Genomic DNA, 114,554 nt, shown 5'->3' with positions numbered 1-114,554 from the left:
CCGGGCGAAGCGCCGCGATCTGCACCGCCGCGCCGGCCAGCCCGGCGATGCCGGACAGGGATTGGCTGAAGGCGTTGAGGAAGGCCAGCAGCGCGCCCAGCGCCAGCCCCTGCTGGCCGGCGCCCGTGCCCGTGCCGGCATGGCCCAGCCCCATCCAGTGGATCGCCAGGAACAGCGCGGCGGTGGCCAGCGGCAGGGCCAGGGTGCCGGACAGCTCGCTCAGCGTGCCGATCTGCTCGGCCAGGAAACGCTGCCGCGCCAGCTTCGCCTGCAGCCTTGCCCAGCGCAGGAAGGCGCGCTGCTCGGCCGCCGCCAGGCGCAGCTTGGCGATGCCGCTGGCCAGCTGCAGCAGCAGCCCGGCGCTTTCGCCGCCGAGGCTCACCACCTCGCGCTCATGCCGGATGCGCAGCCAGCCCAGCAGCAGGGTGACGCCCAGCAGCAGCACCAGCATGGCCAGCGCCACCAGGGTCAGCCGCCAGGAATACCAGGCCATCAGCCCGAGCGAGAGCAGCGAGAGCAGCCCGGTCAGCAGGCTGCCGATCAGCGCGCCGCCGACGGCGCGCTCGATCACCTGCACGGCCAGCGCCCGCTTGGCCAGCATGCCGGCGGAATGGCCGCGGAAGAAGCCCATGGGCAGGCGCAGCAGCCGGTCGATCACCGCCGCCTGCAGGCGGGTGCCGGCGCGCCCCTCGATGCGCAGCGCGGCGATCTGCACGGCGTAGCGCAGCACCAGCATGACCAGCGCCAGCAGGCCCAGCACCAGCGCCATCTCCAGCAGCCGCGGCAGGTCATAGGCGGGGATGATGCTGTCCACCAGCACGCCGGTGGCCAGCGGCACGCCGAGATTGAGCAGCCCGGCCGCGGCGCCGAGGCCCACCACCGCCAGCGCGTCGCTCCTCGCCCAGCGCAGCAGGTTGCCGCCGATGTCGAGGCCGCGCAGCGGACGCGCCGGCAGCGGCGCGTAGAGCTGGAAGGCCTCGCCGCGCAGCGCCGCGGCGGCGCGGGCGGAAAGCGGCGCCAGCTTCTCCTCGACCGGGTCGTAGAGCTGCCAGCCGCCGCGCAGCGGCCGCGGCAGCAGCGCCAGCGGCCGCCCATCGCCCTGGCGCAGCAGCAGCAGCGGCCCGGCATCCTGCCCCCACCAGCCCGGCTGCAGCCTGAGCCCGCGTGCCCGCAGCTGGTTGGCGCGCAGGATCTCCCCCAGCGTGGCGGGGCGGATCTCGCCCTGCTCGCGGCGCGGCGGCGGCGGGGTCAGCGCCAGGCCGAGATGGCTGGCGATGGCGGCGACGGTGCGCAGCAGCGGCTGCTCCCCCTCCACCGGGGGGCGGAAGGGGCGGGCGCCGGCCAGCGGCTCGGCCAGGCGCTGCAGCGCCGCCTCGCCGGCCTCGCGGTCGGAATGGTGCCGGGCGCGCTGGCGGTTGGCCTCGTCGGCCGCCGCCAGCATCAGGTTCAGCGGCAGGATCTCCAGCATCAGCCGGTGCAGCGTCGCCAGCCCCGCCCAGGCCAGGCCCCGCTCCAGCGCCGCGCCGGTGGTCAGGCTGGGCAGGGGGGCGTCCTGCGGCTGCTCCAGCCAGGCGCCGGCGGCCAGCGGCAGGGTCTCGCCCGCCGCCACCTCGCCGGTGTCGAGATAGAAGGCGGCGCCCTCCGGCCGCGCCCAGGCGATGCCGCGCGCGGGGCCGGCGCGGCGGCCGGCGGCGGGGCGGGCGGTCTCGCCGGGCTGGAACAGCGTCTCCAGCCGCGGGCGCGGCTGGATCGGCCGCACCATGGCGCCGGTCAGCCCCTGCACCCAGCGCTCCAGCGCCGTCTCCAGCCCCGCCCGGCGCGCCGGGTCGGCGGCCCAGCCCTGCAGCGCGCCCGGCGGCAGCTCGGCCACCCTGGTGCCGACATGGCCGACCGCCAGCAGCCCCACCCCCTCCGCCGCGCCATCGACGCCGAACAGCAGCGCGCCGCGGCCCAGGCCGAAGAGATGCCGGCGCAGCCCGGCGGGGCGCCCCTCCTCCAGCGGCACCAGGAAGAGCTCGACCTCGCCCTCCAGCACCAGCAGCGCCTGGTCGGGGCGGTCGAGCAGCAGCGGCGTGTTGCCGGCGATGGCGCGCGGCGTGCCGAGGCCGGGCGGGAGCAGCGTCTCGGCCATCAGGATTCGATCAGCCGGCTATAGGGACCGCCGGCGGCCAGCAGCGCCTCATGCGTGCCGCGCTCCAGCACCTTGCCGCGATGCATGACGATGATCTCGTCGCAATCGCGCACCGTGCTCAGGCGGTGGGCGATGATCAGGCAGGCGCAGCCGCGGCGGCGCAGATTGTCCATCACCTGCTTCTCGGCGATCGGGTCCAGCGCGCTGGTCGCCTCGTCCAGCACCAGCAGGCTCGGCGAGTTCACCAGGGCGCGGGCGATCTCCAGCCGCTGCCGCTGGCCGCCGGAGAAATTGCGCCCGCCCTCCTCGACCCGGCCGTCATAGCCGCCGGGGCGGGCGATGATGTCGTCATGGATCGCCGCATCGCGCGCCGCGGCGATGATGGCGGCCTCCGGCATGGTCTCGTCCCAGAGGGCGATGTTGTCGCGCACGCTGCCCTCGAACAGCACGATCTCCTGGTCGACCACGGCGAGCGAATCGCGCAGCAGCCCGCGCGGCAGGCTGCCGATCGGCCGGCCATCCAGGCGGATCTCGCCGGACCAGGGCGGGAATAGGCCGGTGACCAGCCGCCCCACGGTGGATTTGCCGCTGCCCGAGGGGCCGACCAGCGCCACCCGCGCCCCCGGCACCAAATCCAGGGAAAAATCCTCGATCATCGCCGGCTCCAGCGGGCTGTAGCCGAAGCTGACCCCCTGCAGGGAGAGCGCGCCGGAGAGCCGCTGCTCGCGCCGCGCCGCGCCCTCCTCCGGCGCGGGGGCGGCGAATTCCGGCGCCTCAGGGTGCAGCAGCACATCCTCCATCTGCTCGACCGTGCCGCGCGCCGCCTGCATCTGCACCGCGTTCTGCATCAGCGCGCGCAGCGGCAGGGTCATGCCGGCCTGCAGCAGCTGGAAGGCGACCAGCGTGCCCAGCGTCAGCTGGCCCTGCATCACCAGGAAACCGCCCAGCACCAGCACCAGCGCCGCCCCGGCCTGGGCCAGGAAATCCGGCAGCGTCGCGAACAAAGCGGCGACGCGGCCGACCGATTGCTGCTGCCCCACCACCAGCGCGTGCTGGCCGGCCCAGGCCTCGAAGAAGGGCCCGTCGGTGCCGGTGGCCTTCAGCGATTCGATCATCTGCAGGCCGAGCATGGTCTTGGCGCCGAGCTTCACCTGGTCCAGCGCCGCCTTCTGCTCGCGCTCCTCGACGCCGCGCCGCGCCGCCAGGAACAGCACGAGGTTGCCCAGCGCCATGGCGGCGGCCACCGCCGTCAGCAGCGGCGAATAGAGCAGCATGACACCGAGATAGACGGCGACGCAGGCGCCTTCGACCAGCAGCACCACCGGCTCCTTCGCCGCGTGCTGGCCGAGCAGCGGCGCCAGCTCCGCCCGGCTGCCGATGCTGCCGGCATAGCGCTGGGTGAAGAAGGGGATGGGCAGGCGCAGCATGCGCCAGACGAAGCGCGCCCCGGCGCGCAGCGCGACCGAGGTGGCCAGGCGGTGCGTGATGCTGCCCTTCAGCCAGACCAGCCCGCCCTGCGCCAGCGCCGCCGCCAGCATGGCGAACAGCAGCCAGCCCACCCAATCCTGCTGCCCCTCCACCAGATACTGGTCGATGAAGATGCGGCTGAAGCCGGGCAGCAGGATCGCCATCAGGGCGAGGCCCAGGCCGCTGGCCAGCGCATAGGCCAGCGCGCTTTCGCCGCCGCCGCGCAGCCAGGCGAAGAGCCGCCCGGCCAGCGCCGGCGGGGCGCCGCCGGGGGCGAAATCCGGACCCGGCTCGAAGGTGAGCACGATGCCGGAATAGATCTCGTCCAGCTCCGCCTCGGTCATGGCGCGGCGGCCGCCGGCCGGGTCGTTGATCCAGGCGCGGCCGCGCGCGAAACCCTCCAGCACCACGAAATGGTTCAGGTTGACGAACAGGATGGCGGGCTTCGGCAGCGCCTTCAGCGCCGCCAGCTCATGCCGGAAGCCCTTCGCCTCCAGCCCATAGCGGCGCGCGGCGCGCACGATGTTGCCGGCCTTGCTGCCATCGCGGGAGACGCCGCAGGCCACGCGCAGCTCGGCCAGCGGCACCCAGCGCCCATGCGCTGCCAGCACCATGGCCAGGCAGGCGGCGCCGCATTCCACCGCCTCCAGCTGCAGGATGCTGGGCGCGCGGCGCCGCGCGGCGTCCTGGGGCGAGGCGGCGGCGCCGGCGATCACGCCCTGCATCTCAGAGCCCGATCCAGCCCAGCAGGCGCTCCGCCTCCGGCAGCACCAGCGCGATCAGCGGGATGTCGTCGACGACGATGCGCCCCTCGGCCAGCGTGCCGCTGCCGATCGCCAGCGCCTTGCCGCTGCCGGTGGACCAGCGATAGCCGCCCGGCGCCGCCGGGTCGCGCGCCAGCCGCACCGTCGCCAGCACCGGCGGGCCGGATTGCATCAGCTGGTCGACCAGCGCGCCATTCTTCAGCGTGCGCAGGATGCCCTCCCGCGTCGCCGGGATGGCGGAGACGCTCTCCACCTCGCCCTCGATGAAGCCGTCGCGCTGCACCCGGGCGGTGGAGGGGATCACCTGCACCCGCATGCCGGGCTGCACCCGCTTGCCATCGGCCGGCGGGACATAGAGCAGGGCGACCAGGCCCTCGGCCTCGTCGGCGCGGCCGGCCAGGAAGCGCAGCACCGGCGCGCCGGCGGTGACCAGCTCGCCCGGATTGGCCACCTGCTCGACCAGCATGCCCGGGGCGGGGGCCAGCACGCGGCCGCGGCGGGCCAGCTCGCCCTCCGTCCAGGCGATCTCGCGCGCCACGGCGGCGCGGCGCATGCCGAGATCGAGCAGCTCGCGCTCGGCGCGGATGCGCTCCGCCTCGGTCTCGGCAGCGATCTGCACCAGGCTGTTCTCGGCCTCGCTGCGCTGGCTGCGCACCTCCTGCCATTGCTGCTGGGCGGCCAGGAAACGCTCCCGCGTGCCGAGGCCGCGGCCGAACAGCCCCTGCTGGATCGAGGCCATCTCGCCCATCGTGCCTTCGAGCGCGGCGAGCGAGGCGATGCGGGCGCGCAAGGCCTGCTGCCGCGCCTCGGCCAGGCGGCGGCGCGCCTCGGCCTCGCCCTCGAGGAAGCGGCGCACCCGCGCCTCCTGCTCCTCCAGGCTGGCGGCCTCGGTGCGGCGGCGGGAGAGGTCGGCCTCCAGCTCCGGCTGGTCGAGCAGCGCGACGAGCTGGCCCTCGGCCACCGCCTCGCCGGGGCTGGCCAGCAGGCGCAGCAGCCGGCCCGGGGCGGGGGCCACCACATCGCCGACGCCGCCGGCGCTCAGCAGCACGCCCTGGGCCTGGGTCTTCACCGCGGCGGTGGAGCGCAGGCTCCAGACCAGCCCGGCCAGGATCAGCGCCAGCAGCAGCCAGAGCGACAGCCAGGCCAGGCCCGGCACCACGCGCAGCGCGCGGTCCAGCTGCTCCGGGCTGGGCGGGCGGGTGAGCGGGGCGCTGCCGCTCACGGCACCGCGCTGTCCTGTCCCAGGACGGAGAGCATCAGCGCCAGGTCGCTGCCGCCGGGCACGGTGCCGCCGGCGGCGATGCCGTCCAGCTGCTCGGTCGAAAGCTCACCGCGCGACAGTTCCTCGCGCAGGCGGCGGACATAGCCGCGGATCTCGGCGGCGCTGGTGGCGATGCCGTGGCGCGCGCCGATGCGGTCCAGCAGCTCGGCGGCGCTGTCGAGGTCGCGCGCCTCGGCCAGGCCCTGCGCCGTCTCCGGCCGCGCCGCGAAGAGGCGGCGGAAACTGTCCATGACATCGTCGGGCCGCATGCCGCCTGCTCCTGCATCCTGGCGAAGCCGTGATCCTAGCGCAGCGGCGGCGGGGATGCCTATTCGCCCCGGCTCATTGCCTGTGCCCGCCGTCGCGCTGCGGCCGATGCGGCCCCATTGGCCACGTCTCAGCCGGGGCGGGAGAGGGTGCGGCGCACCGCATCGCACCAGCCCGCATAGGCGGCCTCGCGCTCCGCCGCCGGCAGGGACGGGGTGAAGCGGCGCTGCAGCTGCCAGAAGCGGGCGAATTCCGCCGGTTCCGGGCAGAGGCCGGATTGCAGCCCGGCCAGATAGGCGGCGCCGAGCGCCGTCGTCTCGGCCACCTGCGGCCGGTCCACCGGGCGGTCCAGCAGATCGGCCAGCGCCTGCATGGTCCAGTCGGAGGCGGTCATGCCGCCATCGACGCGCAGCACCGGCGCCTCGGCCTGCGCCGCGTGGCGCTCCGCCGCCAGGTCGCGCTGCATCGCCTCCATCAGGTCGCGGGTCTGGAAGGCGACGCTTTCCAGCGCGGCGCGGGCGAAATCGGCGGGGCCGGAATCGCGGGTCAGGCCGAAGATGGCGCCGCGCGCCTCGGCATCCCAATGCGGCACGCCGAGGCCGACAAAGGCCGGCACCAGATAGAGCCGCCGGCCCGGGTCGGAGCCGGCGGCGAGGCTGCCGCTCTCCTTCGCCTCGCGGATCAGGCCGAGCCCGTCGCGCAGCCATTGCACGGCGGCGCCGGCGATGAAGATGGCGCCCTCCAGCGCATAGGTCCGGTGGCCGCCGAGCTGGCAGGCGATGGTGGTCAGCAGCCGGTTGCGCGAGCGCACCGGGCGATCGCCGGTGTGCAGCAGGGCGAAGGCGCCGGTGCCATAGGTGACCTTGGCCATGCCGGGGGCGAAGCAGGCCTGGCCGATGGTCGCCGCCTGCTGGTCGCCGGCGATGCCGCGCACCGGGATGGCGGCGCCGAGCAGCGCCGGGTCGGTGGTGCCGAATTCGGCGGCGCAGTCGCGCACCTCCGGCAGCAATGCCTCGGGGATGCCGAACAGCGCCAGCATCTCCGCATCCCATTCGCCGCGATGGATGTCGAACAGCAGCGTGCGCGCGGCGTTGGTGGCATCCGTCGCATGCACGCGGCCGCCGGTCAGCCGCCAGAGCAGCCAGCTGTCGACGGTGCCGAAGGCCAGCGCGCCGCGCTCCGCCGCGGCGCGGGCGCCGGGAATTTCTTTCAGCAGCCAGGCCAGTTTCGTCGCGGAAAAATAGGGGTCGATCAGCAGGCCGGTGCGGGCCTCGACCGCGGCGCCATGCCCTTCCTGCCGCAGCCGGGCGCAGGCGGGGGCAGTGCGGCGGTCCTGCCAGACGATGGCGCGGTGCAGCGGCCGGCCGGTCGCGCGGTCCCACAGCAGCACCGTCTCGCGCTGGTTGGCGATGCCGATGGCGGCGATGTCGGAGGCCTCCAGCCCGGCCCCGGCGATCGCCTGGCGCATCGTGGCCAGGGCGCTCCGCCAGATCTCCTCCGGATCGTGCTCGACCCAGCCCGGGGCGGGGTAGTGCTGGGCGATCTCCTGCTGCGCCAGGCCGATGGGCTGCAGCCCGGGCGGGCGGAACAGCATGGAGCGGGTCGAGGTGGTGCCCTGGTCGAGGGCGAGGATCGCGCCGGCGCTGGCCATCGGCAGAAGCAACTCCATCCGGAAGGGCCGCGCAGGCTGCCGCAGCCGGAGGGGCGAGGGAAGGGGCCCCCGCTCGGGGGAGGGCTGGCTAGGCCGGGTTGGCCCACCCGTCCCAGGCGCGCATCGCGGCGGCGGCGATGGCCAGCAGCTGCTGGCGCGAGGCGCCATCCTGCGCCTGGGAGGACAGCCCCACCAGCACGGCGCGGTAGAAGCCGGCCATGGCGTCCAGATCGGCGCCCGGCGGCAGCTCCCCCGCCGCCTGGCCGGCGGCCAGCCGGGCGCGCAGGGCTTCCTGCCCCGCCAGGCGCCGCTCCCGCAGCAGCGCGGCGATCGGCGCCGTCTCCGCCGAATGGCCGGCCAGCGCCAGGTCGAGCAGGCAGCCGGCCGGCTGCCCCTCGGTGCTGTAGTGCAGCGCGGCCTGCTCCAGCAGCGCCTGCACCGCCTGCCGCGCCGTCGGCTGCTGCAGCGCGGCGCCGGACCAGGCGCAGGCCTCCTGCTGGTAGAGGTCGAGCGCGGCGCGGAACAGCTGCTCCTTCGAGCCGAAGGCGGCGTAGAGGCTGGGCGCGCAGAGCCCCCCCATGGCCTGGCGCAGCTGCGCCATGGTCGCGGCCTCATAGCCCTTCTCCCAGAAGAGCAGCAGAGCGCGGCGCAGCGCCTCGGCGCGGTCGAAGCCGGGCGGTCGGCCGCGCCGGGCAGGGGGCGAGGGGCTTTCCATACCGGTCATTATAGAATCCTTGACAGGCCCGGCGCCATGGCTTTATCCGATTTCTATATCGGGCGTTCTAGAAAGCCCTTCCTCCCGCAGCGCCGCCGCCGGGCCCCCTCGCCGCGCGGCATGACAGGATCCCGCATGAGCCTCGACACCCTCTTTCAGCCCTTCGCCCTGAAATCGCTGCGGCTGAAGAACCGCATCGTCATGGCGCCGATGACCCGCTCCTTCTCCCCCGGCGGCGTGCCGGGCGAGGATGTGGCGCGCTACTACCAGCGCCGCGCCGAGGGCGAGGTCGGGCTGATCCTGACCGAGGGCACGGTGATCGACCGTCCCGCCTCCTCCAACGAGCCCGCCGTGCCGCACTTCCATGGCGAGGCCGCGCTGGCCGGCTGGCGCCGCGCCGTGCAGGCGGTGCATGGCGCCGGCGGGCGCATCGCGCCGCAGCTCTGGCATATGGGCGCGATCGGCCCGCACGCCTCCGGCTGGGTGGCGCCGGCGCCGCAGGAGGGCCCCTCCGGCCTGCGCGCGCCGGGCGAGCAGGTCGGCGTCGCGATGAGCGAGGCGGATATCGAGGCGACCATCGCCGCTTTCGCCCGCGCCGCGGCGGATGCCAAGGCGGCCGGCTTCGACGCCATCGAGCTGCATGGCGCGCATGGCTATCTGATCGACCAGTTCTTCTGGTCCGGCACCAACACCCGCACCGATCGCTGGGGGGGTGCCACCATCGCCGAGCGCAGCCGCTTCGCGGTCGCCGTGGTGCGCGCCGTGCGCCAGGCGGTGGGCGAGGATTTCGTCATCATCCTGCGCCTGTCGCAGTGGAAGCAGCAGGATTTCTCCGCCCGGCTGGCGGAGAGCCCGGCCGAGATGGAGGCCTGGCTGGGCCCGCTGGCCGAGGCGGGCGTGGACATCTTCCACTGCTCGCAGCGCCGCTTCTGGGAGGCGGAGTTCGAGGGCTCCGACCTGAACTTCGCCGGCTGGGCCAAGAAGCTGACCGGGCGCGCCACCATCACCGTGGGCTCGGTCGGGCTGTCGGGCGAGTTCATCGCGGCCTTTGGCGGCGAGACCTCGAGCCCCGCCTCGCTGGACGAGCTGCTGCGCCGCTATGGGCGCGGCGATTTCGACCTGGTGGCGGTGGGCCGGGCGCTGATCAGCGATGCCGACTGGGTGCGCAAGGTGCGCGAAGGCCGCCGCGACGAGCTGCGCAGCTTCAGCCGCGCCGCCCTCGCCGAGCTGGTGTGAGGGCCGGGCCGGCGGCCGGCAGCGCCGCCGCCGGCCGCAGCCGCGCCAGGCCCTGATGCACCTGGCGGATCAGCTCCGGCAGCTCCTGCCAGGGCAGCTGGGCGCGGGCGGCATAGGCGGCGGCCAGCGCCGCCGTCTCGGCCAGGGCGGAGCGGCTGGCCGGCGGCAGCCCTGGCGGCAGGGAAGCGGGCAGCCCGGCGGCGGGCAGGGCCAGGGGTTCGATGGCGGCTTCGGCCGCGGGGGCGATGGTGGCCTCGGCCGCGGGCGCGATATCGGGCTCCGCCGCCATGTCCGCCGCGGCGGCGGGTTCGCTGGCCGGGGCGGCCAGGGGCGGCTCCGGCACCGCCTGCGGCGCGTCCGGCGCCGTGGCCGCGCCGGGCGCGACCTCCTCCAGGAACTGTTCCAGCGTCGCCGCCGTCTCCAGGAAGCCATCCTCGCGCTGCGCCAGGCAGGGCCGGCCTTCCACCCAGAAGATCCGTCGCTGCATGCTCAGCCGCGCCACCTGGGCGGGATCGGCGGGGAGGAACTGGCGGCCATTCGCCTGCGCGGCCTGCACCTGGGCGCGGGACAGATTCAAGGGTGGGGGCTTCCTTCGGGTCCGGGCATGGCCGCCACCTGGGCGGCCGGCGCAGCATAGGGCCACCATGCCGTCCTGACGACGCAAGATCGCGGCAGGATCGGTTTCAACGGCGTCATCTTCGCCGCCGGCCCGGCCGCGCGCCGCCGCCCGGCCCGGATCAGCCCTCGGCGCTGCCGGCCTGGTCGCGGAAATAGGGCTCGACCGTGCCCTGCAGCTTGATGGTCATCGGGTTGCCCTTGCGGTCCAGCGTGCTGCCGACGGTCAGCCGCACCCAGCCCTCGCTGACGCAGTATTCGTCGACATTGTTCTTCTCGACGCCCTTGAAGCGCACGCCGATGCCGCGCTCCAGCAGGGCGGCGTCGTAGAACGGGCTCTTGGGGTTGGAGGAGAGGCGGTCGGGCGGGGTGTCGCTCATCGCGGATGCCTTAACAAAAAAAGCCAATGGGCCGGGCGGGGTTGATACTCAATCCCGCCCGGCTTTCCAAATGACGGCCGCTCCAGCGGCCCCCTACAGCGTCCCCCCTGGCGCCCCGCCTCACTCGGCCGGGCGGACATCCTGGGCGCGGGTGTACTCATCGGCGCGGGCGTCGATGGTCAGGTCGCGGCGCATCGCCCAGGCATTCTTCTGGATATGCACCGGGATCAGCGCCTGGTCCTCGATGGCGCGCCGCGTCACCTGCTGCAGCATCGCCTCGCGCTGGCCGTCATCCAGGGTGCGCATCGCCGTGGCCAGCTCGGCATCCAGCGCCGGGTTGGAATAGCGGCCGCGGTTCGAGGCGCCGGTGCCGGCCTCGCGGCTCTGCGTCGCCACCAGCGCGCGCAGCATGGTGGAGGCCTCGCCGCTGGTCGCCGCCAGCCCCATCAGATGCGCGCTGGTCTCGCCGCGCCCGGCGCGGGCGATGAAGGTGGTGAAGGGCTGCGCCTCCACCTGGGTGCGCACGCCGATGCGGGTCCACATCTGGCCGACCGCCTGGATGATGCGGGCATCGTTCATGTAGCGGTCGCTCGGCCCGTGCAGCGTCATGCGGAAGCCGTTCGGATAGCCGGCCTCGGCCAGCAGGCGCTTCGCCGCCTCGGCATCGGCGCGCGGCGCCGGCAGGTCGGGCACATAACCGAAGGTGCCCTCGGCCATGATCTGCCCGGTCGGCACCGAGGCATCCTCCATCAGCCGCGCCGCGATCGCCTCGCGGTCCATGGCCAGCGACAAAGCGCGGCGGACGCGGGCGTCGCGCAGCGGATTGCGGCCGAGCTTCTGGCCGTCCGGGCCGGTGACGAAGGGCGAATCGCCCTCGCTGGCATGGTCCAGCGCCAGGTAGATCAGCCGCAGCCCGACCGTCTCCTGCACCCGCAGCCGGCTGTCGGCGCGCAGGCGCCGCAGATCGCTGGTGGGCACCTGGTCGATGATGTCGACATCGCCCGCCAGCAGCGCCGAGCTGCGCGCCGCGTCGCTGGTGACCATGCGGTAGGTGACGCGCTGCCAATGCGGATTCGGGCCCCAATAGGCGTCGTTGCGCTCCAGCTCGATGCGGTCGCCATGGCGGTAGGAGACGAGGCGGAACGGCCCGGTGCCGATGGCGGCGGCGCCGCTGTTGAAGGCCTCCGTCGTCACGTCGCGATGCGTCTCGTGCTGCAGCATCATCACGCTGGACAGGTCGTTCGGCAGCAGCGGGTAGGGGCCGTCGGTGTGCAGCCGCAGGGTGCGGGCGTCGAGGATCTCCACCTGCTTCACCGCACGCACGAATTGCGCGAAGGAGGAGGGCGAGTTCGGCACATTCGGCACGCGGGCCAGGGTGAAGGCCACATCCTCGGCCGTCATCGGCCGGCCGTCATGGAAGCGCACGCCCTCGCGCAGGCGGAATTCCCAGGTGGTGTCGTCCACCGCGCGCCAGGATTCCGCCAGGCCGGGCTGCAGCCGGGCGCGGCCATCGGTCTGCACCAGCGTGCCGAAGATCATGCCGGCGACGGCGCTGTTCGGCGTCAGGTTGTGGTAGTGCGGGTCCATCGAGGTGACCTGCGAGCCGACGCCGAAGGTAAGGTTCTGCGCCGCGGCCGGGGCGGCGAGGGCCAGCATCGCCAGCGCGGCGGCAACAGGCGGGGCGACGCGCGCGGCGGGGCCGCGCGGCGGGAGGGTGCGGGACATGGCGGTTCCTTCAGTCTGGCGTCCCGGCCGGGCTTTGCCTCTTGCCGGGGAAACGCGCGCCGGCTGCGCCGGCGCGATGCGGTGCGGTGGTTCGCGGCGGGCCGCAGCGCGGCCCGCCACTGAAAAAAATCAGGCCTGGCGGGGGGCGCGCAGCGGCGGCGCCAGCACCTCGGCCGGGATCGGGCAGGCATAGGCGCGGCCGCCGGTGCGGCTCGCCAGCTCGGCCTTGGCACGGGCCAGCAGCTCCGGGTCGCGGAAGGCGTCGAGGGCGGTGGCCGCCATCGCCTTGGCCGCCTGCACCATGCCCTTGTGGGCGTGCGGGCTCTTGCCCTGGGCGACCGCCTGCCAGGTGTGGAAGGGCGTGCCGATCGCCCAGGTGGCGCCCCAGCACTGCACCACCGGCACGATCTGGCTGACATCGCCGACATCGGTCGAGCCATTGCCGGGCAGCGAGGTGCCGTCGAAGGGCAGCACGCCCTCATGCAGCGGCGCGGCTCCCAGTGCCTCCGGCGCGCCGAAGCTGCGCAGGCTGTCGGCGATGTCCTCCTCCGACAGGCTTTTCCGGAGTTCGGCCGCGAAAGCGCGGTCGGCCTCGTCGAAGGCGGGGGCGCCAAGCCGGGAAAGATTCTCGAACATGCGCATCTCCAGCGCCGTGTTCGGGATGGTGTCGGAGCAGGCCTTGTCGATCTCCATCGACATGGTCGTGCCGGTCATGATGGCGGCGCCCTCGGCGCAGGCCTTCACACGCTCGAACAGCGCCTGGGCGTCGCGCACCTTGGGGCCGCGGATCAGGTAGAGCACCTCGGCATCGGCCTGCACCACATTGGGCGAATTGCCGCCGGAATTGGTGATGGCGTAGTGCACGCGGCAATCCAGCGGCATGTGCTCGCGCAGGTAGTTGACGCCGACATTCATGATCTCGACGGCGTCCAGCGCCGAGCGGCCCAGCCAGGGCGAGCCGGCGGCGTGCGAGGCGCGGCCCTTGAACCGGAAATAGACCTGGAAATTGGCCATGCTGCGCTGCGAGTTCACGCTGCTGACCACGCCCGGATGCCAGGACACCGCCGCATCGATGTCGTCGAAGGCGCCTTCGCGCGCCATGAAGGTCTTGCCGGAGCCGCCTTCCTCGCCGGGGCAGCCATAATAGCGCACCGTGCCGGAGAGGTTGTTGGCGGCCAGCTCGTCGCGCGCGGCAACCGCGGCCAGCATGGCGCCGGCGCCCAGCAGATTGTGGCCGCAGCCATGCCCCGTGGCGCCCGGGGTGATGGCGCGCGGCTCGGCGATGCCGGCCTCCTGGCTGAGCCCCGCCAGCGCGTCGAACTCGCCCAGGAAGCCGATCACCGGGCCGCCGGAGCCAGCCTCGGCCATGAAGGCGGTCGGGATGCCGCCGACATTGCGGGTGATGCGGAAGCCCTCCGCCTCCAGCAGCGCGATCTGCTCCTCGACCGATTTGTGCTCGGCGAAGCGCAGCTCGGCATGGCCCCAGATGCGGTCGGACATGGCGGTGAAGGCCGGGCTCTTGCGCTCCACCGCCTCGGACAGGGTGGTGAGGGAAAGCGGATCGTTGCGCATGCCGGAACCTCGCAGGGAGAAGGGGGCAGGGAGAAGGGGGCAGGGAGAAGGGGGCAGGGAGAAGGGGGCAGGGAGAAGGGGAAAGAGCAGGCCGGGACAGCGCCTGCTTAGGACCCTCGCACCGGTCCCGCAACCGCGCGGGCTGGCCGCTCCGCCTGCGCAAGGAGTTCCAGTGCCGGGCCGCGGCCCGGCACGCCAGGCTGGCCGTCCCAGCGCGGCCGCGCTATCCGGGGCGCCGGGGACATGATGGGGGATGTCACGATGCGCCTGCGCCTGGCCGCGTTTCTGGCCCTGCTGCCGCTGCTCGCCGCCTGTGGCGGTCCCGGGCCGGTCGCCTGGGATGGGCGGCGCGGCTATGACGGGCTTGGCGACTATGGCTATGACCCGGCCGCCAACCGGGCCGAGGCCGGCGCCTATCGGGCGCTCGCCAGCCCGGTCTACAGCGTGCCCGGCCCGCCCGACGACCCCTGGGGTCCCTATATCCGCGAGGCCGCCGCCCGTTTCGCCGTGCCCGAGCCCTGGGTGCGGGAGGTGATGCGGCAGGAGAGCGGCTTCCGCCTCTATGGTTCGGACGGGCTGCCGATCACCTCGCCGGCCGGGGCGATGGGGCTGATGCAGGTGATGCCGGCGACCTATGACCGGCTGCGCCCCTCGCTCGGCCTCGGCCCCGATCCCTATGAGCCGCGCGACAACATCCTGGCCGGCACCGCCTATCTGCGCGCCATGTATGACCGCTTCGGCGCGCCGCTGTTCCTGGCGGCCTACAATGCCGGGCCGGACCGGGTGGCGAACTACCTCTCCGGCGCGCAGATCCTGCCGGACGAGACGGAGAATTATGTCGCCCGCATCGCGCCGCGCATCGGCTACGCCGCCGCCGCGCCGGCGGGCTATGCCATGGCCGCCCGGCCCGCCAGCCCGCTGGACCGCGCCTATGAGGGCGGCGGGCCGGTGGTCGGCGCCTGGGCGGCGCCCGCCTGCCCGGCGGGCTATGTCTGCTAGCACCGTCTGCCAGCGCCGGCGCGGGCCGCTCAGGCGGCCAGCGGCAGCGCCGCGCCCTCCTCCTGGCTGCGGCGCCAGGCGGCGGGGCTCATGCCATGGGCGCGGCGGAAGCGGCGGGTCAGATGCGGCTGGTCGCAGAAGCCGCAATCGAGGGCGATCTGCGACAGGCCGCGCGGCGTCGCCAGCATCATGGCGCGGGCGCGGGCCAGGCGGCGGGCCAGGATATAGGCGTGCGGCGGCATCGCCGTGCTGGCGCGGAAGGCGCGCGAGAAATAGCCGGCGCTGAGGCCGAGCAGCGCGGCCAGGCCGGCGACGCTGAGCGGCTCGGCCAGATGGCCGTCGATATGGCGGGTGATCCGGGCGACCTGCCAGGGGGCCAGCCCGCCGGGGCTGGAGGTGGGTTCGGCGTCGATGGGCCGGGGCATGGGGCGATGCTCCTGCTGGGGGCGCCCTGTTGGCGCCATGGCCAAGCTTCCCCGGCGGACCCGCCCGGCGCGAGTGAATCGCTGTGAATTCGCGTGAAGCGCGCGGCGCCAACCGAAGGCGGTGCAGGGGACCCCCTCATTGCCCGGGGCCCCCGCCGGGGGAGATTGAGGGGGCAAAGCCCCCTCAATCCTTCAGCCCTTCGGCCCGCAGGCCAGCAGGTGCTGCACGCGCGGCGGCGCCTCGCCCGCATGGAAGCGCCGCAGCTCCGCCTGCAGATCGGCGTCGGTCTGCGAGACGCGGCGATGCTGGCGCAGATGCTCGGCCCAGGATTCCACCATGAACCATTCGACCATGCGGCGCGGCTCGGCCGAATCCTCGGTGACGCCCCAGTTGTAGGCGCCGTCGCGCCGCCTTGCGTCGGAGAGGCGGTGCACCGCGGCCAGGAAGTCCCGCCGTAGCTCCGGCGGCACGTCGTATTCGATCAGGATCATGACCGGGCCGCGATCCTGCTCCACCGGCGCGGCCAGCAGCGGCTCCGGCCAGTGGTTGGAGGGGGCAAGATCGGCCTCGCCGCGCGGCAGCTTCAGCCGGTGCAGCAGGGTGGAGGAGAGCGCCAGCGCCAGCGCCGCCACCAGCAGCGTGGCCGGCACGCCGATGCCCTCGGCGACGGCACCCCAGGCCAGGCTGCCCGCCGTCATCGCGCCGTTGAACACGGTGAGGTAGACGGCCAGCGCCCGGCCGCGCACCCAGTTGGGCAGGATGGCCTGCGCCGTGCCGTTCAGCGTGGTCAGCGCGATGATCCAGGCGATGCCGAGCAGCAGCAGCACGCCGAGCGCCACGGCGCGCGGCGGGGCGAGCGCCAGCACCGCCATCACCGCGGCACTCAGCAGCGCCGAGAGCAGCAGCAGCCCATCGGCCGAGAGATGCGGCCGCAGCCGCGGCAGCAGCAGCGCGCCCAGGATGGCGCCGGCGCCGACCGCGCCCAGCAGCAGCCCGTAGAAACCGGCATCGCCGCCCAGCAGCTGGCGCGCCACCAGCGGCAGCAGCGCCCAGACGGCGCTGGCCAGCAGGAAGAACAGCGCGGCGCGCAGCAGCACGCGGTGCAGCTCGCGGCTGGCGCGGGCATAGCGCAGACCCGCGCGGAAGGCGCCGGCGAACCGCTCCGACAGCGGGTCCTCGGCCGAGGCGGGGCGGCGCCAGAGCAGCAGCGCGCCGATCACCACGACATAGCTGGCGACATCGGCGCCATAGGTGGCGACGGCGCCGAAGCTGGCCAGCAGCAGCCCGCCGGCGGCCGGGCCGATGGCGCGGGCGATGTTGATGCCGAGCGAGTTCAGCGCCACGGCGTTGCGCAGGTCGCGCGGCGGCACCAGCTCCGGCACGATGGCCTGCCAGGTGGGCGCGGCCAGCGCGGCGCCGACGCCGCCCAGGAAGGTCAGCCCGGCCAGCGCCGCGACCGAGATCTGCCCCGATTGCGCCAGCAGCAGCAGCGCCAGGCTGACCAGCCCCAGCATCACCTGCACGCCGATCAGGAAGCGCCGGCGGTCGAGGATGTCGGACAGCACCCCGGCCGGGATCGCCAGCAGGAAGACCGGCAGGGTGGCCGCCGCCTGGATCAGCGCCACGGCGGCGGGGCCGGCGGCCAGCTCGGTCACCAGCCAGGCGCTGGCGACGTCGCGCATGAAGCTGCCGATATTGCCGATGATGGTCGCCGCCCAGAGCAGGGCGAAGACCGGCTGGGCCAGCGGCGCGAAGCTGCCGCCAGTGGCCTGCTGCGCCGGGGCTTGCTTACCGCTCATGGCCACGGTCCCAGGCGAAGACCAGCAGGAAGGCGCCGGCCAGGCCCAGATGCTCGTAGAAGGCATTGGCCATCATGAAGCGCTCCTGCCCCGGCGGCAGTGTCCAGTAGCGATTGGCGATGAAGGTCGCCGCCAGGGTGAAGAGGCAGAGCGCCAGCGCGCCCAGCCAGCGCAGCCGGCCGCTCAGGATCATCGCGCTGGCAGCGAGCTCCAGCGCGATGGTCAGCGCCGCCGTCACCACCGGCAAAGGCAGGCCGAAATGCGTGGCCTCGGCGACCGCGCCGTTGAAATCGAGCAGCTTGTTCAGCCCGCCCTGCAGATAGGCGGCGCAGAGGCCGAGCAGGCCGAGCCAGAGCAGGGCGGGGTTCCAGCGGGCCATGCTCAGAAGGCCCAGCAGGAGCAGCCGAGCGCCCCCCAGAAGCCGGCATCCTGCCCGGCCGGGGTGGCGGCGCCCCAGGCGCGCGCATGGTCATGGCCATGCACGCCGCAGGAGGTGGCGCAGCAGGCGGCCAGCGACGCGAACCCGCCCCTGCGCGGCGCCTCCGCCCGGCGCTGCTGGTAGCCGCCGAAGCGGCGCACCGGCGACCAGTCCGGCATGGCCGGCGGCAGGCCGGGATCGAGCGGCGCATAGTCGCCCGTGCCATAGACCACCTTGCCGCCCAGCACGGTCAGCACCGCGCTGATGTCCTGGATCTCGTCGCCGGGCACGTTGAAATAGTCGCGGTCCAGCACGGCGAGATCGGCGAGCTGGCCGACCATGATCTGGCCCTTGCGGCCTTCCTCGTTGGAGAACCAGGTGACCTTCTCGGTCAGCATGCGCAAGGCCGTCTCGCGGTCCAGCGTGTTGCGCTCGGGCGTGATGCGCAGCCCGCCCAGGGTGCGGCCGGTGGTCAGCCAGTAGAGCGCGACCCAGGGGTTGTAGGAGGCGACGCGCGTCGCATCCGTCCCCGCCGAGACCTTGACGCCCATCTCCAGCATCTTGGCGACCGGCGGCGTCGCCTCGGCGGCGCGGGCGCCGTAGCGCTCGACGAAATACTCGCCCTGGAAGGCCATGCGGTGCTGCACGGCGACGCCGCCGCCGAGGCGGGCGATGCGCTCCAGCGATTTGTCGCTCACCGTCTCCGCATGGTCGAAGATCCAGTGCAGGTCGCCGATCGGCATCTCGGCATCGACCTTCTCGAACACGTCGAGGGCGCGGGAGATGGTCTCGTCATAGGTGGCGTGCAGCCGCCAGGGCCAGCGATTCTGCACCAGCACCCGCACCACGCCTTCCAGCTCCGCCTCCATCTGCGGCGGCATGTCCGGGCGCTCGACGCGGAAATCCTCGAAATCCGCGGCGGAGTAGACCAGCATCTCGCCGGCGCCGTTCAGGCGGAAATAATCGTCGCCCTGCTGGTATCTGTTCTCAGACGTCCACCGAAGAAAGTCCTCCTTCTCCTGCTGCGGCTTCTGGGTGAACAGATTGTAGGCCAGGCGCAGGGTCAGCTGGCCATCCTCGGCCAGCTTGCGGATCACCTCGTAATCCTCGGGGTAGTTCTGCGAGCCGCCGCCGGCATCGATGGCGCTGGTGACGCCGAGCCGGTTCAGGTCGCGCATGAAATGCCGCGTCGAGTTCAGCTGGTAGTCGAAGGGCAGCTTCGGCCCGCGCGCCAGGGTGGCGTAGAGGATGGTGGCGTTGGGTTTCGCCAGCAGCAGGCCGGTCGGCGTGCCGTCGGGGCCGCGCTGGATCTCGCCGCCCGGCGGGTTGGGCGTGTCCTTGTCATAGCCCACGGCGCGCAGCGCGGCGGCATTCAGCAGCGCGCGATCGTAGAGATGCAGGATGAAGACCGGCGTGTCGGGGGCGGCGGCGTTGATCTCGTCCAGCGTCGGCAGGCGCTTCTCGACGAATTGGTGCTCGGTGAAGCCGCCCACGATGCGCACCCATTGCGGCGGCGGCGTCTCCGCCGCCTGGCGCTTCAGCATGGCCATGGCATCGGCCAGGCTGCGCACCCCATCCCAGCGCAGCTCCATATTGTAGTTCAGCCCGCCGCGGATGATGTGCAGGTGGTTGTCGAACAGGCCGGGGATCAGCCGCCGCCCGCCGAGATCGACGATGCGCGTGGCGGGGCCGGCGGTCGGCAGGATCTCGCGCGCCTCGCCCACCGCGCTGAAGCGCCCGGCGGTGATGGCCACGGCCTGCGGCGCCGGGGTGGCGCGGTCCAGCGTGGTGATCCGGCCATTGTGCAGGATCATGTCGGGGGCGGCATCGGCGGCCATGGCGGTACTCCGGCTGGAAAGGGCGAGGCCGAGGCCGGCCAGGCCCGCGGCGAGGTCGCGGCGGGGCAGGGCGCGGCTCATGCCGCACCCCCTTCGCCGCGCCGGGCGGCGTCCTGCCGCGGCGCGGGCGCCCGGGCGGGCAGCGCGCCGAACAGATGCTGCGCGCATTCCTCGCGCAGCATCGACAGGCTGGGCGGGTGGCCGGCCAGCAGCCGCTTGGCCACCGGCAGCAGCTGCTCGCCCAGCAGGATGCCGAGGAGGCCGAGCAGCGCGACCATCGGCGGCGCCGGCGAGCGGACATTCAGCAGGCTGTAGACCACGCCCACCAGGATCCCGGCGCCAAGCGAGAGAAGATAGGTCTGCATCGCGGCCTCCGCGCTGTGCGTGACGCTCAGCCCTCGTGGGCGTTGAACATGGTCTTGGCGTAGGTGATGCCGATGCCGTAGCCGCCGCCATGCTGCCTGGCGATGCCGGTGGTCATGTCGTAGGTCTCGCCGCGCGCCCAGTCGCGCTGCAGCTCCAGCAGGTATTGCAGCGCGGTGATCGGCCGGGCGCCGGCCTGGATCATGCGCTGCATGGCGCGCTCATGCGCCTCGTCCGAGACGTCACCGCAGGCGTCCGCAATGACATAGACCTCGAAGCCCTGGTCGATGGCCGACAGGGCGGGGCCCACGATGCAGACCGAGGTCCACAGCCCGGCCAGCACGATGCGGCTCTTGCCGATGCGGTTGACCTCCTCGATCACCGCCGCATCCTCCCAGGTGTTCATCGAGGTGCGGTCGAGCAGCTTCTGGCCGGGGAAGGGCTCCGTCACCTCGGTGAACATCGGGCCGGAGAAGCTCTTCTCGGCGACCGTGGTCAGGATGGTGGAGGCGCCGAAGCCCGCCGCCGCCTTGGCCACCAGCGCCGCGTTGTTGCGCAGCTGCACCGGGTCGATCGAGTTGGTCGCGAAGGCCATCTGCGACTGGAAGTCGATCATGATCAGCGTGTGGTCGGCGGGGCTCAGCAGCAGCTTGCCGGGGGTCGGCGTGGCGGTCGCGGGCATCGGGGCAATCCTTCCGTTCGGCGGCGCCGCCCCTGTCCCGGCACGGGGTGGGCGGGCGCGACGCGCCGCAGGATGGCGGATGCGGTGCAGCGCTTCTTGCACGCCTGCGACCTGAAGCGCGCCGGCCGCGATCACAGCCGGCGCGGCGTGTCCGGCGGCGGGAAGGGGGTGCCACGACGCAGCTCCTCTGCCGTCAGGCCGACATCGCGCAGCAGGCGCGGCTCCAGCTCGGCAAGGTGCTCGCGATCGGCGATCCAGCGCAGGGCGCGGGCCAGCGCGCCTTCGCCCGCGGGGCCGCGGCGTTCGGCCGGCGGGGCGGCGGCGCGGCGCGCAGGAAGGGCGGGCAGCAGGGCGCGCAGCGTGGCGGGCAGGCGGCGTGTGGCGGCGGTCATGGCGTCTCTCCTTCGGGATGGCCGCACCCTGCCGCGCCGGCGCGGCGCGCCGCTTCGGAATGCGCCGAAGCATCCGCGCCGCATCCGGTCTATCCTGCCGCCATGCCGAGCACCGCCGCCTTCGCCGAAATCGCCGCCCTGGTGGGCGACCCCGCCCGCGCCGGCATGCTGGACGCGCTGATGGATGGCCGCGCCCTGACGGCGGCGGAGCTGGCGCGCATCGCCGGCATCACGCCGCAGACCGCCAGCGGCCATCTGGCGCGGCTCTGCGCCGCCGGGCTGCTGGCGGTGCAGCGCCAGGGGCGGCATCGCTACCACAGCCTGGCGACGCCGATGGTGGCGCAGATGCTGGAGAGCATCGCCTCGGTCGCCGCCGAGCGTCCGGCGCCGCCACAGCCGCGCAAGCCGCTGCCGGTGGGCCCGCGCGACCGCGCGCTGCGCCGCGCCCGCACCTGCTACGACCATCTGGCCGGGGAGCTGGCCGTCGGCATGGCCGCGCGCATGGTGGCGCGGGGCGAGCTGGAGCTTTCCCCCGATGGCGGCGCGCTGACCGAGGCCGGAACGGCCTTCCTGGAAGGGCTCGGCGTCGGGCTGCAGGCGGCCAGGGCGAAGCGCGGGCGGCTGTTCTGCCGCCCCTGCCTCGACTGGAGCGAGCGGCGCCCGCACCTGGCCGGGGCGCTGGGCGCCGCCCTGTGCAGCGCCTGCCTCGACCAGGGCTGGATGCGCCGGCTGCCCGGCACCCGCGCGCTCGCGGTGACGCCGGCGGGGGCGCGGATGCTGGACCGCGCCTTCGGCCTGGCCACCAGCCCGGGCTGAGGGCGCATCGCTGCCGCGCGGCTCGCCGACGGGCCCCGCTAATGCTCAGCCGGCCGGTGACGCGATCTGCGGGCTCTGCCCCCCCGCCGCGGCGATCCGGGAGATCTCGTCCCGCAGCCATCGGTGCGGCGCGTCCTTGTCACGGCGGCGATGCCATGTCTGGACAAAGGGAAAGCGGTTCAGCCGGAATGGCAGATCGCCGCAGCGCAGGCCTGCCTGGCCGAGAGGCTCGATGCTGCGCCGTGCCGCGGTCAGGACCAGATCGGTTCCCCGGACGAGGCCCGGCGCAGCGGACCAATGCGGGATCTGCACCGCGACGCGGCGCTTGTGGCCGAGGCGCGCCAGCGCGTCATCGACCTCGCTGTCATCCTGCCAGGCGACGGCGACCCGCAGATGCGGCCGCGCCAGGTATTCGCCCAGGGAGAGCGCGCCCTGTCCGCCCGCCCCGTCGAACAGGCAGGCGAAGTCTTCCTCGAAGAGCAGGGCGCTTCGGAGGTCGCCCTGGGAGGCATCCCGCAGAGCGGGGTAGACGCCGACCGCCAGCTCGATCTCGCCATCGGTCAGCGCGGCGAGCGCGCGGTCCCTGCCATAGGACACGACCGAGATGTCCATCAGCGGCGCGGCGTGCCGCAGCCGCGGAACAAGCTCCGGCAGCAGGATCGCCGCCCCGTAATCCGACAGGGAGAGGCGGATATGGCGGCGGCATTGCGCCGGGTCGAAGCGCTGCTGGTCGAGCATGGAGCGCAGCAGGGCCAGCGCTTCCCCCAGCGGCTCGGCGAGCTGCAGCGCACGGGCGGTGGGCTGCAGCCCGCCTTCGCCACGGACCAGCAGCGGGTCCTGGAACAGGTCCCTCAGCCTGGCCAGGGCATGGCTGACCGCCGGCTGCGAGCGATGCAGCCGCAGGGCCGCCCGCGAGACATGACGCTCCTCGATCAGCGCTTCCAGGATCGGCAGCAGGCTCAGATCGGCGGGGTTGAGATTATTCTTCTCATGCATGGCGACCGTATGGATCGAGGATTTCCATTCGGCCTGTCAATGTCTCAGGGAGGGCGGAGAGGAGAAAGCAGCATGGCCCAACCGCCCCCGACCCCGACCGATCTCGGCCTGTCGCATCTCGCCCTCGTGGTCCGGGACCTCGATGCCAGCATCGCCTTCTATCGGGAGTTCGCCGATCTCCAGCTGGCCCATCGCCGGGCCGCCGGGGGCGATGTCGAAGAGGTCGCCTGGCTGGCCGACGGCCTGCGTCCCTTCGCGCTGGTCCTGGTCGGCTCGTCCCGCCTTCGCGACACGCCGCTCGGGCCTTTCGGCCATATCGGCATTGCCTGCGCCAGCCCGGAGGTGATCCATCGCCGCGCCGCCGAAGCCAGGCGCCGCGGCATCCTGCGCTCGGCGCCGCGCGATGACGGGCCCCCGGTCGGCCTCTGGACCTACATCGCCGACCCGGATGGCCACACGCTGGAACTGTCCTTCGGGCAGGCGATCGGGGTGACGGTCGCACGCCCCCGATCGTGACCTCGGAGCCTCCTGTGGAGCAGGGCCGGGATGCGGCGTGACGGCGGCCGCCGGTCTCCTGGCCGGAGATCGGCCTGCGGGCCGGCCAGCGGCGGCGGCGGACGCCGCCGGACCGTCCCGCCGCTTCAGTTCGCCTGCGCCAGCAGCTTGCGGAACTCGCCATCCAGCGCGGCCAGCGCCGCGTCGATGCGGCCGCGGCGTTCCTCGGTCCAGCGCTGCTGCGCCGCCAGATTCTCCCGCGCCGCGGCCAGCATGCGGGTCATCTCCGCCGGCTGCGGCCCGCCGGAGGTGGCGCGGTTGCGGATGATGGCGGCGGGGTCGAGGGCGGCGCGGAACGCGGCCTCGCTCATCGGCAGCTGGCCATCGGCCGTGCCCATCTCATGCCGCAGCGTCTCGGCATAGATCCGCTGCGCCTCGGCGTAGGGGAAGTCGCTGGGGCGGATGTCCTGCGCCTTGGCGTGGTCGACGATGGCCGAGGCGAAATGATGCCCGACGCGGAAGGGCAGGCCATGCTGGCGCATCAGGATGTCGGCGATCTCCTGCGAGGCGGTCCAGTCGCTGTTCAGCTCCTCCAGCGCCCGCTCGGGGCTGATCACCAGCGCGCCCAGGATGCGGTCCCAGCTTTCCAGCATGCGCGCCGCGGCGGCCAGCAGCGCGGTGTTGTCGCGCACGCTCTTGGCGTCGTTCATGCCGGGCGGGATGTTGTGCGCCTGCAGCACGCGGCCGAAGCCGAGGGCGATGACGTTGGAGGCCTGGCCGCGCGTGTCGTTCAGCAGGCCGGGATTGCGCTTCTGCGGCATGGCGCTGGAGACATAGGTGTTGCCGCCGCCCTCCTGCAGCAGGATCCAGGGACGCGGCTGCGCATATTGCGTCATCACATCCTCGATGAAGGCGCCGGCATGCAGCGCCATGCCGGTGGTGACGGCGCCGAGCTCGGTGGGGATCTCGGCCGCCGCGATCTGCGCCGCGTCATAGGCGTTGTCGACCACGGCCGGGAAGCCGAGCGCGCGCGCCATGCGCTCGCGGTCCAGTGGCCAGCTGGTGCCGTTCAGCACGGTGGTGCCCATGGGCGAGCGGTCGAGCCGCGCGAAGGCCTGCTGCAGACGTTCCGCATCGCGCTGCAGCCCGGCGATATGGCCGAGCAGGTAATGGCCATAGCTGTTGGGCTGCGCCGCGACGCCATTGGTGTAGTTGGGCACGGCGGTCTCGCGGTGCCGCTCGGCCAGGGCCAGCATGGTCGCGGTGGTGCGGCGCAGCTGGTCGGACAGCGCCAGCAGCGCGTCGCGCAGCATGGCGGCGCGCACGGTGGACAGCATGTCCTGGCTGGAGCGCCCGGCATGCAGCAGCGTGGCCTCCACGCCGGCGGCCTCGATCAGCAGCGGCTCGAAGGTGATGACCAGCGTGGGCCGGCGGCCGCCCGGCTGGTCGCCCGCCTGCAGCACGCGCTGCAGCCCGGCGGCGATGCGCGGCGCGAGCGCGCGGTCGAGCAGCCCTTGCCCGGTGTTGATGACGGCGCTGGCCTTGTTGATCTCGCCCAGCCAGAAGAATTCGTCGCGCCGCGGCGCCTGGGGCTGCGCGGCCGGGGCGGGCGCGGCGGCGGGGGCGGGCTGGGTCATGCGGTTCTGTCCGGGGCTCTGCGCAGGCTGCGCCTGGGCGGCCAGCAGGGGCATGCAGCCCAGCAGCAGCGCGCCCAGGCAGGGTCCGAATCTCGACATGGTGCTTCCTCCCGCTTCGGCCGCGCCGGCGCGGCGCGCCAGCCTAGCGCCTGGCCGGGAATGCGGAAGCTGGCGGGCGGCTCACGGCGCCGTGACAAATTGGCCATGGCACCGCGCCGCGCTTGCGCCGCGGCCCGCGCGAAGCGCAAGCAGGAGGGGCCGGGTCACCATATCCCGCAGGGCGGGAACCCGGCGGGCAGGAGCGTCCATCCCATGATGAAGATCTTCGCCGCCCTCCTCGCGCCCTTCGGCCAGATGCTGCGCAGCCATCCCTGGCTCTGCATGCTGGGCTGCACCTTGCTCGCCCTGGTCTCCGCCTATCAGCATTGGGGCCATGCGCTGGCCATCTTCGCCTGCGCCGCCAGCATGATCCTGATGTGGGAGGATGAGCGCCGCCACCCCGCGCCGCTGGCGGACAGCCCCGCCGCCTGAGCCGGGGGGAGGGGGCGGGTCCGCCCCCCACGCCGCTCACGCTTTCGAGAGATCGTATCATCATACCCCGCCGGACCCCCTGGCGGGGTAGGCGGGGGCGGCCGGATGGGGTTTCCTGCGCGCCAACGGCACGGGCGGTCCGCGCGTGCCCTGGCCAAAGCGTGAGGAGACTGCCATGCCCGTGACCGGGGAGATGCTGATCGGCGCCGCGACGCTGCGCGGGACCGAGGGCGATATCCATGCCGTCAACCCTGCCACGGGCGAGACCATGGCGCCCGCCTTCGGCGGCGGCGGCGCGGCCGAGGTGGAGCGCGCCTGCGCCCTGGCCGAGGCCGCCTTCGGCCCCTATCGCGAGACCACGCCGGCGCAGCGCGCGGCCTTCCTCGAAGCCTGCGCCCAGGCGATCCTCGACCTCGGCGACGAGCTGGTGGAGCGCGCCTGCGCCGAGAGCGGCCTGCCGCGCGGCCGCATCGAGGGCGAGCGCGGTCGCACCGTCGGCCAGCTGCGCCTCTTCGCCCAGGAGGTGCGCGATGGCGGCTGGCTCGATGCCCGCATCGACCCGGCCCAGCCGCAGCGCCAGCCCCTGCCGCGCGCCGATATCCGGCTGCGGCAGATCCCGGTCGGCCCCGTCGCCGTGTTCGGCGCCAGCAATTTCCCGCTCGCCTTCTCGGTGGGCGGCGGCGACACCGCCTCGGCGCTGGCCGCCGGCTGCCCGGTGGTGGTGAAGGCGCATTCGGCGCATCCCGGCACCTCGGAGCTGGTCGGCCGCGCCATCCAGTCCGCCGTCAAGGCGTGCGGCCTGCCGGAGGGGGTGTTCAGCCTGCTGTTCGGCTCGGGCGCCAAGGTGGGCTCGGCGCTGGTGGCCGATCCGCGCATCCAGTCGGTGGGCTTCACCGGCTCCTTCGCCGGCGGCACGGCGCTGCTGAAGGTGGCGCAGTCGCGCCCGCAGCCCATCCCGGTCTATGCCGAGATGAGCAGCATCAACCCGGTCTTCCTGCTGCCCGGCGCGCTGGCGAAGCGCGCCGCGGCGATCGGCCAGGGCTTCGTCGGCTCGCTGACGCTGGGCGCCGGCCAGTTCTGCACCAATCCGGGCCTGGTGCTGGGCGTGGAGGGCGCGGCGCTCGACGCCTTCGCCCAGGCCGCGACCGGCGCGCTGCAGGGCGCGGCGGCGCAGACCATGCTGACGCCCGGCATCCACAAGGCCTATGTCGAGGGCGTGGCCCGTCTGGCCAGCAACAACCGGGTGCAGACCCTGGCCGAGGGCGTCGCCGGCCCCGGCCCCTATCAGGGCCGCGCCGCCCTGTTCAGCACCACGGCCGAGCATTTCGCCGCCGACCATTCGCTGCTGGAGGAGGTGTTCGGCGCCGCCTCGCTGATCATCCGCTGCCCGGACGAGGCGACGATGCTGCGCCTGGCGCAGCAGATCGAGGGCCAGCTGACCGCCACCATCCAGATGGAGGAGGGCGATCTCGAGCTGGCGCGCCGCCTGGTGCCGGTGCTGGAGCGCAAGGTCGGCCGCATCCTGGTCAATGGCTACCCGACCGGTGTCGAGGTCGGCCACGCCATGGTGCATGGCGGGCCGTGGCCGGCGACCTCGGATGGCCGCACCACCTCGGTCGGCACGCTGGCGATCCGGCGCTTCCTGCGCCCGGTGAGCTACCAGGACTTCCCCGATTCGCTGCTGCCCGAGGCGCTGCGCCAGGGCAACCCGATGGGGCTGTGGCGCCGCACCGACGGCGTGCTGGGCCGCGACTGAGAGGACGGCGCGGCGGCGGGCTCTCAGCCCGCCCCGCGCCCCTGCAGCAGGGCGCTGTCCTGCCAGGCGGCCGCCGCCGCGGCGGGCAGCGCCTGCACGCGGTTCTTGCCGCCGGCCTTGGCCGCGTACATCAGCAGATCGGCCGAGGCCAGCGCCGCATCGGCCGAGGCCGGCGGCTGCGCGAAGCCCACCGCGCCGACCGAGGCGGTGACCGCCTGGCCGATTTCCGCCATGCGCGCGGCGATGGCGGCGCGGGCGCGCTCGGCCATCTGCTCCGCCGCCTCCTGCCCGGCGCCGGGCAGCAGCAGGGCGAATTCGTCGCCGCCCAGCCGCGCCGCCAGCGCCCCGGGGGGCGCCAGCCCGGCCAGGCAGCGCGCCACCTCCTGCAGCACGCGGTCGCCGGCCGAATGGCCCTGGCGGTCATTCACCGCCTTGAAGCCGTCGAGGTCGAGATAGACCAGGGCGAAGCCGCGCCCCCCGTCAGGGCCACCCTGGCGCGCCTCGGCGATCGCCGCCTCCACCCCGCTGATCAGGGCGATGCGGTTGCCGATGCCGGTCAGCGCGTCCTGCACCGCCAGGTCGTGGATGCGGCGCGTGGCGCGGCGCAGCTCCAGCGTGGTGATCACCATCTCGGCCAGCAGCCGCAGCGTCTGCCGCGCCTCGCCGCTCAGCTCGCGCGGCTGGCAGTCGAGCACGCAGAGCGTGCCGAGCGCGGCGCCGTCCGGATTGACCAGCGGCGCCCCGGCATAGAAGCGCATCGGCGGCTGGTTGGTGACATAGGGGTTCTCGGCGAAGCGCGGATCCTGCCGCGTGTCCGGCACCACCATCACCTCGTCCGGCGTCATGATGGCATGGGTGCAGAAGGACAGGCTGCGCGGCGCGTCGGTCAGGTCAAGGCCGATGCGCGCCTTGAACCATTGCCGCTCGGCATCCAGGAAGGTGATCAGCGAGATCGGGCTGCCGGTGATCTGCGCCGCCAGCCGGGCGATGTTGTCGAAGGCGGTCTCGCAGACGGCGTCCAGCACCTGGTAGCTGCGCAGCGCCGCCAGCCGCTCCGCTTCATTCGCCGGCACCGGGAAGGGCGGGATGATCTGCGCGGCGCTGCCGGGCGCCGCCATGCTCGCCCCGGCTCCGGTGATGATGCCCTGCTGCTCCTGCATCGCCTGTCCTCCGCTGCGCCGGTGAGCCCGGCGGCATGGGCCGCCCGCGCCCTCGGCCGCGGCGGCCCTTGCGGCCAGCATAGGGGATCGCGCCGGACGGGTCAGCCCGCCCGGGGCCGCGCCCGGGGCCGCGCCGGATGCCGCCGACCTTCCGGAGGGATGACGCCGCAGGCGGCGCGCGGTTGCCGCCGGCGCCGGCCTCACCCATGCTCGGCCGCGTGCAGGGAGCGGGGAGCAGGGACCATGACAGGCTTCGGCCGCCGCCTTCAGGCGCGCATCTTCACCGGCGGCTTCGCCGGGCGGCGCCCCGCCCTGCCGGTCGCGGCCGAGGCGCTGGAGCGCGCGGCGGAGCGGCGCATGAGCCGCCGCGCCTGGGCCTATGTGGCGGGCGGCGCCGGGGCGGGGCGGACCATGGCGGCCAACCGCGCCGCCTTCGACCGCCACGCCCTGGTGCCGCGCATGCTGCGCGACGTGTCGCGGCGCGACCTCTCGGTGACGCTGTTCGGCCGCACCCTGCCGCTGCCGCTGCTGCTGGCGCCGATCGGCGTGCTGGAGCTGGCGCATCGCCAGGCGGATCTCGCCGCCGCCCGCGCCGCCGCGGCCGAGGGGCTGCCCTTCATCGCCTCCAGCCAGGCCTCGCACCCGATCGAGGCCATCGCCGAGGCCGGCGGCGCCGGGCCGCGCTGGTTCCAGCTCTACTGGTCGGCCAGCGACGCGCTGGCCGGGAGCTTCCTGCGCCGCGCCGAGGCGGCGGGCTATGAGGCGGTGGTGGTGACGCTGGACACCACCCAGCTCGGCTGGCGGCCGATGGATCTGGATGGCGCCTATCTGCCCTTCCTGCGCGGCCGCGGCCTGGCCAATTACCTGTCCGACCCGGTGTTCCCGACCCTGCCATTGCCGGCCGAGGATGGCGCGGAGCGGCCGCCGGTCGGGCTGCGCGCCCTGCCGGCGCTGCTGGAGCTGCTGCGCCACTGGCCGCTCGGCACGCGGGCGGCGCTGGCCGATCCGGCCGCGGCGGTGCAGGCGGTGCGCCGCTTCATCGCGCTGTATTCGCGCCCCGACCTGACCTGGGCCGACCTGCCGCGGCTGCGGCGGATGACGCGGCTGCCGATCCTGCTGAAGGGCATCCTGCACCCGGAGGATGCGCAGCGGGCGCTCGCCGCCGGGATGGATGGCGTCATCGTCTCCAACCATGGCGGGCGGCAGGTGGATGGCGCCATCGCCTCGCTGGACGCGCTGGGGCCGGTGGTGCAGGCGGTGGGGGGCAGGGTGCCGGTGCTGTTCGATGGCGGCATCCGCACCGGGGCCGACATCGCCAAGGCGCTGGCGCTCGGCGCCCGCGCGGTGCTGCTGGGCCGGCCCTATGTCTATGGCCTGGCGCTGGGCGGCGAGGCGGGGGTGCGCGCCGTGCTGCAGGCCCTGGCGGCGGAGCTGGACCTGACCCTGGCGCTCGCCGGGCAGGCCGATCTGGCGGGGCTGGACCGCAACCTGCTGGCCTGAGGCGGGGGCCAGGGGCAGGGGCGGGGGCAGGCAGGCGAGGGAAGGGGGCGCGGCCGCGCCCCCTCCGCCAGGGTTCAGCCGCGCAGGAACGCCAGCAGGTCGGCGTTCAGCCTGTCGCGCATCGTGTCGGCCAGGGCGTGCGAGCCGCCCGGATAGACCTTCAGCTCCGCCTTCGGCGCCAGGGTCAGCACGCGGCGGGCGGTGATGTCGATCGGCACGATCTGGTCGTCATCGCCATGGATCACCAGCACGGGGATGTCCATGCGGCGCAGATCCTCGGTGAAATCGGTCTCCGAGAAGGCCTTCACGCAGTCATACAGATTGGTCAGGCCGGCGGCCATGCCCTGCACCCAGAAGCTGTCGCGCATGCCCTGGCTGACCTGGTGGCCGGGGCGGTTGCCACCGAAGAACGGGTCGGTGAAGTCGTGGAACAGCTGCGAACGGTCCTTCAGCAGGCCGGCGCGGATGCCGTCGAACACCTCCATCGGCACGCCATCGGGGTTGCTGGCGCTCTTCACCATGCTCGGCGTCACCGCGCCGACCAGCACGGCCTTGGCGATGCGGCTGGTGCCGTGCCGGCCGATGGTGTGCGCCACCTCGCCGCCGCCGGTGGAATGGCCGACCAGCACGGCATCCTTCAGGTCGAGCAGCTCGAGCAGCGTGTAGAGATCGTCGGCATAGGTATCCATCTCGTTGCCGGCATAGGGCTGCTCGGAACGTCCATGGCCGCGCCGGTCATGCGCGATGCAGCGGAAGCCCTGGCCGGCCAGGAAGTGCATCTGCGCCTCCCAGGCATCGCTCGACAGCGGCCAGCCATGGCTGAAGACCACGGGGCGGCCGCTGCCCCAATCCTTGTAGTAGAGGCTGGTGCCGTCCTTGGCGGTGAAGCGAGGCATGCACGGATCTCCTGTGCGGGCGGGGCGGATGCGGCGCCGCGCCGATCGCGGGCCGCCACCCGGTGGCCGCACCCTACGGCCGCTTCCCCCCGCGCGCTTGTCCAGGGCGAACGTGTTCTGCCGTTGCCGAAACGCAATGGCGCTGGCCGGAACGTGTTCCGGCGCTCAGCCCGGCCGGCCGGCCGGTGCCTGCGGCGCGGCGGGCCGCGGCGCCTGATCCTGCGGCGCGCCACCCGGGGCGGCGCCATCGGGCGCCGCACCGCCCTGGGGCGCGTCCTCCTGCCCCGGCCGCGCCGCGCGCACCGGCTGGCCATTGCCGGTGAAGGTCACCACCGTGGTGCGCCGGCTGCGATCCGTCGCGCGGCAGACGGCGCGGTGCCAGATCTGCCCATCGGTCGACAGGCTCAGCTCGCAGCTGCCCTCGACATCCTTGGCGGCGGTCTGGCCATTGATCGAGGTGTGCATGCGCGACAGCGTCATGTGGTATTCCTCCGGCCGCGGCTGGCGGTCGCTCGCCACCTGGAAGCCGATGGTCACCTCGGGCCCCGACTGCACCGAGAGCAGGATCACCCCTTGCGCGTTCTGCACATAGACCAGCCCGCTGGTGCAGGGGCGCGGATCGCCCTCCACCGTCATCTCGCAGCGCCCGGGCGCGCCGATCACCAGCCGCGGCGGCGGCGCGCCGGCGCCCGGCTGCGGCAGCGGGGCGGCGTTCTGGGCCAGGGCGGAGGCAGCGGTCAGCGGCAGCAGGGCGCAGCCGGCGAGCAGGGCGTGCATGATCGGGCGCATCGGTTTCCTCTCCTGAACGATCGCGCCAGAGCAACGGCCAAATCGGGCGGCAATGCGACAGGGGGCGGACAAGGCTGCGTGAAGCGCGGCGCAGGCGCGGCCATGGCTCAGCGCGCCGCCGGCCCGTCCTGACGCTGGAATTCGCGCGCCTGCCAGTAGTCCGGCGACTGCTTGTAGGAGGCATTGCAGCCGGAGACGCAGTGGCGCTGCATCTCATGCAGGTCGAGCAGCAGCACGCCCTGGCCCAGCTGTTCCAGATGCGCCGCATCCGCCGCGAGATGCGCCGCCAGGCAGCGAGTCAGCAGCCCGGGTCCGCTGGACAGCCAGATCGATTCGCGGTCGCCGCGCAGCACGGCCTGCACCGCTTGCTCCAGCGCCGCGCCGATCACCGGGTGGCGCGGCCGCACGGCGATGATGTTGTTGCCGGCGGAGCCGTAATGCTCCTGCCGCAGCACCAGCTCGCGCCCGGCCACCAGCCCGTCCAGCGGCGCCACGCAGCGGTCATCGGCATCGGCATAGACGCCCCCTTCGCTGAAGAGCAATGCCAGGCGGAACAGATCCGCCTGGCCGGTCACCGAGGGCAGCCGCCGGAAGGCGCGCAGCAGCCGGGCATCGGGCTGCGCGGCCAGGATGCCGCGCGCCGCCTCGGCCGAGTAGAGCCGGTGCTCCCATCCCGGGTTGCAGGCCTGCCAGCTGCCGACCAGCGCCGCGACATCCGCCGGGGGCGGCGGCGCGTCCCAGAACTGGTGGATGCGGCGCGGGATGGCCTGGCCGGAGCCCGCCGGCCGCGGCGCCAGCAGCCCTTCGCGGCGCAGGGCGATCAGGAAGGCCATGGCGCAGCCGGTATGGTGGGGGAAGCTGTCCAGGACCTGCCGCCAATCCTGCAGCCCGCGCGCCGCCCGCGCGGCCTCCAGCGCCTCGGAATCCGTCGCGAAATCGTTCAGGATCTCGCCAGCCAGGCTCTGTGACACATTGCTCTGCCGCCTGTGGCGGTCGAGCTGCAGCGCGCGCGCCAGGGCCCTTCGCGCCCCCGGCGTGTCGAGTGTCATCAGCCGCAGCTCGGCCAGGCTGCGGAAATCCTGGGCCTGCGCGCCCTCCGCGGCGCTGGCCTGCTCCTGCAGCGCCAGCGCTTCCTCCAGCCGCCATTGCGCCTTGCGCAGCCCGGCCAGGAGGCGCAGCCGGAGCTGGCGCTGCGCCGGCGTGGCGGCGGGCAGGTCCTGGATCAGCGCCTCGGCCTCGGCATGGCCGCCTTTCAGCAGGACCAGGCGCTGGCGGAGGCGGAGCAGCTCCGCATCCTCCGGGAAGCGGGCCCTGGCCGTGGCCAGGAGGCGTTCCGCCTCGTCCCAGGCGCCGAAACGCAGCAGCTTGCTCGCCAGCTCCCGGTCCAGCCCGGGATGGGGGGCGGCGACGCGACGGGCCCGGCGAAGCCGCTCCAGCACCTCGACCATCGGCAACAGGCGCGCCGAGGCGCGCGCCAGGCCGATCCAGGCCTCGGCCGGGGCCCCGGCCTGCGCCACGGCACGCTCGAAGAGGGCCAGCGCCGCCTCGTCCTCATGCTGCCGCAGACGCAGCCGGGCGAGGGCCAGGAGCAGCTGCGGCTGCTCGGGCGCGTCCGCCAGCCGCGCCTGCAGCAGGGCTGCGGCCTCCGCAACCCGGCCATCGGCGGTGAGCCGCCGGGCCAGACGCAGCGCCGGCGGCACCGGATCATCGGCCGCGGCCAGCAGCCGGCGCTGCACCGCCTCGGCCTCCGCCCTCTGGCCCCGGCGCTCCAGCAGGCGGCCCAGCATCTCCAGCACGGCGGGCCGCGGCGCCTGCTCCGCCAGGCTGCGCAGCAGGGTCTCGGCCGCTGCGGGCTGTTCCGCGGCCAGCAGCAACTTCGCCAGGCGCAGCCCGCTGGCGGGGCCATGCGGCACGGTGCCGAGCCGCGCCAGCAGCGGCGCGGCCTCGGCCGGCCGGCCGCAGCGCTGCAGCAGCTCGGCCAGGGGCAGCAGCAGCTTGGGGTTGTCGGGGTGGTGCAGCCGCGCCGCCTGCAGGCCGGCCAGCGCCGCCGCGTCGCGTCCCTGGTGGCGCAGCAGCCGGGCCAGGGCCAGTGCCGGGCTCAGCGCTTCCGGCTGCCCGCCCTGCCATTGGCGCAGCGCCGCCTCGGCCTCCGCCAGGGCGCCCTGGCGCTGGCGCAGCTCGGCCAGCAGGCCCAGCGCCTCGCCGGGGGCGGGCTGGGCGGACAGCAGGGCCTGGAGAGGCGCCTCCGCCTCCGCCAGCCGCTCCTGGTCGAGCAGCAGCCGGGCCAGGCGCAGCCGCGCGCGGCCGGGGCGCGGACCTTCGGCGGCGCGGCGGAGCAGAGCCTCGGCCTCCGCGCCGTCGCCGCGCCGCAGCGCCGCCTCGGCCTGTTCCAGCAGCGCGACGCCCGTCATGCGCAGGACGCCCCGGCACTGTTCGGCGCGACAGGCAGCGAAGGCGAGGCAGGCGGCATGGGACGAAAGATCCGGCTTGCAGGGCCAGGCCCTGGATATGTCGTCCCGTTAATTCATACCCGGCGGAAGGAGGCAAGCGCGGCTGGCAAGGCGCCTGACGCGCGGGCGGTCGGCGCGCCGCAAAAAGGCCGGCGCCGCCCAGCACCCAAAGAATTTTACATAACTATTCTTATTGGAGAATTGCGAACGCCGCCATGCGGCCTTGCCGCCCGGCCCGGAGCGCCATGCCGGGATCGCTCCCGGCACGGCGCCCGCAACCGGAGGGCGGGCGGGCTGCGCCCGCCCCCCGCTCAGCCCAGCGGCTGGTCGCTCAGCGCCCGGCCCTCCAGATGGCCGAAGACCAGGTAATGCTCCAGCGGGTTCACCCCGGCCGCGGCGACATCGGCATGGGCGCGCAGATAGGCCTCGGCATCGAAGCCGGCGGAGGGATCGCGGCCCTCCTTCCAGCCGAAGCTCATGTAATGCGCCAGCGGGTCGACCCCCGCCGCCGCGACATCCTGATTGGCCGCCAGATAGAAATCGGTGTCGAAATGGGCGTTGGGATTGCGCCCCTCCGCCTGGCCGAATTGCAGCCAGTGGCTGCGCGCATCCAGCCCCGCCGCGCCGATATCGGCATTGGCTAGCAGGTAGTATTCCGCGTCGAACCCGGCCTCGATGCGCTGGCCGATGGCGGGGCTGGCGCCGCGGCCCTCGGCCAGGCCGAAATGCAGGTAATGCTCCAGCGCGCCGATGCCGGCCTCGGCCACATCGGCGTTGCGCGCCAGATAGCCCTGCGCGTCGAACTGCGCCGAGGGGTCGCGCCCTTCCCGCGCGCCGAACTGCAGATAGTGCTGCAGCGGGTCGATGCCGGCCGCCGCCACATCGCCATGCGCCGAGAGATAGCCGCTGGTGGAGAACACCGCATTGGGGTCGCGCCCCTCGCGCCAGCCGAATTGCTGGTAATGCGCTGCCGCCGACAGGCCGGAGGCCAGCACATCCGGATTGGCCTGCATGTAGTGCAGCGCGTCGAACAGCCCCGGGCCCGCGAGATCGACCAGCCCATCGGCGAAGCGCACCGCCTCAATATTGCGCAGCGTCACCGCGCCCGCCTCGGCGCTCAGCATCAGCTCGTCGCCCTGGCGCAGCATCTGGTAGTCGGCGATCGCGCCGCCCAGCACCACCGTGTCGTGGCCCGCCTTGCCATCGACCAGCACATTGCCGCTGCCGGCCTGCAGCAGGTCGTCGCCGGCGCCGCCCAGCACCTGCCGCACCCCCGGCGCCGCCTCCAGCCGCGTCACCTGCACATCATCATAGCGGATGCCGGCATTGCCCCAATTGTAGAGCGCGACGCTGCCCTGCTCGGTGTCGTGGATCTCGATCGGCCTGGTGAACAGCGCGGTGCCGTCCAGCCAGGCCTGCAGCCGGCCGCCGGCGATCTCGGTGCGCAGATGGTTGTCGCCATCGGCATCGTAGCGCACCGGACCCTGCCACAACGTCTGCTCGATGCCGTCCTTCAGGCTGAAGAGCTGCGCCAGGCCGGTCTGGTTGTCGAATTCCAGCTTGTAGTAGTTCTTCGCGTCCTTGTAGTGCAGCAGCACACCGGCGCCGCCGCCGGAAGGCGCGGTGAAGCGCAGCTCCACCGCGTAATCGGCCCAGGCGGACGCCCCCTCCCCCTCATAGACCGCATAGCTGCCCTTGCGCAGGGCGAAGATGCCATCGCCGAGCGGGCTCCAGTTCAGGTTCCATTCCGAGCTCGGCGCCGTGTCGCCGCTGCCGCCGAGCTGGCGGCTGTAGCGGTTGGAGCTCTGCTGCAGCGCCCCGTCCACCACGCTCCACTGCGCCTCCAGGCCGATCTCGCCCTCATCGACGAAGCGCCAGCCGGCGGGGCTGCCGGCCGAGAAATCCTCGCGCAGCAGCAGATCCTCGGCGGCGGTGACGGTGACCTGCACCATGTCGCTGTCATGCCCGCCCGCGCCGTCGAGGTCGAGGCGCAGCAGATGCGTGCCGGTGCCGAGCGTGACGCGCGCCTCCGCCCCCTCGGCCAGGGTCTGTCCGTCCAGGCTCCAGCGGATGGTGCTGGCCTCGTCCAGGCCGAGGCTGGCGAGCGCCGAGAGATCGATCTCCGCCACCCCGTCGCCATCGCTGTCGATGACGCGCACCGCCTTGCCGGCATCGGCCAGCAGCGTGCCCTTGTGCACCATCAGGTCGTCGAACAGCACCTGGCGCTGCCCCTCGCTGTAGAAGCCGACCGTGCCGCCGGAGAGCGGCGCCGTGGCGTCGCGCACCGGGCCGCCGAACAGCGCCTCGCCATCCAGGGTCGCCAGCAGCTGGCCGTCCCGCAGCGCCAGCTCCACCGCCATGTCGCGGTCGAAGGGGCTGGTCGCGGTCTCGCGCGCCAGCACCGTCTCGGTGCCATTCTGCACCTTGACCAGCAGCCGCTCATGCCGCGCCACATCGAAGCTCAGCCGGTAGTGGTTGGCATCGTCCTGGTAGTAGGCGACCAGGCCGAAGGCGCGCTGGTCCTCGGCCTGCAGCGTGGCGGAGACGGTGTAGCCCGACCATTCGGCGCTGCCCTGGCCCTGCCAGCTCATGATGCCGGAGGCGCCATCATAGGCGCGCAGCATGCCCTCGGGCGCCGCGATGCCCTCGATCGCGACGTCGCGCGAATGCACGCTGCCCTTGACCTGCCAATTGCCGCCCGGGCTGCGCCAGCCCAGCGCGTCGCCATCGTCGAAATTGTCGAAGAACAGCGTGTCGCCATCGGTGACGGCGATCTTCACCGCATCGGTGCTGGCGGTGCCGCGCGCATCGGTCGCGCGCAGCGTCAGCCGGTGCAGCCCGGCCTCCAGCGACAGCTCCGCCCGCGCGCCGGTCGCGATCACCGTGCCATCGGCGTCCAGCCACTCATAGCGCACCACCTGGCGCAGCGCGTCGACCGAGCGGCTGCCATCCAGCATCACCAGCGCGCCCTCCGCGCCGGCGGCCTCCACCACCTGGTCATCGCCGGCCCTGGCGCGAAACTGCACGCCCGGCGTGCCAAGATCGGCGCCCAGCAGCGTCTCCTCATGCTCGCGATAGCGCCCGGTCAGCTGCTGCTGGCCGCCGCTGCCGATCGATTGCGACAGGCTGCCATCGCCGAAGCTCGGGGCGAGGTCGCCGCCCTCGAAATCGAACTGCACGCCGCGCGCGCCGGCGGGCGGCGCCGCGAAGGGGCCGGCAGCGGTGACGCCGCCCAGCGCCGCCACCTGCTCGCCGCTCAGCGCGGTGTCGAGGAAGGCGAAGGAGGAAAGCGAGAACAGCGGCGTCTCGCCGCTGTCATCGGCGAAGATCAGGAAGCCCTGCTCGCCGATATTGTAGGCGGCGCCGACGGTCTGGCTGCCCTGCAGCACGCCGTCGACATACTTGTTCATGGTGAAGGTCGAGCCGCCCTCGCCGATCCGCTCCAGCGTGATGGCGAGGCGATGCCAGCCCTCCAGCGGCAGCCGTCCCTCATCCTGGCCATCGGTGCCGATCAGCGCGTGGCCGTCGCGGAAGTTCAGCCAGAGATCACCATCGGTGATGTTGTTCAGGTCGCTCTGGAACAGCGAGGCCAGACCGCCCTGCTCCGGCAGATGGAGGTCATAGACCAGGGTGTAGGCGTCGAAATTGCCGCCGCCATCGGCCGGGGCGAAGCCCGGCTTCACCCGCAACCCGTTATTCGGGTCGAATTTCGGCGCGCTGATCGCGTGGCCCTCGCCATCCGGCAGGGCGGGCAGGCCGAGCTCGGTGGTGCTGCCGAACTGGATCGGCTGGATCGGGATCTGCGGGCCGCCGGCGCCGCCGCCGGAGCCATCGCGCGAGGGCTCGGCATCGCCGCGCGCGCCGGTCAGGTACTCGCCCTTCGCGCTCAGATAGGTCTCGGTGTAGACGGCGTTGTTGTCGGGGTCGATGGTCACCAGGCGGATGGCGCCATTGCCGCCATTGCCGCCCTCGGCCGGGTTGCCATTGCCGGTGACCTCGGTCGCCACGCCGTTCTGGTAGTTGACGAACATCTGGTAGACCGGCTGGCCGGCCTCGTTGTAGCTGACGATGGTCTCCGCCCCGTCGCCGAACACATGGCCGGAGAAGACGAAGGAGATGTTGCTGTGCTTCGAGACGAAGCCCTGCCACATATCCTCGCCGTCATTGGCGTTCTCGGCGCTGCTGCCGATGCCGTAATCCTTGCCGGTGCCCTCGGCGAAGAGCGGGCCGGAGTAGTTGTCGGCGCGCGTGCCCATATTGGTGTAGTGGTGGGTGGTCAGGATGGCGCGCGCCTGCGGGTGGGCATCCAGCACCTCGCCGGCCCAGCGCAGCACATCGTCGCGTGCGCCGAATTCCAGCGCCAGCACGATCCATTGCGTGCCGTCGGCGCCCTCGAAACCGTACCAGGCATTGTTGGTGGAGCCGGCTTCCTGGTCATAGGTGCCGCCCAGCGTCGAATGCTCGCGCATGTAGTCGGCGGTGAAATACTGGTCCAGCAGCGAGGTGTACTGGTTGGCGCTGCCATTGCTGCCCTGGTCGTGATTGCCCGGCAGCACCGAGTACGGGGTGATGCCGTTCAGCGTGGCGAAGGCCTGCTTGGCGATGTCCCATTGCGCCGGCTGGTTGCTGGCCACGACATCGCCCACGCTCATCACGAAGCGCAGATTCATCGTCGCGGCATTGTCGGCCAGCCATTGCGTCATGCCGTTCAGGATCTTCTGGCCATTGCCGGCGAAGACGTAATCCTGCGTGTCGGGCATCACCGCGATGGTGTAGGCATTCTCCCCCGCCATGCGCAGGCGGAAATTGTCGGAGACGCTGTTGCCCGCCGCATCGGTCGCGGTGAGGGTGACATCGTCATAGCCGATGGCGCCGAGGCTCAGCACCAGCCTGCCATCCTGCACCGTGGCGCCCGTCACCGTGCGGCCATCCGAGGTGGTGACGCTGTAGTTCAGCCCCTCGCCCTGGAAGACGCCGTCGAGATCGAGCTCCAGGCTCTGCTGCGCCGGCGTGACGCGCTGGTCGGCCAGGCCCCGCAGCAGCACCGGGCCGGCAGAGAGGCCGACCTCCACCATCTGCCCCTCGCCATAGCTCGGGCTCAGCGCGCCGCCGGTGAAGTCGAACTGGGTGGCGTGGCCCTCGGCCGGGGCGGTGGGCAGCACGCCGCCGGCCTGCGCGCCGCCAAGCGCCGCGATCTCGCCCTCCGCCATGGCGCGGTCGGTGACATGCAGGCTGTTCAGCCAGCCCGACCAGGTCTCGCCATCATCATCGGCGAAGACCATGAAGCCCTTCGCGGCGTCGATGGTGAAGCGCGCCGCATCGACGCTCTGCTCGCCGACCTTGACGCCGTCGATATATTTGCCGAGCCGCGCCGTGCCGTCGCCGGCATCCTGCACGGTGATGGCGACACGGTGCCAGCTGTCGAAGCGCATCGCGCCATCATACTGGCCGGCGATGCCGAGGCCGATCGTGCCATCCGCCGCCAGCCGCAGGAACAGCTCGGCATCGCCGCCATTCTCGCGGCCGGTCTGCAGCAGGGCGCCATACTCGCCCGCCTGCCCCTGCGGGATCAGCAGGTCATAGACCAGGGTGTAGCTGGAGAGCGGCGCCTCGCCGCCCGGCAGGATGGCATAGCCATCGCCCGGCTCGGTCGCGGGGAAGCCGATCACCGCTTCGTTGCGGCTGCCGGGCAGCGGCGTCGCGCCCAGCTGGCCGGCCTCGCCGATGACGCTGCCATCGACGGTGCGGCGGTTCATCGTGCCGTCGCCGAAGCTGGCGGCGAAATCGCCGCCCTCGAAATCGAACTGGGTGGCATGGCCGGGCGCGCTGCCGGCGGCGAAGATGCCGCCCGGCTGCGTGCCGCCCAGCGCCTGCATCTGCGCCGCCGAGAGCGCCACATCGGTGAAGGCGAAACCGGCCAGGAAGCCGGCGGCGACCTCGCCATCCTCATCGGTCAGCAGCAGGAAGCCGCGATCGCCATCGATGGTGAAGCGCGCGGTGGAGACGCTCTGCTGCCCGACCAGCACGCCGTCGATGTATTTCATCAGCAGCGAATTGCCGTCGCCCTGGTCGGCCAGGGTGAAGCCGATGCGGTGCCAGCCGGCGCCGCTGGCGGCGCCTTCATACTGGCCGGAAATGCCGGTGCCGTAGACCCCCTCCCCGGTCCAGCGCAGGAACAGCTCGGCATCGCTGCCATTGCTGAGATCGGTCTGGAACAGGGCGGCGTAATTGGCCATGCTCGCCGGGTCGATCTGCAGGTCATAGACCAGGCTGTAGCTGGTGATCGGGCCGGCGATGCCCGGCTTCACCAGATAGCCCTGCTGGCTGTCGGCGGCGGGGTGGCGCAGCACGCCTTCCGGCGCGTCGGGCAGCGGCGGCAGGCCGAGTTGGCCCAGCTCCCCCACCTCGCCCGCCTGCGCCGGGTCGCGCGGCGCCAGGCTGCCGGGGCCATAGCCGGCGCCGAGATCGCCGCCCGCGAAATCGAACTGCGTCGCGCCCGTGGCGGCCTCGCCCTCCGGCAGGATGCCGCCGCTCCGCGGGCCGCCCAGCGCCGCGACCTGCTCGGCGCTCAGCACGCCGGGCTGGAACAGGAAACCGCCCAGCGCGCCGGCATTGGTCTCGCCATCCTCATCGGCCAGGATCAGGAAACCCTGCTGGCCGTCGATGGCGTAGCGCGCCGTCTCCACCTCCTGCCGGCCGGCCAGTTCGCCATCGATGTACTTGGCCAGCAGCGTCTTGCCATTGCCGAGATCGGAGAAGGTGAAGGCCAGGCGGTGCCAGGCGCCGAAGCCCATCTCGCCCTCATAGGTGCCGCCGATGCCGATCCCGCCGCTGCCGGTGTCGTTGCGGATGAACAGGTCGCCATCGCTGGCATTGCCGAGATCGGTCTGCAGCAGCGCGGTGAAGCGGCTCTCGGCGCCGGCGGGGATCAGCAGGTCATAGACCAGGCTGTAGCTGGTCAGGCTGCCCGACAGGCCCGGCCGCACGTGGAAACCGCCCTCCGCAGTGGCGGCGGGGAAGCGCAGCGCCTGGTCCGCGCCGCCCGGCAGGGCCGGGAGGGACTGGCTCTGGAGATCGGTGAAGACTGTCGTCGCCATGGGAATCCGTCCTTGAGAGGCGGCGGAGCATCCCCGGCTTCGATAACGGTTTGATGACGTTTGTGGAGTTTTTTGGTTTTATCGGCCCAAACCGTCAAAATTCCACACAAACGCAAAATGCGGCTTGCGGGCCGCCCGGCCGGACGGCAAAGCTCCGGCCATGTGGTCCCAGGAACGGCATCGCCTGATCGTCGAGCGGCTGCGCGCGCAGCGGCAGCTCTCGGCCGATCTGCTGGCGCAGGAACTCGCCGTCTCGCGCGAGACGGTGCGGCGCGACCTGGTGGAGCTGGAGCAGGCGGGGCTACTGCGCCGCGTGCATGGCGGCGCCGTGCTGGTCGAGGCGCAGCCGGAGCCGCCACTGGCGCACCGGCTGCAGCAGCGCCGCGCCGAGAAGGAGGCGATCGCCCGCGCCGCCGCGGCCCTGCCACGCCCGGGGCAGAGCTGCTTCATCGATGCCGGCAGCACCACCGCCCTGCTGGCCGCCGCGCTGCGGCCGATACCGGAGCTGACCGTGATCACCAATTCGCTGGAGGTGGCGCAGGCGCTGCGCGGCCGGCCCGGAACAGCGCTGACGCGGCTGGTGGGCGGCGTGCTGAGCGCCGAGATGCCGGGCCTCTGCGGCGAGGCCACCATGGCCGAGCTGGCGCGCTACCATGTCGACCTGGCCTTCGTCTCGCCGGTCGGGCTCGACCCGCGGGAGGGCGCGACCAATTTCATGCAGGCCGAGGCGGAGATCGCGCGGCTGATGCTGCAGCGCAGCCGCCGCCCCGTGCTGCTGGCCGACCATGCCAAGCTCGGCCGCGTCAGCCGGCTGCAGATCTGTGGCTGCAGCGGCGTCCACACCCTGGTCACCGACAGCCAGGGCGGCGAGATGGCGGAGAGCTTCCGCCAGGCCGGCATCACCGAGGTGCTGGTGGCGCAGGGCTGAGCGCCGGGCCGCCACGGGCGGCGGTGCGGCGCCGTGCGGTCTCGCGCAGGGCGCGGTCGGCATAGCTGCCGCGCAGCGCCGCGCTGCCGCCTTCCTCGTACAGATCCATCAGCAGGGCGCTGTGGATCAGGCCGAGATGGCTGAAGGCCTGCGGGAAATTGCCGAGGAAGCTGCCATCCGCATCCATCTCCTCGGCATAGAGGCCGAGGTCGTTGGCCATGGCCAGCAGCGCGTCGAACCGCCCCCGCGCCTCCTCGACCCGGTCGAGCACCAGCAGCGCATCGACCAGCCAGAAGGCGCACAGCACAAAACTGCCCTCCTGCCCCGGCAGGCCGTCCTCATGCCGGTAGCGATGGACCAGCGGGCCCTCGCCCAGCTCGGCGATCACCCGGTCCACCGTGCGGGCCAGCACAGCGCGGCCGAGCGGGAAGCCCAGCATCGGCGCCAGCAGCAGCGCGGCATCCACCGCCTCGCCGCCCATCACCTGGGTCAGGTGGCCCTCGCGATGCACGCCCTGGCTGCGCACCGCCTCAAGGATGGCGTCGCGCTCGGCCACCCAGTGCGGCCGGTCGCCGAACAGGCGGATGGCGCGGTCCAGCGCCACCCAGTTCATCATCGCCGCATGCACATAGCGCTGCGGCTCGAGGCGCGGCTCCCACAGCCCGGCATCCGGCTCGCGCCAGCTGGCGGCCACCAGATCGGCCATGCTGGTGCCGATGCCGGTCAGCGCCGCGTCCAGCTCGCCGCCCAGCGCCCGGTGCAGATGCAACAGGTCCAGCACCTGGCCATAGACGTCGTATTGGTGCTGCTGGGCGGCCTCGTTGCCGGTGCGCACGGGGCGGCTGCCGCGATAGCCCTCGAAATGCGCGATCTCCGCCTCGGCCAGCTCGGTGCGGCCCTCGAGGTCGAAGAGCGGCGGCAGCGGCTGGCCGGGCCGGTGCGGCAGGCGGCGGATGAAGCCGAGAAACGCCTCCGCCTCCTGCAGCTGCCCGTATTTCTTCAGCGCGTAGAAGGACAGGCAGGCATCGCGCAGCCAGCAATAGCGATAATCCCAGTTGCGCACCCCGCCGATTTCCTCGGGCAGCGAGGTGGTGGGCGCCGCCACCAGCGCGCCGGTGGGCCGATAGGTCAGCGCCTTCAGCACCATGGCGGAGCGGCGCACCATCGCCTCCCACCGCCCGGTGTAGCGGCCCTGGCGGCTCCAGCCATGCCAGCGCGCCTCGGACTCCGCCTGCAGCGCGGCGAAGCACTCCGGCCGGTCCTCCGCCTGCGGGGTGAGGACGAAATCCTGCTGGCCGCCCGAGGCCAGGCGCAGCGTGGCGACCAGCCCCTGCCCGTCCGGCTGCCACCCGGCGGCGCCGTGCAGCCAGGGGCCGCCCGCCATGGCGACCGGGCCGGCACCGGCCGACAGCGCCGGGAATTCGGTCGCGAAGCCGCGCAGCGGCTGGTAGCGCAGCAGCAGCACGACCTCGCCGCGCAGCCCCAGCAGGCCGCGGAACAGCCGGTCGAACCCCTCCGCCTCCGGCCCATGCACCAGCGCGTCGCGCAGCAGCACGGCGCCGCCGGGCGTGGTGAAGCGGGTCTCCAGCGTCTTGGTGGCCTCGGCATAGCGGCGCTCCACCCGGCAGGATGCCGCCGGGCGGATCTGGAAGAAACCGCCGCGCCGGCGGTCGAGCAGGCGGGAGAAGATCGGCGGCGCGTCGAAGCGCTCCAGGCAGGCCCAGTCGATCGAGCCATCGGCGGCGATCAGCGCGCTGCCATGGCCGTCGCCGATGAAGCCGTATTCGGCGATGGGCCGGTAGTCGCGGCGCGCCGGGTCGAGATCCGGCACCGCCGGCAGGTCGAAGCCGCCCTGCCCCGGCATCAGCGCGGCCCCGCGCGGCCGAGCAGCCAGCCCGCCAGCCCGGCCGCCGCCAGGCCGAGCCCCGCCGCGCCGAGCCGCGCCGCCTGGCCGGAGAGGCGCAGCGCGCCGTCGCGCCCGGGATACTCGCCCTCGCTGCGGTGCCGCCCGGGCACCGGCGCGAAGAGATTGCCCTCCGCCGGCCGGTCCAGCGGGCGGTCATCCATCTGCCCCCGCACCCCGTTGCGGCCCAGATGCCGGTCGGCCAGCACGGGGGCCAGCATGTTGCCGAGGATGGCGACCAGGCTGGAGCCGCCCAGCCAGACCTCCCGCACGGGGCGGCGCAGGGCGGCGGCAATGGCGCGGGCCGCGGTGTCGGGGGTGACCGTGCCGCCGGCCGGGCGCGGGGCGCGCGGCAAGGTGGTGCGCGCCCAGCCGAATTGCGGCGTGTTCACCGCCGGCAGATGCACCTCGGTCACCGCGATGGCGCTGCCCTCATGGCGCAGCTCGGTGCGCAGGGAATCGGTGAAGCCGACAATGGCGTGCTTGGCGCCGCAATAGGCGCTCTGCAGCGGGATGCCGCGATAGGCCAGGGCCGAGCCCACCTGCAACAGCACGCCCCGCCCGCGCGGGCGCATATGGCGCAGCGCCGCCATGCTGCCATGCACCGTGCCGAGATAGGTGACCTCGGTGACGCGGCGGAATTCCTCCGGGGTGAGGTCGGCGACCGGCGCGAAGACGGTGACCATGGCGTTGTTCACCCAGGCCTCGATCGGGCCCAGTTCGCGCTCGGCCTGCGCGGCGGCGGCGAACACCGCCTCGGCCTCCGCCACATCGCAGCGCAGCGGCAGGGCCCGGCCGCCGGCGGCGCGGATCTCGGCCGCCAGCGCCCGCAGCGCCGCGGCGTCGCGGGCGATCAGCCCGACCCGCCAGCCCTGCCGCGCCAGGCGCAGCGCGGTCGCCCGCCCCACCCCGGCCGAGGCGCCCGTCACCACCACCACCGATCCCTGCACCGCCATGCGCCCCGCCTCCAAAACTTACGGGGATTTAATGTTGCGCCGCAGCCGGGGTTGCGGCCTCCCGTGCCGGCTGCGGCTAGAGGCGCAGCCCGGGCACCGGTTCCGGCGGGCCGGGCTCGGCGGCCTGCTGGCGCAGCCGGCGCAGCTCCTCCATCACCTTCGCCCGATCCTCGGGGAACAGGTCCAGCATCGGGTCCTCGGCACCGTCCAGGATCGCCTGGGCGCGGCGCCGCAGCGCCTCATGGCTCGGTCCGGGGGCGTTGGCGCGCATCGGGCTCCTCCACTGGGCAGGGCGGCCGAGGCCGGCCGCACCCAGCCTATACCGCCTGACCCCGTGCCGGGTTCCCGGCCCGCCTGCCGCGGCGCGTCAGGGCACGTGGCGCAGCCAGGCCTCGGACGAGAATTTCTCCGCCGCCAGGGTCTCGGCCGCGGCCCATTCCCCGGGCGTGATCTGGCCGGCGGTGCCGCCATGCAGCGCGACGAAGGTCTCGCGCATGCGGCGGATGATCTCCTCGCGCGGCAGGCCGGTCTGGCTGCGCAGCGGGTCGACGCGCTTCACCGCGCTGGTGGTGCCCTTGTCGCTGAGCTTCTCGCGGCCGATGCGCAGCACCTGCACCATCTTCTCCGCGTCCATGTCATAGGCCATGGTCACATGGTGCAGCACGGTGCCGGCCGAATAGCGCTTCTGCGCCGCGCCGCCGATCTTGCCCTTGCTGCTGGAGATGTCGTTCAGCGGCTTGTAGACGGCGTCGATGCCGAGCGAGATCAGCGCCTGCAGCACCCAGGAATCGAGGAAGGCGTAGGAATCGGCGAAGGTCAGGTCGCGCACCAGCGCGCCCGGCGCGTAGAGCGAATAGGTGACACTGTTGCCCGGCTCGGCCAGCATGGCGCCGCCGCCGGTGACGCGGCGCACCGTCTCGATGCCGAATTGCGCGGCGGCGGCCAGGTCCACCTCGTTGCGCAGCGACTGGAAGGCGCCGATGATGATGGCCGGGCGCTGCCATTCCCAGAAGCGCAGCGTGGGCGCGCGGCGGCCGGAAGCCACCTCGCGCGCCAGCACCTCGTCCAGCGCCAGATGCAGGGCGGGGGCGAGCGGCGGCGTCTCGATGATCTGCCAGTCATGGTCGCGCCAGGAATTGCTCATGCCGAGCGCGCGGCGCACCGCCATGGCCACCGCCTCGGCGCTGAAGCCGATCAGCGCCGCATCGGGGCGCAGCTTCGCGCGGATGGCGGCGGCGATGGCCTCGGAACTGGCATCTGCCGGCAGCCCCTCGATGGCGGCGCGGATGTCGTCCAGCGCCTCGGCCGGCTCCAGGAAGAAATCGCCGGCGATCTGCGCCTGGCGGATGATGCCGCCCTCGACCTCGACATCGACGGTGACGAGCTTGCCGCCCTGAACCTTGTATTCGCCATGCATCGGCGCGGACCTGTCTCTGGGCGCCCCCCCGGCGGCGGCGCGCCCCCCAGGATAGCCGGCGGGGCGCTGGCCTGGCCAGGGCAGCGCCCCGCTCGCGCCGCGGGTCAGGGGGTGCGGCGGTAGAGGATCATGCCGCCATGATGCAGCACGCCGTCGATGAAGCGGCCATCGGCGGTGAAGCCGGTGTCGTCCCAGTAGAAGATCTCGTCGCCGCGCACCTCGTAGCGGCCGCGATAGGCGGCCTCGCGCTGGCCGCGCGCCTCGACATAGCGGTTGTCGGGCAGCAGCTCGTGCCGCACGCGATTGTCCTGCGTCACCCACATGCCGACATAGGGGTGCGGCGCGGCGGGTTGGGCCGTTCCAGGCTGGGCGGCGACGGGTTCGGCCAGGCCGGCGGCCATTGCCGTCAGGCCGACCAGCAGGGGGCGGCGGAGCTTGGTCTGGGCCATGATTCGGACCTTTCGGGCTGGCGGGGCCGGGCCGGCCCCGCGATTGCGGATGCCTGCCCATCTGGCCCCTTCGCCGCCGCGGCGGCAGCCCGCCAGGCCTGGACGCACTGGTTAGCAGCGCTAACCAGCCGGCCCGGACGCGCCTTCAGCGCACCGCCAGCGCCATGCCGTCGCGCTGCGGGTCGGCGCCGCCCTGCGGCACGCCATCGCGCAGCAGGATGCCGTGCAGCGCCGCGAAGGCGTAGCTCTGCCAGGAGCGCTTGACGTCATAGCCCTCGGCCTGCAGCGCGTCGGTGACGGAACGCTGCACGCGGTTCGAGACATCGATGCTGTCGGAGACGGCGACGATGCGCGGCGCCGCCACGGCCTCGGTCATCGACATGCCGAAATCGATGACGTTCATGATGCCCTGGGCCACCGCGGGCGCGATGTAGCTGCCGCCCGGCGCGCCGATCACGATCAGCGGCTTGTCGTCCCTGAAAACGATGGTGGGGGCGGCGGAGCTGGCGCGGCGCTTGCCCGGCGCGATCGAGGCGGCGCGGCCCGGGCGCGGGTCGAAGCGGCTCATCGTGCCGTTGTAGATGAAGCCGAGCCCCTCGGTGATGGCGCCCGACGGGCTGCCCAGCGTGTGCGTCATCGCGACCGCATTGCCCTCCCCATCCACCACGGAGAGATGCGTCGTCTCCCGCTGCGAGCGGTCGAGGCGCCTGACCACCGCGCGCTCGCCGCGGCGGATCGCCTCGGCCTGCTCGGCGGCATACTCCTTCGACAGCAGGCGTTCGACCGGCACCTCGACATAATCCGGGTCGCCCATATGGCGGTCCTTGTCGAGCGTCATGCGCTTCATGGCTTCCGCCAGCAGCCGCACATGCTCCACCCCATTGTGCTCCAGCGCGCCGAGGTCGAAATGCTCCAGCATCTGCAGGATCTGCAGCATGGACAGGCCGCTGGCCGGCGGCGGGCTGGTGGCGATGCGGTGGCCGCGATACTCGCCCCAGATGGGCGCGGCGACGGAGAGGCGATAGGCCGCCAGATCCTCGGCGCGCAGCAGCCCGCCCTGGGCGATGAAATCGGCCTCGATCTCCTCGGCCAGCTCGCCCTGGTAGAACAGCTCCGGCCCGCCCTTCGCCAGACGCTCCAGCGTGCGGGTCAGGTCGGGGTTGTGGAGGATGTCGCCGGGACGCTTCGGGCTGCCATCCTCACGGAAAAAAACGCGCCGGCCGGTCGCGGTCAGGCGCAGCTTGTCGGCGGTGTTGACCTGGCCGCTGGCGGCCTGATCCTGCGTCCAGAACCAGTGCATATGCGGCCGCACCATGACGCCGCGTCGCGCCTCGGCGATGGCCGGCGCCATCGCCTCCTCCCAGCCGATGGTGCCGTAGCGCGACAGCGCCTCGGCATAGCCGCGCACATTGCCGGGCGTGCAGACGGCCAGATGCCCCTGCTCGCTGATGCCGCCCTCCAGCAGGAAGGCGAAGCCGTCGCGCGACTGGCCGCGCAGCCGGTCCAGCCACATATCGGGCGTCGCCGCCAGCGGGGCGCGGGCGTAGAATTCCAGGATCTCGTGCCGGTTGCGCTTCGGCATATAGACCTGCATGGAGCCGAAGCCGCCAATGCCGCACATCAGCGGGTCGACCACGCCCTGCACGAAGGCGGCGGCGATGGCGGCGTCCACCGCATTGCCGCCGCGCTTCAGCACCGCGGCGCCGGCCTCCGCCGCCTCGGGCTGCGGCGCGACGATCATGCCCTTCATGCCGCCTGGCCCCGGCGCCGGGCCAGCACATCGGCCAGAAAGTCCTTCACCCGGTCGAGCACCTTGATGCGGTCATGCGACACGCCCGGCACCAGGTCGAGCTGCACCGACACCCCCGCCTGGCGGAAGGATTCTGCGAGTGTCGCCAGCCGCTCAGGCCTGGTGCGGCCGGCATCATTGGCGCCTTCCATCCAGTAGGTGCCGCCGGGCTTGTGGGTGATCTCCCAGGTCTCGAGATCGGCATCGCCCACCACCATCTGCACCGGCACCTGCGCCAATGCAGCAGCATTGAAGTCGATGCCGAAGCGCGCGCCGATGTCGCGGATGCCGACCCACCAGTCGCGCGCCGGGTCGAGCAGCGTCACCGAGCCCGGCGCGCCGATGCTGGCCGCCCAGAGTTTCTGCGGGTGCAGGATGGCGAAGCGATGCGTGAAATGCCCGCCGCCGGAGAAGCCGAACATGGCGAAGCGCGACCAGTCCTGGCCGTATTTTTCCGCCACTTCCTCGACCATCTGCAGCAGCAGCAGATCGTAGCGGATCTCGCCCTCCTGCATGTATTTGTAGCCGCTGCGCGCGCCATCGCCGCGCACGCCGACCGGGAAGATCGGGCAGAGGATGGCGACATCGTTCCAGCGCCCGAACTCCGAGAAGCCGTCGCGGAAATCGAGGAAGGAGGTGCGGCCGGTGCCATGCACCGCCACCAGCAGATCCACCTTCGCCCCCTTGCCCACCTGCGGCGGCACATAGAGGCAGTACTGGAAGCGCGGATCCGCCTTGCAGGAGAAGATGACGGTGGGGCCGAGATCATAGATGGCGCGGGCGCGCGCGGTGGCTTCGGCGGTGGCCGGGGCGTCGGTCATGCGGCTGGTCCTGGTGCGGCGTCGGCCCGGGCTCAGCCCTGGCCCACGCCCATGGCAAGGGTGTACTGGTCGGCGCGCGTCGCATAGGTCAGGCCCTGGCGCGCCGCCCAGACCGAGACCTCATGGTGCAGCGGCAGGATGGCCTGGTCGCGGAAGCCGATCTCGCAGGCCTCGGCCAGCAGCGCGTTGCGGGCGCTGTCGTCCATGGTGCGCAGCGCCTGCTGCAGGCGGCGGTCCAGCTCCGGATTGCTGTAGCGGCCGGTGTTGCTGGCGCCCATGCCGGCGGCGCGGTCATAGGTCGCGAGGATCGCCTTCAGCGGGTTCGAGGTCTCGCCGGTGTTCACCCCCCAGGAGACCAGGGAGAGGCTGAAATCCGCGCGGGAGCTGCGGCCGGAATAGACCGACCAGGGCATGACATCGGCCTGGGCCTCGATGCCGATGCGGGTGAACATCTGCGCGATGCCCTGCACGATCTTGGCGTCGTTGACGTAGCGGTCATTCGGCCCGTGCACCACCATGCGGAACCCGTCCGGATAGCCGGCCTCGGCCAGCAGGGCGCGGGCGCGGTTGGGATCATAGGCGGGCACCTCCAGCGCATCCGAGGTGCCGGCGCCACCCTTCGGCAGGAACTGGGAGGCGGCGACGGCATCGCCCTCCATCACCCGCTCGACCAGCGCCTGGCGGCTGATCGCCAGGTTCAGCGCCTGCCGCACCCGGATGTCCTTCAGCGGGTTGCGCTCCAGCGGGCGGCCGGCTCGGTCGGTGATGAAGGGGGTGACGTCGCGCGCCTGGTCCAGCGCCAGATAGACGACGCGGCCGGAGATGCCGCGGATCAGCTGGAAGCGCGGATTGGCCTTGACCCGCGCGCTGCTCTGCGACGGCACCGCCTCGATGATGTCGAGATCGCCCGAGAGCAGCGAGGCCAGCCGCCCGCCATCATCGGTGGCCGGCACCAGGATCACCTCCTCCCAGGGCAGGGCGCCGCCCCACCAATGCGGGTTGCGCGCGAGGCGGATGCGGTTGCCGGGGATGTATTCGCGCAAGATGAAGGGGCCGGTGCCGATGGCGGCGCTGCCATCGTTGAACTGCGCCGTCGTGGCTTCCGCCTGCTTCGCGCTGATGATGCGGATGCGGCTCAGCGAATTCGGCAGCAGCGGGTCGGGGCCATCGGTCTCCAGCACCAGCGTGTGCGGATCGGGGGCCGACATCGCCTTGATGCTGCGCGTGTAGGTGCGGAAGGAGGCGGTGCTGGGCAGGTCGTTGGCCCGCTTCAGCGAGACCATCGCGTCCTCGGCGGTGAAGGGGCTGCCATCGCTGAAGCGCACGCCCTGGCGCAGCGTCAGGATCCAGCGCGTATCGCCCTCGGTGCGCCAGCTCTCGGCCAGGCCGGGCTGCGAGCGCGAGGCCGGGTCATTGGTCACCAGCGCGTCGAAGATGTGGCTGGCCACCGCGTTGTTCGGCGCGTTGCTCTGGAAATGCGGGTCCAGCGTGGTGTTGGGCGCGGCCATGCCGACCCGCAGCCGCCCGCCCTGGCCGCCCCCCGCCTGCGCCAGCGCCTCGGACAGCCAGGCCGGGCCGGCGAGCAGCGGCAGGGCCAGCGCGGCGCGGCCGAGGCCGCGGCGGGTGAGAGCGGGACGGGACATCGGGCGGACACTCCTCTTGCGGGGAAGACGGGGCGCGTCGCGCCGCCCGCCGCGCATCGGCGCGCCCCGGAAGCGGCATCAAAACTGGTACCAATTTTGGTGTCAATCGCCCGTGAGCATCGACCCGGCTCAGCCCGGCGGCGCGGCGCCCCGGCGCGGGCGGCGCGGCGCGGCCGCGGCGGGCAGCGGCGTGGGGGGCGTGCCGGCGCGGATATGGCCGCGCACCAGGGCGCAGAAGGCCGGGCGGTCCGCCGCCTCCAGCGCCGCGACCATGGCGTGGTGCTGGCGCGCCGATTCCGCCACCCAGCCCGGCCGCGCCCATTTGCGTCAGCGGCGCCGAGGGCATGCGCAGCCGCGTCTCCATCACCAGCCGGGCCAGTTCGCGATTCGGGCACAGCTCCAGCAGCGCGGCGTGGAAGGCCAGGTTGGCCTCGTTCTGGTCCAGGATGGTGCGCTGCGCGGCCGCCTCGGCGAAGGCATCGGCCAGGGCGCGCAGCCGGGCCAGCGGCGCGGGCGGCACCGGCAGCGGCACCAGCTCCGCCGCCGCGCCCTCCAGCACCATGCGCACCTGGCGCAACTCCTCCAGCCGCGCCGGGTCCATCAGCTGCACCCGGTGGCCCTGGTTCGGCAGGTGCTCGACCAGGCGCTGCGCCACCAGCCGGTCCAGCGCCCGGCGCACATCGCCGCGGCTCTGGCCGTAGCGCTCCTGCAGCATGATCTGCTTCAGCCAGGTGCCGGGCGGCAGCAGCCCGGCATGGATATCCTCGGCGATCGCCGTCTCCAGCGCCCGCACCGGATCCTCCGGCGCCGCCTCCCCGGCGGGCGACGGGGCCGCGGCGGGCATGGCGGCGGGGGCTGCGGCGAGGCGGGGCGTGTCGTGTCTGCGCATGGGCTCCTCCGGCCCGGCGGACGCCCCGGACAGGAGGGCGGGGCGGCGGGCCGCTGCCGGCTCTCTACACGCAGGGCGCCGCCGTCTCCATCTGCCGTGTCCTTCCCCGACGCGGCGGCTCAGCCCTCCGGCCGCGCATCCATCGCCAGGGTCAGGCTGTCGATGCGCGGCGCATAGGCGATGCCGCGGCGCGAGGCCCAGAGGCTCGCCTGGTGGAACAGCGGCAGCATGGCGACATCCTCGGCCAGCGCCAGCCGCGTCGCCTGCCGCCACAGCGCCTGGCGGGCGGCGCTGTCGGCGCTGGCCAGCGCGGTGTCGACCAGCGCGTCCAGCCGCGCATTGGCATAGCCCGTGCCGTTCAGCGCGCCACGGCCGCGCGCCGCGTCGCGGCCGCAGAGCAGCGCGGTGAAGACGCTGTTCGGCTCGCCGGGCCCGGTCAGCCAGCCGAACAGCGCCGCGCCATAGCGCCCGGCGGCGAAGCGCGGCAGGAAGGCGGCGGCGGGCAGCGCCTCGACCTCGGCCTGGATGCCGAGCTGGCGCCACATCTGCGCCACGGCCTGCAGGATCTGCTCGTCATTGGTGAAGCGGTCGGTGGTGCCGAGCAGCGGCAGGGTGAAGCCCTCCGCATAGCCGGCCTCGCGCAGCAGGCGGCGGGCGGCGTCGCGGTCGGGCGGGGGCGGGCGCAGCGCCGGCTCGGCGGCGGCGCGGTCGGGCGGCATGATCTGCGCCGTCGGCACCGCCGCCCCATCCATCACCTGGCGTGCCAGCGCGGCGCGGTCCAATGCCAGGGACAGCGCCTGGCGCACCCGCCGGTCGGCCAGCGGGTTGGGCCGGCCGGGCGCCAGCTCGGGCCGCTGGCCCAGCATCAGATACATCACCCGCGTGCCCTCCTGCCGCGCCAGGCGCAGCGAGGCCTGGCGGGAGAGCGCCGCGGCGTCGCGCGGCGGGACATTGTCGATCAGGTCCAGCTCGCCCGAGAGCAGCGCCGCCAGCCGCGCGCTGTCCACCGGCATGGCGTGCAGCGCCACCTCCGCCCAGGCCGGCAGGCCGCGCGAGGCGGCCTGCCACCAGCCGGGGTGGCGCTGCAGCCAGGCGCCCTCCCCCTGGCGGTATTCGCGCAGCCGGTAGGGGCCGCTGCCGGGCAGCGCCGCGCCGGCGGGGGTGGCGGGGGTGTCCGCCGGCACCACCAGGATGGTGGTCAGCCCGTTCGGCAGCAGCGGCGCCGGGCCGTCGGTGTGCAGCAGCAGCAGCTCGGCCGAGACCGCCTCGGCCCGGCGCAGCCCGGCCAGGAAGGGGGTGTAGCGGGCCGGGCTGTGCGGGATGGTCATCGCCCGCTCCAGGCTGGCGGCGGCGTCGCGCGCGGTGACCGGCCGGCCATCGGCGAAGCGGGCGGCGGGGTCCATGCGCAGCGCCCAGCCGCCGCCGGGCAGCGGCGCCCAGCTGCGCGCCAGGGCGGGCAGCAGCCGGCCATCGGCGCTCCATTGCAGCAGCGCCTCGAACAGGTGGCGGTGCAGCGCGAAATTGGCGGAATCGGCGTGGAAATGCGGGTCGAGCGTGGTCGGGCTGGCGGCGAGGCCGAGGCGCAGCCGGGCGGGCGCGGCGCGCGCCGGCCGGGCGGCGGCCAGCGCCAGCCCGCCCAGGGCGCCGCTGGCCAGGGCACCGCTCGCCAGGGCGCGGCGGGTCAACAGGGTGGTCATGCGGCGCAAACTGCGTCGGCGCCGCCGCCCTGCCAAGCCCGCCCGGGGGCGCGGCGGCGGCGCGGCGGGGGTCAGGCCACGGCGCTAGGCGCCATAGCCGCCATCGATCGCCAGCACCGTGCCGGTGACGAAGGAGGCGGCGGGGCTGGCCAGGAACAGGATGCCCGCCGCCACCTCCTCCGGCTCGCCGAAGCGCCCCAGCGCGGTGCCGCTGCGCTGCGGCGCGGCGAAGGGGCCATCGGCCGGGTTGCGCTCGGTGTTGATCGGGCCCGCCTGCACCACATTGACCGTGATGCCGAGCGGCCCGAGATCGCGCGCCGCCCCCTTGCTGAAGCCGACCACCGCGGCGCGGGAGGCGGCATAGTCGGCCAGCCCCGGCGCGCCGACATGGGCGGCCACCGCGCAGCCCAGGGTGATGATGCGCCCGCCGCGCCGCATCAGCGGCGCCGCGGCGCGGATGGCGGCGGTCACGCCACCCAGATTGACCGCCGCCATCGCCGCCAGGGCCGGCCCGTCGCTGTCCGGGTCGTCCACCGCGCCGCTGGCGAAATGCGCCGCGTTGTTGACCAGGATGTCGAGCCCGCCGAAGCGCTCGCGCACGCCGCGCACCAGCCGGTGCACCTGGTCGGCCGAGGCCTGGTCGGCGCGGAAGGCGGCGGCGCGGCCGCCGGCGGCCTCGATGGCGCCGACCACCCCGGCGGCGGCCACGTCATCGGCGCGGTAGCTGATGGCCACCGCCGCGCCGGCGCGCGCCAGCGCCAGGGCGGTGGCCCGGCCGATGCCGCGCGAACCGCCGGTGACCAGCGCCACCTTGCCCATCAAGCTGACCGACACGCCGCATTCCTCGCCATGTTGCCCCTCTGCCGGCGCAGCGGGGGGGCACCAGCCTGCGGCCGGGCGGGGGCGGCGTCTTGGCCGTTCCTGCCGCGATCGGCGGCGGCGGGCGCGGCCTCAGCCGGGCTGCAGCAGCGCCAGCGCCGCGCGCCGGTCCGGCGTGTCCTCGCCGGGCGGCAGCCGCGCCAGCAGCGCCGCCAGCGCGTCGCGCGCCGCCGGGCGACGCCGCGCCAGGCTGGTCGCGGCGCGCAGCGACCAGGCCCGCGCGCCCTGCGCCCCGGCCAGCGCCAGCGCCGCCTCATAGGCCGCCAGGATCTCGGCCTCCGGCGCGCCCAGCGCGGCCAGGCCGTCGCCGCGCAGCCGCAGATATTCCGGCTCGTACCAGGCCTCGCCGCAGCCGCGCGCATCGGCCAGCGCGGCGTCGATGATGGCCAGCGCCTCCGCCGGCCGGCCGAGCCGCAGCGCGGCGCGGGCCAGCCCGTCATGGAAGACCGGGATGCGGCGGCTGAAGGCGGTGTCGGGCATGGCGGCCAGGCTGCGCCGCAGCAGGGCCAGCCCCTCCTCGGCCCGTGCCGCCTCACCGGTCATCTCCAGACCCCAATAGGCCTCGCCCCACAGCACCCAGCCGGGCACCTGGCGCAGCTCGGCCAGAATGGTGGCGCGGGCCGTGGCGGCGCGCGCCGTGTCGCCGGCCAGATAGGCGAGCGGCGCCGCGGACAGCGCCAGGGCGAAGAAATGGCTGAAGGGATGGCCGAGCGCCCGCGCCTCCTCCACCGTCTCATCGGCCAGGGCCAGCGCCGCGGCGCTCTCCCCCTGCAGCCAGAGGATGCGCGCCAGGGTGCTCTTCGACAGGATGCGCTGGTCGTAGAAATTCAGCTTGGTCTGGTGCGGCTGCAGCGCCCGCTGCGGGTAGCGCTCCAGCATCGCCTCGGTCAGCCGGCGCGCCTCCGCCTGCTCGCCCAGCATGTGCAGGATGTAGCCGACCAGCCGGTCGCCCACCGGCCCGTCATCGCGCTGCCCCTCGCGCCAGGCGATGTCGCGGAAGCGGCGGGCATGCGCCAGCGCCTCGCGGTAGTCGCGCCGCATGGCGCTCAGCGCCAGCCCGTTCAGCGCGCGCAGCTGGTGCTCGACATCGCCCAGCCGCTCGGCGAAGACCAGGGTGTTGACCCAGGCCGCCTCCAGCGTGCCGGAGAGGAAGACGGTGATGGTGCCGAGCGCGGCGTAGAGCCGCATGCCCAGGCGCGGATCCTGCTCCACCTCGCCGCGGAAGGCGGCGATGGCGGTGTCCAGCCGGTCGCGCGCCTCCTCCACCATGCCGAGCGCCGACCAGAGCGGCACCCCGGCCAGGGTCAGCGCGATGCCGGTCTCCACCTGGCAGCCGCGCCCCAGCGCCCAGTCGATGGCGGTGCGCAGATTGTCGATGTCGGGGGCGAGCCGTGCCCGCGCCTCGGCCACCGGCAGGCTGGCCCAGAGCAGCTCCGCCGCCTCGAACAGCGCGGCGTAGTGGCGGGCATGGCGCAGCGCCACGGCCTCGGCCTCGCCCGCCTCCTCGAGCTTCTGCAGCAGGTAGAGCCGGGTGGTGTCGAGGCAGCGATAGGCGGTGCCGCCGGGGCGCGCCTGCAGGGCGAGGAAGGATTTGTCGACCAGCAGGCCGAGCCGGTCGACCAGCGCGGCGGCCTCGGCCGGATCGGCCGCCTCGGCCCCGCCGCCCACCGCCAGCGCCGCCTCCAGCGAGAAGCAGCCCTGGAACACCGCCAGGCGGCGCAGCAGGCGCTGTTCCTCCGGGCTCAGCAGCTCATGGCTCCAATCCAGCGTGGCGCGCAGCGTCTGGTGGCGCGGCAGGGCGGTGCGGCGGCCCTGCATCAGCAGGCGGAAGCGGTCATCCAGCCGCGCCGCCAGCGCCGCCAGGCCGAGCTGCGCGGCGCGCGTCGCCGCCAGCTCGATGGCCAGCGGGATGCCGTCCAGCTGGCGGCAGATGCCGGCGATCAGCGCCAGCCCGGCCGCGTCCGGGGGCGCCGCGCCGGCCGCCTGCAGCCGCTCGACGAACAGGGCCACGGCGGGGAAGCCCAGCGCCGCCTCCGGCCCCAGCGCCGCATCGGCCGGCGGCGCCGCCATCGAGGGCAGGCGGTAGCTCCATTCGCCCTCGGCGCGCAGCGGCTCGCGGCTGGTGGCCAGCAGGTGCAGCGCCGGCGCCGCCTGCAGCAGCTGCTCGGCCAGGGCGGCGGCGGCGCCGATCACCGGCTCGCAGCTGTCGAGGATGACCAGCCGGCGCGCGCCGGCCAGCGCCGCGCCCAGCGAGGCCGGGCGGGCGGTGCCGGGCCGCGCCTCGGCCTCCGCCTGCAGCGCGGCCAGCAGCCGGCCGGCGGCCAGCGTCCCATCGGCCAGGGTGCCAAGATCGACGAACAGCGGCGGCTGCGCATAATCCGGCGCCAGCTGCCGGGCCAGGCTCAGCGCCAGCGTCGTCTTGCCGATGCCGCCGGCGCCGATCAGGCTGACGAAGCGCCGCTCGCGCAGCCGGGCGATGACCAGCGCCGCATCCGCCTCGCGCCCCAGCACCGGCTGCAGCCGCAGCGGCAGGGTGCCGAGCGGCGCCATGTCGGGCTGCGCCAGCTCGGGCGGCGCCGGCGCGAATGGCGCCGGCGCGGTCGGCACCGGCCCGGCCGGGCCGGGCGGCGCGGCGTCGGGCGGGGGGGCCACGAAGCTGTAGCCGCGGCCGGGAATGGTCAGCACATGGCCGGTCTCCGCCTCGGCCTCGCCCTCCCCCAGGGCGCGGCGCAGCGCGGCCATCTGGGCGCGGAGATTGGAATCCTCGACATGCCGGCCCGGCCAGATGGCGGGCAGCAGCGCGTCGCGGTCCAGCACCTCGCCGGGGCGGCGGGCGAGCGCGATCAGCAGGTCCAGGGCGCGCTGGCCGATGCGCACCGGCGTGTCGCCGCGCAGCAATTGCCGCCGCCCCGGGCGCAGCGTGAAGGCGCCGAACCGGATCTCCTCGCTATCCACCGCCCCTCCGGCTGGCCTGCCCCCGTGACAGGGCCGCTCCGGCCCTGCCCGCCCCGTATAGGGCGCCGGCCGCATCCCTGGCAAATGCCCCGTCGGGGCATAAATTCTACCGCAGAAACAATGCGTAAGCGGAAGATGCTGCAGCGTCGCCGCAGGCCGGAAGGCCGCGTGCCGCCGCCGCGCCGCGCGCTTGTGAACGCGCCCGGCTTGACCGCCCGGCCGCGCCGCCCGCAGGGGGGAGCCACCACCGCCCAAGAGGTCCCCCGTGCGGGAACGCCACAACCAGGCCGTGCTGGCCGTGCTGCTCGGCCTGGCCGCCACGCTGCTGCCGGGGGCGCTGTCCTCCATCCTGCTGCCGCTGGAGCTGCAGCGCCTGGGGCTGCCGGCCGCCGCCACGCCCGCCTTCGCCACGGGGTTCCAGCTCGGCATCCTGCTGGCGGCGCTGCCGCTGGCGGCGCTGGCCGAGCGGATCGGCGCGCGGCGCTGCTTCCTGGCGGCGCTGGCGGCCAGCGGGCTGCTGGCGCTGCCGATGGTGCTGCCGCTGGCGCTCTGGCCGCTGCTCGGGCTGCGCCTGGCCCAGGGCGTCGCCTTCGCCGCCCTCACCGCCAGCGGGCTCGCCCTGCTGCGGCAGCTCCTCGCCGAGGCGCGGCTGGGCCTGGCGCTCGGCCTCGCCAGCCTGGCGGGCGCCGCGGCGCTGCTGCTGCTGCCCTGGCTGTCCGGGCTGCTGCTCTACCGGGTGGGCCCCGGCGCCATGCTGCTGCCCGGCCTGATCCTGGTGCTGGCGGCCTGGCTGCTGGCCTGGCTCAGCCTGCCCGAGGCGCTGCCGCCGGAGGCTGCGGCGCCGCGCCCGCCCTATGACGGCGCGGGGGCGCTGCTGGGGCTGCTCTGCACCGGGCTGCTGATCGCGGCGCTGCAGCTCAGCCTGGCGCGGCCGCTGGCGGCGCTGCTGCTGCTGGTGCTGGGCCTCATGGCGCTGGCGCTGTGGCTGTGGCAGCAGCTCGGCCGCCAGCGGCGCGGCCTGGTGCCGCTGCTGCCGCTCGACCTGCTGGCGCGGCCCGGCCCGGGCTGGGCGCTGGCGGCGCTGCTGTCCGGCGCGCTGGGCCTGGCGGTGATGGAGGTGGCGCTGATCAGCCGGCTGCTCGCCCTCAGCGAGATGCGGCCCGCCGGCCTTGGCGGGCTGGTGGCGCTGGCGGTGCTGGCCGGGGGCGCGGCCGCGCTGCTGGGCGGCTGGCGCGCCCGGCGGCTGCCGCGCGGCGTGCTGCCGCTGGCCGGCGCGCTGCTGCTGACCCTGGCCATCCTGGCCCTGGCCGCGCTGCCGCCCGGCACGCCCGGGGCGCTGCTGGTGCTGGTCATGCTGGGCTTCGGCGCCGGGCGCGGCCTGTTCGAGACGGGCAATCTGCTGGCGCTGCTGGAGGCCGTGCCGCCGGCGCGCAGCGCGGCGGCGATCGGGCTGGCGCTGCTGGCCCGCGGCCTGGCGACGCTGCTGCTGCCCTTCTTCATCGGCCTGCTGCCGCGCCTGGTCCTGTCGCCGCCGCTGGCCGAGGCGGCGCTGCACCAATCCTGGCTGCTGCTGGCGGCGCTGGCGACGGCGCTGGCCGGGCTGCTCAGCCTGCCGGCCCGCCGCGCCCCGCCGCCGCCGGGCTGAGGATTCCGCCGCCCCGGCCAGGCGCTTCGCGAACCTCCTGCCGCTTTTGTCGTTCTGCTCCTGGGTGCCCGGATCCGCCGGGCCCGGGCGAGGCAGGAGGAACGGGATGAGCGAGATCGCAGGCCGGGCCATGCCCGGGCATGGAATGGCGCCGCCGGGCACGCGCGCGCGGCCCTGGCGGCCGGGGCCGCTGGCCAGCCCGCTGCTGGCCTTCCTGGTGCTGAGCCTGCTGATCATCGCCGGCTCCGCCCTGGCGCAAGGCAGCGGCGCCACGCCGGCGCAGCCGCCCGGCCCCGGCAGCGCGCCGCCGGAGCGGGTGGCGCCGGCCGAGCCCTCCCCCACCCTTCCGGATGGCGGGGCGCGGCCGCTGCCGGCGCCGCGCGACGGGGTGATCCCGGTGCCGCCGGGCGGCGACCGTGACATGCGGGTGACGCCCCCGGCGCCGGACCCCGGCACCACGCCGGTGATCCCGCCGCGCGACGGCAGCGCCGCGCCGCGCGACCCGGCCACCCCGGCGCCGCGCTGAGGCCTAGTCGGGTGCCGCCCCCGCCAGTTCACGGGTGCGGGCGCCGATCTTGTCGAGCAGCCGGCCCAGCGCCTGCTGCTCGGCCGCGCTGAGCGCCGTGGCCAGCGCCGCCTGCAGCGCTCGCGCCAGCGGCACGATCTCCGCATAGACGGCGCGGCCGCGGCGGCTCAGGCGCAGCACGCGGGCGCGCTGGTCGCCCGGCACGGCGCGGCGCTCCACCAGGCCCTTATCCTCCAGCCGGATCGCCGCGCGGCTGACTCGCACCCGGTCCATCGCGGTGCGCTCGATCACCGCCTGGGTGGTGGCCTCGCCCTGCTGGCCCAGCACCGCCACCACCCGCCATTCCGGGATGGAGAGCCCGAAACGCTGCTGGTAGCGGCTGGCGAACAGGCTGCTCACCGCCTCCGCCGCGACGGAGAGGCGGTAGGGCAGGAATTGTTCCAGTTGCAGCGCCTCGGATGCGGCATCGGGGGCAGGGGTGACGCTTCGGCTTTTCATCTCATCTGAGACGATATAGGAATCCCCGAGGCCGGAACAGGCCGCAACAGGGAGGAGCAGCCGATGCCCGATGGAGTGACGCAGGAGGCCGGCCAGAATACCGGTCCGGCCGGCGGCCGGCGCGGCCCGGCGGCCTCGCCCGGCTACATGTCCGGCTTCGGCAATGGCTTCGAGACGGAGGCGCTGCCCGGCGCCCTGCCGATCGGCCGCAACTCGCCGCAGCGCTGCGCCTATGGGCTTTATGCCGAGCAGCTCTCCGGCTCGCCCTTCACCGCGCCGCGCGCCAGCAATGAGCGCAGCTGGCTCTACCGCATCCGCCCCACCGTCGCGCATTGGGGACGGTTCGAGCGGATCGACCCCGGCCTGTGGCGCAGCGCCCCCTGCACGGAGACGGAACTGCCACCGGCGCCGATGCGCTGGGATCCGATCCCGCTGCCGCCGGAAGACATCTCGCTGCTGGAAGGCATCCGCACCATCACCACGGCGGGCGATGCGGGGGCGCAGGCCGGCATGGCGGCGCATGTCTATCTCGCCACACGCTCGATGCGGGACGAGTATTTCTATAACGCCGATGCCGAGATGCTGTTCGTGCCGCAGCAGGGCGCGCTGCGGCTCTGGACCGAATTCGGCATCATCGACATCGCGCCGGGCGAGATCGCCGTCATTCCGCGCGGGGTGAAGCTGCGCGCCGAGCTGCCGGGCGAGGCGCCGGCGCGGGGTTATCTCTGCGAGAATTATGGCGGCGCCTTCACCCTGCCCGAGCGCGGGCCGATCGGCGCCAATTGCCTGGCCAATCCGCGCGACTTCCTGACCCCCGTCGCCGCCTATGAGGATCGCGAGGCGCCCTCCACCCTGACGGTGAAATGGGGCGGCACGCTGTGGCGCGCGGCGATCGACCGCTCGCCGCTCGACGTCGTCGCCTGGCACGGCAATTACGCGCCCTACAAATACGATCTGCGCCGCTACTCGCCGGTCGGTCCGGTGCTGTTCGACCATGCCGACCCGTCGATCTTCACCGTGCTCACCGCGCCCTCCGAGACGCCGGGCACCGCCAATGTGGATTTCGTCATCTTCCCGGAGCGCTGGATGGTGGCCGAGAACACCTTCCGCCCGCCCTGGTACCACATGAATGTCATGAGCGAGTTCATGGGGCTGATCGAGGGCGTCTATGACGCCAAGACCGGCGGCGGCTTCACCCCTGGCGGCTTCTCGCTGCACAACGCGATGCTGCCGCCACGGGCCCGACCGCGACGCCTTCGAGGCGGCCAGCCGCGCGACGCTCGCGCCGCACAAGCTCTCCGGCACCCTGGCCTTCATGTTCGAGACGCGGCTGCCGCAGCGCGTCACCCGCTATGCCGCCGAGGCGCCGCAATTCCAGGCCGATTACGCGCTGTATGGCCAGAGGCTGGAACGGCATTTCGACCCGGCGCGGCGCGACCCGGCATGAGCGCCGCGCTGGATGCGACGCATGACCCGGCGCTGCGCAGCTGGGTCGAGGGCGCCGATGGCCATGCCGATTTCCCGATCCAGAACCTGCCATTCGGGGTGGCGCAGCCGGGCGACGCGCCGGCGCAGGGTGTCGTCGCCATCGGCGATCAGCTGCTGCTGCTGGGTGATGCGCTCGATGCGCGGCTGTTCGAGGGCGCGGCGCGCGACGCCGCGACCCTCGCCGCGCGCGCCACGCTGAATGATTTCATGGCGGCCGGCGCCGCGCCGCGCCGGGCGCTGCGAACCGCGCTCTCCGCCCTGCTGGCGCGCGGCAGCGCGGCGGAGGCGCGCGCCCGCCTTTGCCTGCGCCCGGCCGCCGAATGCAGGATGAGGCTGCCGGCGCGCATCGGCGACTACACGGATTTCTATGTCGGGCTGCACCATGCCGAGAATGTCGGCCGGCTGTTCCGCCCGGAGAATCCGCTGCTGCCGAACTACAAGCATGTGCCGATCGGCTATCACGGCCGCGCCTCCTCGGTGCGGGTGGGAGAGGCCGATCCGCGACGGCCGCGCGGCCAGATCAAGGCCCCGTCCGACGCCGCGCCGCGCTTCGCCCCCAGCGAGCGGCTGGATTTCGAGCTGGAGCTCGGCCTGTGGATCGGCCCCGGCAATGCGCCGGGCGAGCCCATCCCCGTGGCGCAGGCCGCCGACCACATCGCCGGCTACTGCCTGCTGAACGACTGGTCGGCGCGCGACATCCAGGCCTGGGAATACCAGCCCCTCGGCCCCTTCCTGGGCAAGAGCTTCGCCACGACGATCTCCCCCTGGGTGGTGACGCCGGAGGCGATGGCGCCCTTCCGCGCATCCCAGCCGCCGCGCCCCGAGGGCGACCCCGCCCCCCTGCCCCATCTGTGGGACGCGGCCGACCAGCGGGGCGGCGCGCTGGCGCTCGGCCTCAGCGTCACGCTGCAGAGCGCCGCGATGCGCGAGGCCGGGCTGCCGCCGATGCTGCTGGCGCGCTCCGACGCCCGGCACATGTACTGGACCGTGGCGCAGCTGGTCGCGCATCACAGCAGCAATGGCTGCGACCTGCATCCGGGCGACCTGTTCGGCAGCGGCACAATCTCCACCCCGGGGCCGGAGGGGCTGGGCAGCCTGCTGGAGATGACACGCGGCGGCGCCGCGCCGATCACCCTGCCCAGCGGCGAGACGCGCCGCTTCCTGGAGGATGGCGACGCGGTGGTGCTGGCGGCGCGGGCGGAGCGGGAAGGCTTCGTGCCGATCGGCTTCGGCCCCTGCCGCGGGGTGGTGCGCCCGGCCTGAGGCGGGGGAGAAGGCCGGTCCGGGGCCGGCCGCGGGAGGCTGGTCCGCGCCAGACGCTATTGCGGATCATTCTCAACAATGCCATGGAGCCTCCCCTGTCCGTGCCGAGGCCATGCCATGATGTCGACCTTCCCGCTGCGCTCCCTCCTGCTGGCCTCCGCCGCGCTCTCCCTCGTCAGCCTCCCCGCCGCCGCGCAGAACGGCCCCGCGGCCGGGGCCGAGGAGGGCGTGGTGCTGCCCAATCTCGACGTGCAGGCCACCGCCTGGCGCGCCTGGGAGCACACGCCGGGCTATGTCGCGCCGGTCACCACCACCGGCTCCAAGACCGACACGCCGCTGATCGAGGCGCCGCAATCCGTCGGTGTCGTCACCCGCGACCAGATCGACGACCAGGCGCCGCTCAGCGTCTCCCAGGCGCTGCGCTACACCGCCGGCGTGCTGCCGGAGGTGCGGCCCTCCGCCCGCTATGACAGCGTCTTTGTGCGCGGCTTCGGCGGCCAGGGCACCAGCGCGGCCTTCGTCAACTTCCTCGACGGGCTGCGCCAGGGCCGCGGCCTGTATTTCGGCGTGCCGGCCACCGATCCCTGGCTGCTGGAGCGGATCGAGGTGCTGCGCGGCCCGGCCTCCGTCCTCTATGGCCAGACCGGCGTCGGCGGGCTGGTGAACCTGGTCAGCCGCCGCCCCAGCGCCGACCACATCAACGAGGTGCGGCTGGAGGCCGGCAGCAACGCGCTGATGCAGACCGCCTTCGACCTCGGCGGCAAGCTGACCGAGGATGGCCGCTACACCTACCGCCTGACCGGCATCGCGCGGACCGCCAACACCCAGTACGACCATGCCGAGGAGGAGCGCATCGCCATCGCGCCCGCCATCACCTGGCGGCCGGATGACAGCACCACCCTCACCGTGCTGGCCTCCTACCAGAACGATCCGCAGGGCGGCTTCTACAATTTCGTCCCCGCCACGGGCTCGGCGCTCTCCAACCCGAATGGCCGGCTGCCGCGCGGCTTCTTCGGCGGCGACCCGGCCTTCGACAAATACACGCGCGAGCAGGCGGCGATCGGCTACCAGCTCGAGCACCGGCTCGACGATGTGTGGACGCTGCGGCAGAATTTCCGCTACAGCCACATCGATGCCGAGGTGAATGTCATCTCGATCCGCTCGGTCGGCGCCGATGGGCGCACCGCGACGCGCGGCGCCACCTTCGTCTCCGACCACGCCAATGCCTTCGCGCTGGACAACCAGGCGCAGGCCAGCTTCACCACCGGCCCGCTGCGCCACACCGCGCTGTTCGGCCTCGACTGGCAGCGCACCTCGGCGCGCGCCCGCCAGGGGCTCGGCAGCGCGCCCTCGCTCGACCTCTTCGCGCCGGTCTACTACCAGGCGATCCCGCAGATCTGGACCGGCCCCGCGGGGCTGACCAACCAGAATCTCGACCAGCTCGGCGTCTATGCGCAGGACCAGATCGCGCTCGGCAGGTGGCGCTTCAATGTCGGGCTGCGCTATGACCGCGCCAGCATCGGCAGCACCACGCATCAGGCGAGCGGCGCGGATCTCGCCACCAGCTCGCAATTCGACGACCGGGTGACCTGGCGCGTCGGCGCGCTCTACCTGTTCGACAACGGGCTGGCGCCCTATGCCAGCTACTCCACCTCCTTCCTGCCCAACACCGGCACCCAGGCGCCGCAGCGCGGCGGCGGCACCTTCGAGCCGACCACCGGCGAGCAGTATGAGGTCGGCGTGAAGTTCCAGCCGCCGGGCATGAACAGCTTCGTGCAGCTGGCCGCCTACCACATCACCCAGCAGAATGTGCTGACGCGCGACCCGACCTACCTCACCTACAATGTGCCGCAGGGCGAGATCCGCTCGCGCGGCATCGAGCTGGAAGGGCGCGCCAGCCTGACCAGCAATCTCGACCTGATCGGCGCCTATTCCTACATCGATGCCGAGATCACCAAGTCGAACAATCCGGGCGTCGCCGGCAGCCGCGTGCCGCAGGTGCCCAACCACATCGCCAGCGGCTGGGCCAATTACAGCTTCCATGAAGGCCCGCTGCGCGGCCTGTCGCTCGGCGGCGGCGCGCGCTATCTGAGCTCGACCTACGGCAACGACACCAACACCTTCAAGGTCGATGCGGTGACGCTGTTCGACGCCGCGCTGCGCTACGATCTCGGCGCCCGCTTCGAGCGCGCCCAGGGCGTCGAGCTGGCGGTGAACGCCTCCAACATCGCCGACAAGGATTACGTGGCCAGCTGCTCCGCCTCCACCGCCTGCTACTACGGCACGGGGCGGATGATCCTCGGCTCGGTGCGGGCGCGCTGGTGACGGGCCCGGCGCCGCTTCCGCTTCCCCCGGTCAGCCTGCCGCGCAGCGGCTGGTGGGAGATGCGGGCGGCGGGCGAGCCGGCCGCCACCCACCGCATCCTGGCCGCCTGGCCGGAGGCGCCGCCGCCCGCCGCCGGCTATCCGGTGCTGCTGCTGCTGGATGGCCAGGCGGGCTTCGCGACGGCGGCGGAGGCCGCCGCCTCCCTGGCCCACCGGCCGCGCGACGCGGCGGCCGGGCTGGTGATCGGGCTCGGCCATGGCGGGGCGGCGCCGCTCGATCCCGCCGCGCGGCTGCGCGACTACACCCCCGCCATCCCGGGCGGGCCGGAGGGCAGCGGCGGCGCCGCGGCCTTCCTGCACTTCCTGGAGCACGCCCTGCTGCCGGAGCTGGCGCGGCGCTGGCCGGTCGATCCGGCCCGCCTTGCCCTGTTCGGCCATTCGCTGGGTGGGCTGTTTGCCGTGCACGCCCTGCTGCGCCGCCCGGGCCTCTTCGCCCGCCTGATCGCCGCCAGCCCCTCCCTCTGGTGGGGCGAGGGCGCGCTCCTGGCAGAGGCCGAGGCCTTCGCCGCCGCGCCGCCGCCCACCGCGGCCGGCACGGCGCTGCTGGTCACCACCGGCGGGCTGGAGGCGGCGCCGGACGCCGCTTCGGCCTCCACCGATCCCCGCGCCGCGCTGCGCGCCGGGCGCGACATGGCCGGCCGCGCCCGCGCCCTGGTCGCCACGCTGCGCGCCGGCGGTCTCACCGCCGGCCATGTCGAATTCGCCGGCGAGGATCACGGCTCGGTCCGCAGCGCGGCCATCGCCCGGGCGCTGCGCTTCGCCTTCGCCCCCTCCCCCCTTCTGCCGGAGCCTGCCCGATGAACCGCCGCAGCCTGCTGCGCGGCCTGGCGCCGCTGCCCCTGGTCCCGCTCGCCGCACCCCGCCTGGCCCGCGCCCAGGCGCCGATCGCGCTGACCGACCTCGCCGGGCGCCAGCTCGTCCTGCCGCGCCCGGCGCGCCGCCTGGTGCTGGTGCAGGGCCGCCACGTGCTGGCGCTGGCGCTGCTGCATCCCGACCCGGTCTCGCTGGTGGTGGGCTGGGGCGACGATCTGCGGCGGATGAACCCGCCCGACTATGCCGCGCTGCGCGCCCGCTTCCCCGCCGCCGATGCGGTGCCGGTGGTGGCCCGCGCCCAGGGCGAGGGCCTGTCGCTGGAAGGCATCATCGCCGCCGCGCCGGACCTCGTGGTGTTCAGCCCCGGCGCGCTGCGCCGCCTCGGCCCGACCCTGCCGGACCGGCTGCAATCGCTCGGCATTCCCGGCATGGCGATCGATTTCTTCGACGACCCGATGCGCAACACCCGGCCCAGCATCGCGCTGCTCGGCCGCGCGCTGGGGCTGGAGGAGCGGGCCCGCGCCTTCGACGCCTTCTATGCCGAGGGGCGGCAGGCCGTGGCGGAGCGCCTGGCGGGCCTCGCCGAGCGCCCGACGATCCTGGTGCACGCCCATGCCGGCGGCACGCCCTGCTGCTCCTCCCCCGGCCAGGGCGCCTTCGATTCGATGATCCGCTTCGCCGGCGGCCACAATATCGGCGCCGACCTGCTGCCCGGCAGCACCGGGGAGCTGGCGCTGGAATATGTGCTGGGGCGGGAGCCGCAGGTCTATCTGGCCACCGGCGGCCCCTATGCCGGGCGCGGCGGCATTCCCTTCGGCCCCGGCGTGACGCCGCAGGCGGCGCGGGACGCGCTGGCCGAGGTGGTACGGCGGGAGAAGCTGGACCGGCTGGCGGCGGTGCGGCAGGGCCGCGCCCACGCCATCTGGCACGGCTTCAACGACACGCCGGCGCATCTGCTGATGCTGCAGGCCCTGGCCCGCTGGCTGCATCCGGAACGCTGCGCCGATCTCGACCCCGCCGCCACGCTGGCGGCGCTGAACGAACGCTTCCTGTCGGTGAAGCTGGAGGGAAGCCTCTGGGTCGACCTGCCGGCCGCCACCACGCCCTGAGCCGCGCGAGGAGAGCCCGCATGACCCGAATGACCGCCGAGGCCCGCGCCCGCGCCGCCACGCCCGGCGCGCTGCTGGCCCGGTTCTGCGACCATATGGCGGGCCATGGGCTGGCCATTGGCGGCACGCCGGAGGCACGGCACATCGCCTTCCCCGGCGGCGCGGCGACGCTGCGCCCTGGAGCCGGACGGCCTGGCCCTGCGCATCGAGGCGGAGGATGCCGACCGGCTGGCGGATGCCAAGGCGACGGTCGCCGGCCATCTCGACGCCTTCGCCCCCGGCGAGGCGCTGGGCATCGTCTGGCGGGGCGATGGCGCGGCGGCGGCGGATGGCCGGCCGCACAATTTCCGCGCGCTGCGGCTGCGCGCGGCGCGCGACATCACCCCGCGCATGCGGCGCCTGACCTTCGCCGGCCCTGACCTCGGCCGCTTCGAGGCCGAGATGCTGCATGTGAAGCTGCTGATCCCCGAGGACGGCGCCGGCGGCGGCGCGCAGGACGAGCCGCGCTGGCCGGTGCTCAGCCCCAGCGGCCAGGCGGTGTTCGAGGGCTGCGCCCTGACCCGCCGCACCTACACCATCCGGCGCATCGACGCGGCATCCGGGGAGCTCGACATCGACTTCGTGCGGCATGGCGATGCCAGCCCCGGCTCGCGCTTCGCCGCGCGGGCGCGGCCGGGCGACTGGCTCGGCATCACCGGGCCGGGCGGCGGCACCATCCCGCTGCAGGAATGGTCGCTGCTGGCGGGGGATGAGACGGCGCTGCCCGCCATCGCCCGGGTGCTGGAGGCGGCGCCGCCGGCGGCGCAGGGCGTGGCGCTGATCGAGGTGGCGGATGCCGCCGAGCTCCAGCCACTGCGCCACCCGCCCGGCTTCAGCCTGCGCTGGCTGCCGCGCGATGGCGCCGCGCATGGCGCCCCGCTGCTGCAGGCGGTGTGCGCGACGCCCTGGCCGGAGCAGGGCGCCGTCTCCGCCTGGGCGGCCTGCGAGGCGCGCACGGCGCGCGCCCTGCGCGAGCGCTGGGGCGCCGATCCGCGCCTGCCGCGCGGCCAGTTCCGCGCCGCCGCCTATTGGCGCGAGGGCCTGGCCGAGGGCGCGGCACAGCCGGAGCACTGAAGCCGCCGCCACAGCGGCTGTGCTGGGGGGCGCCGGCTCACCCCCCGGCGCGCGCGGCCGCGCGGGCCTGCGGCATCTCCGCCAGCTCGGGCAGGGCGAAGTAGAACAGGCTGCCGCCCTCGGGCCGCGGTGCATAGCCGATGCGGCCGCCCTGCTGCTCGATCAGCGCCTGGGAGATGGCGAGGCCGAGCCCGGTGCCGCCCTTGGCCCGCCGGTCGGAGCCATCCGCCTGGGCGAAGCGGGAGAACAGCTTGGGCCGGAACTCCTCCGGCACGCCGGGGCCGTGATCGGCGACTTCCAGGCGCAGCCAGCCGGCCTCGCGCTTCAGGGTCAGCGCCACCTCGCCCTCGCGCGGGGAGAATTTGGCGGCGTTCGACATCAGATTGGTCAGCACCTGCATGATGCGGCCGGAATCGGCGCGCACCCAGCCCTCCTCCGGGCTGGCGGCGATGCCGAAGCGCACCCCGTGCTGGCGCGCATAGGCCTCATTCGCCTCCACCGCCTGGCGCAGCAGCGCCGCGAGGTCGAGTTCGGCCATGTCGAAGGTCATGCTGCCGCTCTCGATCTTCTGGATGTCGAGAATGTCGTTGACCAGCAGCACCAGCCGCTCGCTGTTGCCGAGCGCGATGTCGAGCAGCCGCCGCGCCGCATCCGGCATCGGCCCCAGCCGGCCGGAGGCGACCAGGCCGAGCGAGCCGCGGATCGAGGTCAGCGGCGTGCGCAGCTCATGGCTGACGGTGGAGACGAACTCGTCCTTCAGCCGGTCGACGCGCCGCCGCTCGCTGATGTCGCAGAGCACCGCCATCTCCAGCCTGCGGCCCTCGATCACCATCTCGCTGCGCGCCATCTCCAGCGGCACCACGCCGCCCTTGCGGTGCCGGCCGTCGAATTCCCAGGTGGCGCGGGCGGCGGGCTGGCCATCGCCGGTCTCCACCGCGCGCAGCGCGTGCAGATCGCCGGCGACGAGGGCGGAGAAGGGCCGGCCGATGATCTCCTGCGGGCTGAAGCCGAGCAGGCGCTGCAGCGCCGGATTGGCGGATTCGATGATCTCACCGGGGCCGAGGATCAGGATCGGGTAGATCGCCTGCTCGAACATGGCGTGCAGCCGCGCCGCCTGCGCCGCCACCTCGCGCTGCGCCGCGTGCAGCTCGGCGGTGCGGTCGGCGACGCGCTGCTCCAGCGTGTCGTGCAGCGCCTCCAGATGCGCCAGCATGGCGCGGAAGGCTTCCGACAGCACGCCGATCTCGCCGGCCTGGCCCTGCGGCACGGCATGGCGCAGCCCGCCGGTCTCGGTCACCGCGCGGGCCACCTCGGCCAGCCGCACCAGGGGCCGCGCCAGGCGCCGCCCCAGCAGCAGGGCGATGCCGAAGATCGCCAGCAGCACGGCGCCGCCGATCCCGGCCAGCAGGCGGAACAGCTCCACCATCGGGGCAAGGGCGGCGCGCCGGTCATGCTCCATGCGCAGGCCGAGCCAGAGCCGGTTCAGCGGCGTCTCCAGCGGCAGGGGCTGCTCCACCCGCAGGCTTTCCTCCAGCGGCGGCGAGGCGCCGATGGCGGCGATCGGCTCGCCCTCGGCGACCAGCGAGAAGCGCCGCTCGGGCGAGGCGGTGAGCTGGCTGCGCAGCAGCCGTTCGCCGTCGATCAGCGCCACCAGCATGCCCTCGGTCAGCCGGGTGAAGGGGCTGACCACGGGCAGCGCCACCAGCAGGCGCGGCCCGTCCGGCGCGGTGTGCAGCCCGGCCTGGCCGAGCCCGTGCATCACCCGCTCGATCCAGCGCGCGCCGCGGAAGCTTTCGGGCATCGGGTCGCGGCCATGCAGCAGGCGCTGCCCCTCATAATCATAGAGGCCGATGGCGACGCCCTCGGTCAGGCCATAGCTCTGCAGCAGCGGCAGGAAATAGGTCTCGCGCCCGACGCTGTCGACCACCGCCGTCTGCGCCAGGCTGCTGGAGGAGAGGATCACCAGATTGGCGGCGATGGCGTTGATCTGCAGCGCCACGCGCTGCGCCTGCAGCGCGGCCAGCGATTCCTCCTTCTCCCGCACATCCTCCAGCAGATGGTGATGGATGAAGGCCAGGCTGATGCCGCCGGTGACGCCGACCAGCGCCAGGCCCAGCAGCACGGTCAGCAGCATGATCTGCCGCGCCAGGCCCAGCCGGCGCAGCAGCCGCCCCATCGCGCCGGGCGATGGCGGCGCGCTGGCCGGGCTCATACCGCCAGCTCCTCGAACACCCCGCCCGGGCGCAGCCGGCCCAGCCGCACATCCTCAAGCCCCAGCGCCTCGTGCCGGCCGGGCGCGAAGGGGCGCGGATAGTGGCGCAGCAGCCCGGCATGGTCGGTGACGCCCTCCAGCGCGGCGCGCAGCCCGGCCGGCCGCGTCTCGCCGGCGAGGGCGACGGCACGGGCCAGGATGTGCACCAGGTCGTAGCTGTGCACGAAGCCGGCCAGCGCCGGAATGTCGGACAGCCGCTCCACCCCGAACAGGCGGCGCGCGGTGCGCAGCGCGCGCTCCTGCTGCGCGGCCGCCAGGCGCCCGGGCAGCACGGTGGTCACCGCCTCCACATCCAGCACCGCCAGCGGCGCGTCGATCTGCCGCGGATAGGCGGCATTGCCGAAGATCGACCAGTGCGACAGCAGCGGCAGGCGCTCCGTCTCGGGCAGCGCGGCCATGCGGCGCAGCAGCGCCAGCAGCTGCCGCTCCAGCGCCACCAGCACCACCGCATCGACACTGCCGCGGCGCAGGCCGATATACTGGTCGAGGATGCCCTCATCGGTGAGGTTGTGCCACAGCACCTCGATCTCCGGCGCGTCGGGCTGCTGCCGCGCGGCCGCCAGCAGCGCCGCATGGCTGCTGCGGCCCCAGGCATTGTTCAGCACCAGCAGCGCCAGGCGCCGCCAGCCGCGCTGCGTGGCGCGCGCCAGCAGCCGCTGCATCGCCCAGCGGTCGCGCATCGACAGGCGGAAGACCTGGTCCTCCGGCACCGCCGGGTCGCGGATCTCCTCCACCGCCGACCAGGGCAGCAGCAGCGGCAGGCCCAGACGGTTGGCCAGCCCCGCCATTTCCTGCGCCGTCGGCGCCAGCTGGCCGCCCAGCACCGCGGTCATGTCCGGCAGCGCCGCCAGCTCCAGGAAGGCGCGCGCCGCGCGCGCCGGGCTGCCGCGATTGTCGCGCAGCTCCAGCTCCACCGGGCGGCCGCCGAGCAGCCCGCCCGCCTCGTTGATCTCCTCGATGGCGCAGAGCGCGCCGCGGCGGATGGCGTCCGCGGCGGCGCTGCTGGCGACGCCGAACTCGGCATCGATGCCGACCAGCACCGGCATCGGCGCCTGGGCGCGGGCACGGCGCGGCGCCAGGCCGCCGGCGAGCGCCGCGCCCGCCCAGGCACCCAGCGCGCGGCGCGGCAGCGGACCGGCCAGCGGACCGGCGGGCGGAGATCGCTCAGCGTTCACGGAAGGCCTCGTCGAGGGAGCGGTAGATCGGCGCCAGCAGGTAGTTCAGCAGGCTGCGCTCGCCGGTGCGGATATCGGCCAGCACGGTCATGCCGGAGCTGATGCGCGCCTCCGGCCGCTGCCCGACATGGTCGGCCGCCAGGGCGATCTCGGCCTTGTAGAAGGGCGTGCCCTGGGAGTCGCGGAAGGAGGAGGGCGAGACCCGCGACACCGTGCCGGCGATGCTGCCGAAGCGGGTGTAGTCATAGGTCAGCACCTTCACCGCGACCGGCTGGCCGGGGCGGATATAGCCGATGTCACGGGTCGAGATGCGCGCCTCCACCCGCAGCGCCCCGTCGCTCGGCACGATGTCGAGGATGGTGGTGCCGGGGGCGATGACGCCGCCGATGGTCCGGGTCTGCAGCCCCTGCACCGTGCCGCGCACCGGCGCGGTGATGCGCAGCCGGCCGACCCGGTCCTCGACGCGCTGGATCGCCTGGCGCAGCTCGGCGGTGTCGGCGGTGACCTTGCCCAGCTCGCTGATCAGCTCGGCGCGGTAGCGGCTCTCCAGCTCGGCCAGGCGCGACTGCGCCTCGCCCAGCGCCTCGGCCAGGCGCAGCGCATCCTGGCGCAGACCGTTCTGCGCGCCCTCCATCCGCGCCAGCTCGCGCTGGTATTCCAGCAGCTGGAAGCGCGGCGACAGCCCGCGCGAGACCAGGTCGGCGCGGCCATTCACCTGTTCGCGCAGATAGCCGATCTGGCTCTGCATCGAGGCGGACTGGCTCTCCAGCGTCGCCATCTCGGCGCGGCGCATCTCGATCTGCCGCTCCAGCACCTCGCGCTGGCGGGCATGGCTGAGCCGGCGGGCACGCAGCATCGCCCCCTCGCTCTCCACCAGGTCGCGATAGGCGTCGGCGGCGCCGCCGGGCAGCTCGTCGCGGTCCTGCAGCGCCGCGGCCAGCTGGGCGCTGCGCAGCGTCAGCGCCGCCAGCCGCGAGCGCAGCTGCGCCAGCTCCGGCTCGGCGAGGCCGGCGGAGAGTTCGAGCAGCAGCTGCCCCTCCTCCACCGCATCGCCCTCGGCCACCAGCAGGCGCGCCAGGATGCCGCCCTCCAGATGCTGCACATGCTGCACCGAGCCCGCCGGCATCACCTCGCCCGAGCTCACCGTGATCTCGGCCACCGGCATCAGCGCCGCCCAGCCGAGCCCGCCGCACAGCCCGGCGCCGATCAGCCCGATGACGGCCAGCGACAGGCGGCTGACGCCGCGCGCCTCGAACAGGCTGGCGGCGGTGATGCGCTCCTCGCCGGTCAGCAGCCGCGCCAGCAGCGCGGTGGGGGCGTGGGGTCTGAGGGCGGTGCTCATCGGCGGCTGGCCTCCAGGCGCTCGGCCAGGGCGCGCGGCGTGCCGTCGAAGGCCAGCGCCCCCTGCTGCAGCACCAGCACGCGGTCGCAGGCCTCGATCAGTTCGGGTTGGTGGGTCACCAGCAGCACGGTGCTCTCGCTGCGCCGGCGGTCCAGTTCGGCCAGCAGCGCGGCGCGGCTGTCGGCATCGTGGCAGGGCGGCTCGTCCAGCAGCAGCACGCGGGCCGGCAGCAGATGCAGCCGGGCCAGCCAGAGCCGCTCCTGGAAGCCGGCCGGCAACGTGTCGCAGGGGGTGTCGAGCCCGAGCGGCAGCGCGTCCAGCGCCGCCGCCAGCCCGGCCTGGCGGCAGGCCTCGCGCAGCGCCGCCTCCTCGGCCGCCGGGCGGCCCAGCCGCAGCAGCGCGGCGAGGCTCAGCGGCAGGCGCGGCGGCTCGGCCGCGACCAGGGCCAGGCTGCGGCGCAGCGTGGCCGGGGCGATCTGCCGCAGATCCATGCCATCCAGCAGCACCGCGCCCATCTGCGGCGTCGCCAGCCCGCAGAGCAGCCGCAGCAGGGTCGATTTGCCGCCGCCGCCCGGGCCGGTGACGGCGACGCGCTGCCCCGCCGCCAGCTCGGCCGAGACGCCGTTCAGCGCCGGCGCGGCGGCGCCCGGATAGGTGACGACCAGCTGCGACAGGGTCAGCCGCCCGGCGCTGCCCAGCCGCGCATTGGCGGCCGAGGGCCGGCTGGCGGCAGAAGGCTCGGGCGGCAGCGCCATCAGCGCCTCCAGCGAGCGCTGCGCGCCGCGCAGCTCGGCCAGTCGGGCGATGGCGCCGAGCGCGCTGGAGAGCGGCGCCAGCATGCGCCAGACCAGCGCCATGACGGCGACCAGCGTGCCGATGCTCAGCGTCTGGTGGATGGCCAGCGCGGCGCCGGCGCCCAGGGTGGTGACGGCGGCCAGCGTCGTCAGCCCCTGCGCCGCATTCTGCGCCAGGCCGCGCAGCCTGGCCTCGGCCAGCCCGGCCTCGGCCATGGCGGCGGAGGCCTGGCGGAAGCGCTCCAGCCAGACCGGCTCCTGGCCGCGCGCCTTGATCTCCGGCAGCAGGCCGCTGAATTCGCGCTGCACCGCCTGGAAGGCGGCGGCGGCCTCGGCCTGGCGGCGCGCCGCGCCCTGGCCGCGGCGCAGCAGCTGCCAGGCCAGCGCGCCGCCCAGCAGCAGCACCGCCAGCGGCCCCAGCACCAGCCAGCCGGACAGCGCCGCCAGCAGCAGCAGGTAGAGCAGGGCGAAGGGCATCTCCAGGCAGGCCAGCGCCAGCGGGCCGAACAGGAAGCCGCGCAGCGCCTGCGCCTCGTTCAGCCGGGCGGCGGCGGCGGCGGGCGGGGTGCGGTCCAGCAGTTCGGCCGGCAGGCGCAGCAGCGCCGCCAGCAATTCCAGCCCGGCGCGCAGCTCGAAGCGCGCCGCCAGATGGCCGAGGGCGACGCTGCGCAGCAGCCGCAGCAGCGCATCGAGCCCGAGCGCCAGCGCCGCGCCGAGCGCCAGCGGCGGCAGCAGCGCGATGTCGCGCGCCGCCAGCACCTGGTCATAGACCGCCATGCTGAACAGCGGCAGCGCCATGCCGAGCACATTGCTGGCCAGGGTCAGCCCGCCCAGCAGCAGCAGCGCCTGGCCGGCGGCGCCGCGCAGCAGGCCGCGCCAGCGCGCCAGCCCCTCCTGCGCCGCCGGCGCCAGCTGGGCGAAGCGGCCGCGCCGCGCCGTGGCCGGGGGCGGGCGCGTGGCGCCACTGACCGGGTCCAGGCAGGTGACGCCGCCCTCCTCCGGGATCAGCACGCAGACCGGCTCGCCCGGCGCCTCGAACAGGCCGGGCCGGCCGAGGCGCAGCGCCTCCGCCAGCCGCAGCTGGGTGACTGCGAGCTCCAGGCCCAGCGCCTGGGCGGCGGCGCAGCAGCGCTCGAAATCCAGCGGCGCGCCGGCCAGGCCGGCCGAGAGATTGCCGGCGGCCTCGGCCACCTGCTCCGGCCGGCCGACCCAGCCCAGGCTGTTCAGCAGCCCGGTCAGCCCGACCGGCAGCGCCTCCGCCCCCGCCGGGCAGGAGGCGGCCAGCGGCGCCGAGGGGATGTAGAAGGGCAGTGTCGTCATGGGCCGGGCACCAGCGGCACCAGCCGCCCCTCCTGCACCACCCAGCGCTGGTCGGCGAGCTTCTCCAGCGCGGCGCTGCCACTGGCGGCGACGATGGTGGCGCGCCCCTTCAGCCGCTTCAGGAAGCCGGCCAGGCGCAGCTGCGCGGTGGCATCGAGCGTCGCCTCCGCCTCGTCCAGCAGCAGCAGGCGCGGCCGGCCGGACAGCGCCCGCACCAGCCCCAGGCTCTGGCGGATCTGCGGCGGCAGGTTGCGGCCGCTGGCATCCAGCCGCGTCTCATAGCCGCCGGGCAGCCGCTTCACCGCCGCCTCCAGCCCGAGCAGGAAGCAGAGATACTGCGCCTCCGCCTGGCGCTCGGAATCGCCGAACTCGGTCAAATTCTCCATCAGGCTGCCCTCCATCAGCGGCGCCTCGCGCCCGACCAGCGCCGCCTGGCGGCGCAGCGCCGGGGCGTTGTGCGGGCCGAAGAGGGTGTCGCCGAAGCGGATCTCGCCCGCCGCCGGCTCCTCCAGCCCGAGCAGGGCGGCCAGCAGCAGCGAGGCCTCGCCCTGCCGCCCGGGGCGGATCACCGCCATGCCGCCGGCCGGCAGGTCGAGCGTCACCTCGCGCAGCAGCGGCGTGCCATCGGCGCGGTCCAGCCGCAGGGCGCGCAGCTGCAGCGCCCCCTGCGGCGCGGCGCCGGGCGGGGCGGCGATGTCCTCGCAGGCCAGCGCCGAGAGCTGGCGCAGCGTGGCGGCGGCGGCGCGCGCCTCGTGCCAGCCCTGCATCGCCGCCAGCGCCGATTGCAGCGGCTGCAGCGCCCGGCCCGAGAGCAGGGTGCAGGCGGCCAGCCCGCCCATGGAGAGCCGCCCATCCAGCACCAGCAGCGCGCCGACGCCGATCATCAGCGCCACCTGCAGCTGGCTGAACAGCGCCGCCAGCTCACGCTGGAAGGCGGCGTGCTGCAGCAGCGGGCGCAGCGCCGTGGCCTGCTCCTGCTGCAGCGGCCGCAGCCGGGCCAGCAGCGCCAGCTCCGCCCCCAGCAGCTTGGCGCCGCCGAGCTGCGCGAAAATCCCTTGCAGCGCCGCGTCGCGCGGCCGCGTCGCCTCGCGCAGCCGGGCGGCGGCCCTGTCCTGCGCCCGGCCGGTGGCCCAGGCCAGCAGCAGGAACAGCGCGATGCCGGCCATCGGCACCCAGACCAGCCGGCCGCCGATCACCACGATGAGGCCGAGGAAGAGCAGCGCGAAAGGCAGGTCCACCAGGCATTGCTGGCGCTGCGCCGCGGCGGCGCGCAGGGTGCGCTGCGCCGCCAGCGCCTCGGCCAGGGCGTCCGGCGGCAGGGCGCGCAGGGCGGCGGGGCGGGCGGCCAGCAGCCCGGCCACCAGCCCCTGCCGCGCCGCATGCTCTTCCCGCGCCGTCAGCCCGGCCAGCAGCGCGCCGCGCGCCGCGCGCAGAACCACCTCCAGCAGCAGGGCGAGGCCGAGCCCGGCCAGCAGCACCAGCAGGGTCTGGCTGCTGCCATTCGGCACGATGCGGTCATAGACATGCAGCACCGCGACCGGCACGGCGAGGGAGAGCAGGTTCAGCTGCAGCGCGGCGAAGGGCACCGCCAGCCCGGCCAGGCGCGACGGGAGCAGATCGGGCAGGCTCGGGCGGCGGGCGGTCTGGCTGGGCATGCGGGGCGGCTCGGTCTCGCGGCGGTTCTACGCGAATTTCGCAATCGCCCAGATTGGCGTTTGGTATCCGCGGAGCCTCAATGTTGTGGTTTCGGCGCCGCCCGCCCGGTCTCGCCGCAGAGCAGGTAGCCGCTGCCGCGGATGGTGCGGATGCGCACCGGCTGGCCCGGCAGCTGCGCCAGCTTGCGGCGCAGCCGCACCACCAGGATGTCGATGCTGCGGTCGAAATACTCCCAGCCGCGGCCGGTGACGGCCCGCATCAGCCGGTCGCGGTCCAGCACCTCCCCGGGATGCGCCAGAAGCTGCTCCAGCAGGCTGCATTCCGCCTGGGTCAGGCCGATGCCGGCGCCGCCATGCGGCGGCTGCAGCTGGCGCCGGGCGCGGTCGAGCCGCGGCCAGGCGGCGGCCGGCGCGGCCGGCGGCGGCGCCCCCGCCGGGGCGGCCTGGGCGGCGCAGCGGCGCAGCACGGAGCGGATCCGCGCCAGCAATTCGCGCGGGTCGAAGGGCTTCAGCACATAATCATCGGCGCCAAGCTCGAGCCCCACCACGCGGTCGACCTCGCTGCGCCGGGCGGTGATCATGATCAGGCCCACGCCGGAGAAGCCGCGCAGCGCGCGCAGCACGGCGAAGCCATCCTCCCCGGGCAGCATCAGGTCGAGCAGCACCAGCGCCGCCGGCGCCTCGCGCATGCGGGCCAGCGCCTCCGCCCCGGCGGCGGCGATCGCCACCTCGAAGCCCTCGGCGGTCAGATAGGCCTCCAGCAGGGCGGTGATGTCGGGGTCGTCATCGACCACCAGGATGCGCGTCTGCGGCGGCATGAGCACGCCTCGTCTCCCACGGTTCGGCGTACATTTTCGCAACAATTCATGCCTAGGGGTGAATGCCGGTGTCTGTCATTTTTCGCCCAGGTGTCACGACTGCGCGCGATGCCCCAACCGACCCCCGCGGCGCCTTCCCGCGCCGCCTGCGCCATTTGCGATCGACGAGGACGAGCATGAGCGACCGGCCCCCCTCCGCCCCCGCCCCCGACGCCCCGCAGGAGCAGGATGCCGCCCTGCCGCTCGCCGAGGAGGGGGCGCCGCGCCGCCTGCGCACCGACGACATGACCAGCCTGCACACCGGCAGCCGCGACAGCTATCTCGGCATCACCGAGGAGGGACGCACCGGCCGCGCCGGACGCGGGCCGGAACTGCCCGCCATGGCGGCGCCCGAGCCCGCCCAAGCGCCGGCGCCGCTGCCGGCTGCCACGCCACAGACGGCTGCCGCCGCCCCGATCGCCCCGGATCTGCCGAACACCGCCGCCACTTCCCGCCCGGCCGAGCCGCTGCCGGCCGGCGCGGCCCCCGCCGAGGCCGCGCCCCGCACCGTCCCGGCGGCGCCGCCGGCGGAGACCCAGCCGGCCGGCGCGGCGCGGGCCGAGGCGGCGGCACCCGGCCTGGCGATTCCTGCGGTGCCGGCGGCCGGCGGCGGGGCGGCGGCCGAGAGCCGTTCGGCGGGCGCCGAGACCGGTAACACGGGCGTCGCCAGCCCGGCCGCGGCGGGTTCCGCGCCGGTGTCCGGCGGCACTGGTGCCGGCCGCGACGCACCGGCCGCGACCCAGGCCGAGCCGGCGACCTCCCTGCCGGAGGCGGGCGCGCCCTTGACCACGCCGGGCGGCAGCGGTTCCGGCGCGGCGCCGACGACGCCGGGGAGCGGCACGAACTCGCCCGTGTCGGGCGGCGGCTCCACCGGCGGTGACCCGCCGGCTGCCGCGCAGCCCGATCCGACCGGCACCACACCAAACGAGGGTGGTCCCTCCACCGCGCCCGGCGGCGGCAATTCCGGCTCGGGGCCGACGACGCCGGGGAACAGCACCATCCCGCCCGCCTCGGGCGGCGGTTCCGCTGGCGGCGATCCGCCGGTGGCCACGCAGCCCGACCCGACCGGCACCACGCCCGGCGAGGGCGGTTCCTCCACCGCGCCCGGCGGCGGTAATTCCGGCTCGGCGCCAACGACGCCGGGGAACAGCACCATCCCCCCCGCCTCGGGCGACGACTCCGCCGGTGGTGACCCGCCGGTGGCCGCGCAGCCCGACCCGACGGGCACCACGCCGGGCGGGGGCGGTTCCTCCACCGCGCCCGGCGGCAGCAATTCCGGCTCGGGGCCAACGACGCCGGGGAACAGCACCATCCCCCCCGCCTCGGGCGACGACTCCGCCGGTGGTGACCCGCCGGTGGCCGCGCAGCCCGACCCGACGGGCACCACGCCCGGCGGGGGCGGTTCCTCCACCGCGCCCGGCGGCGGCGGCAATTCCGGCTCGGGGCCAACGACGCCGGGGGACAGCGCCATTCCGCCCGTGTCGGGCGACGACTCCGCCGGTGGTGACCCGCCGGTGGCCGCGCAGCCCGACCCCGCGGGCACCACGCCCGGCGGGGGCGGTTCCTCCACCGCGCCCGGCGGCGGCGGCAATTCCGGCTCGGGGCCGACGACGCCGGGGGACAGCGCCATTCCGCCCGTGTCGGGCGACGACTCCGCCGGTGGTGACCCGCCGGTGGCCGCGCAGCCCGACCCCGCGGGCACCACGCCCGGCGAAGGCGGCTCCTCCACCGCGCCGAGCGGCGGCGGCAATTCCGGCTCGGGGCCGGTGACGCCGGTGGAGAACACGACGCCGCCCGTTTCGGGCGACGGTTCCCCTGACCACACGCCGCCAGTCGCCTCCCAGCCCGATCCCGTCGCCACCCCGCCGGCCGGAGACGGATCCGCCGCGGCGCCCGCGGTGGGCGCTGGCTCCAGCACGGCACCAGCGACACCGGACTCGTCTGCGACCTCGCCCGCTGCCGGGGGTGGCGCCGGCGATGCCGGCACGCCGGTCGCCGCGCAGCCGGACGCCGGCACCGCCGCGCCCGGAGACACCGGCGCCTCCATCCCGGCCAGCGGCGGTGGGTCCGCCACGGCGCCCGTGCTGCCGGGCGACGGCACGACCGCGCCGGGCTTGGGCGGCGACACGCCGGCCGCCGCGCAGCCCGGCAGCAACGCTGCCGCGCCCGCCGACACCGGCGCCTCCGTCCCGGTCAGCGGCGGTGGGTCCGCCACGGCGCCGATGACGCCCGCTGACACCGCAGCAACGCCAAATTCGGGCGGCATTGCTGGCGGCGACGATGCGCCCCTTGCCGCCCAGCCCGATCCCGGCGCCGCCGCGCCCGATGGCAGCGGCGGGCCCGCCGCAGCGCCGGGCGTGCCGGGCGACGTGGCTTCGCCCATTGTGGACGGCGGAGCGGGGGATGGCAGCGCGCCGGTTGCGGCGGCGCCGACTCCGATCCCACCGACCGAAAGCGGGTCCCCTGTCGCGCCCGGCGGCAGCGACGGCCCGAGCCCGGCGCCGGTGAGTTCGGGCGAGGCCTCCACCGCCCCGCTCGAGACCGCGCCCATAGCCAGCGCGCCGATCGCCGCGCCGGCGGATGCATCGGGCCCGGCACCTGCCATCGGCGATGGCACGGCTTCTCCCCCGGTGATGGCGGCCCCCGATCCGGCGCCGGTCGCCGGGGATGGGGGCGCCCCCACCAGCCCGGATCCCGCCCCGCCCGTGGCGGGCGGCGCGTCCGGCGACAGCCCTGTTTCGGCCGACCCGGTGCCGGGCGGCATGACGGGCGGCGATCCTCTGCCTCCGCTCGGAGACGGCGCAGCGGCCGGGGGCCAGGCTGCGGCCCCGGCCCAGCCCGTCGCCGGCGATGGTGCGGTGCCGGACCCGACCCCCACGCCGGCCGAGGCGGCAGCGCCCCCGGCGCCGGCCACCCCGCCGGTCGCCGCGGATCCGTCCCCGACGACGCCGGACGCGCCCCTCGGCGCCACCCCGGCGCAGCCGGAGGCCGGCACACCGGCTGACGGCGCTCCTGCCACGGTGCCGGCCCAGGCCGCCGATCCCATCGGTCAGGATCCCGGCCCCGCCGCGCCGGTGAGCGGCGGCACCCCGGCCCCGGACGCGCCGGTGCCGCCTGCGGAGCCCGTTTCCGCCGGCACGCCCACGCTGCCGGCCGATGGGCTGCCATCGAATGGCGGCGCGGCCCAGCCTCCACAGGCGGCCGCTCCGCCGGCCGCTGCCGATCCGGCGATACCGGCCGCCAACGGAACGCCGAGCCCGGCCCAGCCGGACCCGGCGCCCCCCGGGGCCGCGCCGTCGACCCCGCCCGTCGAGGCGGCCATGCCGGCCGATGGCGGTTCGGCTGCCTCCGCTCCGGCGAGCACCACGCCCGGTGGGGCGGCGGCGCCAGCCACGCCCCCCGTTGAGGCAGCGCCTTCCACGCCGGTGGCCACCGAGGGCGCCGCCCCGACATCGCCCGCCGATCCGGCGCCGCTGCCGGCCAATGGCGGCGCAGGCCCTGACGCGCCGGCCGCGCCAGGCGGTGCGTCGCCGCCCAGCCCGGCGCAGCCCGACCCTGTCCTGGCCGCACCCGACCCGGGTGCCAGCGGCGGCCAGCCCGCGGTGACGCCCGTCGCCGATCCAGAAGCGCCCGCGCCCGCCGCCACGGCGCCGGCCGACCCAGCGCCCGCCACCCCGCCCGCGGCCGACCCGGCCCCGGCCGTGGCCTCCGGCCCCGGCGCCGCCGATCCGCCACCCGCCACCCCACCGGTGGACAGCGGCATCGGCTCCTCGCCCCCCTCCGGCACGGCGGAGCCGCCTGTCCCGGCCACGCCGCCCGCCGATCCGGCACCGGCCCCGGTGCCGGTCGAGGCCGGCGGCACAGCCACGCCGCCCGCCGACCCGCCAGCGACGCCCGAGCCGAGCGCCGGCCTGCCTGCCCTGCCGGCCATCGACCCTGTGAACCCTGCCAGCCCGACTGTGCCGGCGCTGACTCTCCCTGGCGGGGCAGTCACCGCGCTGGAAGATGCGGCCATCGCCCTGCCCATCGCCCTCGGCCCGCTGGCCGTCAGCGAGAGCGCCAGCATCACCATCTCCGGCCTCGGTGCCGGCGCCAGCCTCTCCGCCGGCACTCAGAATGCCGATGGCAGCTGGACGCTGACCGCCAATCAGCTGGCGGGCCTGACGCTCACCAGCGCCAATCCGGGCAGCCAGCAGCTGCAGATCGGCATCACCGTCACCGACAGCGTCTCCGGGACCAGCGCCACCACCAGCGCCAGCCTCAATGTGCAGGTGCTGAACCGCGCCGAGATCCCGGCCCTCACTTTGCCGGGCGTGGCGCTCACCGCGCTCGAGGATGTGGCGCTGGCCCTGCCCATCGCGCTCGGCCCGCTGGCCGCCAGCGAGAGCGCCAGCATCACCATCTCCGGCCTCGGCGCCGGTGCCAGCCTCTCCGCCGGCACCCACAATGCCGATGGCAGCTGGACGCTGACCGCCAATCAGCTGGCCGGGCTAACGCTCACCAGCGCCAATCCGGGCAGCCAGCATCTGCAGATCGGCGTCACCGTCACCGACAGCGTCTCCGGGACCAGCGCCACCACCAGCGCCAGCCTCGATGTGCAGGTGCTGAACCGCGCCGAAATCCCGGCGCTCACCCTGCCGGGCGTGGCGCTGACCGCGCTCGAGGATGTCGCGCTGGCCCTGCCCATCGCGCTCGGCCCGCTCGCCGCCAGCGAGAGCGCCAGCATCACCATCTCCGGCCTTGGCGCCGGTGCCAGCCTCTCCGCCGGCACTCAGAATGCCGATGGCAGCTGGACGCTCACCGCCAATCAGCTGGCGGGCCTGACGCTGACCAGCGCCAATCCGGGCAGCCAGCATCTGCAGATCGGCATCACCGTCACCGACAGCGTCTCCGGGACCAGCGCCACCACCAGCGCCAGCCTCGATGTGCAGGTGCTGAACCGCGCCGAGATCCCGGCCCTCACTTTGCCGGGCGTGGCGCTGACCGCGCTCGAGGATGTGGCGCTGGCCCTGCCCATCGCGCTCGGCCCGCTGGCCGCCAGCGAGAGCGCCAGCATCACCATCTCCGGCCTCGGTGCCGGCGCCAGCCTCTCCGCCGGCACTCAGAATGCCGATGGCAGCTGGACGCTCACCGCCAATCAGCTGGCGGGCCTGACGCTCACCAGCGCCAATCCGGGCAGCCAGCAGCTGCAGATCGGCATCACCGTCACCGACAGCGTCTCCGGGACCAGCGCCACCACCAGCGCCAGCCTCAATGTGCAGGTGCTGAACCGCGCCGAGATCCCGGCCCTCACTTTGCCGGGCGTGGCGCTGACCGCGCTCGAGGATGTGGCGCTGGCCCTGCCCATCGCGCTCGGCCCGCTCGCCGCCAGCGAGAGCGCCAGCATCACCATCTCCGGCCTTGGCGCCGGTGCCAGCCTCTCCGCCGGCACTCAGAATGCCGATGGCAGCTGGACGCTGACCGCCAATCAGCTGGCCGGGCTGACGCTGACCAGCGCCAATCCGGGCAGCCAGCATCTGCAGATCGGCATCACCGTCACCGACAGCGTCTCCGGGACCAGCGCCACCACCAGCGCCAGCCTCGATGTGCAGGTGCTGAACCGCGCCGAGATCCCGGCCCTCACTTTGCCGGGCGTGGCGCTGACCGCGCTCGAGGATGTGGCGCTGGCCCTGCCCATCGCGCTCGGCCCGCTCGCCGCCAGCGAGAGCGCCAGCATCACCATCTCCGGCCTTGGCACCGGTGCCAGCCTCTCCGCCGGCACTCAGAATGCCGATGGCAGCTGGACGCTGACCGCCAATCAGCTGGCCGGGCTGACGCTGACCAGCGCCAATCCGGGCAGCCAGCATCTGCAGATCGGCATCACCGTCACCGACAGCGTCTCCGGGACCAGCGCCACCACCAGCGCCAGCCTCGATGTGCAGGTGCTGAACCGCGCCGAGATCCCGGCCCTCACCCTGCCGGGCGTGGCGCTGACCGCGCTCGAGGATGTGGCGCTGGCCCTGCCCATCGCGCTCGGCCCGCTGGCCGCCAGCGAGAGCGCCAGCATCACCATCTCCGGCCTCGGTGCCGGCGCCAGCCTCTCCGCCGGCACCCAGAATGCCGATGGCAGCTGGACGCTGACCGCGCAGCAGCTCGCCGGGCTGACGCTGACCAGCCCCGATCCGGGCAGCCAGCATCTGCAGATCGGCATCACCGTCACCGACAGTGTCTCGGGGACCAGCGCCACCACCAGCGCCAGCCTCGATGTGCAGGTGCTGAACCGTGCCGAGATCCCGGCCCTCACCCTGCCGGGCGTGGCGCTCACCGCGCTCGAGGATGTGGCGCTGGCCCTGCCCATCGCGCTCGGCCCGCTGGCCGCCAGCGAGAGCGCCAGCATCACCATCTCCGGCCTCGGCGCCGGTGCCAGCCTCTCCGCCGGCACCCACAATGCCGATGGCAGCTGGACGCTGACCGCGCAGCAGCTCGCCGGGCTGACGCTGACCAGCCCCGATCCGGGCAGCCAGCATCTGCAGATCGGCATCACCGTCACCGACAGTGTCTCGGGGACCAGCGCCACCACCAGCGCCAGCCTCGATGTGCAGGTGCTGAACCGTGCCGAGATCCCGGCCCTCACCCTGCCGGGCGTGGCGCTCACCGCGCTCGAGGATGTGGCGCTGGCCCTGCCCATCGCGCTCGGCCCGCTCGCCGCCAGCGAGAGCGCCAGCATCACCATCTCCGGCCTTGGCGCCGGTGCCAGCCTCTCCGCCGGCACTCAGAATGCCGATGGCAGCTGGACGCTCACCGCCAATCAGCTGGCGGGCCTGACGCTGACCAGCGCCAATCCGGGCAGCCAGCATCTGCAGATCGGCATCACCGTCACCGACAGCGTCTCCGGGACCAGCGCCACCACCAGCGCCAGCCTCGATGTGGCGACGCGCGCCGGGGCACCCAGCCTGGGCCTGCCGGCGGCGCAGATCGTCGGTGTCGAGGATGGGCTGATCGCCTTCCCGGTCTCGGTCGGCTTCAGCAATCTGCTGCAGACGGCCAGCCTGACCGTGCAGGGGCTGGCAGCGGATGCGACGCTGGTCGGCGGCACGCACAATGCCGATGGCAGCTGGAGCATCTCCGGCCTGAACCTGGCCGGGCTCGGCGCGCTGGCGATCATCGCGCCGACGCCCGGGACCAGCACGCTGCACATCACCGCCAGCACCTATGACCCGCTGCTGGCCGGCGCGCTGGGCCAGGCGCTGGGCTTCAGCGCCTCCTCCGAGGGCGATGTGACGCTGAAGGTGCTGCACCGCGCCGAGGCGCCGACCCTGAACCTGCCCGGGCTCGCCACCATCGGCAATGAGGACCAGGCCTTCAGCCTGCCGATCTCGGCCGGGCTGCACGCCTCCACCGAGAAGATCAGCTCGGTGCGGCTGACCGGGCTGCCCAGCGGCGCCTCGCTGACGCTTGGCACCAAGGATCTGCTGACCAATGACTGGACGCTGAGCGCCAGCGACCTCGCCCAGGTGAAGCTGCTGGGGACCAAGCCGGGCACCACCACCCTCGGCATCACCGTCAATGTCACCGATGTGGAATCCAACACCCATGCCAGCAGCAGCGGCAGCTTCGCCGTCAAGGTGCAGAACACCGCCGATCCGGTCGGCATCAACCTGCCGCTGCTGGCGACGGTGAACGCCAAGGCGGGGCTCGCCACCTCGCTCGGCATCTCGCTGGGCACGATGGAGGCGACCGAAAGCGCCTCGCTGCGGATCAGCGGGCTGGCGACGGGGGCCACGCTCAGCAGCGGCACGAAACAGGCCGATGGCAGCTACCTGCTGACGCAATCTCAACTTTCGGGTCTCAAGATCACGCCGTCCAACGGCACGGACATGACGCTGTCCATCACCGCCACGGTGACCGACAGCGTCACGCACACCAGCGCCGTCACGGATACCAGCCTGTTCATCAATGCCTATACGGGGCTGCTGCCCTGAGGCAGCCCAGCCCCGCGGAGCGCGCAGGAATGAGTAGTAGTACGGACCCATCGCCTGCGCGCATCCGCCTGCTGATCGCCGATGATTCCATGTTCATGCGCATGGCCATCGGCGCCATCTGCGAGATGCATGAGGAGATCGAGATCGTCGGCGAGGCCGAGAACGGCGCCGAGGCGGTGGAGCTGGCCCAGGCGCTGCAGCCCGACATCATCACCATGGATCTCGACATGCCGGAGATGGACGGGCTGACCGCCACGGCCCGCATCCGCAGCGATGCCGCGACCCGCATCATCGTGCTGAGCAGCCTGAGCGAGCATGGCGGCGAGCTCAGCCGCCGCGCGCTGGAGGCCGGGGCGGTGGAATGCCTGTGCAAATCGGATTCGGCGCTGGATGTCGATCTCGGCACCGTCGCCCAGCGCATGGTGGAGCGCATCCTGCACTGGGCGGCGCAGCCGGCGCCGCCGCCGCTGGCGGCCGGGCTGGCGGGGCCGGGCTGATGCCGGATATCAGCGCCCGCGCCGCCATCGCCGCCGCCAAGCTGGCGGCCCTGCGCGAAAGCTACCGGGAGGAGCTGCCGCAGCGCCTGGAGGAGATCCTGGCGGCCTGGCGCCACTATGATGGCGCCCCCTCCCCCGAAGGGCTGCTGGCCATGCGCCGCCTGGTGCACAAGCTGGCCGGCACGGCCGGGCTGTTCGGGCTGCGGGAGCTGGGCCAGCACGCCATGGCGCTGGAATTGCTGCTGGACCACACGATGCGCGCCACCCCGCCGGCGCGGCCGGCGGTGGAGTGCCAGGTTAACCAGCAGCTGGCCATGCTGTGCCGGGTGGCGGAGGCGGCGCTGCTGGCCACGGGCGAGGCACCGTCCTGAAGCAAGGCCTGAGAGGCAGCGCCTGAGGGCCTGGGCAGGCCCGGGGGTTCAGCCCCGCCGGGCGCGGCCGCCGGACGGCGCGCTCAGTTGCACCAGGGGCAGAGCAGGCCCTGCAGCCCGCCGGGCGGCAGGCGGCGCCGGGCCGCGACGCTCCAGCCCAGCATGCGCCGCGCCTCCTCATTGGCCAGCGGCTGGGCGGCCAGCGCGTAGCGGGCGGGCGGCCAGGGCAGGATGGCGGCGGCGCCGGGCTGCAGCGCGCGGCGCAGCGCCATGGGCAGCACCGCCCCCACCAGCTCCGGCGGGCCGAGCAGCGGCACCCCCGGCCTCGTCGATCACCAGCAGCTGGGTGGCCTCCGATTCCGGCTGCAGCCGCGCGGCCACCTGCGCCGCCCAGCGCCAGTCGACATGCCCGGCCAGCACGCCCAGCAGCACCCCATCCGGCCCGTGCAGCGGCAGGGCGATGTCAAGGAAGCGCAGCACCCCCTCGCCGCGATAGGGCAGCATCTGCGCCAGCAGCAGCACGTCATGCACATCGCCGAAATAGCGGCCCTTCAGCCCGCCGCGGAACCAGGGCCGGGCGGAGAGATCCGCCCCCACCAGCAGCCCGCCCGTGGCGGCCAGGGCGCGGCCCTGCCGGTCGGTCACGCCGATCCAGGCGAAGAGCGGCTCGGCCCGCTGCAGCCCCTCCAGCCGCGCCTGCAGCGCCGGCGCATCCTGGGCTTGCAGGTCCAGCCCGGCGGCCAGCGCCTGCATGCGCTGCATCATCGTTTCCAGCTCGCCGGAGAGGGCGGCGGTGTAGCGGCCGGCCAGCTGGCCGGCCTCGCGCAGCGCCACGGCCTCCCGCAGCTCGCGCAGCGCCAGGGCGCCGGCGCCGAGCAGCAGCACCGCGGCGGCCAGCACCGCCAGCAGGCGGCGCGCCCTGGCGGGTCGCGCCGGGGCGGGGGAGGCGTCCGCCGGCAGGGCGGTAGCCGGCTCAGCCGCCATGCGCGGCGTGCTCGGCGAAATGGTCGCGCAGCTGCGTCGCCAGCTCCAGCGGGTCGAAGGGCTTGGCGATCACCGCCAGCGCGCCGAGATCGAGGTAATTCTGCCGCTCCGGCCCCTGCACCTTGGCGGTCATGAAGATCACCGGAATGGCCCGGGTCGCCGGCTCGGCGCGCAGCGCGGCCAGGATCTCCGGCCCGGTCATGCTGGGCAGCATGACGTCGAGCAGGATCAGCTGCGGCGCCAGCGTGGCGGCGTCGCGCAGGAAGCTCGGCCCATCCTCGAACAGCGCCACCTCCAGCCCGCCCACCGTCTCCAGCGCGATGCGCGCGACCTCGCGGATATCGGCATCATCCTCGACATAGGCGACATGCAGCAGATCGGCCGACATTGGGGGCTCCGGCGGGGTGGTCCACCTTGCTAGGCGGGGCGGCTTAACAAAGCCCTAGGCGAGGGTGCCGCGCCGCCCCGCGCACCCTTGACCGCCCGGGCGCGATCTGCGCCGATCCGCCCATGGAGCCCGAAAACCCCCTGCTCGCCCCCTGGGACAGCGCCTTCGGCCTGCCCCCCTTCGACCGCATCCGCCCCGAGCATGTCCCGCCCGCCTTCGCCGCGGCGATCGAGGAGCATCGCGCCGAGATCGCCGCGATCGCCCACGACCCCGCCCCGCCCAGCTTCGCCAACACGGTGGAGGCGCTGCAGCGCAGCGGCCGCGCCCTGCGCCGGGTCGGCGACGTGTTCGGCAATCTGGTGGTCAGCCTGGGCGGCGCGGCGCTGGAGGCGCTGGACCGCGACTGGGCGCCGCGCCTGGCGCAGCACCGCATGGCAGTGGCCCTCGACCCCGCGCTCTTCGCGCGCATCGACGCGCTGCACCGGCAGCGCGACAGCCTCGGCCTCGACCCCGACCAGCTCCGCCTGCTGGAGCGGCTGCACCTGACCCGGCTGCGCAGCGGCGCTGGCCTGCCCGAGGCCGGCCGCGCCCGCATGGCCGCCATCACCGAACGCCTGGCCGGGCTCTACACCAGCTTCGGCCAGAATGTGCTGCAGGATGAGCGCAGCTGGTCCCTGCCCCTGCCCGAGGCGGCCGTGGCCGCGCTGCCGGATTTCCTGCGCGAGGGGCTGGCCCAGGCCGCCGCCGCGCGCGGCCTGCCGGGCCATGCGCTGACCCTGTCGCGCTCGCTGATCGAGCCCTTCCTCGCGCTCTGCCCCGACCGCGCGCTGCGCCGCCAGGCGCACCAGGCCTGGATCTCGCGTGGCTATCATGATGGCGCGCAGGACAATCGCATTCTGGTGCCGGAGATCCTGGCGCTGCGGGCGGAGCGGGCGAAGCTTCTGGGCTACAGCGATTTCGCCGCGTTCCGCCTGGCCGACAGCATGGCCGGCAGCGTCGCCGCGGCCGAGGCCCTGCTGCAGGAGGTATGGCAGCCGGCGCTGGCGCGCGCGGCGGAGGAGCGCGACCGGCTGCTGGCCCGCGCCCGGCGCGACGGTTTCGAGGGGCCGCTGGAAGCCTCCGACTGGCACTATTATGCCGAGCGGGTGCGGCAGGAGGATTACGCGCTGAGCGAGGCGGCGCTGAAGCCCTACCTGCCGCTGGAACGGATGCAGCAGGCGGCCTTCGACACCGCCTCCCGCCTGTTCGGGCTGCGCTTCGTGCCGCGGCCGGACCTGCCCACCTACCATCCGGATGTCGTCATCCATGAGGTGCAGGATGAGCAGGGCCATGTCGGCCTGTTCCTGGCCGATCCCTTCGCGCGGCCGGACAAGCGCTCCGGCGCGTGGATGAGCAGCTATCGCGAGCAGGAGGCGATGGACACGCCGGTCTCGGCCATCGTCGTCAACAACAACAATTTCGCCCGCGCCGAGCCGGCCCTGCTCAGCCATGACGATGCCACGACGCTGTTCCATGAATTCGGCCATGCGCTGCACGGGCTGCTCAGCCGGGTGCGCTACCCGGCGCAATCCGGCACCGCGGTGCGGCGTGATTTCGTCGAGCTGCCCTCGCAGATCTATGAGCACTGGATCGGCCTGCCGGAGATGCTGCGCCGCTACGCGCTGCACCACCAGGATGGCACCCCGATGCCGGAGGCGATGATCGCGCGGCTGAAGGAATCGGAGCTGTTCAACCAGGGCTTCGCCACGGTGGAATATGTCGCCTCGGCGCTGATTGACCTGGCGCTGCACCGCCATCCGGACCCGGCCAACCTCGACATCGAGGCCTTCGAACAGGGCTTCTTGGCGGAGATCGGCATGCCGCCGGAGATCGGGCTGCGGCACCGCCCGGCGCATTTCCAGCATCTCTTCGCCGGCGAGGGCTATGCCGCCGGCTACTATTCCTACCTCTGGTCCGAGGTGCTGGACGCCGACGGCTTCGAGGCCTTCGAGGAGGCCGGCGATCCCTTCGACCCCGCGGTCGCGGCGCGGCTGAAGACGCTGCTCTCCGCCGGCGACAGCCAGGACCCGATGGCGCTCTACATCGCCTTCCGCGGCCGCCCGCCCTCCAGCGCCGCGCTGCTGCGCGGGCGGGGGCTCGCCGCCTGAGGAGCCAGGGCCGCCGCCCGGCCAGCGGGCGGCGGCCGGCCCGGCGTCACTCGACGCGGATGCCGCCTTCCTGGATCACCGGCGCCCAGCGATCATGCTCGCGCTTCAGGAAATCGGCGAATTGCTGGCGCGGACCCGCGACCACATTGCCCGCCTGGTTCTCCTCCACCGTGCGGCGCACCTCGGGCAGGGCGGCGATGCGGTTGAACACCTCGTTGATGCGGTCGGCCAGGGCCGGGTTCATGCCCGGCGGCGCGGCGACGCCGTACCAGATGGCGACGTCGAAGCCGGGGATGGTGTCGCGCAGCAGCGGCGCCTCGGGTGCCTGCGGGCAGGGTCCGCCGCCCATGGCGATGACGCGCAGCTGCCCGCCGCGCACCATGCCGAGCACGGAGGAGAGCGTCGGGAAGCAGAACTGCGTCTCGTTGCGCATCACCGCCAGCGCGGTTTCCGAGCCGCTGCGATAGGGGATGTGCACCATGCTGATCTTCGCCTGCCGCTCCAGCAGCGCCATGAACAGATGGCTGCCATTGCCGACCCCGGCCGAGGCATAGACCAGGCTGTCCGGCCTGGCGCGCGCCGCCTCGATCAACTCGGAGACGGTCTTCTGCGGCACCTGCGGATTGGCCACCAGCGCCGCGTGCAGATTGGCGCCATGCATGATCGGGGTGAAGCCGGTCATCGGGTCGTAGCTGAGCTGGCGGTTCAGCAGCCTGCCGATGGCGTTGGCGCCGATATCGGCCATCATCAGCGTGTAGCCATCGGCCGGCTGGCCGGTGACATAGGCGCCCGCCACCATGCCGCCGGCGCCGGAGCGGTTCTCGATCACCAGCGGCTGGCCATTGGCGAATTCGGGAAAGCGCGCGCCGAAGCTGCGCGCCAGCGTGTCCACCGCGCCGCCGGCGCCGAAGGGCACCACCATGCGCACCGGCCGGTCCGGCCAGGCGGCGGCGGCGCTGTTGCCCAGCGCCGGGCGCGACAGCCCGCCCAGCAGCGGCGCCAGCGCCAGCCCCGCCGCGGCGCCAAGCAGGCCGCGGCGGCCGGGAAGCGGCGGATTCAGGTTCTTTGTTGTTGTCATTGGACGTTCCTCGCTCGATCAGGGGCAGGCGAGGCGCGGCCGGCGCCCTGCCACCGGCCGCGCCGGCGGCTCATTCGGCGGCGCGCGTCTCCGGCCGGGCCCAGCGGCGGTCGAACTCCCACACCTCCGGGAAGCCCATCAGCTCGTTCATGCGCGCGAAATCGTAGATGACCTCCGCGCCCAGCCCATGCGTCACGCCATGCTCGCGCAGATGCGCGTAGGAGCGCTCCAGCGCCGCCGCCACGGTGAGGAAACCCAGCGCCGGATAGATGGCGATGTCATAGCCGATGGCAGCCAGCGTCTCGGCGGAGAGGATCGGCGTGCGGCCGCCGCCATCGACATTGTTGGCCAGCAGCGGCGCGTCGATCTCCTGGCCGATGCGCTTCATCTCGTCCTCGGTCTCCGGGCTCTCGATGAAGACGATGTCGGCGCCGGCGCGGCGGTACAGCTTGCCGCGGCGGATCGCCTCCTCCAGGCCGAGGCCGGTGCGCGCATCGGTGCGGGCGATGATCAGGAAATCCTCGCTCTTGCGCGCCTCCACCGCGACCTCGATCTTCAGCGCCATCTCCTCGGCCGGGATGACGCGGCGGCCCGGGGTGTGGCCGCATTTCTTCGGCACTTCCTGGTCCTCGAGCTGGATCGCGGTGATGCCGGCCTCCTCATAGCCCATCACCGTGTGGCGGACATTGAGCAGCCCGCCATAGCCGGTGTCGGCATCGGCGATCACCGGCGTGCTCGACATGCGCGCGAAGCGCCCCATGCGCGAGACCATGTCGCTATAGGTCGCGATGCCGGCATCCGGCACGCCGAGATGCGAGGCCACCGTGCCATAGCCCGTGGCGTAGAGCGCCTGGAACCCCATGCGGTCGGCGATGCGGGCAGAGATCATGTCGTGGATGCCCGGCGCGACGACGAACTGCTTCGCCGCCAGCGCGGCCTTCAAACGCTTGTCTGCCATTTTTCTTCCCGTTGGGTTCGGAACGTGGGGAGGTGGGACGCTGGGTGACCAGAAGGGGAGTGGGTCTAGGCGGCGGCGTCGGCCAGGGCCTGGCGCACGCGCGGCACCAGCCCGCCGGCGGCCAGGATGGCGCGCACCTCGGCCCCGAGCGGCGCCGCCTGCCAGGACTGCCCGCCCTGCGTGACCGCCAGCGCGTCGAGGTCGATGGACGCCGCCTCCCCCTCGCGCAGCGCCGCCGCGGCCTCGGCGCAGAGCAGCACCGGCAGGCCGAGATTGACCGCGTTGCGGAAGAAGATGCGCGCCGCGCTGACCGCGACGATGGCGCCGACACCGGCCGCCTTCAGCGCGATCACCGCATGCTCGCGCGAGGAGCCGCAGCCGAAATTCCGCCCCACCGCCAGGATGTCGCCGGGGCGGATGCGGGCGGCGAAGCCGGGGTCGAGCCCCTCCAGGCAGTGCTTGCCCAGCTCCTCCGGCTTGCGCAGCGCCAGGTAGCGGCCGGGCAGGATGACATCGGTGTTCACCTCGTCGCCCAGGCGGTGGACGCGGCCGGACAGCTTTGCGCTCATGCCGCCACCTCCGGCGCCCGCACATCCTCGGGCGCGCAGATCTCCCCGGCGATGGCCGAGGCCGCGGCGACCCAGGCATTGGCCAGGAAGACCTGGCTGTCCGGATGCCCCATGCGGCCGCGATAATTGCGGTTGGTGGTGGCGATCGCCGTCTCGCCGGCGGCCAGGATGCCCATATGCCCGCCGAAACAGGCGCCGCAGGTGGGGGTCGAGATCGCAGCACCCGCGGCGGCGATGGTCTCCAGCAGCCCCTCGGCCAGGGCGGCGCGCCAGATCTTCTGCGTCGCCGGCACCACCACCATGCGCACCCCCGGCGCCACCTGGCGGCCGCGCAGGATCTCGGCCACCTGGCGCAGATCGGTCAGCGTGCCGTTGGAGCAATTGCCGACATAGACCTGGTCGACGCGCTGGCCGCGCAGCGCCTCCACCGCGACGCCGCCGGCGGGCGAGGGCGGCCGCGCCACCATCGGCCGCAGCGCCGAGAGGTCGATGGCGATGCGCTGGCGATAGACGGCATCGGCATCCGGCGCGACCGCCGGCACCGGCGCCATGCCGCGCGCCGCCATGTCCTCGGCCGAGCGCGCATCGCCCTCGAAGACGCACATATCGGCGCCGGCCTCGACCGCCATATTGGCCACGGCCATGCGCGCATCGACCGACAGCGCCGCCAGGCCGGGCCCGCCGAATTCCAGCGAGGCATCGGCGGCGCCATCCGAGCCGATGCGGCGGATCAGCTCCAGGATCACGTCCTTGCCGGTGACATAGCGGCCGGGCGTGCCGGTCAGCTCGACGCGGATGCTGTCGGGGACCCGCATCCAGAGCTGCCCCAGCGCCAGCGCGCCGGCCAGGTCGGTGGAGCCGAAGCCGATGCCGAGCGCGTTGAAGGCGCCGGCCGTGCAGGTGTGGCTGTCGGCGCCGAAGACGATGCCACCATGGCCGATCAGCCCCAGCTCGGCCAGCAGCGTGTGCTCGATGCCGCCGCGCCCGGGCTCGTAGAAATGCGCGATGTCCTGCTCGCGCGCGAAATCGCGCGTCATGGCGATGGCGCCGGCGGCGGTGACATCGGGGGCCGGGGCGAAATGATCGGCCACCAGCACGATGCGCGACGGGTCGAACACCCGGGTGGCGCCCATCGCCGCGAATTGCTCGAAGGCGAGCGGGCCGGAGACATCGTTCAGCAGCACGATGTCGGGCCGCACGGTGAGGATGGCGCCGGGCACGGCCTCCCCCTCCACCGCATGGGCGGCCAGGATCTTCTGCGTGATGGCGCGGCCGCTCATCGCCGCGCGCGGCGCTCAGCCATGAACCCCTCCCTTGCTGGCCGGTCGCGCCGGCCTTGTGGTGTTGCGCAAACGCTAGCATAGAATTGCCGCGGGTAAAGCCGATTCCGCCTGCTGTGCATGTGCAGCATCGTTTGCGCACCCAACCCTTGCCATGCTATCCGCCGCGCATGGACGAGCTGCCCCCTGCCCCGCCCGGCCGCGCCGCGGGGCGGGTCACCCTTCACGCCCTGGCGCAGCGCGCCGGCGTCGCCGCCTCCACCGTCTCCCGGGCGCTGAAGGACGATCCGCGCATCTCGCCGGAGATGCGGGCGCGCATCGCCGCCCTGGCCGCCGAGGCCGGCTACACCCCGAACATCCTGGCGCGCACCCTGGTGCTCGGCCGCTCCGGGCTGATCGGGCTGGTGCTGGGCCCGGTCGAGAACCCCTTCTATGCCGAGCTGATGCAGCAGGCCGTGGCGCAGGCGGCGGCGCGCGGCCTGCGCCTGCTGCTGCTGCATGCCGGCCCCGGCCCGATCGAGGATGCGACGGCCGAGGCGCTGCTGCAGTACCGCGTCGATGGCTGCCTGATCACCTCGGCCGAGCTGTCCTCCCGCGCCGCCGCCATCTGCGCCGCCAATGGCGTGCCGCTGGTGATGGTCAACCGCGTGGCGCGCGAGCATGGCAGCGCCGTCTCCTGCGACAACCGCGCGACCGGCGAGACCCTGGCCACGCTGCTGCTGCAGGCCGGGCATCGCCGCCCGGCCATCATCCTGGGCAATCCCGGCAGCTCCACCAGCGCCGAGCGGGCCGAGAGCTTCGCCGCCACGATCCGCCGCGCCGGGCTGCCGGCGCCGCCGATGCTGCCGGGCGGCGGCAGCCACGCCGCCGGCTATGCCGCCGGGCGCCGCATCGCGGCCCTGCCGCCGGCGGAGCGGCCGGATGCGGTGTTCGGCGTCGCCGACATCCTGGCCATGGGCGCCATGGACGCGCTGCGCGAGGCCGGGCTGTCGGTGCCCGGCGATGTCTCCATCGTCGGCGCCGACGGCATCGGCCCGGCGCTGCGCCCGCCCTACCGGCTGACCACGGTGGTGCAGCCGCTGGAGGCGATGGTGGCGCGCGGCCTCGATCTGCTGCTGGCGCGCATCGGCGGCGCCGATCTGCCGCAGGAGCGCATCCTGCTGCGCGGCAGGCTGGTCGAGGGCCGCTCCGCCCGGCTGCCCGCCTGAGGCCCGGCCGGCACCTGCCCCGGCCCTGCTTGCCTGGCTTCCGACAGGTCGTATAACCTGACCCTCCCAGGGGGCAGCCGCCCCATCGCGGCACGCCCCCGGCCATGGCCGGAGCCGCGTGGTGAGCAGCAAGACTTCCTCCCGACAAGCCACCCCGCAGGCCGCGCTGAATGGCCGCCGTTCCGCGCGGCTGCGGCTGCGCGCGGCCTGGATGTACTATGTCGAGGACATGACGCAGACCGCGATCGCCGAGGCGCTGGGCATCGGCCGTGTCACCGTGGTGCGCATGCTGGCCGATGCGCGCGAGCTGGGCGAGGTGAAGATCAGCCTCAGCCGCGACATCGCCGAGCTGCGCCGCGCCGAGATCGCGCTGGAGGAACGCTTCGGCCTGCGCGAGGCGGTGGTGGCGCCGCTGGCCTCGGCCGAGGCCGATCCGCTGCCGGTGATCGGCGCCGCGACGGGCGAATACCTCTCGGGCTTCATGACGCCCGGCATGAAGATCGGCGTCGGCTGGGGCCGCACGCTGCTGCATTCGCTGAACGCCATCGACGACCGGCCGCTGCCGGATCTCTCCATCGTCTCGCTGCTCGGCGGCATCTCGGCCGTGCGCCAGTACAACCCGGCGGAATTCGCCTGGCAGTTCTCCCGCCTGTTCAATGCCAGCTGCTACCTGATCGCCGCACCCGCTTTGGTCGACAGCGTCGAGACCAAGCGCGCGCTGATCGAGCGCTGCGGCATCGGCCCCGCCTTCCACATGGCCGACCAGCTCGATGCCGTGCTGGTCAGCGTCGGCGGCATGGGCACGGAGGCGAATTCGTCCCTGTTCGGGCATTTCTCCGATGCCGACCGGCAATCGCTGCTGGCGCGCGGCGCGGTGGGCAATCTGCTGTACAATTTCTACGACATCGGCGGGCGGCTGGTGGACCATCCGCTGAACCAGCGGGTGATGAGCGCGCCGATCGAGGCGCTGTGCCGCACGCCGCAGCGCATCCTGACCTCGGGCGGGCCGGACAAGATCGAGGCGCTGCAGGGCGCGCTGACCCTGCTGCGCCCGACCGTGCTGATCACCGACGAGGTCACCGCCAACACCCTGCTGGCGCAGCCCGCCGCCGGGGCGGAACGCCCGCCCCGCCGGCAGGCCGCCCAGCGCTGAACCCGGAGGAAGCCATGTCCCCTCCCGCCCCCCCGATCGCCCGGCGCATGCGCGACGGGCTGCGCGGCATGCGCTTCCTGGTGCGGCACGGCACCGGCCAGCTCGGCCGCCAGGCCGCCGCCCTGCCGGGCGCGGCCCGGCTGCTGGACCGGCTGCAGGAGGCCGCCGGGCACAGCCCGATCGGCCCGCTGCTGCAGCCGCGCCGGCGCGACGCCGCCAGCCTGTCGCCGCGGCTGCTGGCCGGCCTCTCCCTGCTGCCGCGCGACGAGGCCTGGGCGGCGCGCGTCGCACCGCTGCTGGAGCGGCTGCTGCACGCCGTGCTGGCCCAGCTCGGCATCGACAATGCCTTCGTCTCGGCCGAGCGCATGGCGCGCGCCGCCGCGCTGCTGCGGCAGGAGGAGCTGCCGGCGGCCGGCCTGCCGGAGGCGGAGCGGCTGCCGGCCTTCTGGGCCGCCGCCGCGCGCGCCCTGGCCGGCGCCGCCCCGCTGCGCGATTTCGACCTGCCGGAGACGCCGGAGGACCCGCTGGCGGCGCTGCGCCGCGCGCCGGAGGAGGCCACCATGCTGGCCGCGGGCCTGGCCGGCGCGCTGGTCGAGCGCGGCGTGCCGGCGGGGGCGGCGATCGACAGCGCGCTGCTGGTGGTGGCGGCGCGGCTGCCGGAAGCCCGCGCCGCGCTGCATGCGGAGGAAGGCGCGGCGCTCGCCGCCGAATACGCCGCGGTGCTGCCCTTCCTGCCCTGAGGGGCCGCGCTACACCCCGCCCAGCCCCGCCACGCATTGCCGCGCGCGCAGGATCGAGGCGGGGCTCATGCTCAGCTCGGTGACGCCGAGCTCGACCAGCACCGGGATCAGCTCCGGCCGCGCCGCCGCCTCGCCGCAGACGGCGACCGGAATGCCCGCTTCCCGCGCTGCGCGGCACACCGCGCCGATGGCGCGCAGCACCGCCGGGTGATCGGGGCGGTTCAGCCGCGCCACGCGCGGATTCATCCGGTCCGCCGCCATGACGTATTGCGTCAGATCGTTGGTGCCAACTGAAAAGAAGGCGACCTCGCGCGCCAGCTCCTCGGCCAGCAGCGCGGCGGCCGGTGTCTCCACCATGATGCCGAGGGCGAAATCGCCATGCGGCACGCCCTCCGCCGCCAGCTCGGCGCGGCATTGCGCGATCAGGGCGCGGGTCTGCCGCACCTCCTCGGGCTCCACCACCATGGGCAGCATGACGCGCAGATTGCCGCTGACGGCGGCGCGCAGCAGGGCGCGCAGCTGCGGGCGGAAGATGTCCGGCCGCTCCAGGCAGAGCCGCAATCCGCGCCAGCCGAGGAAGGGATTTTCCTCGTGCGGGATGTCGATGCCGGCGACCGGCTTGTCGCCGCCAATGTCGAGGGTGCGCACCACCACCGGATGCGGCGCGAAGGCGCGGGCCAGCGCGTCATAGACCTCGAACTGCTCCTGCTCGCCCGGCGGGGTGCGGCGGGCCATGAACAGGAATTCGCTGCGGAACAGCCCGACACCCTGGGCGCCGGCGGCTTGCGCCGCCTCGATCTCGGCCAGGGCGCCGAGATTGGCGGCGATCTCGATGGCGCGCCCGTCGCGCGTCACGCTGGGCGCGTCGCGCCAGCGCTGCAGGGCCTCGCGCGCCGCGCGCTCCTCGGCCAGGCGGCGCGCCAGCGCGGCCTCGCTCGCCGCGTCGGGGTCGAGCTGCACCAGCCCGCCGCCGCCATCCAGCGCGACGCGGCGGGCCGCCTGCAGCGCCTCGGGCGCGGCCGGGCAGGCCAGCACGGCGGGGATGCCCTGGGCGCGGGCCATGATCGCCAGATGCGAGGTGGCGCCGCCCTGGCGGCAGACGATGCCGGCCAGCCGCCCGGGCGGCACCCGCGCCAGATCCCAGGCCGCCAGCTCCTCGGCCAGCAGGATGGCGCCCTCGGGCACCTCCTCCAGCGGGGCGTCGCTCTGGCCCAGCAGGGTGAGCGCGATCTGCCGCGCCACGCTGCGCAGATCCTCGGCGCGCGCGCGCAGATAGGGGTCGTCCAGCGTGGCGAAACCCTCGGCCAGCTCCCGGCCCGCGCCCAGCGTGGCGGCGACGGCGTCGAGGCCGCGTCGGATGCGGCCCTCCATCTCGTCGCGCAGCTCGGCATCGCGCGCCAGCTCGACCAGCGCGCCAAGGATCTCCGCGGCCTCCGAGCCCGGCCTCGCGGCGGCGCGGCGCAGCGCCAGCTCCTGCAGCACCGCCTCCACCGCCGCGCGGTGTCGGGCGATCTCGCCGGCGATCTCGCCCGCCGCCAGCAGGCGCGGCGCCTCGGGCAGCGGGGCGGGGAAATAGGCGAAGGCGGGGCCGATCGCCACGCCCTCGCTGGCGCCGATGCCCTGCCAGGCGCCGGGGCCGGCAGCGCCCTGGGCGGGCAGGGCGGCGGCGGGCGCGCCGGCGCGCGGCGGCGCCTCCTGCCCGGCCTCGGGGGTGGCGATGAAGGCGGCCAGCTGATCCAGCGCCTCGGCCGCGTCATCGCCCTCGGCGCGCAGCACGATCTCGTCCTGCTCCTTGATGCCGAGCAGCATCAGCTTCACCGCACTGCGCGCATTGGCGCGCTGGCCGCCGCGCTCCACCTCCAGCGCCGCGCTGAAGCGCTTGGCCAGCTGCACGAATTGCGTGGCGGGGCGGGCATGCAGCCCGTCGCGCACCGCGACGACGACATGCCGCTCCAGCGCCGCCATGGCCAGGCCCGTCACGGCGCGATGACGATCTGCGCGCCGGGGCGCAGCGCCGCCGTCAGCACCGCCAGATCGACCGGCGCGACGCAGAGCTCGCCCGGCCGTTCCGGCTCGGCGGCGCCGTTGAAGTTCATCACCACATGGCCGAGCTCGTGCAGCTTGGCCCAGGCGCTGGGGCCGATGCCGGTCAGCACCGCCTCGACCTCGCCGATCGCCAGCCGCGCGCCGGGGCGCGGCGCCAGCGCCGCGTCCAGGCTCTCGGTCCGGTGCAGCACGGAGACCTCGGCGAGCTCCGGCGGCGCGCCCTCGGCGAACAGGATCAGCACGCCGCCGGCGATGAGATCAGCCGCTTCCGGGCCGATCTCCGTGATGGTGCTGCGCAGATGCACGGTCATGACGATATCCTCGGTCAGAGGGTCAGGCTGGCGAGCCAGGCGATCAGCACGGAGACGGGGCCCATGATCTGCCGGCTGATCAGCACGGCGGGCACACCGATCTCGATGGTCCTGGGCTTGGCCTCGCCGAGCGCGAGGCCGACGGGGACGAAGTCGCAGCCGACCTGGGTGTTGTAGGCGAACAGCGCCGGCAGGGCCATGGCGGGGGCGATGGTGCCATTGGCGATCTGCGGGCCGATGATGGCGACGCCGATCACCTGCGCGATCACCGCGCCCGGGCCCAGCACCGGCGAGAGGAAGGGCAGGCCGCAAATGGCGGAGAGGATCAGCAGGCCGAGGATGTTGTTGGCCAGCGGCCCCATCGGCGCCGCCAGCGCATCGCCGATGCCGGTGTAGAGGATCAGCCCGATCAGCATGGTCACGAAGGCCATGAAGGGCAGCACGTTGCGGATCACCTGGTCGATGGTGCGCCGCCCGGCATTGAAGAAGACATTCACCGCCTGGCCCATGACGCGGCCGACACCGGTGATCAGCCGCACCAGCGCCGAGCTGTCGGCGGGCTGCGGCGCCGCGGCCATGGCGGGCGGCGCCTCCGGCACGATGCTCGCGGCCGCCGCCGCGGGTGCGGCGCCCTCGCCCGGCTGCAGCGGGTGCAGATTGGCCTCGCGCACATCGGAGACGTAGATGTCCTCGGTGATGAACTGCGCCAGCGGGCCGGACTGGCCGACCGGCGTCAGGTTGATCGTCGGGATGCGCTTGCGCGGATAGACGCCGCAGCGCGCCGTGCCGCCGCAATCGATGACCACGGCGCAGATCTCGCCCTCCGGCGGCGGGCTGCGGAAGCCGTCGACGGCGATGCCGCCGGTCAGCTCCGCCAGGCGCTGCGCCAAGGGCGGGATGCCGCCGCCGGTGACGGCGACGATCTTGTCGCGCCGCGCATCGGGGGCGATGACCAGCGGCCCGCCCCAGCCATGCGCGCCGCGCTCGACCCGGACGGCGCGGTAGCGGGCGGTGGAATGGCTGTCCATCTCCGGCCTCCGCTTACAGCGTCACGCCCTGGCGGCGCGCCAGGATGCGGGTGATCCATTCGGTGACGATGCCCTTGAGCAGGATCACCACCAGCCCCACGGCGAAATAGTAGATGGCGATGGTGACATGGTAGCCCGGCGGCACCTTGCCGGCGCGCTCCAGCTCCATCAGCGCGACCAGCACGCCGCCCCAGACGAAATACTCGCCCGCATTGGCGTGCGGGAACAGGCCCAGCACCGGATGCACGAAGGAGACGGCGCTGTCGTAGAAGGCGGGCTTGTGCCGCTCCTCCAGGAAGGTGCCGAAGGTGTAGGCCATCGGGTTGGTCAGGAAGAACACCGAGAGCAGCGGCAGCAGCGTGTAGCGCGTCAGCGCATAGCGGCCGGCGGCCTGGGCGATGCCGTGCACGCGGCGTTCGCCGACCAGCTCGGTGACGGCGTAGAAGGCGGTCATCAGCACCACCAGCGTCGGGATGATGCCGGTGACGAAGCCCATGAAGACCTCGCCGCCTTTCTGGAACACGCCGATGAAATGCTTGCCCAGGCTGGTCAGCCAGCCGAGCTGCTGTTCCTGGCTGCGCGAGGCCTCCTGCACGCGGCGCGCATAGTCGGAGGCGGAGATGCCGCCCTGCCCGTCCTGCACCAGCTGCACGAGAGGCGCGGAATGGACGGCGGCATCGGGCGGCGCGTGGTGCAGCGCGTGCTGCGCCGCCTCCAGCGCCAGGCCGCCCTGCAGCACGGCCTGCTGCGCCAGCTCCGCGCCGTGCAGCATCAGGGTCTGTGAGATCACCATGGCTTTCCTCCCGGACGGCGCGCCTGTCCCGGCGCGTCCGCCCTCGAACGGGGCTGCGTCAGGCCGGGCTGGCCAGCAGGGATGGCGGCGCGGCGGCGGGTTCGGCCGCGGTCTTGCGGATCTGCGCGATGGCGCCGCGCAGCGCGGCGGCGCGGCCCTGCTGGCCGGCCGGGAAGTCCTTCGCCTCCAGCGCGTCGAGCGACAGGCCTTCGAGCTCCGGCGCGCGGCGGAAGCCGGCGAGCACGGAGCGGCCCTCCATCAGCAGCACGCGCCGCGCGACCAGATCGGGCCCGGCCACCAGCAGCACGATCACCCCCTTGGCCAGCACGCCGCGCGCCGCGCCGGTGCCGAGATAGCCATCCGGCTCCTCGCGCAGCACCGCCTGCATCACCTGCCGGTAATGCCGCATCTGCCGCCAGGTGCCGAGCGCCTGCAGCGCCCAGAGCAGGCCGAGCAGCACCAGCCCCAGCTGCCAATAGGACATTTGCGAGAGATCCACGCCTTCCTCCCCGCGGCCTTGGCGCCGCTTGCTCGGGCCGCTTCGGGCGCGGCCGGTTGGGCGAAGGATAGAACAATTGTCCACGAGAGTGTCAATCTGTTCTTGCAGCCCGGTGACAGGCGGCGACACTGGCCCTGGCGCGGGGATCACAGGCCCCTGGCCGCGCGGCCGTGGCGGCGTAAGCTGCGGCCAAGCCCCTGCCGCAACCAAGCCTGGGCAGCAGGGCAAATCCCGCCGCCGCCCGGCAAGGCACGAAGAGGAGAGGACGCCATGTTGGACCAGGCCCTGGCGGCCGAGCTGGCCCGCACCCCGGATCTGGCGCACCGGCTGCGCCAGCTGCGCTTCTTCGACGCGCAGTTCCGGCTGGAGATCGAGGCGCTGTCGCGCCGGGCCGGCTGCCGCGTGGTGATCGACCCGGCGCGGCTGACCCGCGCCTTCCTCGACTGGGCGACGGCGCTGCAGCGCCAGCGCGGCGCGGCGGGGCTGGACCGGCGCGACTTCTCGGTCTTCGCCGGCGGGCTGCTGCTGGCCCGGCTGGTGGCGCTGATGCCGCTGCGGCTGGAAACGCCCCCCGCCCCGCCGCCGGAGACCGACCCGGCGCTGGCCGAGATCATCACCTTCTGGCCGGAGGGGTTCCTGTGCACCGGCTTCTGCCTGACCGCGCTGCAGGCGGTGCTGGAGCAGGAGGGGGCGGCGCCGCTGCATCTGGCGCCGGCGGCGCGCGAGCTGCGCCATTGGTGGTCCTTCCGCGAGAATGCCCGCAGCGACCCGGCCTCGGCGGTGGGCTTTTTCGACCTGTTCCTGGGCCAGGCGCCGAGCTGGGGCTTTCCCGATTTGGCGCGGGCACGGCCGGCCATGCAGCGCGCCTTCCGCCTGCGCCGCGGCGGCGAGGCGGTGCTGGGGGGCGAGAACGCGCCGGAGGCCCCGCGCCGAATAGAACATTTGGATTGACCAGAGCGCAAAAGTTCATACTCTCGGCGGCAAGTGCAGCCCGGGACCGCCCGGCGGAGGGCTGCCGTCAGGGAGATCGCCATGAACGCCGTCAATCCGATCGGCTTCGCCGCCATGCTGGCCAGCCGCGCCCGGGAAGGCCGCCCGGTCACCTTCGGCCTCGCCGGCACCGGCCAGATGGGCACCGACATCGTGGTGCAGGCCGCGCTGATGCCGGGGCTGCGCCTCGGCGCCATCTGCGAGATCCGCGCCGAACAGGCGGTCGACGCGCTGCTGCTCTCGGGCCGCGCGCGCGGCGACATCGTCGAGGCGCAGTCGGCGCAGGCGGTGGAATCGGCGCTGCAATCGAACAAGGTCGCCATCACCGGCGACCACAAGGCGCTCTGCGCCGCGGGCGGCATCGACGTCATCATCGATGCCACCGGCAACCCCAATGTCGGCACCATGATCGCGCTGGAGGCGATGCGCCACGGCAAGCATGTGGTGATGCTGAATGTCGAGGCCGACATCACCATCGGCCGCTTCCTGCAGGAGGAGGCGCGGCGCGCCGGCGTGGTCTACACCGGCGCCGCCGGGGACGAGCCGGCGGCGACGCTGGAGCTGATCAGCTTCGCGCAATCCATCGGGCTCGACATCGTCGCCGCCGGCAAGGGCAAGAACAACCCGCTGAAATTCGACGCCACGCCCGACCAGTATGAGGAGGAGGCGCGCGCCCGCAACATGGCGACGCGCATGCTGGTGGAGTTCGTCGACGGCTCCAAGACGATGATCGAGATGGTGGCGATCGCCAATGCCACCGGGCTGGTGCCCGACGTGCCCGGCATGCACGGCCCCGCCGCGACGCGCGACGAGCTGGCCCAGGTGCTCTGCACCCGCGAGGATGGCGGCCTCCTCAGCAAGCCCGGCATCGTCGACTATTCCATCGGCAAGGGTGTGGCACCCGGCGTGTTCTGCGTCGTCAAGCCGCGCCATCCGCGGGTGCTGGAGCGGCTGGTGGACCTGAAGGTCGGGCCCGGCCCCTGCTTCACCCTGTTCCGCCCCTACCACCTGACCAGCCTCGAGGTGCCGCTCTCGGCGATCCGCGCCGTGCTGCACCGGCAGGCCGACATGCAGCCGCTGCCGCATCCCGTCGCCGAATGCGCGGCCGTGGCCAAGCGCGACCTGAAGCCGGGCGATGTGCTCGGCAAGATCGGCGAATATGATTATCGCGGCTTCGCCATGACCTGGCAGGAGGCGCGCGAGAGCAACGCCATGCCGCTGGGCCTGGCCGAGGGCGCGCGCGTGCTGAAGCCGATCCGCGCCGGGGAGCGCCTGGGCTACGACAATTGCGCCCCCGACGAGAGCCTTCTCATCACCCAGATCCGGCGGCGCCTCGACCAGTCCGACGCGCGCTTCCTGGCCGCGTGACGGCCGCGCGGCACCCTGCCCGGGAGACGTGACCATGTCCCAGCCCCTGCACGCCAACCCGCCGCCGGACCAGCCCGCGCGGCCGAACCGCCCGGCGGTCTATGACCGGCTCGGCCCCGATGCGCTGCGCGAGGCGCTGCGCCGCATGCTGCTGGTGCGCCGCTTCGAGGAAGGCGCCGAGGAAGCCTATATGCGCGGGCTGATCCACGGCACCATGCATCTGTCGATCGGCCAGGAAGCCTCGGCCATCGGCATCTGCAGCGCGCTCGAGGAGCGCGACTACATCACTTCCACCCATCGCGGCCATGGCCATTGCATCGGCAAGGGCGCCGAGGTGAAGCGCATGTTCGCCGAGTTCTTCGGCAAGGAGACGGGCTATTGCCGCGGCCGTGGCGGCTCGATGCACATCGCCGATCCGGCGCGCGGCAATCTCGGCGCCAATGGCATCGTCGGCGGCGGCATCCCGATCGCGGTGGGCGCCGCGCTCTCCGCCAAGCGGCGGGGCACCGGCGCCGTCGCCATCTCCTTCTTCGGCGATGGCGCCAACAATGAGGGCGCCTTCCACGAGGCGCTGAACATGGCCTCGCTCTGGCGCCTGCCGGTGGTCTTCGTCTGCGAGAACAATGGCTACGGCATGTCGACCTCGATGGCGCGGGCGACCGCGGTGCCGAATGTCGCCGACCGCGCCGCCGCCTATGGCATGCCGGGCGTCATCGTCGATGGCAACCGCTTCGCCGATGTGGCCGAGGCCGCCTTCGCCGCCGTGGAGCGCGCCCGGCGCGGCGAGGGGCCGACGCTGATCGAAAGCAAGACCTACCGCATCCGCGGCCATTCGCGCAGCGACCGCAACCGCTACCGCACCAAGGAAGAAATCGAATCCTGGCAGCGGCGCGACCCGATCCGGCTGTTCGAGGAGGAGCTGACGGGCCTCGGCATCCTGCGCCTGGAGGAGATCGTGGCGCTGCGCGCCGAGGTGGAGGCGGAGATCGCCGCCGCCATCGACTACGCCAAGGACAGCCCCGCCCCCGATGTGGCGGCGCTGACGCGCGACGTCTATGCGCGCGAGATCCGGCCGGAGGCCCTGCGGTGAGCGCCCTGATGAACCCCGTGACCGAGGCCGCGGCCGAGGATGCGCCGCGCGAGCTGAGCTATGCCCAGGCGATCCAGGAGGCGATGGCCATCGCGCTGGAGAGCGACCCCGCCGTGCTGCTGATGGGCGAGGATATCGGCGTCTATGGCGGCGCCTTCCAGGTGACCGGCGACCTGGTGCACCGCTTCGGCGAGGATCGCGTGATGGACACGCCGATCAGCGAGCTGGGCGGCGCCGGCGTCGCGGTGGGCGCGGCGCTGACCGGCCTCAAGCCGATCTTCGAGTTCCAGTTCTCCGACTTCGCCACGCTGGCCATGGAGCAGATCGTCAACCAGGCGGCGAAGCTGCGCTACATGCTGGGCGGCGCCGTCTCGGTGCCGCTGGTGATGCGCTTTCCCGCCGGCTCCGGCACCGGCGCCGCGGCGCAGCACAGCCAGAGCCTGGAGGCGTGGCTCGCCCATGTGCCGGGGCTGAAGGTGCTGCAGCCCTCCACCCCCTACGACGCCAAGGGCATGCTGCTGGCCGCCGTCGAGGATCCGGACCCGGTGATGATCTTCGAGCACAAGCTGCTCTACAAGATGAAGGGCCCGGTGCCGGAGGGGCACTACACCGTCCCCATCGGCCGCGCCGCCATCCGCCGCCCGGGGCGCGACGTCACCATCGTCGCCACCTCGATCATGGTGCATCGCGCGCTGGAGGCGGCGGCGAGCCTGGAGGCGGAGGGCATCGAGGCGGAGGTGATCGATCTGCGCTCGCTGCGGCCGATGGACACGCCGACGCTGGTCGACAGCGTCAAGCGCACGGGGCGGCTGCTCTGCGTGCATGAGGGGGTGCGCAGCCTCGGCATCGGCGCCGAGATCAGCGCCGCCATCGCCGAGAGCGAGGCCTTCGACTATCTCGACGCGCCGATCCTGCGGCTGGGTGGCGCCGAGGCGCCGCTGCCCTACAATCCCGAGCTGGAAAAGGCGGCGGTGCCGCAGGTGCCCGGCATTCTCGACGCCGCGCGGCGCCTGGCCCGCCGGGAGGTCTGAGCATGGCGAGCGAGATCATCCTGCCGCGCGTCGACATGGACATGGCGACCGGCCGTGTCGCGCTCTGGCACGCCGAGGATGGCGCGGCGGTGGAGAAGGGCCAGGCGCTGTTCGAGATCGAGACCGACAAGGCCGCGATGGAGATCGAGGCGCCGGAATCCGGCGTGCTGCACATCGCCGATGCGCGCACCGGCATCGACATGCCGGTGGGCAGCGTGCTGGGCTGGATCACCGCCGCGGGCGAGGCGCCGCCGCGCCCGGCCGAGGCTGCGCCTGCGGCCGCCCCGGATGCCGTGGTGCCGAATGCGGCGGTGCCGGTGGATGCCGTGAGCGAAACGGCCCCACGCGAACCGGCTTTCGCCGATGCCGCGCCGGCCGCGGAGGCGCGCCCGCGCGCCACGCCGCAGGCCCGCCGCCTGGCGGAAACCCTCGGGCTCCAACTGGAAGAAGTATCCGGCAGCGGGCCGCGTGGCCGCATCCAGGCGCAGGATGTGCAGGAGGCGGCCGAGGCCGCGCCCGCCCCGCTCGCCGCGCCGCCGCCGCCCGCCGCCCCCGGCACGGTGCTGCACCATGTCTGGCTGCGCCGTGGCCAGGGCGTGCCGAGCCTGCTGATCCACGGCTTCGGCGCCGAGCTCGCCTCCTGGCGCCCGCTGCTGGCGGCGGGCGGCGAGACCGGGCCGGTGCTGGCCATCGACCTGCCCGGCCATGGCCGCTCGCCGCTCGCCGGCGGCGCCGGGCTCGAGGATCTGGCGGATGCGGTGGAGGCGACGCTGCAATCCCTCGGCCTCGACGCGGTGCATCTGGTCGGGCATTCGCTGGGCGGCGCGGTGGCCACCGTGCTGGCGGCGCGCGGCAGCGTGGCCGTGCGCTCGCTGCTGCTGCTGGCCCCCGCCGGGCTCGGCCCGGCCATGCATGCCGATTTCGTGCCGGGCTTCCTGCGCGCCAGCAGCACGGCCAGCCTGCAGCCCTGGCTGAACCTGCTGGTGGCCGATGCTTCGCTGCTGCCCGGCGGCCTTGCCGCCGCCACGCTGCGCCAGCGGCAGGAGAATCCGGCGATGCTGGAGGCGCAGCGCCGGCTGGCGGCCACGCTGCTGCCGGATGGCATGCAGGCCATTGACACCCGCGCCCTGTTCGGCACGCTGCGCATGCCGGTCAAGCTGGTGCTGGGGCAGGAGGACCGCATCCTGCCCTGGCGGCAGGCAATGGGGCTGCCGGGCTGCGTGGCCCTCCACATTTTCGCCGGCACCGGGCATATGCCGCAGCTGGAGCGCCGCCAGGAGGTGGCACGGCTCTGGGCGGAGCTGCGCTGCGCCGGCAACTGATCCGCCGGCCCGCCGGCGACCGACAGAACAGCGCGGATCCACCGCGCGGCTGAGGGAGAGAAACCATGGATTCGATCCTGACCGTGCTCAAAAGCGTGGTGGACACGCTGGGCCCGACGGTCCTGCTGCCTTTCATCATCGCCGGCATCGCGCTGGCGCTCGGCGTGCGCGCCGGCCGCGCCTTCCGCGCCGGGCTGACCATCGGTGTCGCCTTCATCGGCATCAACCTGGTGCTGGGGCTGATGCTGACGAGCCTCGGCGAGGTCGCCCAGGCCATCGTGCGCAACACCGGCATGCAGCGCGACATCGTCGATGTCGGCTGGCCCTCGGCGGCGGCCATCGCCTTCGGCTCCTCGGTCGGGCTGTGGGTGATCCCGATCGGCATCGCGGTGAACCTCGCCATGCTGCTCACCCGCATGACCCGCACGCTGAATGTCGATGTGTGGAATTTCTGGCATTTCGCCTTCGTCGGCTCGCTGGTCACGGCGGCGACGGGCAGCCTGGTCTATGGGCTGGTCGCGGCGGCGCTGATGGCGGCGCTGTCGCTGATCCTGGCCGACTGGACCGCCAAGGGCGTGCAGCGCTTCTACGGCGTGCCCGGTGTCTCGGTGCCGCATCTGGCCTCGGCGCAGATCGTGCCGCTGGCCATCGCGCTGAACTGGGTGATGGACCGCATCCCCGGCTTCAACCGGCTGCATCTCGACACCGACAGCATCCAGAAGCGGCTCGGCGTGCTGGGCGAGCCGATGGTGCTCGGCGCGGCGCTCGGCCTGATCCTCGGCCTCGTCGCCTTCCACAATGATGGCGATGCCGGCGTGGTCATCTCGAAATCGCTGAAGGTGGCGATGAACCTCGCCGCCGTCATGCTGATCCTGCCGCGCATGGTGAAGATCCTGATGGAGGGGCTGATCCCGATCTCGGACGCCGCGCGCGACTTCGTGCAGAAGCGCGCCGGCGACCGCGAGCTGCATGTCGGTCTCGATTCCGCGATCCTGATCGGCCATCCGGCGGCCATCGCCAGCTCGCTGGTGCTGGTGCCGATCGCCATCCTGCTGTCGCTGGTGCTGCCGGGCAACCGCATCATCCTCTTCGCCGATCTGGCGGTGATCCCCTTCCTGGTGGCGATGTGCGCGCCGATCGTCGGCGGCAATGTGCTGCGCATGATCGTCATCGGCACGGTGACGCTGGCCATCGGCTTCTATGTCGGCAACAGCCTGGCGCCGCTGATGACCGGCGCCGCGCGCTCCGCCGGCTTCGCCATCCCGGCGGCGGCCAGCCTGATCACCAGCGTGGTGGATGGTTTCCTCTATGTGCCCTGGCTGCTGATCTCGGCGGTCACGGCGCTCGGCCTGCTCGGCCTGGCGCTGGCGGCGGCGGTGATCGCGGCGCTCGGCCTCGGCCTGCGCGCCGCCCCCGTCGCCTGGGAGCGCGCCGCCGGCGCCGAGCCGGAGGAGCCCGCCCCCCTGCCCACCCGTCCCGTCGCCGCGGAGTGACCGCCATGCCCCTCGACCTGCCCGACCTGCTCGACGACCGCGCCATCTGCCTCGATTGGCAGGCCGGCAGCGCGGCCGAGGTCATTTCCCTGCTGGCGGCGCGGCTGCAGGCGCAGGGCGCGGTCGCCGAAAGCTATGCCGAGGCGGTGCTGGCGCGCGAGGCGGTGATGCCGACCGGCCTGCCGCTCGGCGCCATCAATGTCGCCGTGCCGCACACCGACGCGCATCATGTGCGGCGCCCGGCCGTGGCGCTGGCGGTGCTGCGCCAGCCGGTGCCCTTCGGCAATATGGAGGAGCCGGAGGAACAGCTTCCGGTGCGGATCGTCCTGGCCCTGGCGCTGAATGACAAGCACGCCCAGATCGAGGCACTGCAGACCGTCGCCGGGCTGATCCAGGCGCCGGAGCTGCTGCAGGCGCTGCTGGCGGCGCCCGACATTTCCACCGTCCGCCAGCTGCTGCGGGCGCTCAACAAGGACCGAGTGCATGGCTAGACCGAAGACGATCCTGGTGGCCTGCGGCACCGCGGTGGCCACCTCCACCGTGGTGGCGACCGCCATCGAGGAGACGATGCAGGAGCGCGGCATCCCGGTGCAGATCCGCCAGTGCAAGGCGACCGAGCTGCCCAGCCTGGTGGCCGATGCCGACCTCGTCGTCTCCACCACGCCGGTGCCGGCCGATCTGGGCAAGCCGGTGGTCAAGGGCCTGCCCTTCCTGACCGGCATCGGCAAGGCCCAGGCGCTGGACGAGATCGAGCGCCATCTGCGCGGCTGAACCGCGCCCTTAACCCTGCGCGGCCTTGCCGTGCGGGGGGCCGTGCGGGGGGCCGCGCGGGGGGCCGCGCCGGCGCCGCGTCAGCCCCCAGCCGGCGCGGCGTATGTCGCGGCGCAGCAGCTCCAGCCGCAGCCCGCGCGGATCGCCGAGCAGCTCCAGCAGCGCCGCCGGCGCCAGGCCGAGCGCGCCCGGCGCCTCCCCCCGGCTGCGCGCCAGGGCGTGCAGCAGCAGCGGCGCACCATCCCCCTCCCGCTGCAGCAGCAGCACCGAGGCGCCGAAGCATTGCCGCGCCAGCGCCTCCTCCGGCGCGTCCAGGCGGCAGGCGGCAGCCACGCGGTAGACGCCGCTGGCGGGCCCGGCATCGCCCGCGGCCGCCCCGGCCTTGCCCGGCGCCTCCCCCCAGCGCAGCGGCACCGGGCCGAACAGCGCCACCCCGTCGCGCTCCAGCGTCAGGGCCGGGGCATTGCTGCCGGGGCGCGGCGTCACCAGCAGCCTGGTGCGCGGCGCCCGCACCCAGTCGCCGCGCAGCAGGCCGCGCAAGGCGCGCCAGCCCCGGGCCAGCAGCAGCAGCCCCACCAGGGCCAGGATCGCCGCCATCACCATGCCGAGCGCCCCGCCTTGCCGCCCCCCGGCGACGCCGCGCCGCCGGGTGAGAGCCCGACCGGCGAGGCGCCGGGCGCCGGGGTCCAGACCGGCCGCGCCGCCGGGTCGGGCGATGCCTCGCGCTGCTGCGCGGCGGCGGCGGCCTCGACGAAGGCGCGGTCCAGCTCCGCCTGGTTCCAGCGCGCCAGCAGCAGGGTCAGCGCCGCCAGGAACAGCGCCAGGGCGCCGCCCAGCAGGCCCAGGCGGATGCGCCAGGGTGTGCCGCTCATGCCTCCTCCTCCTCGGCCGCGCCGCCCCGCAGCCGGCCCAGCGCCGCGGCCAGGGCGGCCTCGGGCCCGGCCGTGCCGGGCGCGGCGCAGAGCGCGATGAGCGCCTCGGCGGCAGCCGGGCCTGCCGGGTCGCCCTGGCGCAGCGCCGCCAGGATGCGCGGCAGGGCCAGCGCCTCGGGCGGCGGGGCGGGCGCGGCCTCCAGCGCCGCCAGCAGCGATTCCGCCCTGGCGCGGGCCGGGGCGCCGAGCCGGGCGCGGCGCAGCCAGGCGCGCCAGCCGGGCAGCATGGCGCGGGCCAGCGCTGCCTGGGTCTCGCGCGGCAGCGCCGCGGTGCCAGGCAGACCGGCCGGGGCCTGCGCGCCCCGCCCGCCCAGCAGCAGCCAATGGTCCAGCCGCGCGCCCAGCGGCCGGCCGCCAAGCCAGGCGCCGCCCCCCATCAGCAGCGCGCCGAGCGCCAGGCCGGCCAGCCAGTAGCCGGCATCGCGCGGCGGCTGCAGCGCGGCGAGGCCAATTCCCAGCGCGCCGCCCAGCAGCGCCAGCAGCAGCCGGCGCTGGGGGGTGTCCAGCGCCGTCTCCGGCGCCTCTGGGTTGGCGCGGCGGCGCGCGCCGGCGGCGGGGCCAGCGGAGGGAAGGGCCATGCTCAGCCCCCCGCCGAATAGGAACGGCCGGTGGAGCCGAAGCCGGCCCGGCTGATGCTGGTGGCGGCCTGCACCGTCACGCCCGGTCCGCCGCCCGAGGCGCGGGCCACCAGCGTATGCGCCGGCAGCGCCCGGCGCGCCGCGCTGTCCCAGCCCTGCAGCGGGCCGGTGCCGCTGCTCGGGCGGTAGCTGGCGATGGGACGGCGATCGGCGGTCCAGGACCAGCCCTGGTAGCGCGGCGCATAGCCGCCGGCCCGCGCGACAGGCCGGTCATGCCAGAGGCTGTTGTAGCGGTACCACCACAGCGCGCCGTAGCCGCGGCCGCCGCCATGATAGCCGCCGCCGGAGGAGCCGCCCGCGCCGCCGCCCTGGTTCGACAGCTGCACCGTGGCGCTGCTCGGCAGCACGGTGCTGCGGCAGGCGCTCCACACCGCCGCGCATTCCTCGCGGCTGGCGAAGCGGTTGGGCAGGAGCTGGCGCGGCTGCTCGCAGCGCTGCCAATCCTCCTCGCAGGCCTGCCGCGTGGCGTAGAGCGGCGCCAGCCGCTCATAGCCCATGGGCGGGGCGGAGGGGCTGTCCGGCGGCTGCTCGGCGCGCTCGACCGGGCGCGGCGGTTCCTCGATGGCACCGGGGTCGGGCAGCGCCCAGCCCTGGCCCTGGCGGTCGCGCAGCACCGGGCGGGGCGCGCCGCCCGCGGGCAGGCTCCAGCCCTCCAGCACCGGGCGCCAGGCGGGGGTCTCGGCCGTCGCCTCGCAGGCCTCGCGGCCGAACTGCATCTCGCATCCGGCGCGCCAGTCGAAGACCGGGCGGCTCGCCGCCTGCTCGCGCCGCGCCACGCGCTCCAGCGCCGCGCAGGCGGCCGGGTCGGCGCCCAGCCGGCGATGCGCCGCCTCGCAGGCTTCCAGCCGCGCCTCCGCCTGGCCGGGCACATCGGGGGGCGGCGCCTCGTCGCAGCCGCCGGCGCCGAGGCCGAGCCCGACCAGCGCCGCCGCCCGCACGCGGCCGCCGCGCCGCCGCGCCGGCTGGGACAGCCCCGCCATCTCAGCCCGCCATGCAGGCATTGTTCAGGATGCCCGCGCCGATCTGGATGAAGGCGATGAAGACGGCGCCGCCGCCCACCGTATCGGCCTCGATCTCCTCGCGCAGCCTTCCCTGCAGCAGGGCGGCCAGCAGCAGATGCACCAGCAGCTGCACCAGCACCGCGACGGCGCACCAGATCGCCTGGTCGAGCGGCCCGGCGGCGGCGCCGGCGACGGCCGCGATCGGCAGCACCATGCCGATCGCCTTGCCGCCGAAGGCGATGGCGGTGGGCAGGTTGCCCGCGCGCAGCAGCGCCAGCTCGCGCTGCGGCGTGGCGGCGGAGACGGCGACCAGCCCGAAGCCCCAGAACAGCGCGCCGAGGCCGAAGGCGGTGATGAAGCTGAACAGGCTGGAGGGGAACAGCGCGAGGATGTCGGCGGCGGTCACGGGCGCATGGCTCCTGCAAGGGGGAAAGGGGCGTGGGGCATCGGGCGGCTCAGCCGCGCAGGATGTGCGGCACGAAGCGCGCCGTGGCGTCGCTGCGCCAGGAACGGCTTTCGCGGAAGGACAGGCCGGCCGGCTCGCCGCCCACCAGCCAGACCGAGACGCCGGCATGCACGCTGCCCTGCCCGGTCTCGAAGCGCGGCGGCGGGCACCAGCCCTGGCGCAGCAACGGGCCATGGCGGTGGTCGGGCGGCTCGTCCGGGCCGGTCACCCCCTCCCCGTCATCGCCGCGGCAGGGCTTGGCGACCAGGGCCAGGCCGGGCTCGGCGGGGGCCTCGCCCTCCAGCCAGGCGGGCAGCAGGCCGGGCGTGCCGGGCGCCTGCTGCCAGAGCCGCGCCAGCAGCGCCTTGTCGGAGAGCAGCCGGGTCCAGGCGGCGGGCAGGATCCGGGTGCGGCTCTGCGGCAGCGCCTCGGCATTCGGCTCCTGCTCCATCCAGAGCCAGGGATAGAGCTTCAGCAGCCCGCTCAGCGGCCGGTCCTGGTCGTCGGTGAAGCACAGCGCCTCGCGGTCCCAGCCCAGCGCGCCGATCTCGCAGAGCCGCGCCGGAAGCCCGGCCTCGCGCGCCAGGCTGGCGAGGTATTCGGCATCGGTGCGCTCCGCCCCCACCGCGCCGCCGCCATGGGCGATGGCGAAATCGGGCCCGAGGCCGAGCCGCGGCAGCAGCGCCAGCAGCTTCTCGTAGAGCAGGTTCTCCTGGTCGTCGCCGCGTTCGGTGAGGGAGGCGGCCTGCGCGGCCTCGAACCATTCCCATTGCAGGTAGGAGGCCTCGGCCAGGCCCAGCGGCCCGTCCGCCTCGTAATCCAGCAGCACCGGCTCGCCTGCGGCACTGAAAGAGAAGTCCATGCGGCCGTAGAGCGGGGAATCCTGCGCCTGCCAGGATTGCAGCACCGCCTGGCGCATGCCGGCCTCCTGGATGCCGAAACGCTCCGGGTCGCCGCCCTGCAGCTCGGTGCCGATGGCCTGCAGGCAGAGCGCGTGCAGCCTGGCGGCGGTCTGCAGCAGCCGCTCCGCCATGGCGCGCGGCACGACATAGGCGGCATCCTCGACCCAGTAGGGCAGGCCGCCCTCGGCCGGCGCCAGCAGGCCGAGCGGGCGGAGGCGCTGCCGCATGCCGGCGGGGCCGCGCAGGGAGATGCGCCGGAAGGGCGGCGCGGTGGGGCCGGGGCCTGGGGTCTGGACGGTCACGGGCGCGGCCTCACAGGATCACATGCGGCACGAAACGGTCCTCCAGCGTGGTGACCAGCCCGGCGCCCTCGCGGATGCCGAGGCCGCAGGGCGCATCCCCCGCCATCCACACCCCCATCACCGGATAGGCCGGCCCGTCCGGCGCTGAATACGCCGGCAGCGGCGCCCAGGCCTGCCAGACCAGGGGCGAGGCTGGCAGCCCCTCGGCCGGATCGGTGGAGACGGCGCCGGGCACACCCTCGATGCGCATGCCGATGCCCTCCAGCCCCAGCGCCGGCTTGCCGATGGCCGGGCCCTCGATCGCGGCGCGGTCGAGCGCGGCCGGCAGCAGCAGCGGATGGCCCGGCGCCATGGCCCAGAGCTCGGCCAGGATCGCCTTGCTGGCCTGCAGCATGCGCCGCGCCGGCTCGATCCAGCGGGTGCCCGCCTGCGGCAGCAGGGCGCCGCCGGCCTCGGCCTCCAGCCAGTCCCAGGGGTAGAGCTTGAAGCAGGCCGCGATCGGCCGGCCGCCGGGCTCGACCAGCCCCACCCCCTCCTGCCAGGAGATGGCGTCGACGGGCAGGAAGATGGCGGCATGGCCGGCGGCCTCGGCGGTGGCCATCAGATAGGCGACCTGGGCGATCTCGTCCGGCCTTCCGCCCTCGGCCGCGAAATGCACCAAAGGCGGCAGGCGCAGGGCGGGCCAGCGCGCCACCAGCGCCTCGTCGATGGCGCTCCACTGGTCCTGGCCGGGGCGGGTCACGGGGCCTTCCGGCGTCTCCTCGAACCAGGCGAGCTGCACCGAGGCTGCCTCGAGCAGCGCCGCCGGCGTCTCGGCATTGTATTCGTAGAGCTTCACCGAGCCGTCCGGGCCA

90 protein-coding genes and 1 pseudogene (1 of these 91 running past the window's edge) are annotated in these 114,554 nt (G+C 74.0%); 30 read left to right on the top strand and 61 right to left on the bottom strand.

The genetic code is table 11. The annotated features are described in order from the left end of the window. From QE401_RS03255 to QE401_RS03230, 6 genes are all read right to left on the bottom strand, one after another. Positions 1–2,131 carry the 5' portion of an NHLP bacteriocin export ABC transporter permease/ATPase subunit gene (locus tag QE401_RS03255; RefSeq protein WP_307136830.1) on the bottom strand. It extends 797 nt beyond the left edge of the window, so only the first 2,131 of its 2,928 coding nucleotides appear in the window; the start codon lies at positions 2,129–2,131; its stop codon lies beyond the left edge, outside the window. Further along, a complete protein-coding gene (locus tag QE401_RS03250) occupies positions 2,131–4,323 on the bottom strand; it encodes an NHLP family bacteriocin export ABC transporter peptidase/permease/ATPase subunit (protein ID WP_307136829.1) in 2,193 nt (730 codons plus the stop codon). Before QE401_RS03250 ends, QE401_RS03255 begins: the two co-directional genes overlap by 1 nt. Before the next feature lies 1 nt (position 4,324). Further along, a complete protein-coding gene (locus tag QE401_RS03245; RefSeq protein WP_307136828.1) occupies positions 4,325–5,584 on the bottom strand; it encodes an NHLP bacteriocin system secretion protein in 1,260 nt (419 codons plus the stop codon). Next, on the bottom strand, positions 5,581–5,892 hold the full coding sequence (locus QE401_RS03240; protein WP_307136827.1) for a hypothetical protein: 312 nt from the start codon (positions 5,890–5,892) through the stop codon (positions 5,581–5,583). Before QE401_RS03240 ends, QE401_RS03245 begins: the two co-directional genes overlap by 4 nt. 128 nt (positions 5,893–6,020) lie before the next feature. After that, positions 6,021–7,541, bottom strand: coding sequence for a glycerol kinase GlpK (gene glpK, locus QE401_RS03235; protein WP_307136826.1), 1,521 nt, complete (start codon positions 7,539–7,541; stop codon positions 6,021–6,023). A gap of 88 nt (positions 7,542–7,629) precedes the next feature. Continuing rightward, entirely contained in the window at positions 7,630–8,265 is a 636-nt protein-coding gene (locus tag QE401_RS03230; protein ID WP_307136825.1) for a TetR/AcrR family transcriptional regulator, read from the bottom strand. A 126-nt stretch (positions 8,266–8,391) separates the two neighbouring features. On the opposite strand from QE401_RS03230, the gene QE401_RS03225 reads away from it, so the two are divergent. Then, positions 8,392–9,492 carry an NADH:flavin oxidoreductase gene (locus tag QE401_RS03225; RefSeq protein ID WP_307136824.1) on the top strand — a complete coding sequence of 367 codons (1,101 nt, stop codon included), beginning with the start codon at positions 8,392–8,394 and terminating at the stop codon, positions 9,490–9,492. Here QE401_RS03225 and QE401_RS03220 read toward each other — a convergent pair. From QE401_RS03220 to QE401_RS03205, 4 genes are all read right to left on the bottom strand, one after another. Then, positions 9,461–10,069, bottom strand: a complete 609-nt coding sequence (locus tag QE401_RS03220; RefSeq protein WP_307136823.1) for a hypothetical protein — start codon at positions 10,067–10,069, stop codon at positions 9,461–9,463. The genes QE401_RS03225 and QE401_RS03220 overlap by 32 nt on opposite strands. 160 nt (positions 10,070–10,229) lie before the next feature. Then, positions 10,230–10,487: a DUF3297 family protein gene (locus tag QE401_RS03215; protein ID WP_307136822.1), complete on the bottom strand. Its 258-nt coding sequence runs from the start codon at positions 10,485–10,487 to the stop codon at positions 10,230–10,232. A 120-nt stretch (positions 10,488–10,607) separates the two neighbouring features. Then, positions 10,608–12,212: an ABC transporter substrate-binding protein gene (locus tag QE401_RS03210; RefSeq protein ID WP_307136821.1), complete on the bottom strand. Its 1,605-nt coding sequence runs from the start codon at positions 12,210–12,212 to the stop codon at positions 10,608–10,610. A gap of 129 nt (positions 12,213–12,341) precedes the next feature. Next, on the bottom strand, positions 12,342–13,784 hold the full coding sequence (locus tag QE401_RS03205; protein ID WP_307136820.1) for a M20 family metallopeptidase: 1,443 nt from the start codon (positions 13,782–13,784) through the stop codon (positions 12,342–12,344). Positions 13,785–14,045: 261 nt separating this feature from the next. Here QE401_RS03205 and QE401_RS03200 point away from each other — a divergent pair, with 261 nt between their 5' ends. After that, a complete protein-coding gene (locus QE401_RS03200) occupies positions 14,046–14,783 on the top strand; it encodes a lytic transglycosylase domain-containing protein (RefSeq protein WP_373461414.1) in 738 nt (245 codons plus the stop codon). A 29-nt stretch (positions 14,784–14,812) separates the two neighbouring features. On the opposite strand, the gene QE401_RS03195 is transcribed toward QE401_RS03200, so the two are convergent. The 7 genes from QE401_RS03195 to QE401_RS03165 form a co-directional block, all read right to left on the bottom strand. After that, entirely contained in the window at positions 14,813–15,208 is a 396-nt protein-coding gene (locus QE401_RS03195) for a helix-turn-helix domain-containing protein (RefSeq protein WP_307136819.1), read from the bottom strand. 192 nt (positions 15,209–15,400) lie between these two features. After that, entirely contained in the window at positions 15,401–17,008 is a 1,608-nt protein-coding gene (locus QE401_RS03190) for an MFS transporter (RefSeq protein WP_307136818.1), read from the bottom strand. Beyond that, positions 16,998–17,387 carry a DoxX family protein gene (locus tag QE401_RS03185; RefSeq protein WP_307136817.1) on the bottom strand — a complete coding sequence of 130 codons (390 nt, stop codon included), beginning with the start codon at positions 17,385–17,387 and terminating at the stop codon, positions 16,998–17,000. The genes QE401_RS03190 and QE401_RS03185 overlap by 11 nt, the downstream gene beginning before the upstream one ends. A 2-nt stretch (positions 17,388–17,389) precedes the next feature. Then, positions 17,390–19,345, bottom strand: a complete 1,956-nt coding sequence (locus QE401_RS03180; RefSeq protein WP_307136816.1) for an amidohydrolase — start codon at positions 19,343–19,345, stop codon at positions 17,390–17,392. Beyond that, positions 19,342–19,629, bottom strand: a complete 288-nt coding sequence (locus tag QE401_RS03175) for a DUF1427 family protein (RefSeq protein WP_307136815.1) — start codon at positions 19,627–19,629, stop codon at positions 19,342–19,344. Before QE401_RS03175 ends, QE401_RS03180 begins: the two co-directional genes overlap by 4 nt. Before the next feature lie 26 nt (positions 19,630–19,655). After that, complete coding sequence (locus tag QE401_RS03170; protein ID WP_307136814.1) at positions 19,656–20,309, bottom strand: hydrolase; 654 nt, start codon at positions 20,307–20,309, stop codon at positions 19,656–19,658. Between the two features lie 131 nt (positions 20,310–20,440). Next, the gene (locus QE401_RS03165) at positions 20,441–20,701 is read right to left on the bottom strand and encodes a hypothetical protein (protein ID WP_307136813.1); all 261 of its coding nucleotides are present in this window, start codon (positions 20,699–20,701) and stop codon (positions 20,441–20,443) included. A gap of 102 nt (positions 20,702–20,803) precedes the next feature. Between QE401_RS03165 and QE401_RS03160 the strand changes: the two genes are divergently transcribed. Next, complete coding sequence (locus tag QE401_RS03160; RefSeq protein ID WP_307136812.1) at positions 20,804–21,517, top strand: ArsR/SmtB family transcription factor; 714 nt, start codon at positions 20,804–20,806, stop codon at positions 21,515–21,517. 45 nt (positions 21,518–21,562) lie between these two features. Here the strand turns inward: QE401_RS03160 and QE401_RS03155 are convergent, their stop codons facing one another. After that, positions 21,563–22,513 (bottom strand): LysR family transcriptional regulator, encoded by a 951-nt coding sequence (locus QE401_RS03155; RefSeq protein ID WP_307136811.1) that lies wholly within the window; start codon positions 22,511–22,513, stop codon positions 21,563–21,565. 72 nt (positions 22,514–22,585) lie between these two features. Here QE401_RS03155 and QE401_RS03150 point away from each other — a divergent pair, with 72 nt between their 5' ends. Continuing rightward, positions 22,586–23,029, top strand: coding sequence for a VOC family protein (locus QE401_RS03150; protein WP_307136810.1), 444 nt, complete (start codon positions 22,586–22,588; stop codon positions 23,027–23,029). A 125-nt stretch (positions 23,030–23,154) separates the two neighbouring features. On the opposite strand, the gene QE401_RS03145 is transcribed toward QE401_RS03150, so the two are convergent. Beyond that, on the bottom strand, positions 23,155–24,744 hold the full coding sequence (locus QE401_RS03145) for a lyase family protein (RefSeq protein WP_307136809.1): 1,590 nt from the start codon (positions 24,742–24,744) through the stop codon (positions 23,155–23,157). 213 nt (positions 24,745–24,957) lie between these two features. Here QE401_RS03145 and QE401_RS03140 point away from each other — a divergent pair, with 213 nt between their 5' ends. Both QE401_RS03140 and QE401_RS03135 read left to right on the top strand, forming a co-directional pair. Beyond that, positions 24,958–25,176 (top strand): hypothetical protein, encoded by a 219-nt coding sequence (locus tag QE401_RS03140; RefSeq protein ID WP_307136808.1) that lies wholly within the window; start codon positions 24,958–24,960, stop codon positions 25,174–25,176. Positions 25,177–25,351: 175 nt separating this feature from the next. Next, positions 25,352–26,932: an aldehyde dehydrogenase (NADP(+)) gene (locus QE401_RS03135; protein ID WP_307136807.1), complete on the top strand. Its 1,581-nt coding sequence runs from the start codon at positions 25,352–25,354 to the stop codon at positions 26,930–26,932. Positions 26,933–26,955: 23 nt separating this feature from the next. Here the strand turns inward: QE401_RS03135 and QE401_RS03130 are convergent, their stop codons facing one another. Beyond that, complete coding sequence (locus QE401_RS03130; RefSeq protein WP_307136806.1) at positions 26,956–28,092, bottom strand: sensor domain-containing diguanylate cyclase; 1,137 nt, start codon at positions 28,090–28,092, stop codon at positions 26,956–26,958. Between the two features lie 243 nt (positions 28,093–28,335). Between QE401_RS03130 and QE401_RS03125 the strand changes: the two genes are divergently transcribed. After that, positions 28,336–29,592: an alpha-hydroxy-acid oxidizing protein gene (locus QE401_RS03125; RefSeq protein ID WP_307136805.1), complete on the top strand. Its 1,257-nt coding sequence runs from the start codon at positions 28,336–28,338 to the stop codon at positions 29,590–29,592. Positions 29,593–29,666: 74 nt separating this feature from the next. Here the strand turns inward: QE401_RS03125 and QE401_RS03120 are convergent, their stop codons facing one another. From QE401_RS03120 to QE401_RS03105, 4 genes are all read right to left on the bottom strand, one after another. Beyond that, a complete protein-coding gene (locus QE401_RS03120; protein WP_307136804.1) occupies positions 29,667–30,488 on the bottom strand; it encodes an alpha/beta fold hydrolase in 822 nt (273 codons plus the stop codon). Between the two features lie 165 nt (positions 30,489–30,653). Then, positions 30,654–31,277, bottom strand: a complete 624-nt coding sequence (locus tag QE401_RS03115) for a hypothetical protein (protein WP_307136803.1) — start codon at positions 31,275–31,277, stop codon at positions 30,654–30,656. A gap of 107 nt (positions 31,278–31,384) precedes the next feature. Further along, entirely contained in the window at positions 31,385–33,688 is a 2,304-nt protein-coding gene (locus QE401_RS03110) for a tetratricopeptide repeat protein (protein ID WP_307136802.1), read from the bottom strand. A 350-nt stretch (positions 33,689–34,038) separates the two neighbouring features. Then, positions 34,039–40,824, bottom strand: coding sequence for a hypothetical protein (locus tag QE401_RS03105; protein WP_307136801.1), 6,786 nt, complete (start codon positions 40,822–40,824; stop codon positions 34,039–34,041). A gap of 160 nt (positions 40,825–40,984) precedes the next feature. Here QE401_RS03105 and QE401_RS03100 point away from each other — a divergent pair, with 160 nt between their 5' ends. Beyond that, entirely contained in the window at positions 40,985–41,752 is a 768-nt protein-coding gene (locus tag QE401_RS03100; protein WP_307136800.1) for a DeoR/GlpR family DNA-binding transcription regulator, read from the top strand. On the opposite strand, the gene QE401_RS03095 is transcribed toward QE401_RS03100, so the two are convergent. From QE401_RS03095 to QE401_RS03040, 12 genes and pseudogenes are all read right to left on the bottom strand, one after another. Next, the gene (locus tag QE401_RS03095) at positions 41,724–43,616 is read right to left on the bottom strand and encodes a glycoside hydrolase family 15 protein (protein ID WP_307136799.1); all 1,893 of its coding nucleotides are present in this window, start codon (positions 43,614–43,616) and stop codon (positions 41,724–41,726) included. The genes QE401_RS03100 and QE401_RS03095 overlap by 29 nt on opposite strands. Then, complete coding sequence (locus QE401_RS03090; protein WP_307136798.1) at positions 43,616–44,611, bottom strand: SDR family oxidoreductase; 996 nt, start codon at positions 44,609–44,611, stop codon at positions 43,616–43,618. The genes QE401_RS03095 and QE401_RS03090 overlap by 1 nt, the downstream gene beginning before the upstream one ends. A gap of 76 nt (positions 44,612–44,687) precedes the next feature. Further along, positions 44,688–44,882 (bottom strand): hypothetical protein, encoded by a 195-nt coding sequence (locus QE401_RS03085; RefSeq protein WP_307136797.1) that lies wholly within the window; start codon positions 44,880–44,882, stop codon positions 44,688–44,690. Positions 44,883–44,978: 96 nt separating this feature from the next. Further along, the gene (locus QE401_RS03080; RefSeq protein ID WP_307136796.1) at positions 44,979–46,028 is read right to left on the bottom strand and encodes a lipoate-protein ligase LplAB; all 1,050 of its coding nucleotides are present in this window, start codon (positions 46,026–46,028) and stop codon (positions 44,979–44,981) included. Positions 46,029–46,132: 104 nt separating this feature from the next. After that, positions 46,133–46,477 (bottom strand): Atu4866 domain-containing protein, encoded by a 345-nt coding sequence (locus QE401_RS03075; RefSeq protein WP_307136795.1) that lies wholly within the window; start codon positions 46,475–46,477, stop codon positions 46,133–46,135. A 145-nt stretch (positions 46,478–46,622) separates the two neighbouring features. Continuing rightward, on the bottom strand, positions 46,623–48,227 hold the full coding sequence (ggt, locus tag QE401_RS03070; protein WP_307136794.1) for a gamma-glutamyltransferase: 1,605 nt from the start codon (positions 48,225–48,227) through the stop codon (positions 46,623–46,625). Next, entirely contained in the window at positions 48,224–49,087 is an 864-nt protein-coding gene (locus tag QE401_RS03065) for an alpha/beta hydrolase family protein (RefSeq protein WP_307136793.1), read from the bottom strand. Before QE401_RS03065 ends, ggt begins: the two co-directional genes overlap by 4 nt. Before the next feature lie 32 nt (positions 49,088–49,119). Beyond that, positions 49,120–50,730 carry an ABC transporter substrate-binding protein gene (locus QE401_RS03060; RefSeq protein WP_307136792.1) on the bottom strand — a complete coding sequence of 537 codons (1,611 nt, stop codon included), beginning with the start codon at positions 50,728–50,730 and terminating at the stop codon, positions 49,120–49,122. 403 nt (positions 50,731–51,133) lie between these two features. Further along, positions 51,134–51,574: pseudogene (locus QE401_RS03055) on the bottom strand (GntR family transcriptional regulator); the annotation flags it as partial. Between the two features lie 164 nt (positions 51,575–51,738). Further along, positions 51,739–53,316 carry an ABC transporter substrate-binding protein gene (locus tag QE401_RS03050; RefSeq protein ID WP_307136791.1) on the bottom strand — a complete coding sequence of 526 codons (1,578 nt, stop codon included), beginning with the start codon at positions 53,314–53,316 and terminating at the stop codon, positions 51,739–51,741. A gap of 84 nt (positions 53,317–53,400) precedes the next feature. Further along, entirely contained in the window at positions 53,401–54,150 is a 750-nt protein-coding gene (locus QE401_RS03045; RefSeq protein ID WP_307136790.1) for an SDR family NAD(P)-dependent oxidoreductase, read from the bottom strand. Between the two features lie 117 nt (positions 54,151–54,267). Next, positions 54,268–57,150: an ATP-binding protein gene (locus tag QE401_RS03040; RefSeq protein ID WP_307136789.1), complete on the bottom strand. Its 2,883-nt coding sequence runs from the start codon at positions 57,148–57,150 to the stop codon at positions 54,268–54,270. Positions 57,151–57,415: 265 nt separating this feature from the next. Here QE401_RS03040 and QE401_RS03035 point away from each other — a divergent pair, with 265 nt between their 5' ends. Both QE401_RS03035 and QE401_RS03030 read left to right on the top strand, forming a co-directional pair. Beyond that, a complete protein-coding gene (locus QE401_RS03035) occupies positions 57,416–58,795 on the top strand; it encodes an MFS transporter (protein ID WP_307136788.1) in 1,380 nt (459 codons plus the stop codon). 106 nt (positions 58,796–58,901) lie between these two features. Continuing rightward, complete coding sequence (locus QE401_RS03030) at positions 58,902–59,321, top strand: hypothetical protein (RefSeq protein WP_307136787.1); 420 nt, start codon at positions 58,902–58,904, stop codon at positions 59,319–59,321. 3 nt (positions 59,322–59,324) lie between these two features. On the opposite strand, the gene QE401_RS03025 is transcribed toward QE401_RS03030, so the two are convergent. Continuing rightward, entirely contained in the window at positions 59,325–59,819 is a 495-nt protein-coding gene (locus tag QE401_RS03025; protein WP_307136786.1) for a MarR family winged helix-turn-helix transcriptional regulator, read from the bottom strand. 63 nt (positions 59,820–59,882) lie between these two features. On the opposite strand from QE401_RS03025, the gene hmgA reads away from it, so the two are divergent. From hmgA to QE401_RS02990, 5 genes are all read left to right on the top strand, one after another. Then, positions 59,883–62,570 (top strand): homogentisate 1,2-dioxygenase, encoded by a 2,688-nt coding sequence (gene hmgA / locus QE401_RS23065; RefSeq protein ID WP_475638067.1) that lies wholly within the window; start codon positions 59,883–59,885, stop codon positions 62,568–62,570. 117 nt (positions 62,571–62,687) lie between these two features. Continuing rightward, complete coding sequence (locus QE401_RS03005; RefSeq protein ID WP_307136785.1) at positions 62,688–64,895, top strand: TonB-dependent siderophore receptor; 2,208 nt, start codon at positions 62,688–62,690, stop codon at positions 64,893–64,895. Then, positions 64,892–65,755: an alpha/beta hydrolase gene (locus QE401_RS03000; protein WP_307136784.1), complete on the top strand. Its 864-nt coding sequence runs from the start codon at positions 64,892–64,894 to the stop codon at positions 65,753–65,755. Before QE401_RS03005 ends, QE401_RS03000 begins: the two co-directional genes overlap by 4 nt. Further along, entirely contained in the window at positions 65,752–66,876 is a 1,125-nt protein-coding gene (locus QE401_RS02995) for an ABC transporter substrate-binding protein (protein WP_307136783.1), read from the top strand. Before QE401_RS03000 ends, QE401_RS02995 begins: the two co-directional genes overlap by 4 nt. Before the next feature lie 105 nt (positions 66,877–66,981). Beyond that, entirely contained in the window at positions 66,982–67,989 is a 1,008-nt protein-coding gene (locus tag QE401_RS02990; protein ID WP_307136782.1) for a siderophore-interacting protein, read from the top strand. 37 nt (positions 67,990–68,026) lie between these two features. Here the strand turns inward: QE401_RS02990 and QE401_RS02985 are convergent, their stop codons facing one another. The 6 genes from QE401_RS02985 to QE401_RS02960 all read right to left on the bottom strand — a co-directional run bounded on the left by QE401_RS02985 (position 68,027) and on the right by QE401_RS02960 (position 77,365). Next, complete coding sequence (locus QE401_RS02985; RefSeq protein ID WP_307136781.1) at positions 68,027–70,201, bottom strand: sensor histidine kinase; 2,175 nt, start codon at positions 70,199–70,201, stop codon at positions 68,027–68,029. After that, positions 70,198–71,436 carry an ABC transporter substrate-binding protein gene (locus tag QE401_RS02980; protein ID WP_307136780.1) on the bottom strand — a complete coding sequence of 413 codons (1,239 nt, stop codon included), beginning with the start codon at positions 71,434–71,436 and terminating at the stop codon, positions 70,198–70,200. The genes QE401_RS02985 and QE401_RS02980 overlap by 4 nt, the downstream gene beginning before the upstream one ends. Continuing rightward, a complete protein-coding gene (locus tag QE401_RS02975) occupies positions 71,426–72,778 on the bottom strand; it encodes an HlyD family type I secretion periplasmic adaptor subunit (RefSeq protein WP_307136779.1) in 1,353 nt (450 codons plus the stop codon). Before QE401_RS02975 ends, QE401_RS02980 begins: the two co-directional genes overlap by 11 nt. Then, on the bottom strand, positions 72,775–74,892 hold the full coding sequence (locus tag QE401_RS02970; protein WP_307136778.1) for an ABC transporter ATP-binding protein: 2,118 nt from the start codon (positions 74,890–74,892) through the stop codon (positions 72,775–72,777). The genes QE401_RS02975 and QE401_RS02970 overlap by 4 nt, the downstream gene beginning before the upstream one ends. Further along, complete coding sequence (locus QE401_RS02965) at positions 74,889–76,547, bottom strand: ATP-binding cassette domain-containing protein (RefSeq protein ID WP_307136777.1); 1,659 nt, start codon at positions 76,545–76,547, stop codon at positions 74,889–74,891. The genes QE401_RS02970 and QE401_RS02965 overlap by 4 nt, the downstream gene beginning before the upstream one ends. Positions 76,548–76,624: 77 nt before the next feature. After that, positions 76,625–77,365: a response regulator gene (locus QE401_RS02960; protein ID WP_307136940.1), complete on the bottom strand. Its 741-nt coding sequence runs from the start codon at positions 77,363–77,365 to the stop codon at positions 76,625–76,627. Positions 77,366–77,541: 176 nt separating this feature from the next. Here QE401_RS02960 and QE401_RS02955 point away from each other — a divergent pair, with 176 nt between their 5' ends. From QE401_RS02955 to QE401_RS02945, 3 genes are read left to right on the top strand one after another with little or no spacing between them, the layout of a single operon-like run. After that, on the top strand, positions 77,542–85,365 hold the full coding sequence (locus QE401_RS02955; protein WP_307136776.1) for a hypothetical protein: 7,824 nt from the start codon (positions 77,542–77,544) through the stop codon (positions 85,363–85,365). 29 nt (positions 85,366–85,394) lie between these two features. Then, positions 85,395–85,862, top strand: a complete 468-nt coding sequence (locus QE401_RS02950; protein ID WP_307136775.1) for a response regulator — start codon at positions 85,395–85,397, stop codon at positions 85,860–85,862. Further along, positions 85,862–86,233, top strand: coding sequence for an Hpt domain-containing protein (locus QE401_RS02945; RefSeq protein WP_307136774.1), 372 nt, complete (start codon positions 85,862–85,864; stop codon positions 86,231–86,233). Before QE401_RS02950 ends, QE401_RS02945 begins: the two co-directional genes overlap by 1 nt. A 177-nt stretch (positions 86,234–86,410) precedes the next feature. Here QE401_RS02945 and QE401_RS02940 read toward each other — a convergent pair whose 3' ends face one another. Then, positions 86,411–87,217, bottom strand: a complete 807-nt coding sequence (locus tag QE401_RS02940; protein WP_307136773.1) for a PDC sensor domain-containing protein — start codon at positions 87,215–87,217, stop codon at positions 86,411–86,413. Further along, complete coding sequence (locus QE401_RS02935; protein ID WP_307136772.1) at positions 87,207–87,605, bottom strand: response regulator; 399 nt, start codon at positions 87,603–87,605, stop codon at positions 87,207–87,209. Before QE401_RS02935 ends, QE401_RS02940 begins: the two co-directional genes overlap by 11 nt. Positions 87,606–87,727: 122 nt before the next feature. On the opposite strand from QE401_RS02935, the gene QE401_RS02930 reads away from it, so the two are divergent. Then, entirely contained in the window at positions 87,728–89,752 is a 2,025-nt protein-coding gene (locus tag QE401_RS02930; protein ID WP_307136771.1) for a M3 family metallopeptidase, read from the top strand. Positions 89,753–89,798: 46 nt separating this feature from the next. Here QE401_RS02930 and QE401_RS02925 read toward each other — a convergent pair whose 3' ends face one another. The 4 genes from QE401_RS02925 to QE401_RS02910 all read right to left on the bottom strand — a co-directional run bounded on the left by QE401_RS02925 (position 89,799) and on the right by QE401_RS02910 (position 93,637). Then, a complete protein-coding gene (locus QE401_RS02925) occupies positions 89,799–90,830 on the bottom strand; it encodes a Bug family tripartite tricarboxylate transporter substrate binding protein (protein WP_307136770.1) in 1,032 nt (343 codons plus the stop codon). 70 nt (positions 90,831–90,900) lie between these two features. Further along, complete coding sequence (locus QE401_RS02920) at positions 90,901–91,788, bottom strand: isocitrate lyase/PEP mutase family protein (RefSeq protein WP_307136769.1); 888 nt, start codon at positions 91,786–91,788, stop codon at positions 90,901–90,903. Between the two features lie 65 nt (positions 91,789–91,853). Continuing rightward, on the bottom strand, positions 91,854–92,357 hold the full coding sequence (locus QE401_RS02915) for a LeuD/DmdB family oxidoreductase small subunit (RefSeq protein ID WP_307136768.1): 504 nt from the start codon (positions 92,355–92,357) through the stop codon (positions 91,854–91,856). Next, positions 92,354–93,637 carry a 3-isopropylmalate dehydratase large subunit gene (locus QE401_RS02910; protein ID WP_307136767.1) on the bottom strand — a complete coding sequence of 428 codons (1,284 nt, stop codon included), beginning with the start codon at positions 93,635–93,637 and terminating at the stop codon, positions 92,354–92,356. The genes QE401_RS02915 and QE401_RS02910 overlap by 4 nt, the downstream gene beginning before the upstream one ends. A 170-nt stretch (positions 93,638–93,807) precedes the next feature. Here QE401_RS02910 and QE401_RS02905 point away from each other — a divergent pair, with 170 nt between their 5' ends. The 3 genes from QE401_RS02905 to QE401_RS02895 all read left to right on the top strand — a co-directional run bounded on the left by QE401_RS02905 (position 93,808) and on the right by QE401_RS02895 (position 96,738). Continuing rightward, positions 93,808–94,845: a LacI family DNA-binding transcriptional regulator gene (locus QE401_RS02905; protein ID WP_307136766.1), complete on the top strand. Its 1,038-nt coding sequence runs from the start codon at positions 93,808–93,810 to the stop codon at positions 94,843–94,845. 121 nt (positions 94,846–94,966) lie between these two features. Continuing rightward, positions 94,967–95,998: a sugar-binding transcriptional regulator gene (locus tag QE401_RS02900; RefSeq protein WP_307136765.1), complete on the top strand. Its 1,032-nt coding sequence runs from the start codon at positions 94,967–94,969 to the stop codon at positions 95,996–95,998. Positions 95,999–96,012: 14 nt separating this feature from the next. Continuing rightward, positions 96,013–96,738 carry a hypothetical protein gene (locus QE401_RS02895; RefSeq protein WP_307136764.1) on the top strand — a complete coding sequence of 242 codons (726 nt, stop codon included), beginning with the start codon at positions 96,013–96,015 and terminating at the stop codon, positions 96,736–96,738. A gap of 9 nt (positions 96,739–96,747) precedes the next feature. Here QE401_RS02895 and ptsP read toward each other — a convergent pair whose 3' ends face one another. The 5 genes from ptsP to QE401_RS02870 are packed head-to-tail and all read right to left on the bottom strand — an operon-like array spanning position 96,748 to position 101,415. Beyond that, positions 96,748–98,718 (bottom strand): phosphoenolpyruvate--protein phosphotransferase, encoded by a 1,971-nt coding sequence (ptsP, locus tag QE401_RS02890; protein ID WP_307136763.1) that lies wholly within the window; start codon positions 98,716–98,718, stop codon positions 96,748–96,750. Further along, the gene (locus tag QE401_RS02885; protein WP_307136762.1) at positions 98,715–99,095 is read right to left on the bottom strand and encodes a PTS glucitol/sorbitol transporter subunit IIA; all 381 of its coding nucleotides are present in this window, start codon (positions 99,093–99,095) and stop codon (positions 98,715–98,717) included. The genes ptsP and QE401_RS02885 overlap by 4 nt, the downstream gene beginning before the upstream one ends. A 14-nt stretch (positions 99,096–99,109) precedes the next feature. Beyond that, positions 99,110–100,123 (bottom strand): PTS glucitol/sorbitol transporter subunit IIB, encoded by a 1,014-nt coding sequence (gene srlE / locus QE401_RS02880; protein ID WP_307136761.1) that lies wholly within the window; start codon positions 100,121–100,123, stop codon positions 99,110–99,112. Positions 100,124–100,136: 13 nt separating this feature from the next. Further along, on the bottom strand, positions 100,137–100,916 hold the full coding sequence (gene srlA / locus QE401_RS02875; RefSeq protein WP_307136760.1) for a PTS glucitol/sorbitol transporter subunit IIC: 780 nt from the start codon (positions 100,914–100,916) through the stop codon (positions 100,137–100,139). Positions 100,917–100,974: 58 nt separating this feature from the next. Then, entirely contained in the window at positions 100,975–101,415 is a 441-nt protein-coding gene (locus QE401_RS02870; protein ID WP_307136759.1) for a transcriptional regulator GutM, read from the bottom strand. Positions 101,416–101,685: 270 nt separating this feature from the next. Between QE401_RS02870 and QE401_RS02865 the strand changes: the two genes are divergently transcribed. The 8 genes from QE401_RS02865 (at position 101,686) to QE401_RS02830 (ending at position 109,480) form a co-directional block, all read left to right on the top strand. Further along, positions 101,686–102,366 carry a hypothetical protein gene (locus tag QE401_RS02865; protein ID WP_307136758.1) on the top strand — a complete coding sequence of 227 codons (681 nt, stop codon included), beginning with the start codon at positions 101,686–101,688 and terminating at the stop codon, positions 102,364–102,366. 81 nt (positions 102,367–102,447) lie between these two features. Continuing rightward, on the top strand, positions 102,448–103,773 hold the full coding sequence (locus QE401_RS02860) for an NAD(P)H-dependent oxidoreductase (RefSeq protein ID WP_307136757.1): 1,326 nt from the start codon (positions 102,448–102,450) through the stop codon (positions 103,771–103,773). Between the two features lie 34 nt (positions 103,774–103,807). Beyond that, positions 103,808–104,863, top strand: a complete 1,056-nt coding sequence (locus tag QE401_RS02855) for a thiamine pyrophosphate-dependent dehydrogenase E1 component subunit alpha (RefSeq protein ID WP_307136756.1) — start codon at positions 103,808–103,810, stop codon at positions 104,861–104,863. Further along, entirely contained in the window at positions 104,860–105,894 is a 1,035-nt protein-coding gene (locus tag QE401_RS02850) for an alpha-ketoacid dehydrogenase subunit beta (RefSeq protein WP_307136755.1), read from the top strand. Before QE401_RS02855 ends, QE401_RS02850 begins: the two co-directional genes overlap by 4 nt. Positions 105,895–105,896: 2 nt before the next feature. Continuing rightward, positions 105,897–107,216 (top strand): acetoin dehydrogenase dihydrolipoyllysine-residue acetyltransferase subunit, encoded by a 1,320-nt coding sequence (locus QE401_RS02845; protein WP_307136754.1) that lies wholly within the window; start codon positions 105,897–105,899, stop codon positions 107,214–107,216. A 65-nt stretch (positions 107,217–107,281) separates the two neighbouring features. After that, positions 107,282–108,709: a PTS galactitol transporter subunit IIC gene (locus QE401_RS02840; RefSeq protein ID WP_307136753.1), complete on the top strand. Its 1,428-nt coding sequence runs from the start codon at positions 107,282–107,284 to the stop codon at positions 108,707–108,709. Positions 108,710–108,714: 5 nt separating this feature from the next. Continuing rightward, positions 108,715–109,200, top strand: coding sequence for a PTS sugar transporter subunit IIA (locus QE401_RS02835; RefSeq protein ID WP_307136752.1), 486 nt, complete (start codon positions 108,715–108,717; stop codon positions 109,198–109,200). After that, entirely contained in the window at positions 109,193–109,480 is a 288-nt protein-coding gene (locus QE401_RS02830; RefSeq protein ID WP_007006458.1) for a PTS sugar transporter subunit IIB, read from the top strand. Before QE401_RS02835 ends, QE401_RS02830 begins: the two co-directional genes overlap by 8 nt. Before the next feature lie 9 nt (positions 109,481–109,489). Here QE401_RS02830 and QE401_RS02825 read toward each other — a convergent pair whose 3' ends face one another. The 7 genes from QE401_RS02825 to QE401_RS02795 all read right to left on the bottom strand — a co-directional run. Beyond that, complete coding sequence (locus QE401_RS02825; RefSeq protein WP_307136751.1) at positions 109,490–110,083, bottom strand: hypothetical protein; 594 nt, start codon at positions 110,081–110,083, stop codon at positions 109,490–109,492. Next, positions 110,077–110,352: a hypothetical protein gene (locus QE401_RS02820; protein WP_307136750.1), complete on the bottom strand. Its 276-nt coding sequence runs from the start codon at positions 110,350–110,352 to the stop codon at positions 110,077–110,079. Before QE401_RS02820 ends, QE401_RS02825 begins: the two co-directional genes overlap by 7 nt. Next, on the bottom strand, positions 110,349–110,990 hold the full coding sequence (locus QE401_RS02815) for a hypothetical protein (RefSeq protein WP_307136749.1): 642 nt from the start codon (positions 110,988–110,990) through the stop codon (positions 110,349–110,351). The genes QE401_RS02820 and QE401_RS02815 overlap by 4 nt, the downstream gene beginning before the upstream one ends. 2 nt (positions 110,991–110,992) lie before the next feature. Further along, the gene (locus tag QE401_RS02810) at positions 110,993–112,030 is read right to left on the bottom strand and encodes a DUF1190 domain-containing protein (RefSeq protein ID WP_307136748.1); all 1,038 of its coding nucleotides are present in this window, start codon (positions 112,028–112,030) and stop codon (positions 110,993–110,995) included. Between the two features lies 1 nt (position 112,031). Beyond that, positions 112,032–112,457 carry a DUF350 domain-containing protein gene (locus QE401_RS02805; RefSeq protein WP_307136747.1) on the bottom strand — a complete coding sequence of 142 codons (426 nt, stop codon included), beginning with the start codon at positions 112,455–112,457 and terminating at the stop codon, positions 112,032–112,034. Between the two features lie 49 nt (positions 112,458–112,506). Continuing rightward, entirely contained in the window at positions 112,507–113,700 is a 1,194-nt protein-coding gene (locus QE401_RS02800; protein WP_307136746.1) for a glutathionylspermidine synthase family protein, read from the bottom strand. Positions 113,701–113,710: 10 nt separating this feature from the next. Further along, positions 113,711–114,554: glutathionylspermidine synthase family protein (locus tag QE401_RS02795; protein ID WP_307136745.1), on the bottom strand; the 844-nt coding region annotated here is incomplete at its 5' end.

Source organism: Pseudoroseomonas cervicalis, assembly GCF_030818485.1.
Taxonomy (GTDB): Bacteria; Pseudomonadota; Alphaproteobacteria; order Acetobacterales; family Acetobacteraceae; genus Pseudoroseomonas; species Pseudoroseomonas cervicalis_A.
Note: the sequence above shows the minus strand (reverse complement) of the source record. Positions and strands in the feature narration are given on the sequence as shown.

Excerpts from the sequence above, each read along its gene's own strand:
- QE401_RS03250 (WP_307136829.1), bottom strand. The coding sequence starts at position 4,323 with ATGCAGGGCGTGATCGCCGGCGCCGCCGCCTCGCCCCAGGACGCCGCG.
- QE401_RS03240 (WP_307136827.1), bottom strand. The coding sequence starts at position 5,892 with ATGCGGCCCGACGATGTCATGGACAGTTTCCGCCGCCTCTTCGCGGCG.
- glpK (WP_307136826.1), bottom strand. The coding sequence starts at position 7,541 with ATGGCCAGCGCCGGCGCGATCCTCGCCCTCGACCAGGGCACCACCTCG.
- QE401_RS03230 (WP_307136825.1), bottom strand. The coding sequence starts at position 8,265 with ATGACCGGTATGGAAAGCCCCTCGCCCCCTGCCCGGCGCGGCCGACCG.
- QE401_RS03225 (WP_307136824.1), top strand. The coding sequence starts at position 8,392 with ATGAGCCTCGACACCCTCTTTCAGCCCTTCGCCCTGAAATCGCTGCGG.
- QE401_RS03215 (WP_307136822.1), bottom strand. The coding sequence starts at position 10,487 with ATGAGCGACACCCCGCCCGACCGCCTCTCCTCCAACCCCAAGAGCCCG.
- QE401_RS03210 (WP_307136821.1), bottom strand. The coding sequence starts at position 12,212 with ATGTCCCGCACCCTCCCGCCGCGCGGCCCCGCCGCGCGCGTCGCCCCG.
- QE401_RS03205 (WP_307136820.1), bottom strand. The coding sequence starts at position 13,784 with ATGCGCAACGATCCGCTTTCCCTCACCACCCTGTCCGAGGCGGTGGAG.
- QE401_RS03200 (WP_373461414.1), top strand. The coding sequence starts at position 14,046 with ATGCGCCTGCGCCTGGCCGCGTTTCTGGCCCTGCTGCCGCTGCTCGCC.
- QE401_RS03195 (WP_307136819.1), bottom strand. The coding sequence starts at position 15,208 with ATGCCCCGGCCCATCGACGCCGAACCCACCTCCAGCCCCGGCGGGCTG.
- QE401_RS03190 (WP_307136818.1), bottom strand. The coding sequence starts at position 17,008 with ATGAGCGGTAAGCAAGCCCCGGCGCAGCAGGCCACTGGCGGCAGCTTC.
- QE401_RS03185 (WP_307136817.1), bottom strand. The coding sequence starts at position 17,387 with ATGGCCCGCTGGAACCCCGCCCTGCTCTGGCTCGGCCTGCTCGGCCTC.
- QE401_RS03180 (WP_307136816.1), bottom strand. The coding sequence starts at position 19,345 with ATGAGCCGCGCCCTGCCCCGCCGCGACCTCGCCGCGGGCCTGGCCGGC.
- QE401_RS03175 (WP_307136815.1), bottom strand. The coding sequence starts at position 19,629 with ATGCAGACCTATCTTCTCTCGCTTGGCGCCGGGATCCTGGTGGGCGTG.
- QE401_RS03170 (WP_307136814.1), bottom strand. The coding sequence starts at position 20,309 with ATGCCCGCGACCGCCACGCCGACCCCCGGCAAGCTGCTGCTGAGCCCC.
- QE401_RS03165 (WP_307136813.1), bottom strand. The coding sequence starts at position 20,701 with ATGACCGCCGCCACACGCCGCCTGCCCGCCACGCTGCGCGCCCTGCTG.
- QE401_RS03160 (WP_307136812.1), top strand. The coding sequence starts at position 20,804 with ATGCCGAGCACCGCCGCCTTCGCCGAAATCGCCGCCCTGGTGGGCGAC.
- QE401_RS03155 (WP_307136811.1), bottom strand. The coding sequence starts at position 22,513 with ATGCATGAGAAGAATAATCTCAACCCCGCCGATCTGAGCCTGCTGCCG.
- QE401_RS03150 (WP_307136810.1), top strand. The coding sequence starts at position 22,586 with ATGGCCCAACCGCCCCCGACCCCGACCGATCTCGGCCTGTCGCATCTC.
- QE401_RS03145 (WP_307136809.1), bottom strand. The coding sequence starts at position 24,744 with ATGTCGAGATTCGGACCCTGCCTGGGCGCGCTGCTGCTGGGCTGCATG.
- QE401_RS03140 (WP_307136808.1), top strand. The coding sequence starts at position 24,958 with ATGATGAAGATCTTCGCCGCCCTCCTCGCGCCCTTCGGCCAGATGCTG.
- QE401_RS03135 (WP_307136807.1), top strand. The coding sequence starts at position 25,352 with ATGCCCGTGACCGGGGAGATGCTGATCGGCGCCGCGACGCTGCGCGGG.
- QE401_RS03130 (WP_307136806.1), bottom strand. The coding sequence starts at position 28,092 with ATGCAGGAGCAGCAGGGCATCATCACCGGAGCCGGGGCGAGCATGGCG.
- QE401_RS03125 (WP_307136805.1), top strand. The coding sequence starts at position 28,336 with ATGACAGGCTTCGGCCGCCGCCTTCAGGCGCGCATCTTCACCGGCGGC.
- QE401_RS03120 (WP_307136804.1), bottom strand. The coding sequence starts at position 30,488 with ATGCCTCGCTTCACCGCCAAGGACGGCACCAGCCTCTACTACAAGGAT.
- QE401_RS03115 (WP_307136803.1), bottom strand. The coding sequence starts at position 31,277 with ATGCGCCCGATCATGCACGCCCTGCTCGCCGGCTGCGCCCTGCTGCCG.
- QE401_RS03110 (WP_307136802.1), bottom strand. The coding sequence starts at position 33,688 with ATGACGGGCGTCGCGCTGCTGGAACAGGCCGAGGCGGCGCTGCGGCGC.
- QE401_RS03105 (WP_307136801.1), bottom strand. The coding sequence starts at position 40,824 with ATGGCGACGACAGTCTTCACCGATCTCCAGAGCCAGTCCCTCCCGGCC.
- QE401_RS03100 (WP_307136800.1), top strand. The coding sequence starts at position 40,985 with ATGTGGTCCCAGGAACGGCATCGCCTGATCGTCGAGCGGCTGCGCGCG.
- QE401_RS03095 (WP_307136799.1), bottom strand. The coding sequence starts at position 43,616 with ATGCCGGGGCAGGGCGGCTTCGACCTGCCGGCGGTGCCGGATCTCGAC.
- QE401_RS03090 (WP_307136798.1), bottom strand. The coding sequence starts at position 44,611 with ATGGCGGTGCAGGGATCGGTGGTGGTGGTGACGGGCGCCTCGGCCGGG.
- QE401_RS03085 (WP_307136797.1), bottom strand. The coding sequence starts at position 44,882 with ATGCGCGCCAACGCCCCCGGACCGAGCCATGAGGCGCTGCGGCGCCGC.
- QE401_RS03080 (WP_307136796.1), bottom strand. The coding sequence starts at position 46,028 with ATGCATGGCGAATACAAGGTTCAGGGCGGCAAGCTCGTCACCGTCGAT.
- QE401_RS03075 (WP_307136795.1), bottom strand. The coding sequence starts at position 46,477 with ATGGCCCAGACCAAGCTCCGCCGCCCCCTGCTGGTCGGCCTGACGGCA.
- ggt (WP_307136794.1), bottom strand. The coding sequence starts at position 48,227 with ATGAAGGGCATGATCGTCGCGCCGCAGCCCGAGGCGGCGGAGGCCGGC.
- QE401_RS03065 (WP_307136793.1), bottom strand. The coding sequence starts at position 49,087 with ATGACCGACGCCCCGGCCACCGCCGAAGCCACCGCGCGCGCCCGCGCC.
- QE401_RS03060 (WP_307136792.1), bottom strand. The coding sequence starts at position 50,730 with ATGTCCCGTCCCGCTCTCACCCGCCGCGGCCTCGGCCGCGCCGCGCTG.
- QE401_RS03050 (WP_307136791.1), bottom strand. The coding sequence starts at position 53,316 with ATGACCACCCTGTTGACCCGCCGCGCCCTGGCGAGCGGTGCCCTGGCC.
- QE401_RS03030 (WP_307136787.1), top strand. The coding sequence starts at position 58,902 with ATGAGCGAGATCGCAGGCCGGGCCATGCCCGGGCATGGAATGGCGCCG.
- QE401_RS03025 (WP_307136786.1), bottom strand. The coding sequence starts at position 59,819 with ATGAAAAGCCGAAGCGTCACCCCTGCCCCCGATGCCGCATCCGAGGCG.
- hmgA (WP_475638067.1), top strand. The coding sequence starts at position 59,883 with ATGCCCGATGGAGTGACGCAGGAGGCCGGCCAGAATACCGGTCCGGCC.
- QE401_RS03005 (WP_307136785.1), top strand. The coding sequence starts at position 62,688 with ATGATGTCGACCTTCCCGCTGCGCTCCCTCCTGCTGGCCTCCGCCGCG.
- QE401_RS02995 (WP_307136783.1), top strand. The coding sequence starts at position 65,752 with ATGAACCGCCGCAGCCTGCTGCGCGGCCTGGCGCCGCTGCCCCTGGTC.
- QE401_RS02990 (WP_307136782.1), top strand. The coding sequence starts at position 66,982 with ATGGGCTGGCCATTGGCGGCACGCCGGAGGCACGGCACATCGCCTTCC.
- QE401_RS02985 (WP_307136781.1), bottom strand. The coding sequence starts at position 70,201 with ATGAGCCCGGCCAGCGCGCCGCCATCGCCCGGCGCGATGGGGCGGCTG.
- QE401_RS02975 (WP_307136779.1), bottom strand. The coding sequence starts at position 72,778 with ATGAGCACCGCCCTCAGACCCCACGCCCCCACCGCGCTGCTGGCGCGG.
- QE401_RS02970 (WP_307136778.1), bottom strand. The coding sequence starts at position 74,892 with ATGACGACACTGCCCTTCTACATCCCCTCGGCGCCGCTGGCCGCCTCC.
- QE401_RS02965 (WP_307136777.1), bottom strand. The coding sequence starts at position 76,547 with ATGCCCAGCCAGACCGCCCGCCGCCCGAGCCTGCCCGATCTGCTCCCG.
- QE401_RS02960 (WP_307136940.1), bottom strand. The coding sequence starts at position 77,365 with ATGCCGCCGCAGACGCGCATCCTGGTGGTCGATGACGACCCCGACATC.
- QE401_RS02955 (WP_307136776.1), top strand. The coding sequence starts at position 77,542 with ATGAGCGACCGGCCCCCCTCCGCCCCCGCCCCCGACGCCCCGCAGGAG.
- QE401_RS02950 (WP_307136775.1), top strand. The coding sequence starts at position 85,395 with ATGAGTAGTAGTACGGACCCATCGCCTGCGCGCATCCGCCTGCTGATC.
- QE401_RS02945 (WP_307136774.1), top strand. The coding sequence starts at position 85,862 with ATGCCGGATATCAGCGCCCGCGCCGCCATCGCCGCCGCCAAGCTGGCG.
- QE401_RS02940 (WP_307136773.1), bottom strand. The coding sequence starts at position 87,217 with ATGGCGGCTGAGCCGGCTACCGCCCTGCCGGCGGACGCCTCCCCCGCC.
- QE401_RS02935 (WP_307136772.1), bottom strand. The coding sequence starts at position 87,605 with ATGTCGGCCGATCTGCTGCATGTCGCCTATGTCGAGGATGATGCCGAT.
- QE401_RS02930 (WP_307136771.1), top strand. The coding sequence starts at position 87,728 with ATGGAGCCCGAAAACCCCCTGCTCGCCCCCTGGGACAGCGCCTTCGGC.
- QE401_RS02925 (WP_307136770.1), bottom strand. The coding sequence starts at position 90,830 with ATGACAACAACAAAGAACCTGAATCCGCCGCTTCCCGGCCGCCGCGGC.
- QE401_RS02920 (WP_307136769.1), bottom strand. The coding sequence starts at position 91,788 with ATGGCAGACAAGCGTTTGAAGGCCGCGCTGGCGGCGAAGCAGTTCGTC.
- QE401_RS02915 (WP_307136768.1), bottom strand. The coding sequence starts at position 92,357 with ATGAGCGCAAAGCTGTCCGGCCGCGTCCACCGCCTGGGCGACGAGGTG.
- QE401_RS02910 (WP_307136767.1), bottom strand. The coding sequence starts at position 93,637 with ATGAGCGGCCGCGCCATCACGCAGAAGATCCTGGCCGCCCATGCGGTG.
- QE401_RS02905 (WP_307136766.1), top strand. The coding sequence starts at position 93,808 with ATGGACGAGCTGCCCCCTGCCCCGCCCGGCCGCGCCGCGGGGCGGGTC.
- QE401_RS02895 (WP_307136764.1), top strand. The coding sequence starts at position 96,013 with ATGTCCCCTCCCGCCCCCCCGATCGCCCGGCGCATGCGCGACGGGCTG.
- QE401_RS02885 (WP_307136762.1), bottom strand. The coding sequence starts at position 99,095 with ATGACCGTGCATCTGCGCAGCACCATCACGGAGATCGGCCCGGAAGCG.
- srlE (WP_307136761.1), bottom strand. The coding sequence starts at position 100,123 with ATGGACAGCCATTCCACCGCCCGCTACCGCGCCGTCCGGGTCGAGCGC.
- srlA (WP_307136760.1), bottom strand. The coding sequence starts at position 100,916 with ATGGTGATCTCACAGACCCTGATGCTGCACGGCGCGGAGCTGGCGCAG.
- QE401_RS02865 (WP_307136758.1), top strand. The coding sequence starts at position 101,686 with ATGTTGGACCAGGCCCTGGCGGCCGAGCTGGCCCGCACCCCGGATCTG.
- QE401_RS02860 (WP_307136757.1), top strand. The coding sequence starts at position 102,448 with ATGAACGCCGTCAATCCGATCGGCTTCGCCGCCATGCTGGCCAGCCGC.
- QE401_RS02855 (WP_307136756.1), top strand. The coding sequence starts at position 103,808 with ATGTCCCAGCCCCTGCACGCCAACCCGCCGCCGGACCAGCCCGCGCGG.
- QE401_RS02845 (WP_307136754.1), top strand. The coding sequence starts at position 105,897 with ATGGCGAGCGAGATCATCCTGCCGCGCGTCGACATGGACATGGCGACC.
- QE401_RS02840 (WP_307136753.1), top strand. The coding sequence starts at position 107,282 with ATGGATTCGATCCTGACCGTGCTCAAAAGCGTGGTGGACACGCTGGGC.
- QE401_RS02835 (WP_307136752.1), top strand. The coding sequence starts at position 108,715 with ATGCCCCTCGACCTGCCCGACCTGCTCGACGACCGCGCCATCTGCCTC.
- QE401_RS02830 (WP_007006458.1), top strand. The coding sequence starts at position 109,193 with ATGGCTAGACCGAAGACGATCCTGGTGGCCTGCGGCACCGCGGTGGCC.
- QE401_RS02825 (WP_307136751.1), bottom strand. The coding sequence starts at position 110,083 with ATGGTGATGGCGGCGATCCTGGCCCTGGTGGGGCTGCTGCTGCTGGCC.
- QE401_RS02820 (WP_307136750.1), bottom strand. The coding sequence starts at position 110,352 with ATGAGCGGCACACCCTGGCGCATCCGCCTGGGCCTGCTGGGCGGCGCC.
- QE401_RS02815 (WP_307136749.1), bottom strand. The coding sequence starts at position 110,990 with ATGGCCCTTCCCTCCGCTGGCCCCGCCGCCGGCGCGCGCCGCCGCGCC.
- QE401_RS02810 (WP_307136748.1), bottom strand. The coding sequence starts at position 112,030 with ATGGCGGGGCTGTCCCAGCCGGCGCGGCGGCGCGGCGGCCGCGTGCGG.